Annotated in this window: 82 protein-coding genes, 1 tRNA gene, 1 other RNA gene and 1 riboswitch (1 of these 85 running past the window's edge); of the genes, 37 read left to right on the top strand and 47 right to left on the bottom strand. The window is 67.5% G+C overall.

Going from position 1 to position 115,343, the window contains the following annotated elements:
- The first annotated feature begins 1,629 nt into the window (after nucleotides 1-1,629).
- The gene (locus A3ES_RS46325; RefSeq protein ID WP_020385762.1) at nucleotides 1,630-2,253 is read left to right on the top strand and encodes a histone H1-like repetitive region-containing protein; all 624 of its coding nucleotides are present in this window, start codon (nucleotides 1,630-1,632) and stop codon (nucleotides 2,251-2,253) included.
- Between the two features lie 104 nt (nucleotides 2,254-2,357).
- Here the strand turns inward: A3ES_RS46325 and A3ES_RS0105410 are convergent, their stop codons facing one another.
- Entirely contained in the window at nucleotides 2,358-2,546 is a 189-nt protein-coding gene (locus tag A3ES_RS0105410) for a hypothetical protein (RefSeq protein ID WP_020385763.1), read from the bottom strand.
- A gap of 53 nt (nucleotides 2,547-2,599) precedes the next feature.
- On the opposite strand from A3ES_RS0105410, the gene map reads away from it, so the two are divergent.
- Nucleotides 2,600-3,448: a type I methionyl aminopeptidase gene (gene map / locus A3ES_RS0105415; protein ID WP_020385764.1), complete on the top strand. Its 849-nt coding sequence runs from the start codon at nucleotides 2,600-2,602 to the stop codon at nucleotides 3,446-3,448.
- Between the two features lie 17 nt (nucleotides 3,449-3,465).
- On the opposite strand, the gene A3ES_RS0105420 is transcribed toward map, so the two are convergent.
- Both A3ES_RS0105420 and A3ES_RS0105425 read right to left on the bottom strand, forming a co-directional pair.
- Nucleotides 3,466-4,401 (bottom strand): nucleotidyltransferase domain-containing protein, encoded by a 936-nt coding sequence (locus tag A3ES_RS0105420; protein ID WP_020385765.1) that lies wholly within the window; start codon nucleotides 4,399-4,401, stop codon nucleotides 3,466-3,468.
- Nucleotides 4,398-5,912, bottom strand: coding sequence for a S10 family peptidase (locus A3ES_RS0105425; RefSeq protein WP_020385766.1), 1,515 nt, complete (start codon nucleotides 5,910-5,912; stop codon nucleotides 4,398-4,400). The genes A3ES_RS0105420 and A3ES_RS0105425 overlap by 4 nt, the downstream gene beginning before the upstream one ends.
- A gap of 115 nt (nucleotides 5,913-6,027) precedes the next feature.
- Here A3ES_RS0105425 and A3ES_RS0105430 point away from each other — a divergent pair, with 115 nt between their 5' ends.
- Genes A3ES_RS0105430 through frdD form a run of 5 tightly spaced genes read left to right on the top strand, consistent with a single transcriptional unit; the run spans nucleotide 6,028 to nucleotide 9,503 of the window.
- Nucleotides 6,028-6,261: a hypothetical protein gene (locus A3ES_RS0105430; protein ID WP_026162574.1), complete on the top strand. Its 234-nt coding sequence runs from the start codon at nucleotides 6,028-6,030 to the stop codon at nucleotides 6,259-6,261.
- 10 nt (nucleotides 6,262-6,271) lie between these two features.
- Complete coding sequence (frdA, locus tag A3ES_RS0105435) at nucleotides 6,272-8,017, top strand: fumarate reductase (quinol) flavoprotein subunit (RefSeq protein ID WP_020385768.1); 1,746 nt, start codon at nucleotides 6,272-6,274, stop codon at nucleotides 8,015-8,017.
- 6 nt (nucleotides 8,018-8,023) lie between these two features.
- Nucleotides 8,024-8,767 (top strand): succinate dehydrogenase/fumarate reductase iron-sulfur subunit, encoded by a 744-nt coding sequence (locus tag A3ES_RS0105440; protein ID WP_020385769.1) that lies wholly within the window; start codon nucleotides 8,024-8,026, stop codon nucleotides 8,765-8,767.
- On the top strand, nucleotides 8,764-9,144 hold the full coding sequence (locus A3ES_RS0105445; protein WP_020385770.1) for a fumarate reductase subunit C: 381 nt from the start codon (nucleotides 8,764-8,766) through the stop codon (nucleotides 9,142-9,144). The genes A3ES_RS0105440 and A3ES_RS0105445 overlap by 4 nt, the downstream gene beginning before the upstream one ends.
- Nucleotides 9,141-9,503, top strand: coding sequence for a fumarate reductase subunit FrdD (gene frdD / locus A3ES_RS0105450; protein ID WP_020385771.1), 363 nt, complete (start codon nucleotides 9,141-9,143; stop codon nucleotides 9,501-9,503). Before A3ES_RS0105445 ends, frdD begins: the two co-directional genes overlap by 4 nt.
- Here the strand turns inward: frdD and A3ES_RS46330 are convergent.
- From A3ES_RS46330 to A3ES_RS0105470, 4 genes are all read right to left on the bottom strand, one after another.
- Nucleotides 9,500-13,378 (bottom strand): carbohydrate-binding protein, encoded by a 3,879-nt coding sequence (locus A3ES_RS46330; protein ID WP_020385772.1) that lies wholly within the window; start codon nucleotides 13,376-13,378, stop codon nucleotides 9,500-9,502. The two genes, frdD and A3ES_RS46330, sit on opposite strands and share 4 nt — an antisense overlap.
- A complete protein-coding gene (locus A3ES_RS46335) occupies nucleotides 13,375-16,200 on the bottom strand; it encodes a fascin domain-containing protein (protein WP_020385773.1) in 2,826 nt (941 codons plus the stop codon). Before A3ES_RS46335 ends, A3ES_RS46330 begins: the two co-directional genes overlap by 4 nt.
- 92 nt (nucleotides 16,201-16,292) lie before the next feature.
- Complete coding sequence (locus A3ES_RS0105465) at nucleotides 16,293-17,513, bottom strand: MFS transporter (protein WP_020385774.1); 1,221 nt, start codon at nucleotides 17,511-17,513, stop codon at nucleotides 16,293-16,295.
- On the bottom strand, nucleotides 17,510-18,067 hold the full coding sequence (locus tag A3ES_RS0105470; protein WP_040454118.1) for a helix-turn-helix domain-containing protein: 558 nt from the start codon (nucleotides 18,065-18,067) through the stop codon (nucleotides 17,510-17,512). Before A3ES_RS0105470 ends, A3ES_RS0105465 begins: the two co-directional genes overlap by 4 nt.
- A gap of 97 nt (nucleotides 18,068-18,164) precedes the next feature.
- On the opposite strand from A3ES_RS0105470, the gene A3ES_RS0105475 reads away from it, so the two are divergent.
- The 3 genes from A3ES_RS0105475 to A3ES_RS0105480 all read left to right on the top strand — a co-directional run bounded on the left by A3ES_RS0105475 (nucleotide 18,165) and on the right by A3ES_RS0105480 (nucleotide 20,395).
- A complete protein-coding gene (locus A3ES_RS0105475; RefSeq protein ID WP_020385776.1) occupies nucleotides 18,165-18,533 on the top strand; it encodes a DUF952 domain-containing protein in 369 nt (122 codons plus the stop codon).
- A 7-nt stretch (nucleotides 18,534-18,540) separates the two neighbouring features.
- Nucleotides 18,541-18,944, top strand: an RNA gene (gene rnpB / locus A3ES_RS51065) — RNase P RNA component class A.
- A gap of 56 nt (nucleotides 18,945-19,000) precedes the next feature.
- Complete coding sequence (locus A3ES_RS0105480; RefSeq protein WP_020385777.1) at nucleotides 19,001-20,395, top strand: D-arabinono-1,4-lactone oxidase; 1,395 nt, start codon at nucleotides 19,001-19,003, stop codon at nucleotides 20,393-20,395.
- On the opposite strand, the gene A3ES_RS0105485 is transcribed toward A3ES_RS0105480, so the two are convergent.
- On the bottom strand, nucleotides 20,384-21,544 hold the full coding sequence (locus A3ES_RS0105485; protein ID WP_237744862.1) for an MFS transporter: 1,161 nt from the start codon (nucleotides 21,542-21,544) through the stop codon (nucleotides 20,384-20,386). The genes A3ES_RS0105480 and A3ES_RS0105485 overlap by 12 nt on opposite strands.
- Nucleotides 21,545-21,596: 52 nt before the next feature.
- Here A3ES_RS0105485 and A3ES_RS0105490 point away from each other — a divergent pair, with 52 nt between their 5' ends.
- Entirely contained in the window at nucleotides 21,597-22,337 is a 741-nt protein-coding gene (locus A3ES_RS0105490) for an AraC family transcriptional regulator (RefSeq protein ID WP_020385779.1), read from the top strand.
- Here A3ES_RS0105490 and A3ES_RS0105495 read toward each other — a convergent pair.
- On the bottom strand, nucleotides 22,334-22,813 hold the full coding sequence (locus A3ES_RS0105495; RefSeq protein ID WP_020385780.1) for a GNAT family N-acetyltransferase: 480 nt from the start codon (nucleotides 22,811-22,813) through the stop codon (nucleotides 22,334-22,336). The two genes, A3ES_RS0105490 and A3ES_RS0105495, sit on opposite strands and share 4 nt — an antisense overlap.
- Before the next feature lie 52 nt (nucleotides 22,814-22,865).
- Between A3ES_RS0105495 and A3ES_RS0105500 the strand changes: the two genes are divergently transcribed.
- On the top strand, nucleotides 22,866-23,432 hold the full coding sequence (locus A3ES_RS0105500) for a TetR/AcrR family transcriptional regulator (protein WP_020385781.1): 567 nt from the start codon (nucleotides 22,866-22,868) through the stop codon (nucleotides 23,430-23,432).
- Here the strand turns inward: A3ES_RS0105500 and A3ES_RS0105505 are convergent.
- From A3ES_RS0105505 to A3ES_RS0105530, 6 genes are all read right to left on the bottom strand, one after another.
- A complete protein-coding gene (locus A3ES_RS0105505) occupies nucleotides 23,421-24,857 on the bottom strand; it encodes an RNB domain-containing ribonuclease (protein ID WP_020385782.1) in 1,437 nt (478 codons plus the stop codon). The genes A3ES_RS0105500 and A3ES_RS0105505 overlap by 12 nt on opposite strands.
- Before the next feature lie 50 nt (nucleotides 24,858-24,907).
- Nucleotides 24,908-26,038, bottom strand: coding sequence for a bifunctional RNase H/acid phosphatase (locus tag A3ES_RS0105510; RefSeq protein ID WP_020385783.1), 1,131 nt, complete (start codon nucleotides 26,036-26,038; stop codon nucleotides 24,908-24,910).
- A complete protein-coding gene (locus A3ES_RS55410; protein ID WP_020385784.1) occupies nucleotides 26,035-26,748 on the bottom strand; it encodes a zinc ribbon domain-containing protein in 714 nt (237 codons plus the stop codon). The genes A3ES_RS0105510 and A3ES_RS55410 overlap by 4 nt, the downstream gene beginning before the upstream one ends.
- Nucleotides 26,749-26,922: 174 nt before the next feature.
- A complete protein-coding gene (locus A3ES_RS0105520) occupies nucleotides 26,923-28,428 on the bottom strand; it encodes a DUF3558 family protein (protein WP_020385785.1) in 1,506 nt (501 codons plus the stop codon).
- 41 nt (nucleotides 28,429-28,469) lie between these two features.
- Complete coding sequence (locus A3ES_RS0105525) at nucleotides 28,470-29,603, bottom strand: Nif3-like dinuclear metal center hexameric protein (protein WP_020385786.1); 1,134 nt, start codon at nucleotides 29,601-29,603, stop codon at nucleotides 28,470-28,472.
- 134 nt (nucleotides 29,604-29,737) lie between these two features.
- Complete coding sequence (locus tag A3ES_RS0105530) at nucleotides 29,738-31,399, bottom strand: glycoside hydrolase family 13 protein (RefSeq protein WP_020385787.1); 1,662 nt, start codon at nucleotides 31,397-31,399, stop codon at nucleotides 29,738-29,740.
- A 160-nt stretch (nucleotides 31,400-31,559) separates the two neighbouring features.
- Between A3ES_RS0105530 and A3ES_RS0105535 the strand changes: the two genes are divergently transcribed.
- A complete protein-coding gene (locus tag A3ES_RS0105535) occupies nucleotides 31,560-32,765 on the top strand; it encodes an ROK family protein (protein WP_020385788.1) in 1,206 nt (401 codons plus the stop codon).
- Nucleotides 32,766-32,861: 96 nt separating this feature from the next.
- Here A3ES_RS0105535 and A3ES_RS0105540 read toward each other — a convergent pair whose 3' ends face one another.
- Together A3ES_RS0105540 and nagZ are read right to left on the bottom strand one after the other, a co-directional pair.
- Nucleotides 32,862-33,431, bottom strand: a complete 570-nt coding sequence (locus A3ES_RS0105540; protein WP_020385789.1) for a GNAT family N-acetyltransferase — start codon at nucleotides 33,429-33,431, stop codon at nucleotides 32,862-32,864.
- Between the two features lie 39 nt (nucleotides 33,432-33,470).
- Nucleotides 33,471-34,928 carry a beta-N-acetylhexosaminidase gene (gene nagZ, locus A3ES_RS0105545; protein ID WP_020385790.1) on the bottom strand — a complete coding sequence of 486 codons (1,458 nt, stop codon included), beginning with the start codon at nucleotides 34,926-34,928 and terminating at the stop codon, nucleotides 33,471-33,473.
- A 247-nt stretch (nucleotides 34,929-35,175) separates the two neighbouring features.
- On the opposite strand from nagZ, the gene A3ES_RS0105550 reads away from it, so the two are divergent.
- The 6 genes from A3ES_RS0105550 to mraY all read left to right on the top strand — a co-directional run bounded on the left by A3ES_RS0105550 (nucleotide 35,176) and on the right by mraY (nucleotide 45,361).
- Nucleotides 35,176-39,510 carry a glycoside hydrolase family 38 N-terminal domain-containing protein gene (locus tag A3ES_RS0105550; RefSeq protein WP_020385791.1) on the top strand — a complete coding sequence of 1,445 codons (4,335 nt, stop codon included), beginning with the start codon at nucleotides 35,176-35,178 and terminating at the stop codon, nucleotides 39,508-39,510.
- Complete coding sequence (locus A3ES_RS0105555; protein WP_020385792.1) at nucleotides 39,507-40,157, top strand: DUF7158 domain-containing protein; 651 nt, start codon at nucleotides 39,507-39,509, stop codon at nucleotides 40,155-40,157. The genes A3ES_RS0105550 and A3ES_RS0105555 overlap by 4 nt, the downstream gene beginning before the upstream one ends.
- A 10-nt stretch (nucleotides 40,158-40,167) precedes the next feature.
- The gene (locus tag A3ES_RS46340; protein ID WP_020385793.1) at nucleotides 40,168-41,142 is read left to right on the top strand and encodes an ROK family protein; all 975 of its coding nucleotides are present in this window, start codon (nucleotides 40,168-40,170) and stop codon (nucleotides 41,140-41,142) included.
- Between the two features lie 345 nt (nucleotides 41,143-41,487).
- Nucleotides 41,488-42,042: a hypothetical protein gene (locus A3ES_RS0105565; protein ID WP_020385794.1), complete on the top strand. Its 555-nt coding sequence runs from the start codon at nucleotides 41,488-41,490 to the stop codon at nucleotides 42,040-42,042.
- 1,326 nt (nucleotides 42,043-43,368) lie between these two features.
- The gene (locus A3ES_RS46345) at nucleotides 43,369-44,184 is read left to right on the top strand and encodes an LLM class flavin-dependent oxidoreductase (RefSeq protein WP_083933212.1); all 816 of its coding nucleotides are present in this window, start codon (nucleotides 43,369-43,371) and stop codon (nucleotides 44,182-44,184) included.
- A gap of 91 nt (nucleotides 44,185-44,275) precedes the next feature.
- Nucleotides 44,276-45,361 carry a phospho-N-acetylmuramoyl-pentapeptide-transferase gene (mraY, locus tag A3ES_RS0105575; RefSeq protein WP_020385796.1) on the top strand — a complete coding sequence of 362 codons (1,086 nt, stop codon included), beginning with the start codon at nucleotides 44,276-44,278 and terminating at the stop codon, nucleotides 45,359-45,361.
- A 423-nt stretch (nucleotides 45,362-45,784) separates the two neighbouring features.
- On the opposite strand, the gene A3ES_RS46350 is transcribed toward mraY, so the two are convergent.
- The 4 genes from A3ES_RS46350 to A3ES_RS0105600 form a co-directional block, all read right to left on the bottom strand.
- Nucleotides 45,785-56,995 (bottom strand): hybrid non-ribosomal peptide synthetase/type I polyketide synthase, encoded by an 11,211-nt coding sequence (locus tag A3ES_RS46350; RefSeq protein ID WP_020385797.1) that lies wholly within the window; start codon nucleotides 56,993-56,995, stop codon nucleotides 45,785-45,787.
- 1,160 nt (nucleotides 56,996-58,155) lie between these two features.
- A tRNA-Val gene (locus tag A3ES_RS0105590) sits at nucleotides 58,156-58,227 on the bottom strand.
- A gap of 31 nt (nucleotides 58,228-58,258) precedes the next feature.
- Nucleotides 58,259-58,735, bottom strand: coding sequence for a peroxiredoxin (locus A3ES_RS0105595; RefSeq protein ID WP_020385799.1), 477 nt, complete (start codon nucleotides 58,733-58,735; stop codon nucleotides 58,259-58,261).
- Between the two features lie 7 nt (nucleotides 58,736-58,742).
- Nucleotides 58,743-59,189 carry a DUF3052 domain-containing protein gene (locus tag A3ES_RS0105600; RefSeq protein ID WP_020385800.1) on the bottom strand — a complete coding sequence of 149 codons (447 nt, stop codon included), beginning with the start codon at nucleotides 59,187-59,189 and terminating at the stop codon, nucleotides 58,743-58,745.
- Between the two features lie 299 nt (nucleotides 59,190-59,488).
- Between A3ES_RS0105600 and aceE the strand changes: the two genes are divergently transcribed.
- The 5 genes from aceE (at nucleotide 59,489) to A3ES_RS0105625 (ending at nucleotide 66,176) form a co-directional block, all read left to right on the top strand.
- The gene (gene aceE, locus A3ES_RS0105605; RefSeq protein ID WP_237744868.1) at nucleotides 59,489-62,227 is read left to right on the top strand and encodes a pyruvate dehydrogenase (acetyl-transferring), homodimeric type; all 2,739 of its coding nucleotides are present in this window, start codon (nucleotides 59,489-59,491) and stop codon (nucleotides 62,225-62,227) included.
- Between the two features lie 137 nt (nucleotides 62,228-62,364).
- Nucleotides 62,365-62,676: a hypothetical protein gene (locus tag A3ES_RS0105610; RefSeq protein ID WP_020385802.1), complete on the top strand. Its 312-nt coding sequence runs from the start codon at nucleotides 62,365-62,367 to the stop codon at nucleotides 62,674-62,676.
- Nucleotides 62,673-63,776 carry a flavin-containing monooxygenase gene (locus A3ES_RS0105615; RefSeq protein ID WP_020385803.1) on the top strand — a complete coding sequence of 368 codons (1,104 nt, stop codon included), beginning with the start codon at nucleotides 62,673-62,675 and terminating at the stop codon, nucleotides 63,774-63,776. The genes A3ES_RS0105610 and A3ES_RS0105615 overlap by 4 nt, the downstream gene beginning before the upstream one ends.
- A 41-nt stretch (nucleotides 63,777-63,817) precedes the next feature.
- Nucleotides 63,818-65,437: a helix-turn-helix transcriptional regulator gene (locus tag A3ES_RS0105620; RefSeq protein ID WP_020385804.1), complete on the top strand. Its 1,620-nt coding sequence runs from the start codon at nucleotides 63,818-63,820 to the stop codon at nucleotides 65,435-65,437.
- 187 nt (nucleotides 65,438-65,624) lie between these two features.
- Entirely contained in the window at nucleotides 65,625-66,176 is a 552-nt protein-coding gene (locus A3ES_RS0105625) for a hypothetical protein (RefSeq protein ID WP_157630351.1), read from the top strand.
- Here A3ES_RS0105625 and A3ES_RS0105630 read toward each other — a convergent pair.
- From A3ES_RS0105630 to A3ES_RS0105640, 3 genes are all read right to left on the bottom strand, one after another.
- Nucleotides 66,104-67,117: a pirin family protein gene (locus A3ES_RS0105630; RefSeq protein WP_020385806.1), complete on the bottom strand. Its 1,014-nt coding sequence runs from the start codon at nucleotides 67,115-67,117 to the stop codon at nucleotides 66,104-66,106. The genes A3ES_RS0105625 and A3ES_RS0105630 overlap by 73 nt on opposite strands.
- Nucleotides 67,114-68,163 (bottom strand): PHP domain-containing protein, encoded by a 1,050-nt coding sequence (locus A3ES_RS0105635; RefSeq protein WP_020385807.1) that lies wholly within the window; start codon nucleotides 68,161-68,163, stop codon nucleotides 67,114-67,116. The genes A3ES_RS0105630 and A3ES_RS0105635 overlap by 4 nt, the downstream gene beginning before the upstream one ends.
- A gap of 147 nt (nucleotides 68,164-68,310) precedes the next feature.
- Nucleotides 68,311-68,889: a TetR/AcrR family transcriptional regulator gene (locus A3ES_RS0105640; RefSeq protein ID WP_026162578.1), complete on the bottom strand. Its 579-nt coding sequence runs from the start codon at nucleotides 68,887-68,889 to the stop codon at nucleotides 68,311-68,313.
- 113 nt (nucleotides 68,890-69,002) lie between these two features.
- Here A3ES_RS0105640 and A3ES_RS0105645 point away from each other — a divergent pair, with 113 nt between their 5' ends.
- The 6 genes from A3ES_RS0105645 to A3ES_RS0105670 all read left to right on the top strand — a co-directional run bounded on the left by A3ES_RS0105645 (nucleotide 69,003) and on the right by A3ES_RS0105670 (nucleotide 75,654).
- Complete coding sequence (locus A3ES_RS0105645) at nucleotides 69,003-70,202, top strand: PucR family transcriptional regulator (protein WP_020385809.1); 1,200 nt, start codon at nucleotides 69,003-69,005, stop codon at nucleotides 70,200-70,202.
- A gap of 78 nt (nucleotides 70,203-70,280) precedes the next feature.
- Entirely contained in the window at nucleotides 70,281-71,471 is a 1,191-nt protein-coding gene (locus A3ES_RS0105650) for an acyltransferase domain-containing protein (RefSeq protein ID WP_020385810.1), read from the top strand.
- Between the two features lies 1 nt (nucleotide 71,472).
- Nucleotides 71,473-72,462, top strand: coding sequence for a beta-ketoacyl-ACP synthase III (locus A3ES_RS0105655; protein WP_020385811.1), 990 nt, complete (start codon nucleotides 71,473-71,475; stop codon nucleotides 72,460-72,462).
- An 87-nt stretch (nucleotides 72,463-72,549) separates the two neighbouring features.
- Nucleotides 72,550-72,798, top strand: a complete 249-nt coding sequence (locus tag A3ES_RS0105660; protein ID WP_020385812.1) for an acyl carrier protein — start codon at nucleotides 72,550-72,552, stop codon at nucleotides 72,796-72,798.
- A gap of 145 nt (nucleotides 72,799-72,943) precedes the next feature.
- Nucleotides 72,944-74,179 carry a beta-ketoacyl-[acyl-carrier-protein] synthase family protein gene (locus A3ES_RS0105665; protein WP_020385813.1) on the top strand — a complete coding sequence of 412 codons (1,236 nt, stop codon included), beginning with the start codon at nucleotides 72,944-72,946 and terminating at the stop codon, nucleotides 74,177-74,179.
- 50 nt (nucleotides 74,180-74,229) lie between these two features.
- Nucleotides 74,230-75,654, top strand: coding sequence for an acyl-CoA carboxylase subunit beta (locus tag A3ES_RS0105670; RefSeq protein WP_020385814.1), 1,425 nt, complete (start codon nucleotides 74,230-74,232; stop codon nucleotides 75,652-75,654).
- A 307-nt stretch (nucleotides 75,655-75,961) separates the two neighbouring features.
- Here the strand turns inward: A3ES_RS0105670 and A3ES_RS0105680 are convergent, their stop codons facing one another.
- From A3ES_RS0105680 to A3ES_RS0105700, 5 genes are all read right to left on the bottom strand, one after another.
- The gene (locus tag A3ES_RS0105680) at nucleotides 75,962-76,459 is read right to left on the bottom strand and encodes a DUF3145 domain-containing protein (RefSeq protein WP_020385816.1); all 498 of its coding nucleotides are present in this window, start codon (nucleotides 76,457-76,459) and stop codon (nucleotides 75,962-75,964) included.
- Between the two features lie 194 nt (nucleotides 76,460-76,653).
- Nucleotides 76,654-77,667, bottom strand: a complete 1,014-nt coding sequence (locus tag A3ES_RS0105685; RefSeq protein ID WP_020385817.1) for a LacI family DNA-binding transcriptional regulator — start codon at nucleotides 77,665-77,667, stop codon at nucleotides 76,654-76,656.
- A gap of 44 nt (nucleotides 77,668-77,711) precedes the next feature.
- Nucleotides 77,712-78,542, bottom strand: a complete 831-nt coding sequence (locus A3ES_RS0105690; RefSeq protein ID WP_026162579.1) for a carbohydrate ABC transporter permease — start codon at nucleotides 78,540-78,542, stop codon at nucleotides 77,712-77,714.
- Complete coding sequence (locus A3ES_RS46355; protein ID WP_237744864.1) at nucleotides 78,539-79,630, bottom strand: carbohydrate ABC transporter permease; 1,092 nt, start codon at nucleotides 79,628-79,630, stop codon at nucleotides 78,539-78,541. Before A3ES_RS46355 ends, A3ES_RS0105690 begins: the two co-directional genes overlap by 4 nt.
- Complete coding sequence (locus A3ES_RS0105700) at nucleotides 79,627-80,916, bottom strand: ABC transporter substrate-binding protein (RefSeq protein WP_040454083.1); 1,290 nt, start codon at nucleotides 80,914-80,916, stop codon at nucleotides 79,627-79,629. Before A3ES_RS0105700 ends, A3ES_RS46355 begins: the two co-directional genes overlap by 4 nt.
- Nucleotides 80,917-81,233: 317 nt before the next feature.
- Here A3ES_RS0105700 and A3ES_RS46360 point away from each other — a divergent pair, with 317 nt between their 5' ends.
- Nucleotides 81,234-84,359, top strand: coding sequence for a glycoside hydrolase family 9 protein (locus tag A3ES_RS46360; protein WP_020385821.1), 3,126 nt, complete (start codon nucleotides 81,234-81,236; stop codon nucleotides 84,357-84,359).
- Between the two features lie 195 nt (nucleotides 84,360-84,554).
- Here A3ES_RS46360 and A3ES_RS0105710 read toward each other — a convergent pair whose 3' ends face one another.
- The 3 genes from A3ES_RS0105710 to A3ES_RS0105720 are packed head-to-tail and all read right to left on the bottom strand — an operon-like array spanning nucleotide 84,555 to nucleotide 87,545.
- Nucleotides 84,555-85,508, bottom strand: coding sequence for a VWA domain-containing protein (locus A3ES_RS0105710; protein WP_020385822.1), 954 nt, complete (start codon nucleotides 85,506-85,508; stop codon nucleotides 84,555-84,557).
- Entirely contained in the window at nucleotides 85,508-86,467 is a 960-nt protein-coding gene (locus tag A3ES_RS0105715) for a DUF58 domain-containing protein (protein WP_020385823.1), read from the bottom strand. Before A3ES_RS0105715 ends, A3ES_RS0105710 begins: the two co-directional genes overlap by 1 nt.
- 43 nt (nucleotides 86,468-86,510) lie before the next feature.
- On the bottom strand, nucleotides 86,511-87,545 hold the full coding sequence (locus A3ES_RS0105720; RefSeq protein WP_020385824.1) for an AAA family ATPase: 1,035 nt from the start codon (nucleotides 87,543-87,545) through the stop codon (nucleotides 86,511-86,513).
- A gap of 305 nt (nucleotides 87,546-87,850) precedes the next feature.
- On the opposite strand from A3ES_RS0105720, the gene A3ES_RS46365 reads away from it, so the two are divergent.
- Nucleotides 87,851-88,708, top strand: coding sequence for a hypothetical protein (locus tag A3ES_RS46365; RefSeq protein ID WP_157630353.1), 858 nt, complete (start codon nucleotides 87,851-87,853; stop codon nucleotides 88,706-88,708).
- A gap of 103 nt (nucleotides 88,709-88,811) precedes the next feature.
- On the opposite strand, the gene A3ES_RS0105730 is transcribed toward A3ES_RS46365, so the two are convergent.
- The 7 genes from A3ES_RS0105730 to A3ES_RS0105760 all read right to left on the bottom strand — a co-directional run bounded on the left by A3ES_RS0105730 (nucleotide 88,812) and on the right by A3ES_RS0105760 (nucleotide 96,437).
- Complete coding sequence (locus A3ES_RS0105730; RefSeq protein ID WP_020385826.1) at nucleotides 88,812-89,066, bottom strand: CBU_0592 family membrane protein; 255 nt, start codon at nucleotides 89,064-89,066, stop codon at nucleotides 88,812-88,814.
- A gap of 19 nt (nucleotides 89,067-89,085) precedes the next feature.
- Nucleotides 89,086-89,155: riboswitch (guanidine-III (ykkC-III) riboswitch) on the bottom strand.
- Nucleotides 89,156-89,178: 23 nt separating this feature from the next.
- On the bottom strand, nucleotides 89,179-91,458 hold the full coding sequence (locus A3ES_RS0105735; protein WP_020385827.1) for a right-handed parallel beta-helix repeat-containing protein: 2,280 nt from the start codon (nucleotides 91,456-91,458) through the stop codon (nucleotides 89,179-89,181).
- Nucleotides 91,459-91,526: 68 nt separating this feature from the next.
- Nucleotides 91,527-92,417 (bottom strand): aldo/keto reductase, encoded by an 891-nt coding sequence (locus A3ES_RS0105740; RefSeq protein ID WP_020385828.1) that lies wholly within the window; start codon nucleotides 92,415-92,417, stop codon nucleotides 91,527-91,529.
- A gap of 74 nt (nucleotides 92,418-92,491) precedes the next feature.
- On the bottom strand, nucleotides 92,492-92,644 hold the full coding sequence (locus A3ES_RS53820; protein WP_157630354.1) for a LamG domain-containing protein: 153 nt from the start codon (nucleotides 92,642-92,644) through the stop codon (nucleotides 92,492-92,494).
- 21 nt (nucleotides 92,645-92,665) lie between these two features.
- The gene (locus A3ES_RS0105750) at nucleotides 92,666-93,772 is read right to left on the bottom strand and encodes a lactonase family protein (protein WP_020385830.1); all 1,107 of its coding nucleotides are present in this window, start codon (nucleotides 93,770-93,772) and stop codon (nucleotides 92,666-92,668) included.
- A gap of 91 nt (nucleotides 93,773-93,863) precedes the next feature.
- The gene (locus A3ES_RS0105755) at nucleotides 93,864-95,447 is read right to left on the bottom strand and encodes an alpha/beta fold hydrolase (protein ID WP_020385831.1); all 1,584 of its coding nucleotides are present in this window, start codon (nucleotides 95,445-95,447) and stop codon (nucleotides 93,864-93,866) included.
- Between the two features lie 75 nt (nucleotides 95,448-95,522).
- A complete protein-coding gene (locus A3ES_RS0105760) occupies nucleotides 95,523-96,437 on the bottom strand; it encodes an oxidoreductase (RefSeq protein WP_020385832.1) in 915 nt (304 codons plus the stop codon).
- Nucleotides 96,438-96,533: 96 nt separating this feature from the next.
- On the opposite strand from A3ES_RS0105760, the gene A3ES_RS53825 reads away from it, so the two are divergent.
- A complete protein-coding gene (locus tag A3ES_RS53825) occupies nucleotides 96,534-98,240 on the top strand; it encodes an ATP-binding protein (protein WP_157630355.1) in 1,707 nt (568 codons plus the stop codon).
- A complete protein-coding gene (locus A3ES_RS53830) occupies nucleotides 98,233-99,192 on the top strand; it encodes a hypothetical protein (RefSeq protein ID WP_157630356.1) in 960 nt (319 codons plus the stop codon). Before A3ES_RS53825 ends, A3ES_RS53830 begins: the two co-directional genes overlap by 8 nt.
- On the opposite strand, the gene A3ES_RS0105780 is transcribed toward A3ES_RS53830, so the two are convergent.
- Both A3ES_RS0105780 and A3ES_RS0105785 read right to left on the bottom strand, forming a co-directional pair.
- Complete coding sequence (locus A3ES_RS0105780; protein ID WP_020385836.1) at nucleotides 99,189-100,682, bottom strand: M4 family metallopeptidase; 1,494 nt, start codon at nucleotides 100,680-100,682, stop codon at nucleotides 99,189-99,191. The genes A3ES_RS53830 and A3ES_RS0105780 overlap by 4 nt on opposite strands.
- A 124-nt stretch (nucleotides 100,683-100,806) precedes the next feature.
- Nucleotides 100,807-101,394 carry a TetR/AcrR family transcriptional regulator gene (locus A3ES_RS0105785; protein ID WP_026162583.1) on the bottom strand — a complete coding sequence of 196 codons (588 nt, stop codon included), beginning with the start codon at nucleotides 101,392-101,394 and terminating at the stop codon, nucleotides 100,807-100,809.
- 63 nt (nucleotides 101,395-101,457) lie between these two features.
- Here A3ES_RS0105785 and A3ES_RS0105790 point away from each other — a divergent pair, with 63 nt between their 5' ends.
- From A3ES_RS0105790 to A3ES_RS0105800, 3 genes are all read left to right on the top strand, one after another.
- Entirely contained in the window at nucleotides 101,458-102,918 is a 1,461-nt protein-coding gene (locus A3ES_RS0105790; RefSeq protein ID WP_020385838.1) for a flavin-containing monooxygenase, read from the top strand.
- A gap of 172 nt (nucleotides 102,919-103,090) precedes the next feature.
- Complete coding sequence (locus tag A3ES_RS46370) at nucleotides 103,091-103,705, top strand: SDR family NAD(P)-dependent oxidoreductase (RefSeq protein ID WP_020385839.1); 615 nt, start codon at nucleotides 103,091-103,093, stop codon at nucleotides 103,703-103,705.
- A gap of 61 nt (nucleotides 103,706-103,766) precedes the next feature.
- Entirely contained in the window at nucleotides 103,767-104,855 is a 1,089-nt protein-coding gene (locus A3ES_RS0105800; protein ID WP_020385840.1) for a winged helix DNA-binding domain-containing protein, read from the top strand.
- A gap of 532 nt (nucleotides 104,856-105,387) precedes the next feature.
- Here A3ES_RS0105800 and A3ES_RS0105805 read toward each other — a convergent pair.
- The 6 genes from A3ES_RS0105805 to A3ES_RS0105840 all read right to left on the bottom strand — a co-directional run.
- Complete coding sequence (locus tag A3ES_RS0105805) at nucleotides 105,388-106,881, bottom strand: type IV secretory system conjugative DNA transfer family protein (RefSeq protein ID WP_157630357.1); 1,494 nt, start codon at nucleotides 106,879-106,881, stop codon at nucleotides 105,388-105,390.
- A 158-nt stretch (nucleotides 106,882-107,039) separates the two neighbouring features.
- Nucleotides 107,040-108,086, bottom strand: coding sequence for a M48 family metalloprotease (locus tag A3ES_RS46375; RefSeq protein ID WP_083933218.1), 1,047 nt, complete (start codon nucleotides 108,084-108,086; stop codon nucleotides 107,040-107,042).
- A gap of 96 nt (nucleotides 108,087-108,182) precedes the next feature.
- A complete protein-coding gene (locus tag A3ES_RS51040; protein ID WP_020385843.1) occupies nucleotides 108,183-109,265 on the bottom strand; it encodes a VldE C-terminal domain-containing protein in 1,083 nt (360 codons plus the stop codon).
- A gap of 81 nt (nucleotides 109,266-109,346) precedes the next feature.
- Nucleotides 109,347-109,538 (bottom strand): hypothetical protein, encoded by a 192-nt coding sequence (locus tag A3ES_RS53835; protein WP_157630359.1) that lies wholly within the window; start codon nucleotides 109,536-109,538, stop codon nucleotides 109,347-109,349.
- Between the two features lie 627 nt (nucleotides 109,539-110,165).
- Nucleotides 110,166-114,995 carry an ATP-binding protein gene (locus A3ES_RS51045; RefSeq protein WP_020385846.1) on the bottom strand — a complete coding sequence of 1,610 codons (4,830 nt, stop codon included), beginning with the start codon at nucleotides 114,993-114,995 and terminating at the stop codon, nucleotides 110,166-110,168.
- A protein-coding gene (locus A3ES_RS0105840; RefSeq protein ID WP_020385847.1) for a hypothetical protein crosses the window boundary here: on the bottom strand, nucleotides 114,982-115,343 show its 3' portion. 211 nt of this gene lie beyond the right edge of the window; 362 of the gene's 573 nt are visible here — the last part of the coding sequence; the start codon falls outside the window, past its right edge — the gene reads right to left on this strand; it ends in the stop codon at nucleotides 114,982-114,984. Before A3ES_RS0105840 ends, A3ES_RS51045 begins: the two co-directional genes overlap by 14 nt.

The raw sequence follows: 115,343 nt of genomic DNA on the forward strand, positions 1-115,343 counted from the left end.
GTGTCGCGGGCGCCGAGTTCCTTGGCCAGGCCGCGGTGGTCGAGGTCCGCGGTGAGCTGGAGGCGGTAGGTGAGCAGGGTGGACAGGGCAGCGTCGACACCGTCGATGGTGGACAGCAGNNCGCTGTCACCGAGCATCGACGGTGAGAGTAGCTGCGAGGTCTCCATACCCAGAACTCTAGACGAGGCCACCGACAGTTTTCGTGGCTGGAAGGCCTTATCTGTAAGGGGATCAGCGAGTGGCCGAAAGTGGCCAGGTTGTACACAGGGAGGGCTGGGTTGTGGACATTGCAGTGATGTTGCTTGCAGCAACAGCTGGCGGATCTCGGTTGTCGGCTGCCGCGAACGACGGGCTGCAGGGGCGTGGAGTAGCTGGCTCGTCGTGTGGTTGAAAGTGCGAGCTGGCCGGGTTGCTCTGGCTCGGAGGGTGGGGGCTAGCTCGGAGGGTGGGTTAGCTCGGAGGGTCGGTCTGGCTCGGAGGGTCGGTCTGGCTCGGAGGGTCGGTCTGGCTTGCGGGGCGGTGCTGGTTAGCTGGGTGGATCTGTTCAGTCGGGTTGGACATGTGGGGTGGAGGTGCGTGGGCGACTGGTGGGTGGGCACCGTCGGTACGGGTGTCGGGGTGTGGCGTGGAGGGGCGGGCGTGGTGTTGATGTGGGTGCGCGACGGCTGCGAGCATCTCGTGACTGAGGTCGCGGTCTTTCCTGCGTAGGTCGGCGGGCTTCGGCGTTTGCGATGTGTTGGCGTGGCCGGCTTCGTTGACGAACGGCGTGATGCTCAGCACATGAAGGGCTCGCGATGCACTCATGAAGCACTCGCGATGTAGTCGTCAAGCACTGCGATGCGACCGCACTCGTCAGCGCTCGCGGCGCTACTCGCGATGCAGCCGGTGAGGCCGTCCTTGGGCTGTGCTGGACTGCAACCGAGGCGACCGCGTCGCTAGGCAACTGGCGAAGGACTCGTGGGGCGTCGCGGCGCAGTTTGTGGAGCACTCGTGCCGATGCACGAACCAGCGTGCGGAGTACTCGTGGAGGCGTTGCGAAGCAGCGTGCGGAGTACTCGTGGAGGCGTTGCGAAGCAGCGTGCGGAGTACTCGTGGAGGCGTTGCGAAGCAGCGTGCGGAGTACTCGTGGAGGCGTTGCGAAGCAGCGTGCGGAGTACTCGTGGAGGCGTTGCGAAGCAGCGTGCGGAGTACTNGTNGAGGNGTTGCGAAGCAGCATGCCGAGCACTCGTCGACGTGTGTTGCGAAGTAGCGTGCGGAGTGATCGCGGGGGTGTTGCGAAGCAGGTTGCGGGGTGGTCGTTGTGGGGGCTTGGGGGGTGTTTGGGGTGTGCTTCCGTGGGGGGTTCGGTAGAGGTTGCCGAGGACAACACTTCGCGGAACCGTGCCGAATCGGCCGAAGGACGGCCAGTTTGTGCGCGTGTCGTCAACAAATCTTCGGCGGGGTCGGGCAAGCTTTTGGCGCGGCGAAAACCCTTGTGCACAAGGATTTTCGCTCTATTCGTCTGGATTGCGGTTCGGGACGCCTTAACGTGCTGACGTTTCAGGTGCTTTACGTAGGCACCAAGTGTTGTCATCATCATGACGACGAGGAATCCACCGTGGTTTTCCTCAGCCGCACCAAGGAGGCGAAGTGCCAGCCAAGAAGGCAGCCGCAGGGAAGGCGACAGCCAAAAAGGCTTCTCCCGCCAGGAAGACTGTCGCCAAGAAGGCCAGCGCAGCGAAGACGACCACCGCGCGCAAGGTCACAGCGAAGAAGACGACAACGGCGAAGAAGGTGAGTGCGGCGAAGAAGGCACCAGCCAAGAAGGTCGCCGCGAAGAAGGCGCCGGCGAAGAAGACCGTCGCCAAGAAGACCGTGGCCAAGAAGACGGTCGCTAAGAAGGCGCCGGCCAAGAAGGTGACCGCGAAGAAGACGGTCGCCAAGAAGGCCCCGGCGAAGAAGGTCGCCGCCAAGAAGGTGACCGCGAAGAAGGCAACGGCCAAGAAGACCGTGGCCAAGAAGGCGCCGGCGAAGAAGACCGTCGCGAAGAAGGCTCCCGCGAAGAAGGTCGCCGCCAAGAAGGCTCCGGCCAAGAGGGTCGCCGCGAAGAAGGCACCGGCGCGCAAGACCGCTGCCAAGAAGGCTCCGGCCAGGAAGGTCGCGGCGAAGAAGGCCCCGGCCCGCAAGGTCGCCGCCAAGAAGGCACCGGCGCGCAAGACCGTCGCCAAGCGCGCGACGACGGCCCGGAAGGCCCCGGCGCGCAAGAAGGCGTGACCGGATAGCAGCAAAGCCGAAGGGCACCACCAATGCGGTGGTGCCCTTCGGTCATGCCGGCCGGCGGACCGTTGTCACCGGAAGCCGGTTGATGATGACGTGGATCAGTCGTCGTTCCACTTCGGGTCGTTGTCCCAGGCCTCGTTGCGTTCCTGGACTTTCTCCAACGCCCGGGCCGCTTCTTCCGGGGAACTGTAGGGTCCGAGCCGCTCGGCCGCTTTGTCGCCCTGATAGGGCTCGACCTCGCCGGTTTTCACGTTGTAGTACCACTCGTTGCTGTGATCGTCGCTCATTCGGCTGACCACCTCCATGGAGTCTTGTCGCAGCTCTCTAGAATGATCTCACCATGTCGCTTCTCACTCCTGGCATCATCTCGCCTCGCCGTCCGGTACCCGCGTCCATTCCCCGTCCCGAGTACGTCGACAAGCCCGCGCCGACGCCGTACGACGGGTCTTATGTGACGTCACCCGAGCTGATCGAGAAGATGCGGGTGGCCGGCAAGCTCGCGGCCCAGGCGCTGGAAGCGGTTGGCGCTGCCGCGAAACCCGGCGTCACCACCGACGAACTGGATGCGGTCGGCCACGAGTATCTGGTCGAGCGCGATGCCTACCCGTCGACGCTTGGCTACCGCGGGTACCCGAAGTCCTTGTGCACCTCGGTCAACGAGGTGATCTGCCACGGCATCCCCGACGACCGCCCGCTCGAGGACGGCGACATCGTCAACGTGGACATCACCGCGTTCCTCGACGGCGTGCACGGCGACACCAACGCGACCTTCCTGGTCGGGGACGTCGACGAGGAGAACCGGCTGCTCGTCGAGCGCACTCGCGAGGCGTTGAACCGTGGCATCAAGGCGGTCAGGCCGGGGCGCCAGGTCAGCATCATCGGCCGGGTGATCGAGTCGTACGCGAAGCGCTTCGGCTACGGCGTGGTCCGCGACTTCACCGGGCACGGCATCGCGACGTCGTTCCACTCCGGGCTGATCATTCCGCACTACGACGACGAACGCTTCGACGACGTGATCGAGCCTGGGATGACGTTCACGATCGAGCCGATGCTCACCCTCGGCAGCTACGACTACGACCTGTGGGACGACGGCTGGACCGCCGCCACCAAGGACAGGTCCCGCACCGCCCAGTTCGAGCACACCCTCCTCGTCACCAGCACCGGCGCCGAGGTCCTCACCCTCCCGTGAGCAGTACGCCGCTCCGCTTACCGGGGCCCAACGCGTAGACCTGGTGACTGACGCCGCCGAAGACTTCTACGCGTCTTTCGAGCACCGTTCGTTGTCGGGCTTCCGCATCTATCCCGGTTGAAAGCCCAGTACTCCGGAGAGCTGCGGTGTTGTTGGGGAGGACGTTGAGGGCGAGGCGTTTCGGGGGTCAGCGCCATGCAGGTGGTTAGCAGCGCGCTGGCGGGATCGTGTCGGTGGGGGACGGCTCGCGGAGTACTACGCCTGGCGGTGGTGGGGTGACCGTTACCGGTGCGGGCTCTCGGGTGTAGAGCATCTAGAGAGCCAGGGCGCTCGCCGGCGGCCGTCTTCGAGATGATGTTGCCGGTGGCAAGAAGCGCGTGCAGGCGCGGTACGCCGAGCATCACCCAGGGCAGCACCCAGTCGGGCACCGCCTCGTCGTCCGGCTTCCCGTCCGCGGCGGACTCCAACTGGTCGAACTGCGAGACCCAGTACGACGTGAGGTTGTCGCGAGTGAACGCCTCCAGCGCCTCCTGGTCGTCATGCACGACCAGGCCGGGCGCAGTACGGACGGCGATGGACTGCCGCGCCGGCTCGGACCACAGCACCGGCGATACCGGGCCGCCGGCCCGTACCTCCTTGAAAACACCGTCCTGCGTGAACACGACCGGCTTGCCGCGATCCGGCGCCACCGCAAGATCAGCCGAAGTCAGATAGGTGACATCGAAAGCAGGGGCCGACGGCAACTGCTCGTGCACCTCGCGCACGACCGAGACGTCGACCACCGGCTCGGAGACGACGACCACCCCATCGATGTCACTGCGTCCCGGCCGGAAGTCACCGAGCGGCACCGATCCGGTCAGGTAGAACCCCGTCACCCGCCCGGGAAGCGCCTTGTCGATCAGCTCGAGGTACCGCGTCGTGGTACCGGCGACTTCCGGCGGGAGATCGGTCATCGGTTGGAGGCTCCCTTGATGAAGGCGGCCAGGTCCTTGGACTGCTGCTGCCGCGTCGGTTCGTGCACGTACATCATGTGACCCGCCGGGTAGTAGCGAAGTTCGATGTTGTCGCGGAGTTCTGCCGGAATCTGCAACCGCGCGATCGAGGACTCCGTGGCGAAGTACGGCGTCGCGCAGTCGTAGTACCCGGAGGCGACGTGCACCTTGAGGTGCGGGTTGGCGCGCATCGCCTCGGCGAGCTTGTCCGCGACGGTGACGTGGCTGTTCTCGAACTCCTTGTACGACCAGTCCTTGGCCGCCGTGCTGCTGAGGAACTCGTACGGCAGATCGTTGTGGTACCCGAGCTCCGCGTGCAGGTAGTGGTTCAGCGCCGCCGTGTAGGGCCCGATGATCGCGCGGAACGACGGATCGTCGAGCGAGCTCTCGCCGCCGGAGTCCGCGTCCCAGCCGGTGAACCGGGTGTCCAGCCGGCCGACCACCTGGCGCCGCGACCGCAGCAGCTCGGCGAAGAACCGCATGTGCTCGACCCGCAGGTTCACCCGGTCGAGATAGTCCTCCGACAACCCGGTCAGCGCCGCCAGCCGGCCGATCACCTCGGTCCGGTAGTCATCCGGCACCCGGTTGCCCTGGGCAAGCGCGTTGGGATAACGCCCGGCGGCGAACCGCTCCGCGTCGGCGAGCACCTCGGCCAGCTCCCGGTCCGGGACCAGCCCGTGGTAGTGCGCGGTCGCGGCATAGGTGGGCAGGAACATCGTGAACGGAAGATCGTTCCCCGGGCTGAACTCACCGGTGGCGAACTCCAGCACCGCGGAGATCAGGATGATCCCGTTCAGGTACATCCCGTACCGGTCCTGCAGATGCGCGGCCAGCCCGGCGGCGCGCGTCGTACCGTAGGACTCGCCGGCCAGGAACTTCGGCGACATCCAGCGCCCGTTGCGCGACGTCCACAGCCGGATCACCTCACCGACGGACTCCAGGTCGGCAGTGAACCCGTGGTACTCCCCCGGCTTCTCGCCTTCGGCCGCGCGCGAGAAGCCGGTCGACACGGGGTCGATGAACACCAGGTCGGTGTCCCGCAGCAACGTCTCCGCGTTGTCCACCAGCCCGTACGGCGGCGGCGCTAGCTCGCCGACGTCGCCCGACACCACCCGGCGCGGACCGAGCAGCCCGAGATGCAGCCAGATGCTCGACGATCCCGGCCCGCCGTTGAACGCGAACGTCACCGGCCGGGTGCCCGGATCGGCGTCGTCCAGCGTGTACGCCGTCAGGAACACCTCGGCCTTGGGCAGGTGCCCGTCGAACTTGCCGTCGGTCACCACCTCCTGCCGCAGCACGATCCGGCCGGTCGTCGCCGTGTACTTCAGCTTCCGCCGCCCGGCCGTCACCGTGTGCTGAGTGGTCGTCAGATCGTCAGCCGGAGCCGGCTTCGCCGCGTCAGCCGCCGTCGTGCCGGCGGAGTCCTGCTCCTTGACCGCGGTCTTCTTCTTGGGTTCCTCAGCCGTCGCCATGCGAAGACCCTATCCGCGCTCGCCAACAGCGCAGGCATTGCCGCAGGCAAGCACAAGGAGCACTATCGAGACGTGATGCGAGTCACAAATGCGCTACCGGACGAGGAGGTTGACGATGACGGGCACCATCACTCACTTCACCGGGGAGCGAGCCCCGTGCGGGCGGCTCGTGGACGGTGACCGCAGCCGGGATGACGATCTTGAGGGCCTTCGCTTCGACGACGTGACGTACGCGTGCGGCTGCCGCCGGGTCAAGCACGAGTTCCACGACGGCAGCATGCGGATCAGGACCATCCGCCACGACGGCAAGGTCCTGATGGACGAGCACAGCGGCGACCACGAAGCATGACCGGCCGCCCATGACCGCGTCTCATGATGTTCTGGTGATCGGGGGCGGCGGTGCCGGCCTGCGAGCGGCGATCGCGGTGGCCGAAACCAACCCGCGGCTGAGAGTGGCGATCGTCTCGAAGGTCTATCCGATGCGCAGCCACACGGTGTCCGCCGAGGGCGGAGCCGCCGGCGTCGCCGCCGACGACGACAGTCTCGACGAGCACGCCTACGACACCGTGTCCGGCAGCGACTGGCTGTGCGATCAGGACGCGGTCGAGGCGTTCGTCCACGAGGCTCCACGAGAGCTGCTCCGGCTCGAGCACTGGGGCTGTCCCTGGAGCCGCCAGCCGGACGGGCACATCGCAGTACGGGCCTTCGGCGGCATGAAGAAGAAGCGCACCTGGTTCGCCGCGGACCGGACCGGCTTTCACATGCTGCACACGCTGTTCCAGACCGTCCTCTCGTTTCCGGAGATCGTCCGGTACGACGAGTGGTACGTGACGAAGCTGCTGGTCGACGACGGGAGAACGTACGGCGTCGTCGCCATCGACCTGGCCACCGGGCGGACCGAGACCATCACCGCCAGCGCCGTGATCGTGTGTACCGGAGGGTGTGGCCGCGTCTACCCGTTCACCACGAACGCCAACATCAAGACCGGTGACGGGATGGCGCTGGCCTACCGGGCCGGCGCTCCGCTGAAGGACATGGAGTTCGTCCAGTACCACCCCACCGGCCTGCCCTTCACCGGCATCCTGATCACCGAGGCGGCCCGGGCCGAGGGCGGCTGGCTGCTCAACAAGGACGGCTACCGCTACCTGCAGGACTACGACCTCGGCAAACCCGAACCCACGCCGGTGATGCGCAGCATGGAGCTGGGACCACGCGACCGGTTGTCGCAGGCCTTCGTGCACGAGCAGGCCAAGGGCAGGACCATCGACACGCCGTACGGGCCGATCGTGCATCTGGACCTGCGCCATCTGGGTGCCGAGCTCATCGACGCCAAGCTCCCATTCGTCCGGGAGCTCTGCTCGAAGTACCAGAACATCGACCCGGTGACCGAACTGGTCCCAGTGCGCCCCGTGGTGCACTACATGATGGGCGGCATCCACACCGACATCCATGGCGCGACCCCGATCCAAGGCCTGTTCGCCGCCGGGGAGGTCGCCTGCGTCAGCATCAACGGCGCCAACCGGCTGGGGTCGAACTCCTTGCCGGAGTGCCTGGTGTTCGGCGCCCGCGCCGGACGAGCCGCCGCACTGTTCGCCGGCCTGTACGGCGGCCGCATCCCGCCGGCGGTGATGGCGCAGGGCCGCGACGAGGAGGACCGGCTGGAGCGGGAGCTGACGCGGCACCTGGACGGACGCGAGCGCATCGCGGACATCCGCACGGAGATGCAGATCACGATGGAGAACGGCTCCGGGATCTACCGGGACCGCGATTCGATGGTCAAGGCCTTCGACGAACTGCAGGAACTGCAGGCGCGATTCGCCGACGCGGCGATCGACGACCACAGCCGGACGTTCAACACCGAACTGGTGGCCCTGCTCGAGCTGTCGTTCATGCTGGACGTTGCCGAGAGCATCATCACCTGCGCGCTGCATCGGGAGGAGTCGCGCGGGGCGCACCAGCGCACCGACTTCCCGGCCCGCGACGACGAGCGCTTCCTCGCGCACTCGCTGGTCCAGCGCGAACCCGATCGGGCCGGCCGCCGGGTCCGCTACCTGCCGGTGACGATCACCCGCTGGCCGCCGGGCGAACGCGTGTACGGGAGGTAGGGAGAGATGGCAGACGAGATCACCCTCGAGGTCGTACGCTACCGGCCGGAGCTGAGAATCGAGCCGGTCGTGCAGTCCTACCAGGTACCACTCCGCGAGCACTGGGCCATCCTCGACGGCCTCACCTACATCAAGGATCACCTGGACGGCACGCTCTCCTTCCGGTGGTCTTGCCGGATGGGGATCTGCGGTAGCTGTGGCATGACCGTCAACGGCGACCCGCAGCTGACCTGTGCCACCTTCCTCACCGACTACGCGCCCGGTCCGGTGCGGGTCGAGCCGCTGCGCAACTTCCCAGTGATCCGCGACCTCGTCGTCGACATCGGTGACTTCATGGACAAGCTGCCGACCGTCAAGCCCTGGGTGATCCGCGACGTGGACAGTCCGGTCGAGGAAGGCGAGTACCTGCAGACGCCCGAGGAACTGGACGAGTACAAGCAGTTCAGCATGTGCATCAACTGCATGCTCTGCTACTCGGCCTGCCCGGTCTATGCCCTCGAGCCGCACTTCCTGGGTCCGGCGGCCATCGCGCTGGCCCAGCGGTACAACCTCGACTCACGAGACGAGGGAGCCTCCGAGCGCGAGGACATCTTGTCGTCGCCGGAAGGGATCTGGGCCTGCACGTTCGTCGGCGAGTGCAGCGCCGCCTGCCCCAAGGACGTCGACCCGGCCGCCGCGATCCAGCGCTACAAGCTCACCGCGGCCACCCAGGCGATCAAGAACTTCCTCCTGCCCCGGGGCGCGAGATGAGCCTTTATCACCGGCCGATCCCCCTCTTCTGGTGGCTCGAGCGTCGCTCGTACCTCGTCTTCGTACTCCGTGAGCTCAGCAGCGTGTTCGTTGCCTGGTTCGTCGTGTACCTGCTGCTGCTGATCAACGCGGTCAGCGGGGGCAGCGCGGAGTACGAGCGGTTCCTCGACCGAAGCGGGCAGTGGTGGCTGGTGACCATCAACGTGATCGCCTTGGTCTTCGTGCTGCTGCACGCGGTGACCTGGTTCGGTCTGGCGCCGAAAGCCATCGTGGTACGCCTGCGTGGTCGCCGCGTCCCACCTCCTCTGATCGCAGCAGCGCACTACGCGGCCTGGCTGGTGCTGTCCGCTGTGATCGCTTGGGTGATTCTGCGATGACGACCCGCCGCCGGCCTGCGGCCGAGCCGTTGCTCTGGCTGCTGTTCAGCGCCGGCGGCATGATCGCCGCCCTGCTGGTCCCCATCCTCCTGTTCCTGTTCGGCGTCGCGTTCCCGTTGGACTTGCTGACTCCGCCCGACCACGCCCACCTGCTGGCGGTACTGCGGAACCCCATCACCAGGCTGGTCCTGTTCGGACTGTGCGCCCTAGCGTTGTTCCACTGGGCGCACAGGTTCCGCTACACGCTTTACGATGGCCTGCAACTCAAGAGGTTCAGCGTCGTGATCATCCTGTTCTGCTACGGCGGCGCCGTCGTCGGATCGATCATTTCCGCCTACCTCCTGCTGACTGTCGGCTAACTCAGCGAGAAGGTGTCGACGTCGAACAACGAGCCCGACCCACCGCTGAAGGTCAGGAACAGCGGGCCGCTGCCCGACGCGGTGAGCGTGGTCGAGACGGTCTGGAAGTTGTCCCAGCCACCAGTCACCGGTACTGCGACCGTCCCGAGCACCGCCCCGGTCGCCGAGCCCGAGCGGATCCGGATCGTGCCACCCGCACCACCCGAGGAGATCCGCGCGCTGAAGCTGGTGGCGCCGGCCGTGTTCACCTGCGAGTACCCGGCCCAGTCGCCGTTGTCGATGTAGCCGAGCGTGCGACCACCACTGGCTCCGCTGTGCCCGGCAACCTGGGTGCCGAACTGCGACGAGAACGCCTCCCCCTCGATCGGGATGACCGGCGGCGTCGACCCGGCACCGGCCGCGTACTGGATGCCGCCCAGCAGGTGCTGGCGGAACGGCTGATCGGAGTACGACGCGATGGTGTGCCCGAATCCCGTGTAGAAGGAGCGGCCGGAGCCCTGCGAGTGGTACCAGGCGATCGGGTGATCGCCCATGTTCCCGCCGCTGTAGGTGGATTCGTCGAGGTTGATCAGCACGCGCACATTCGGCCTGGGGTTGGCGGTGTAGTTGTACAGCTCGTCCGTGCGTACCCAGGTCGCACCAAGGTGCGCGGTTGACGGATGCGTACGGTCCTCGACCCTGGCGGTCACCTGCTGGATCGCCGGGTGACTGTGGAACCAGGCGCCGACCAACTGCCCGTAGTACGGCCAGCCGTACTCCGTGTCGGCGGCGGCGTGCACCCCGACGTACCCGCCACCGCCGTTGATGTACGTCTCGAACGCCGTCTGCTGGGAGGCATTCAGTACGTCGCCTGTCGTGCTGAGGAACACCACGGCCTTGTACGCGGCGAGCTGCGCCGTTGTGAAGACCGAGCTGTCCTCGGTGGCGGTGACTGTGAATCCATTGGCCGTCCCCAGGTCGCGGATCGCCTGGATGCCCGCCGGGATCGAGTCATGGCGGAAGCCGGCGGTCTTGCTGAACACCAGCACCTGGTACGGCGCCGCCAGCTTGGCCACGGAGCCTGATGAAAGGGTGAAGGTGTCGACATCGAACAAGGACCCGGCAGCACCAGTGAAGCTCAGGAAGAGTGGACCCGTGGCAGTGCCGGTCAGAGCGGTGGAGACCGTCTGGAAGTTCTCCCAGCCACCGGTGACCGGCACAGCGACGGAGCCGAGCAGTGTCCCCGTGGCCGAGCCCGACCGCACCTGAATCGTGCCGCCCGCACCGCCCGAGGAGACTTTGGCGCTGAACGACCTGGCGCCAGCAGTGCTCACCTGCGAGTAGCCCGCCCAGTCACCGTTGTCGATGTAGCCGAGCGTCTGCCCGCCACTGGCCCCGGCATGCGCAGCCACCTGTACTCCGTACTGCGAGCTGAAGGCCTCCCCTTCGGCGGTAGTGCCCGTCGAAGGGGAGGTGACGAACGTGAACGCGTCGAGGTCGAACAGGTTGCCCTGCCCCGTTGCGCCCTTGAACACCAGGAACAGCGTTGTCGTACCAGCCGGCTTGTTGCTGAGGTTGGCCGACACCGTGACGAAGGTGTCCCAGCCACCCGTCGGCGCCACCGGCATCGACGCCATCGATGTTCCAGTCGCCGATCCGGCCCGGACCTCGATCGTTCCGCCGATGCCACCCGACGACACGCGCGCGCTGATCGACGTCGCGTTGCTGACCGCATAGGGCTGGAACGAGACCCAGTCGTTGTTGTCGACGAACCCGACGGTCTTGCCGCCCTCAGCATTACCGTGGTCGGCCAATTGAATGCCCGACTGGGCGCTGAAGTGTTCGCCCTGCCGGTGTCGCGGCTGGAGCTTGCGCTTGCTGTGGGTGGTGAGCCCACCGTTGTCCGTGTACTCCGCGTCGAAGACGCCGTAGACGTTCGCCGCCGGATCATGCTCACCATCAACCGGTACTGCGATCGATCCGCTGCAACCGTTCTTGGAAGTGATCTGGTGTTCGTGAACGTCATGCCCGAGCAGATAGGTGACCTTCACCCGGCTGCAGTCGATCGTGCCGTCCTCCGGATCCGACACGTTCACCTGGAACGGCACGGTGTCGCCGAAGGAGAACAGCTGACCGTCCAACGGCGTTTGCAGCGTCACCGATGGAGCGGTGTTGCCCACACTGATCTGCACGTTCGCCGAACCGGTCAGCCCGGTCGGGTCGGTCACGGTCAGCGTCGCCGTGAAGTTGCCCGCTGTGTTGTAGGTGTACGACGGGTTGGCCTGCGTCGACGTACCGCCGTCGCCGAAGGTCCAGCGGTAGGTCAGTGCGCCGCCCTCGGGATCTGAGCTCCCCGCAGAGGAGAACGCCACTGTGAGCGGACGGCCGCCGGAGGTCGGCGTACCGCCCGCCTTGGCGATCGGGTTGCCGTTCGCGGTGCCCTTGTGCTCGATCCGCCAGAGCGTCTGGTTGTTCGAGCCGGTGCCGTAGTCGAGCACGTAGAGGGCACCGTCCGGACCGAAGGCCATGTCCATCACCTGGGTGCCGGTCCACGCCGGGAAGGCGCCGATGTCGCCGACGCCTCCGCTCGAGGTCACCTCGACGGCCTTGATCCATTGACGGCCTAGCTCGCCGGCGAAGTACCGGCCGTCGAGCGAGGCGGGGAACTTCACAGCAGAGTTGAGGTTCGGGTCGAACCGGTAGACCGGGCCGCCCATCGGCGACTCCGAGCCGCCGCCGAACTCGGGCGGGGTGCCCGCGTCACCGCCGTACCGGATCCACGACGGTTTGGCCGCGGGCAGCGTGGACAGACCGGTGTTGCGGAAGGAGTTGTTCGTCGGACCGCCGGCGCAGTTGTACTTGGCGCCGGAGGGGCCGCTCGGGAACTGGAACTCGTTGTAGGTCTCAGAGGTCGTGTTGGTGCCGGTGCAGTACGGCCAGCCGTAGTTGCCGGGGGCAGTGATCCGGTCGAACTCGACCTGGCCGTTCGGGCCGCGGTTGGGGTTGGTGACGCCGGCGTCGGGGCCGTAGTCGCCGAGGTAGACGATGCCGGTCGGCTTGTCCACGCTCATCCGGAACGGGTTCCGGAAGCCCATCGCGTAGATCTCGGGCTTGGTCTGCGCGGTGCCCGGGGCGAACATGTTCCCGCTCGGGATCGTGTAGGTGCCGTCCGGTTGCGGCTTGATCCGGAGCAGCTTGCCGCGCAGGTCGTTGGTGTTGGCCGAGGTGCGCTGCGCGTCGAACTGCGGGTTGCGGCTGGTCCGCTCGTCGATCGGCGTGTAGCTGTCGGACTGGAACGGGTTGCTGTCGTCGCCGGTGGTCAGATAAAGGTTGCCAGTGGCATCGAAGTCGATATCGCCGCCGACGTGACAGCACTGGCCGCGATCGTTCGGAACCCGCAGGACGATCTTCTCGCTGGTCAGGTCGAGGGTGTTGTTCGTGTTCAGCACGAACCTGGACAGGTAGAGCTCGCCTTTCCAGCGGTCCCAGTCGGCCTGGGTGCCGTCGGCCGGCGCGTCACCGTCGGGGGTGGAGAGCCTGGGTGAGTAGTAGAGGTAGATGTACCGGTTGGTGGCGAAGTTGGGATCGGCCGCGATGCCCTGCAGGCCTTCCTCGTCGTGGGTATACACGTTGAGCTTGCCGGCCTGCGTCGTCGTGCCGGCCGCGTCGGTGACCCGGACTGTTCCGTCCCGGGCCGTGTGGACGACGGATCGGTTCGGCAGGATCGTCAGCGACATCGGTTCGCCGAGCTCACCGGAACCGGTTGCCAGCGTCACCGACTGGTAGCCGGCGGCCGGGATGGTGGACCCCGCCTCGGCCGTCGCCGCGCTCAGCCCGAGCGCGGCGGTCAGAACTGTTGTGATCAGCAAGGAGATCCGCCGAACACCTTTCTTCATGATGGGGTTTCTCCTTCAATCAGGTCGAATTGTTCCCACGGGCCGATCGCGTCTCTGTTGGCGATCAGTGGGGCTGCTCCGGCGTTCTCGGCGCAGACGAGCTTGTTGTTGACCTGGGCCCGGAAGCTGACCGTGCCGTCACCGTTGCGGATCAGCTGGAAGGTCTCCCACGAGCCCACCGCCTGGTTCTTGGCCAGCAGCGGTCCGGCACCTGCGTCGTCGGCCGCGACAAGCAGGTTGTTGGCCTTGGCTCTGAGCGACACGTTGCCGCCGCCGAGGTCGGTCAGCTCGTACTGCTGAGCCGTGCCGATCGTGGTGCTGTTCGCGATCAGCGGCGTACCGGTGCCCGCGGTGACGTACTTGCCGTTGGCCTTGGCTCGAAGGCTGATGGTGCCCGTGCCCGGGGTTTGCTTGGGCAAGCCGATGGTGGCCTTGTCATAGCGGCGGGCGACGGCGGCCGGCGTACCGGTCAGGGCTTGGAAGGGTTGGGCGGCGGCACCGGTCTTCTCGATCAGGTAGGACCGGCCGGACTGGGCCGGAATGGTGAAGGTGGCGTTGGATTGTGGCGCGACCACGGTTGCGCGGGTTTGGCCGTCCACCACAGTGACGCTTTGACCCGGCCACGGGCTGCGTACGACGAGTTGCTGGTTCGCGCCGGAGGAGATCGCGACCGTGGAGGGAGCTCCACCGGCGATCTGGACGTGCACCTTCGACTTGTGGCCGATGGCAACTGTTCCTTCGCCGGTCCAGTCGGAGGGCCAGGACGGTGCGATTCGCAGTACGCCGTCGTAGTCCTGAGCGAGCGCTTCGGGGATGGTTGCCGCGAGCACCCCCAAATGCTCGATGTAGGGCTCGAACGCCTGCTGGGCGGTGAAGCTCGCCATCCCGGACGGGTAGACCTGGTACGACCTGATCGCGGCCAGCAGGGCGGTCTTCATCTCGCTCGCCATCCCGAGCCGGGCGGCATGCAGGGCGTCATAGCTCCAGGTGTGGCTGTTGACGTAGCTGCGTGACGTGTAGGTACGCCGCCCTAACGCCGTCAGCGGTCCACTGTCGCCGACCAGATTGAACGGCCAAACTGCTTCCAGGCCGATGTTCTCGAAGTTGCGCCGCTGCGCCGCCGGTTGGGTGGATGGGCCGATCATGGTGGTGCCATTGGCATCCGACGCCGGGGTGAGCAACTGGGTCTGCGTTGCCGTGTCGGTCCGCGGCAATGTCTGAATCTTCGGGATCGCCGCGGCGAGCTGGCTGACCAGCGCTGCGTCGACGTTGAGGAGCTGCGCAGCCTTCACCGCGACCGGGAAGAAGGCCTGCATCGCCGCGACATCGGTGGCCGGGTTGGTGACGTCCCACTGGGTCTCGTGGGCGTTCGACCTGGTGTGCAACTTGCCGTCCGAGCCGGTCGTCGCATGCGAAAGCAGGAACTGCGCCGCTCCCTTGATCAACGGGTAGTGCGCCTGCAGGAAGGCCTGGTCGTCGGTCATCCGGTAGTGCTCCCAGACCCACAGCCCGATCTCCGCCCCGGTGGTGACGTTGAGCGAGTTCCACATCGGCGGGATGGTCGAGTCACAGGACGCGTTGTCGTTGCCGCCGTTGTAGGTGCCATTGCCGTTGAAGCGCATCGTCTCCGGTACGCAAAGCCCTTGTTTGCCGGGCATGTGCGCGCTGGTCCAGGACGCGATCGCGTCGAGGTTGTCCTTGTACAGACGGAACATCGGGTCGTTCAGCCCCGGCAGGCCGGCCGAGAGGTTCGCCGCGACTTGCATGCGGAGATTCCAGAACCAGTAGCCGGACGGGTACCAGTCACGCTTGTCCTGCGAGAACGTGAACAGGTCCGCGACCCCGGCCTGCGATCCCGGCAACACGCCACGACTCTGGGCCGCGCTCGCGTACAGGAAGATCGTCCGCAGGTTCTCGACATAGTCGCCGGTGCCGTCGGCCGAGGTGATCTTGATGAGGCCGGCCTGAGCCCAGTAGTTGTGCCACCACTGCAGATGCGCATCCCGTACTTCGTTCGCCGGGCGGGTCGCCGCGCCGTTGAGTACTGCGTTGGTGGTCGCGATCGCGTCGCCGCCGGTCCAAGTTGGGGCTGCGACGACAACCCGGAACGAGCCGTCCGTGTTGGGCTGGAAGGCGACTTGGGCGGTCAGCGAACTCGGGGTGGATCCGACGACGTTGCGGCCGCCGGCTGTCACGCCCGCGAGCGATCCGAAGGTCCGGCCGGAGGCTCCGGCTCCGTTGTTGTCGACCCACGTCTCGGCTAGCGCAGCGACTACGCCGGAGGCGCGTGCGGTCGGCGTACGGCCGCTCCAGAGTTTGACCTGTGCGGTTTGGGTCGCGTTGGGGTCAGCGCCGGTGACGTCGACGACCAACTGCTGGGTGTCTGCACGGATGAAGGCGGTCATGGTCATGCCACCGCCGGATTGGCGCAGCATTCCGTCGTACAGGTCGAGGCGGCCGCTGAAATCGGCGGCACTGGTCATCCGGGACAGACCGGGGATGACTACCTGGCCGAGCGACTTGCGGTCGGGGAAGGTGTCGGTGCGGTTGAGTTGGGCGGTGAAGCCGTCGGCGGACCAGACGGCCGCGCCGAGGGCGCCATTGCCCAGTGGGAGCGATTCGGCGGGTGCCGGGTTAGGACGGCCGAGCACTAGGTCGGAGCGGCGGACGAGGTTCGGTCTGTCGACGACGAAGGAGCCGTTCTGCCAGGCGGTAGTTCCCGGTGCGGCGGCCGCGGGAGGTCCGCCGGTCGCGATGAGTCCGATGGGGAGGGCCAGGACGAGCAAGATTTTGGGCAGGCGGGATCGCAGGAGGGTGTTCATCGGATCTCTCCTGGAGATGGAGCGGACCTGCGACCTGGGGGCGGAGAGGATCACAGGTAGACATTGGATGTTTCTGTGCTCACCCTCCGCTGTCAAGACCTCACTGGTTCCGGAACTACCAGGCGTGCCGCGGGGAGAGCCAGCAGGACGGCCGCGATCAGGAATGCGGGTGCCGGTCCGGTCGCGGCCGCGAGGTACCCGAGCGCGACGGCGCCCACCGCACCCGCGAGTTGCAACAAGAGCGACTGGACGGACACCACGGTTGCTCGCTCGGCCGCCGTGAGCTGACTGTGCAGCAACTGGGCCAGCGGGCCGGCGGCGATCCCGAAGCCGACGAACATCAGCAGGTAGGCGATCGCGGCGGCGAGGATGCCCACGAATCCACTCATCGCGCTCGCCACCGCCATCCCGCCCAGCGCGAGCACGCTGATGCAGTACCCGGTGCAGCTGACCGCGCGGACCGAACCGAGGCGACGCAACAGCGGCATGCTCACCGCACTCCCGAGGGCGTCAGCAGCGAAACCCACCGCGGCAACCAGGCCGTACGCGAGCACTCCCCGATCAGCAGAACCAGCCAACTCTGCCATCCAGGCAGGTGTCAGCAGTTCGATGACCGCCAGCGTGACGCCCATCCCGGCACTGACCATGAGGATGCGGGTGAGCGCAAGGTTCCGTCCTGCGAGCCGGACGCCACCCGCGATCACCGAAGGCACACCGCGAAGGATGCTCCGCACCGTCGACGCCTCGTACTTCGGTTCGGGCATCGCCACCAGCGTCACGACCAGGCGCACCGCGTCGGCTGCCGCGGCGATCAGCACCGGCACGGCAAGCCTCACGCCGAGTCCGTACGGAATCAGCGCACCGGCGACGGTCCCGACGGCTAGCGCGACTGACGCGGCCATCACTCCCAAGGACAAGCCGCGAGTCAACTCCGCCGCATCCTCGGACGCCTGATCGACGTACCAGGCCTCGACCGGGCCACTGCCGAGTGCGCGAGCCACGCCACGTAGTACGCCGGAGAGGGCCAGCAGCCAGAGCGATTCGGCCAGGCCTAGCAACAGCAGGCCGGCCAGGCTGGCGGCGGCCGAGGCGATCATCACCGGTCGGCGCCCAACGACATCGGCGAGACCGCCGGTCGGCAACTCGAGCAGCATCACGGTGGCGGAGTACGCCACCCCGAGGGCGGCGACCGTGGCCAGCCCGATCCCCCGATCCAGCAGCAGGACGACCATGACCGGGATGTAGAGGCCGGTCGGCAGCCAGGTGAGGAAGCTGATCAGCGCATACCGCCGGCGGGCCGCCTGAGGCGTCATGAGGGCCGCGGGAATCCGCCGACGACGATGGAGACCCGGCGCGCTGCTTCGTCGCGGGCGTCCTTGGCTTTCAGCTCGTCGAGGTGGGAGTAGAAGCGATCCCAGAGTTCGCCGAGGGACTCCGGGGTGAGCTTGACCAGCAGGTCGCCGATGCCGGCAGCGTCGATCCACTCCGGCGGCAGGGAGTTCTGGAGCTGCTCGAACGACTCGACATCCGACTGGAGGATGCCAGCCTGCTGCCGACGCATCCAGTCGGCCGCAGTACGGCCTTCGCCGGTCGCGCCGACCTCCGTGTTCTTCCACGTGGTGGTCGTATGCACGGCCTGCCAGTGCCTGGCCCGCGGATGCCCGTCGACGGCGACCTCCTCGACGAACCCGTACTGCGCCAGCTTGCGCAGGTGGTAGCTCGTCGCTCCTGTGTCGGTGGCGAACCGCCGGGCCAGCTCGGTCGCGGTCGCCGGACCGTCCTCCCGCAGTACGGCGAGCATCCGCACGCGGAGCGGATGGGTCAGCGCCTTCAGTTCCTCGCCGCTGTGGACCTCGCGCTCGCTCATGCCGGCCACTGTAGGGTATGCAGAATAGTTTGTGCAAAGAATATTCTGCATAGCCTGGTTCCCCGGGTTTCCGCCGCCCGGGCACTAGGTTTGGGACATGGCTTTGATCCTGCATTTGGCCTTCGTCGACCAGTGGGAAGCGGCGCGGCGGGCCGGCAGCTATCGGTGGTCCACCCGCGGGAAGTCACTGGACGACGGCGCGACGTTCATCCACTGCTCGCGACCCGAGCAGGTCGCCCTGGTCGCGAACTCCTTCTACACCGACGTGACCGAGCCGCTCTGCCTGCTCGTGATCGACACCGGCTGTCTGGTGTCGGCGTTGTGCGACGAGGATCTGGACGCGGTAGGCATCACGTTCCCGCACATCTACGGGCCGCTCAACCTGGACGCCGTGGTCGACGTACGGCCGTACGAGCGGGCCGCCGACGGCCGATGGCCGGAAGTGAGCGCCCAGGCCCTATCCTGAGGGTGAACGGGCCGGTCGGGCGATCGCGTCGTTCACCGGCAACGGTGAGCGCCGAGGAAAGTCCGGACTCCACAGGGCAACGTGGTGGGTAACGCCCACCCGGGGCAACCCGCGGGACAGTGCCACAGAGAACAGACCGCCAACGGCTTGGGTGAACCCCGTGGTTCATCCAGGTGCGGGTGAGGGTGAAACGGTGGTGTAAGAGACCACCAGCTCCGCAGGTGACTGCGGAGGCTAGGTAAACCCCACGTGGAGCAAGGCCAAGAAGGGCGACGGGCGACCGCCGTCCGCGTGAGCGTCCGAGGGCTGCCCGCCCGAGCTCGCGGGTAGGCCGCTAGAGGTGCCCGGCAACGGTCACCGTAGATAGATGATCGCCGACCACAGGATCCGGCTTACAGACCGGCCCGTTCACCTACAGTGGCCCGATGTTCGTGCCAGTATCTGGTGTGGACCAGAAACCAGGAGAAATGAAGCGCCGGGGTTACCTCGCGGTTGGGTTTCTGACGACCTGGAACGTGGTTCTTTATGCGGTCACCGGCGGGCGGTACATCTGGCTCGAAGGCCGGGTCACCAACGGAGTCTTCCGGAACTGGTTGCGCCGGTTCCGCTATCGGCCGCAACGGGTCGCGCGGCCGGAGACCGAGCAGGAGCTCGTCGAGCTCGTCAGGTCCGCTGGTGAGATCCGGGTCTTCGGGGCCGGGCACTCCTTCAACACTGGCATCGCGACAAGTGGCATGCTGATCTCGCTGGACCGGTACTGCGGTGTGGTCGCCAAGGATCCGGCGAAGAAGCAGGTCACCTTCAAGGGCGGCACGCGGGTGCGGGAGATCGCGAAGACGCTGCTCGCGGACGGGCTCGCCTTTGCCGCACTGCCGTCCCATGACGCGCAGAGCATCGCGGGCATCCTGTCGACCGACGTGCACGGCACCGGGCGCGACTGGGGTTTCGTCAGCGAACTGGTGGTCAGCCTCAAGCTCCTCGACGGCAATGGTGTAGTCCACGAGTGCTTCCCGGGCGACGAGTTGTTCTCCGCAGCCATCGGCGGAATCGGGGCCGTCGGCATCATCATCGAAGTGACCGTCCAGGCGGTCGACCGGTTCAACGTCGAGCAGAAGGTCGAGCTCGCGGAACTGCCTGCGGTGGAGGCGAATCTCGGGGCGCTGCTGCAACAGCACACGCATCTGAGCCTGTATCTCTTTCCCTTCACGGATCGCTGCCAGATCAACACCTGGGAACCGACCGGGAAGAAGCAGTCGTTCCTCGGCAACCTTCGTGAGTTCGTCAGCATCTCGCTCGACGCGCTGCTGGCCGCGTGGATGGCCGGCTTGATGGCGCGCTCGGGGCTGATGCCGAAGCTGTCCCGTTCCGCGCATCGGCTCAAGCGCGGCAGCAACCTCGTACTGGAGAGCAACAAGGCTTTCAACCGGTCGATCTACCACTTGCACCAGGAGCTGGAGTTCGCGATCCCGTACGAGGACGCGATGCCGGTGGCGCGGCGGTTCCTCGAGCTGTACGAGTCGATGTACTCGCGCGACCTGCCCTACACCTTCCTGGAGGTGCGGTTCACTCCGGCCGGGCACGAGCGCACATTGATCGGCGGCGGGCGGGGTCGTCGTTCCGTCTGGCTCGATCTGCTCTCCAACGACTCCCATGCCTTCGAGGCGTACTACGCCGAAGTCGAGAAGCTGATGCGTGAGGTCGATGCCCGTCCACACCTTGGCAAGTACGGCCGGAGCATCACGAGTGCGGACCTCGCAAGGACCCACGGCGCCAGCTACAACCGCTTCCTGGACCTGATGGCCGAGCACGACCCCGCCGGCAAGTTCTCGAACGAGTTCACCAAGCGACTCCTACAGCCGTAGAGGTTCGGCAAGTCGGCGGGTCAGGAGACAACCGATAGCGGGGAGCAGAGCCAAGCACGCGAGTACGAGTTGGAGCGAGCTCGCCTTGGCCGCTGCGGCCAGGGCGGGTGCGACCACACCTCCCGCACTCACCGCCAGGCCGAGGGTTACGCCGCTAGCCGTGCCGACTCGAGTCGGCAGATAGTCCTGGCCGAGTGTGATGTGCAGCGAGAACGGCACGTACAATGCGATAGCGCTCAACGCGACGAAGACGAACAATGCCGCCGTGGGGACGAGAGCGACGCCGGCCAAGGCGACCGCGGCTACGGCGTACGACCAGCGCATGGTTGTGATCCGCCCGAAGCGCGTCGCGAGCCGGCCTCCGAGCAGCGTGCCGATCACTCCCCCGCCGAACAGCACGAAGAGAGTCGTCGCGCTCGCGCCGGCGCTGAGGTGCAGCCGCTGGCCGACGTACAGGCCGAGGAAGGTGCTCAGGCCGACATAGCTGATCGAGCGGAGGACGATGATCGCCGTCAGCGTACGGAAGGCCGGCCAGTCGTCGGCCCCGACCAGATCTCTCGTCCGGAGCCGTGCCGCGCCACCGGAACGCAGCAACGGCACGGTGATCGCCGCGCCGAGCACCGCGGGGACGATCAGGAGTGGGCTCGCCGTCAGGCCGGAGTACGAGAGAAGCGGTCCGGCGGCGGGTGCGACCGCGAAGCCGAGGTTGCCACCGAGGGAGAACCAGCTCATGCCGACATGGCTGCCGCCTGTCACCGAACGCGCGGTGCGGGCCGCCTGCGGATGGTAGGCGGCAACCCCGATGCCGGTCAGGCCGATCGCCGCGAGCGCGAACGGGTACGACGAACTGACGCCGATCAACGCGACCCCAAGACCGGAAACGATCATGCTCACCGGGATCAGCCACGGCATCGACCACCGATCAGTCAGCAGCCCGAAGAGCGGCTGGACGACTGACGACAGCAACGTCGCCGCCAGCACGAACCCGGAGACGGCCAGGTAGCCGTAGCCACGCTCGGCGACCAGGAACGGTACGAGCACGGGCACGATCCCCTGGTACAGGTCCACGCTGCCGTGGCCAACGCAGAGCAACACCAGACCGGGGCGGTGGGGTGGGGTCTGTAGAGGCACAGCTTGGAATCGCTTCACAATCTCCAGCCTCGGCCACCGTCACGTTGACCGGCTTCCGATAATCTGACAGATGATGTCGATTCCCCGCCACGCCCCGATCGCGCCGACCGCGCTGCGCCGACTCGCGCCCGGCGCGGGCATCGACGCGCACCGCCACGACGACCACCAGATCGCGTACGCCGCCAGCGGGGTGCTCGCCGTGACGACGGATCGCGGCCACTGGATCGCGCCCGCGACGAGGGCGATCTGGGTGCCGGCCGGGACCGTGCACGAGCACCGCGCCTACGGTCCGACCGACCTGCACCTGGTCGGCCTGCCCGCAAGCGATAACCCTGTCGCCCTGGACCGACCCGCAGTACTCGCCGTCGGACCGCTGCTCCGCGAGCTGATCATCGCCTACACCGCGGACCCCGACGACAACAGCGCCGCCCGCCGCCGGATCCGCGGTGTTCTGCTCGACCAGCTGAAACAGTCGCCCCAGCAACCAATTCGATTGCCTACAGCAACTGACGACCGGCTCGCGGCGGTCTGCGAGATCCTGTACGCCGATCCCGCCGACGGGCGCGGGCTGTCCCAGCTGGGCACGCAGGTGGGAGCAGCCGAGCGCACGCTGTCCCGCCTGTTCCGGCAGGAGTTCGCGATGACGTTCCCGCAGTGGCGCACGCAACTCCGCCTCCATCACGCCCTGATCCTGCTGGCCGACGGCGAGCCGGTCACCACCGTCGCCTACCGCTGCGGCTGGTCCAGCCCGAGCGCCTTCATCGACGTCTTCCGCCGAACCTTCGGCCAGACGCCCGGACGGCAGTTCTAGAGTTCGACTTCGTACGTCTGGCTCAGCAGCCCTGAGCCAAAGAGATCATGCGGCTCTTCACTGGTCAGCTTGAAACCGCGCGCCAGGTAAATGTGGCGTGCGGCAACCAACGGGTCGTTCGTCCACAGCACCATCCGCTTGTAGCCGGCCTCCCGCGCGAACGCCATGCAGGTATCCACCAACCGCCCACCGAGGCCCTGCCCGCGGCTGGACGGATGCAGCAGAAGCAGCCGGAGCTTGGCCGTCCCCTCGTCCGGACCACGCACGCAGAAGATGCTCCCCATCCGCTCACCGTCCTGCTCCGCGATCCAGGCCGCCTCGCGCGCCGGATCGTGGTTCTGGCCGAAGTCCGCGACGATCTGCGCCACGAGTCCCTCGTAGTTCATCCCCCATCCGTACTCCGCGGCGTACAGCTCGCCGTGTTGCTGGACCACCCAGCCGAGGTCTCCCGGCCGATCAAGTCGCCTGATCTCCATCTACACCACCCGATCTACTGACACATTCGTTTCAGTAAGCGATACTAGCCTGGTGTCCACGACGAAACCAGCCCCCTCCGCGCGGGAGACTGAACTCCTGGAACTCGCCTACGCGTACTCGCTGAGCCATGGGCTGGCCGATCTGTCGCTCCGCCCGCTCGCGGCGGCGATCGGTTCGAGCCCGCGCGTGCTGCTGTTCCTGTTCGGCAGCAAGGACGGCCTGATCCGCGCCCTGCTCGCCCGCGCCCGCAGCGACGAACTCGATCTGCTGGCGAAGATCTCCAGCGAGTACGACGAACCGCCGGGGCTAGAGGTGGTCGCGAAGGAGCTCTGGACCTGGCTGGCCTCCGAGGAGCACCGGCCGCTGATGAACCTCTGGGTCGAGGCGTACGGGCGGTCGCTGGTCGCGCCCGACGGGCCGTGGGCCGGCTTCGCCCGCGAGACCGTCGACGACTGGCTGAAGCTGCTGAAGGCCGTGCAGCCCGGCAAGGACAGCAAGGCCGCGCAGGCGCGACGTACCGGAGTACTGGCGATCCTGCGCGGCGGGTTGCTCGACCTGGCGGCGACCGGCGATGCAGATCGCACGACGGCCGCCGTCCTCGCCTATCTAAAGGATTAGCTCGAAAGCGACCGTGCGCTTGGCGATGGAGGCCTCGGTGAGCTTGACCCGGACCGGCTGGCCCAGCGGCAGCGTCGCAGTACCGGTGACGCGGCCCTCGATCGCGAGGGTGGAAAGTGCGACGATCCCGCGGGTCGGCTCGCGGTCGTCGACATCGGTGATCACGCCGTCGTACGACGAACCGACGTGCTCGGCGACCAGCCCGGCCTCGACCATGCTCACGATCGAGCGTTCGTAGGCGTGTGCCTTGCGGGCGCACTCCTCCATGATCTTCGGGACCTCGTCCATCGACTCGTGAACCCAGGCCGGCACCTCGGCGTCCGCGCACAACGCGAGGCAGATCTCGCTGGTCCAGCGGTCGACGAGCCGGCGCAGCGGCGCGGTGCAGTGCGCGTACTCCGACTTCATCGCGGCGTGCTCCGGCTGGGCCGGCACTCCACCCGAGAAAGCCGTGTAGCCGGCGCCGCGGAAGAGCACCGTGCAGGCGGCGAGCATCGCGGCGTGGGCCGGCACCTTCGGGTCGAGCCCGTGGATGAACTCGGCGTACGACGTGCCGACGGGCCAGCCGATGCCGAGAGCCTTCGCCGTGTTCTCCAGCTTGCGGCGCAGGTCGTCGTGCGACTCGGGAAGCGTGCGGAGGATGCCGATCTCGCCGTACATCATCAGGTGCGCGGCGGCCATCCCGGTCAGCAGCGAGATCTGCGCGTTCCAGCCCTCGACGGGCAGGGGTGCGCGGAACTCGAGCGTCCACTCGCCGTTGGAGGCGATGACCTCCTGATCCGGGATGGGCAGGTTGACGCCGCCGCGCTCCAGCTCGCGCTGCTCGCGCAGCTTGCCGACCTCCCGGAGCAACTGCAGCGACTCCGAGGCGGTACCGGCGTCGAGATCCTTCTGGACGCCGGCGTAGCTGAGCTTGGCGCGCGACTTCACCAGCGCGCGCTCACACCTCACGTCCGTGCCCTCGCCCGAGGCGTCGACCGTGATCGTCCACAGCACCGCGGGACGGACCTCACCGGCCAGCAGCGACGCCGCGCCCTCGGACAGCTCCGGCGGGTGCAACGGCGTGCGCTTGTCCGGCGCGTAGAGCGTCTCGCCTCGCTTGCGAGCCTCGAGGTCGATCGGATCACCCGGCTGGACGAACGCGGCGACGTCCGCGATCGCGTAGTGCACGGTGTAGCCGTCGCCGGCGCGCTCGATCTGCACGGCCTGGTCGAGGTCCATCGAGTCCGGCGGATCGATCGTGACGAACTCGAGGTCGGTCCGGTCCAGCTCAGGCAGCCGCGGATTGGCCGCCGCGGTCAGGGCCGCCTTGACCACCTCGGCCGGGAACTCGGCCGGCACCTCGAGCTCTTGTCTGATCGCCTGCAGCGAGGCATGGAAAACCTCGGGAACCGCTTCGGCGAAATGCACCCTCTGCAACGGCACGCGACCACTCCGTCCATCCGGCGACGCACCCCGTTGTGCGCGGCTTAGGGTCAGACTAGTGCCGGTTGCACGTTGAAGGACTTCAGGGAGGCCAGGCCGTCGGCGTACCAGTGGATCTCGGTGAGGGTGGCGGGGGCCAGTTCCATCCGGAAGAGGGAGTTCATCGGGGCCTGGAGCACCGACCTGACCATCAGCTTGATCGGGGTCACGTGGGTGACCACGAGCACGGTCTTGCCCGGGTACGCCGCGAGCAGGCCGTCCCGCGCGGACCGGGCCCGCCGGGCGCAGGCGTCGAAGGACTCGCCACCGGGCGGCGCGACCGTGGTCGACTCCATCCAGGCGTTGAGCGCGTCCGGCCACTTCTGCTGCACCTCGGCGAAGGTGTGGCCGTCCCAGTCACCGAACGAGCACTCCACCCAGCCCTTCTCGACCTTCACGTCGAGCCCGAGCACCTCCGCCACGGTCGCCGCCGTCTGCCGCGTCCGCAGCATCGGCGAGGACACCACCGCGTCGACTCCACCGCGCTTTGCGAGGTACTGCGCCGCGGCCCGCGCCTGCGCCTCGCCGAGCTCGCTGAGCCGGGGGTCGTCCCCGCCCGAGCCGGAGAACCGCTTCTCGACGGTGTGAGCCGTCTGGCCGTGCCGCAGGAAGATCAACTGGGTCGGCGGCTCAGCCTGCGCACCCCACCCCTGCATGGCCTTCTGCTGGTCCGAAGGCTCAGCCGGTACTACGGCCGCCGGCCCGGCCTCAGTAGGGTGCAGCGGCACCGGCTTCCCGTCGAGCGCCATGTTGGCCAGCGCGTCGGCGGCGGCGTTCTGGGCGCGTGGTACCCAGGTCCACTCCGTCCCGAACGGCGCGAGCGACTGCGCCTTGATCGCCAGCGGCTTCATGTCCGGGTGTTTGATCTTCCAGCGCCCGGCCATCTGCTCGATCACCAGCTTGGAGTCCATCCGGACCTCGATCGAGGCGTCCGGCGTGTACTCCGCCGCCAGCTCCAGCCCGGCGATCAGCCCGCTGTACTCCGCCACGTTGTTGGTCGCGATGCCGATGGTCACCCCCTTCTGGGCGATCACCGCACCGGTCTCCGGGTCACGCACCAGCGCGCCGTACGAGGCGGGGCCCGGGTTGCCCCGGGAACCGCCGTCGGCCTCGACGATGACGTGCGAGGGACCGCTGCTCACAGGGCGCTCTCCGGCGTACGCACCAGGATCCGGCTGCACTCCTCGCAGCGCAGTACGACATCGGCGGCCGCTGCCTTGAACTTGCTCAGGTCGGACGGCGCGAGCTCCATCCGGCAGCCCATGCAACGCTTGCCGACCAGCGGCGCGGCGCCGATGCCGCCGTTGCGCTCACGCAGCTTGAGGTACATCGTGATGAGGTCGTCCGGCAGTTCGGCCGCCACCGTGGCGCGCTTGTCGCCGAGCGTGGCGCGCTGCTCGTCGAGCTCCTTCAGCGCGGCGTCACGGGTCGCCTCCAGCTCGGCCTGCCGGCCGGCGAACGCGTCGGCGCGGGTCTGCAGGTCGGCCTGGACCCCTTCGGCGACCTCCAGCCGCTCCATCACCTCGAGCTCGGCGTCCTCCAGATCGGAGATCCGCCGGTCGAGCGAACCGATCTCGTGCTGCAGGTTCTCCAGGTCGCGCGGCGAGGTGACCTGGCCGGAGTCCATCCGCTGCTGGTTGCGCGCCTTGCGCTGGCGGACCTGGTCGACGTCGCTGTCAGCCTTCTTCTGCTCCCGCCGCAGGTCGCTGACCTCGGTGTCGGCGGTGACGAGTTCGCGGTCGACGACCGACTTCTCTTTCCCCAGCTCGGCCAGGGCCGCGTGCTCGGGCAGCGACTTGCGCTTGTGCGCGACCTGATCCAGCTGCAGGTCGAGATCCTGCAGGTCCAGCAACCGGCGTTGGACGGCGGGCTCGGCGTTCAGGGTCGGCTCCTTAGATCGCGTTCAGTTGTCAGCCGTGCACCGGTGAGAGCCGCCCACTGAAGTGCTGGGTCTTGCGCCGGAACAGAGCGTCGAGATGTGAGTGTCCACGGTACTGCCCCGCTCTGCAAGACAGCAGACCGAGGCTCAGAAGTACGTGTTGGCGATGGCTGTGGCGATCGGTACCAGCTCCTTCTCGCGCGCCGAGTCGAGGAATCCGGTTCCACGTCGCGGCTTGAACTCGAAGGAGATGCGCAGTGAGACCCCGACGGCCGCGTTCACGTTCAGGTCGATGATGCTGCGGTTTCTGAGGTGCGTCGCCAGGATCCAGCCCTCATGCTTGCCGAGTTTGACGAACTTCGCCTGGCCGGCGCGGGCGAGCTCGCGATCGCTGACGGCCACGGCGATCTCCAGCTCGTGGGAGGGTTCGACGTACCTGCAGCCGCGGCCGCCGATCGTCACCGGGCGCAACTCGGCGCCGAGGCGCTGGCGGATCGCTTCCACGCTGATGGCGCAGGCGACGTTCCCGTCGGCCTGTACTGCGCGCAGTACCGCGGCCGGGCCTTTGGGTGCGGCGACTGGCTTGTACGGGCGGCAGCGCTGCTCGAGGTTCGACTGGACGACGAAGCTGTTCACGTCGGCGCAGGCACCGGGCTGGTCCGAATCCTGTTCGTCCGGGCGCAGATAGATCGGGAACAGCGGTACCGCGCCCTTCGGGACCGAGCCGGCTAGCACGGTCTTCATCTTGGCCGCGAGTTGCTCGGCCAGGGCGCAGGTCTTCTCGACTGCGACCAGCCGGACGAACTTGTCGGCCGGATCGCTCTGGCCGGACGGTCCGGCGATCCAGGTCAGGCGGCATTTGTCGCCCGGGCTGTCCACGCCGGTCGGGCTGCCACCGATCGGGGTGATCCGCTCGAAGAGCGCCGGGTTCAGCTCACCGCCGTACGACAGGCTGACCGAGGAGACCAGCTCGCCCCGGTCCAGCTCGGTGCAGCCGTCGACATCGTTCGTCGGGTAGGCGCCGATCTTGAAGGTACTGATCGGCCGACCGCGGATCGCGCTCAGCAGCCCGCATCCGGACCAGCCGGCCAACGGCGTCGTGGCCGGAACCGACGCCTTGGCCAGCAGCGGCATGGCGAACTTCGCGAAGGCGTCGGCGGGCTGGCAGAGCGTCGCCGTGGGCGTCGCGACCCGTTGCGAGAAGATGCGGATCGAGTAGTCGAAGGCGACCGGCACCTCAACCTCGCAAGTGTCGTCGCTCGCCCGCTCGCGATAGATCTTTGCGCCGCCGATCGTGCCGAGTTCCTTGTCGAAGCGAGTCACCCGGCTGCCGCCGGCGGCCAGCTCGATCCGGACCCACTCCCCACGGGCGTTGACGATCCGGCAGCTGTGCGCCGACGTACGACGGAGTTTGTCCGCCGCCGTGAAGCCGGATGCCTGCGCCTTCGCCGCGTCGAGCAAAGCGCAGGAGTCGACCTGCGTCAGCGCGGCGACCAGCCGCGCAAGGTCGCGATCCGCAGGCGCCGACACAGGTGGCTGGCTGACCGTCGGCGTCGGAGTTGGAGCCGCCTTGGGGACATCCAGCGCATTACATGCCGTCAGCAACAAGCTGGCGCTCAGCACCAGGCCGCACAGCGCCCACCGCAGTTTCATCGCGCCAGACTAAAGCCATCGGGGGCTAGACCGGCTGGATCTCAGAGGCGGAGCGTCCAGGCGTCGGTGCAGATGGTGGAGACCTGGGTGTCGACAGCAAAGCCGCGAGCTGCCAAGCCGTCCGTCACCAAGCGCTCGGCGTCCTTCAGCCACGGCCATTCGCTGGCCCAGTGGGCGACGTCGACCAGCGCGGGACCCTCGTCGTAGGCGCGGGCCTCGGTCGCGGGGTGGTGGCGGAGATCGGCGGTCACGTAGGCGTCGACGCCAGCCGCGCGGACCCGCTCGAACTCAGAATCGCCCGCCCCGCCAACCACCGCGACCGATTCGATCAGCCGCTCAGGATCACCCGACACCCGTACCCCGTGCTCCGTCCGCGGCAACCGCTCAGCCACCAACTCGGCAAACTCCTTGAGGGGCAAGGCTTCCTCCAGTACGCCGATGCGCCCGCCGCCCCGGTTGCTGGGCAAAGCCGCCAGCTCGAAGATGTCGAAGGCAGGTTCCTCGCACGAGTGAGCCGCCTTGAGCGCCTCGATGACAGCCCGACGGCGGCGTCTCGGGAGCACCATCTCGACCCGATCCTCAACCACGCGCTCAACCGTGCCGACCTCACCGACAGTCGGGTTGGCCCTCTCCAGCGGCCGGAAAGTCCCTTCGCCGGTGAAGGTCCACGCAGCGCGGTCGTAGTCGCCGAACTGTCCAGCACCGGCCGCAGCCAGCGCGTCGATCATCTCTTGCGTCTCGTTCACCGGCACATAGACGACAACCTTGTCCATCGGCTCGCTCGGCATCGCCTTCAGCGGCCGGGTGTCCTTCAACTCCAGCGCGGCAGCAAGCGCGTCACTCACCCCAGGATTCGCGTTGTCCGCGTTCGTGTGACACACCTGCAACGCGACCCCGCCGCGAATCAGGTCGTGAATCGCCCGTCCCTTGGGCGTCGTCGTCGCGACACTGTTCACGCCTCTCAGCAACAACGGATGATGCGTGACGAGCAGATCGAACCCACCGTCGATGGCCTCGTCCACCACCACCCGCATCGGGTCCACCGCGAACAAGACCTTGCGCACCGGCTGCCCCGGATCGCCCGTCACCAGCCCGACCGCATCCCAACTCTCCGCCCAGGCCGGGTCGTACAGCCGGTCCAGCACCCCAAGCACCTCACCAAGCGTCGCGTCCACCCCCACATCCTGCCGCACCCGACGCCGGGGCTCGCGTTGCGCGGACCGCTGCCACTACCGAACCCAGCACTCCTGCCCCGACGCGCCGCGGGGAAGCGCTTGCTAGCCAGGTTCGGTAGTGGTGGCGGTCCGGGTCAGATGAGCCAGGCGGTGGTGTCCGTGGGGAGCTTGTCGCCTTCGAGGGGGCTGCTGGAGAGGACGACTGCGCCCTCGGGGAGTTCGATCGGGGCGGCACCGAAGTTGGTGACCGACTGCCAGCCGCCGGGGCGGCTGAAGTGGAGGCCCCATTCGACGCCGTCGATCCATTCCAGGCCGGCGCCCGTTTGCAGGCCTCGGCGTACGGCGAGGGCCTTGCGGTAGAGGCTGAGGGTCGACGACGGGTCACCCTCCTGCGCCTCCACGGAGTACGAGCCGAACCAGGTCGGCTGCAGCAGGTGTGAGCCGCCCGATCCGAAGCCGAACGACAGCCCGCCGACCGTCCAGGGCAGCGGTACGCGGCAGCCGTCGCGGCCCTTCTCGGCGCCCTTCGAGCGGAAGTACGCCGGGTCCTGCAGGATCGCCGCCGGCAGCTCGCCGACCTCCTGCAACCCCAGCTCCTCACCTTGGTACAGGTACGCCGAACCAGGCAGCGCCAGCATCAGCAAGACCGCGGCCCGGGCCCGTCGCAGCCCCTGCTCGACATCGACGGTCGGCTCGGTCCCGTTGCTCAGCAGCCAGGCCTTGCCGTCCTGCCACGCGCCCTCCGGATCCTTCGGCAGCCCGTACCGGGTCGCATGCCGGACGACGTCGTGGTTCGAGAACACCCAGGTCGACGAGGAGCCGTTCTCGTCGGCGAGCGCGAGGTTCTCCTCGATCACCACCCGGAACTTGTCGAAGTCCCAGTCGGCCTGCAGCAGATCGAAGTTGAACGCCTGCCCCAGCCCGTCGGCACTCGCGTACCGCGCCCGGCGCGCGGCCGGGACGAACGCCTCCGCGACCGCCGACCGAGGCGGGTCGTACTCGTTCAGCACCTTGCGCCACTCGGTGTAGATGTCGTGCACGCCCTCGCGATCCCACAGCGGGTGCGCGCCGTTGGACTCCGACTGCCGAGGCAGCGTTGTCTTGGACGGCAGCGGCTCGGTCAGGTCCTTGACCAGCGCGTGCGCCACGTCGACCCGGAACCCGTCGACACCACGGTCCGACCAGAACCGCAGCGTGGTGAGGAAGTCGTCGCGGACCTCGGGGTTGTCCCAGTTGAGGTCGGGCTGCTCGGCCGCGAACAGGTGCAGGTACCACTGCCCGTCCGGGGTCTGCGCCCAGGCGGACCCACCGAAGACCGAGTCCCAGTCCGAGGGCGGCTCGTTCCCGTCCGGGCCGGTGCCGTCGCGGAAGATGTACCGGTCGCGCGCGGCCGAGCCCTTGGGCGCCGCGAGCGCTTCCTGGAACCACTCGTGCAGGTTCGAGGTGTGGTTGGGCACGATGTCGACGATCAGCTTGATGCCCGACCCGCGCAGCGCGGCGACCAGTTCGTCGAAGTCGGTCAGCGTGCCGAGGCGCGGGTCGACGTTGCGGTAGTCGTCAACGTCGTACCCGCCGTCGGCCAGCGCCGACGGGTAGAAGGGGCTCAGCCAGACCGCATCGATGCCGAGCGAGGTCAGGTACGGGACGCGGCTGATGATGCCCTGCAGGTCACCGATGCCGTCGCCGTTGGAGTCGGCGAAGCTGCGGGGGTAGATCTGGTAGACGACGGCCTGCCGCCACCAGTCAGGGTCGCTAGGGTCGTCTGCACGGGTCACCAGGGTCGCGGTGCTGGTCAAAAGAGCCTCACTCGGTTCGGAGGGTGGTCCGGGGGTACTACGGAGGGACGGCGGATGTTTCGTGCTGGTTCCGGCGAGATGACCGCCGGATTTATATAGACTCTAAATTTAGATTCTGCAGTATTGTGCGCGGGGACTTGCGAGGAGGTCAAGAGGGAATATGGCGACAACCCCGGCGGCCACGCCGCCGATGCTGCGCAGAGTCAACGCGGGCAAGCTGCTCAGCGTGCTGTCCACGGCCGGTGTGATGACCGGAACAGGCCTGATCGAGGCCACCGGCCTCACCCGCGCGACGGTGCATGCCGTCTGCAACGACCTGATCGCGATGGGCTGGGTGGTCGAGCTCGACCCGGGCCACGACGCCCCCGGTACGCCGGTAGGCCGGCCGTCACGCCGGTTCGAGTTCAACAGCCAGGCGGGGTACGTGCTCGGCATCGACGTCGGCGCGGCCAAGACCACAGTGCTGCTGTCGGACCTGCGCGGCGAGACCGTCGCCAAGACCGGTCGCTCCTTCCAGTCGGTGAAGACGCCGGCCGAGCAGACCCAGGTGGTGAACGAGGCCGTCCTGGAGGTGCTCGCCGCGGCGGACGTGACTGATTCCGAGGTGCTCGCGGCCGGCGTCGGAGTGGCCGCGCCGGTCGATCGCGAGGGCAACATCCTGGTCGACGACGAGTTCTGGCGGCGGTTCGATGCCGGCCTGACGACCAGGCTCACCGAGTTGCACGGCTGGCCCGTGCTGCTGGAGAACGACGCGAATCTCGCCACCCTGGGCGAGCACTGGCGAGGTGAGGCCCGTGACGTCGATGATCTGGTCGTGCTCCTCGCGGGCGAGCGGTTCGGTTCCGGCCTGATGGACTCCGGCCGGTTGCTGCACGGCAGTCGCGGCGGCGCCGGTGAGATGGTCTACCTCAAGCTGGTCGAGGGCGTCGGCGACACCGCCGGTATCGCCCGGACAGCCCGCGAGCAAGGCGCGAAGGCGGTGGCTGACCCCACGGTGAAGACCAGCCTGCGCGAGCTCGCCGGCAGCGATCCCGTCACCGCGGAGCTGGTGTTCGCCGCCGCGGACGCCGGCGACAAGGTTGCCCTAGGCATCCTTCAGTACGTCGCCTGCCGTACCGCCAGAGTCCTTGCCACGCTGGGAATTCTCTTCAATCCAGAGCTGATAGTGATCGGCGGTGCCGTCGCGGCCGCGGCCGAATCCCTGCTCCCCTCGATCAGGCAACAGCTCGCCACCTACACCGCCACCCCGCCCCGCATCGCCGTCTCCTCCCTCGGCGACACGATCGTCTCGGTCGGAGCCGTCCGCCGCGCCCTCAACTACGTCGAGCAACACGCCCTGGACCTCCAACTGAGCAGCGCACGGTAGCCCTCACCTTCCTGATCATTCGCCCCGTTTTCACCCTCCTCTGACAGCAACGGTCCCCGACGCGCCGCCCTAGGAGGGTGAAAACGGGGCGAATGATCAGGTGGGTCGGGTCCAGCGGGGTGGGCCGCCGACGGGGGTCCATTCGGGGCGGGTCAGGCTGTGGATCTTGGAGTCTCGCCAGCCGCTGCGGATCAGGACTGTGCGGCGGAGGGTTCCTTCGTAGGTCATGCCGATGCGTTTCAGGACTGCGCCCGAGGCCGAGTTGCGGGGATCGCAGGTGGCCTCGACGCGTTCCAGATCCAGCTCCTCGAAGCCGAACTGGCAAAGCAGCCACGCGATCTCGCTGGCGACGCCTTGCCCCCAGTAGTCCGGGTGGACGGAGTAGCTGATCTCGCCGCGCTTCCAGAGCACCTGGCGGATGTTCAGTTCACCGATACCGAGCACGCCGGTGACCGGCTGGACGGCGACCCAGGCGAATCGCAGCTGCGGGTCCGCGGTCCAGGACTCGACCGCCGCGGCCACGAAGGCCTCGGTCTCCGGCGCGGTGTTGGGGCCCCACGGCTGGTACCGGCAGGATATTTCCAGCGAGGCCCACTCGTGGATGCGTGGCCAATCGCCCTGCTGAAACGGCCGCAGTGTGATCTTCGACAGGTCGAGAGCGTTCACCGAGCCAGGCTAGACCTGAGATCGATGCCCTTGGCGGACTTAGGGGACGCGGGTCAGGAGCTGGGCCGCCGCCTCCAGGACGAGGAGGTTGCGTCCGTACGTGACAGCCGTCGGGACGGCGGCCGGCACCAGTGCCCGGTCCTCTGGGATCCCCGTGCACAGCACGAAGACCTCACCCTCGTGACTCTGCAGCAACTCCTGCAGGGCCGCCCGCATCCACGGAGTACGGACCGCGTCCTGTACTGCGACCACCAGCGGCCGGCCGATCGCGGCGCCTTGGGCTTCTGACAGGGCGGCCGGGTCGTCGCCACGCAGTACCACGCCTGCCGAGCCCGGCGCGACCTTGGCGAAAACCTCCGGGAGGCCGCTGAAGTAGGGGTTCCAGGCTGGGTGCAGGCCCTGCGTCAGATCCACCACGTACGGCGAACCGCCGAGGCCGGGGAAGTCTTGCCGGGTCACCGTGCGGGCCGCGACCTCACGGGTCGGCGCGCCACTCAAGCCGGGCTGGCGAGTGCGCGAGGCGAGCGTCGCGGCAAGCGCGCGGACTCGCCCGGCCGCGTCCGCGAGGCGAGCGGCATCGAGCGTCCCATCCCCCACCGCGTGGACCAGGCGAGCGGTCAGCGCACGAGGATCCGCTTCGCCGATCGCGATCATCGCCAGGTCGGCACCGGCCCGGATCGAGGCGACGGCGGCGTCCTCGATCGACTGGGTCGCGGTAATCGCCTGCATCTCGAGCGCGTCGGTGGTGATCACGCCGGTGAAGCCGAGCTCCTCGCGCAGCAGCCCCTGCAGGATCCGCCGCGACAGCGTGGCCGGCTGGTCGTCGTAGGCCGAGAAGATGATGTGCGCGCTCATGATGACGTCGGCGCCGGCCTCGATCGTCGCTTTGAACGGCGCGAGCTCGACCGCGGTCACCTGCTCGATCGAGCGGTCGACCCTGGGCAGCGCGAGGTGCGAGTCGACGGTGACATCACCGTGGCCGGGGAAATGCTTCGGGCAGGCAGCGATACCGGCCTCGTGGACGCCCTCGATGAAGGCGACGCCGTGCCGGGAGACGACGTCGGCCGTCGTCCCGAACGAGCGCGTCGAGATGATCGGGTTGGCCGGATTGCTGTTCACGTCGACCGAGGGCGCGAGCATCAGGTCGATGCCGAGCTGGGCGAGGGTGGCCGCGGCGTCCCGGGCCGAGGCGCGGGTCAGATCGACGTCGTCGAGCTCACCGAGCGAGCGGGGTGACGAGAGCGGCCAGGGGTTGGCCGGCGCGAGGTGGCTGAACTCGCCGCCCTCGTGATCGATCGCGATCACCAGGTCGGGCCGTTCGGCGCGCAGCGCGGCGGTCAGTGCCGCGACCTGCTCCGCGCTCTCGACGTTGCGGGTGAACAGGATGACGGCACCAAGACCGGCGGCGACGGCGCGGCGTAGCTCTTCGGGGGCGGTGGTTCCGTTGAAGCCGACGATCAGGGCGCCGGCTGCGTCACGATCCAGTTGGTCACTCATGGGCCCCACCCTCTCGTGCCCGTCTCCAGGCCGCCACCCGACGCCGTCACCGACAGCGAAGGATTGTCCTCGTTCTGGCCAGTTCGAGCGCTTCTGAGGCCATCGTTGTCAGCCTATGTCAGGTCATGATTCAAGCGCTCACCTGCGTGTTCATGGACGATTAGCACCGGCAACCCCTCGCCGGATCGGCCGGTTACGGATAACGTTGTCTCCCGACCTGACCGCCGCTTCGACGGAGTTCCCCCACGTGACTGTGCAGATCACCCGCGTCTCCTCCCCGGAGCTGTTCCTCGGCCACGACGACGACCCGCGCCAGCTGGTGCGGGTCGAACTCGATCGCTCGGCCGCCGACGGCGCGCTGTCGGTTCACGTCGCCGGGGACGGCATGACCGGTACTGCGGAGCTGCCCGCCGGCGACGGCTCGGCCCTCGTGGAGGTGCCGCTGGAGGTGTCAGCCGCTCTGCGAGCGCAGTACGGGGTGGCGGTGGATGCGACGGTCCAGGTGCTCGCTGGGGACCAGCAGGTCGTCGCCAGCGACAGTGGGACGGTAGTGATCGCCGAACCGGGCTGGACGATGGTCATGGTGTCCCACTTCCACTACGACCCGGTCTGGTGGAACACGCAGGCGGCGTACACGACCAGCTGGGACCTGCAGGGACCGGACGGCACTACTCGGCCGGTCTACACGCACAACGCCTTCAGCCTGGTCGACGCGCACCTGAAGCTCGCGCTGCGCGATCCGGCGTACTGCTTCGTGCTGGCCGAGCTGGACTACCTGAAGCCGTACTTCGACACCTTTCCCGAGAACAGGGCCGTACTGCGCCGCCTGATCGCGGAGGGGCGCGTGGAGATCATCGGCGGCACCTACAACGAGCCCAACACCAACCTGACCGGTGCTGAGACGACCATCCGCAACATCGTGTACGGCGTTGGCTACCAGCGGGACATCCTCGGTGGTAATCCGCAGAACGCGTGGCAGCTGGACGTGTTCGGGCACGACCCGCAGTTCCCGGGGTACCTGGCCAAGGCCGGTCTGACGGGGTCGGCGTGGGCGCGGGGGCCGTTCCACCAGTGGGGGCCGCTGCGGCAGGCGTGGGGTGATCCCAAGTCGGGCACTGCCGCGGTGATGCAGTTCCACAGCGAGTTCGAGTGGATCAGCCCGAGTGGGGACGGCGTACTGACCCACTACATGCCTGACCACTACGGGCCGGGTTGGGAGCTGCAGAACGCGCCTAGCGTCGAGGCGGCGGGCGAAACGGCGTACCAGCTGTTTGCGACGCTGAAGACGGTGGCCGCGACCAAGAACACGCTGCTGCCGGTGGGTGGCGACTACACGCCGCCGAACAACTGGATCACCGCTGTGCATCACGACTGGGCTGAGCGCTACGCGTGGCCGAAGTTCGTGTGCGGGACGACGAAGCACTTCATGGATCGGGTGCGCGCTGAGCTGGCCGCTGAGGGCCGCAAGCCGTCGCCGCAGTCGCGGGACATGAACCCGATCTACACCGGCAAGGACGTCTCCTACATCGACACCAAGCAAGCGCAGCGCGCTGCGGAAGTCGCCGCGGTCGATGCGGAGAAGCTGGGCACGTATGCCGAGTTGCTGGGGCTTGGGCGGTTTGCTGAGGCTTCGCTGGACAAGGCGTGGCGGCAGCTCGCGTACGGGGCGCACCACGATGCGATTACGGGGTCGGAGTCGGATCAGGTTTACATCGATCTAGTCACCGGGTGGCGAGAGGCGCACGATCTGTCGGATGCTGCTCGGACGGCTTCGCTGGAGGCGTTTGCGGCGCGGATCGACACCAGCGCCTTCGGTTCTTCCGCGGTCGTCGTCACCAACACGTTGTCCTTCACCCGGACCGATCTGGTGACAGTGGAGCTGCCTGATGCTGGCTTGGTGGTCGTCGACTCAGCGGGCTCCCTGGTGCCCTCTGTTGTCGAGGGCAACAAATTGACGTTCCTCGCGGTGGAGGTGCCGTCGCTCGGGTGGCGGTCTTTTGGCCTGGTTCCCGGTACGTCGGTCGCGTGGGGGCCGGCTTCAGCTTCAGCGGAGTCGGTGGAGAACGAGTTCTTCCACGTCACGGTCGATCCGACCCGCGGTGGGGCTGTCAGCTCGATCGTGGACAAGCGGACCGGGCGACAGGTACTGAAGGGACTCGGCAACGAACTGCGGGTGTACGAGGAGTACCCGGATCACCCGCGCTTCGGCGAGGGACCGTGGCATCTGACGCCTTCCGGGCCGGTGGTCGGGTCGTCGGAGGCGCCGGCGAAGGTCTTCACCCAGACCGGCCCGCTCGGCAGCCGGGTGGTGAGTCGCGGCGAGGTCGACGGGATCGCGTACGAGTCGGTGATCACGGTGTACCACGGGCTGGATCGGATCGAGTTCGCGACGCGGATCCTTGATCACTCGCAGTCGGACCGGCTGGTTCGGGTCAAGTTCCCTGCGGATGTTCCTGGTGCACTGCCCTTGAGTGAGGTTGCCGGTGCTGTGGTGGGCCGCGGTTTCGGCCTGATCGATGTTGACAGCGAGCAGGCGCCTTGGACGCTCGACAACCCGGCCAACACCTGGTTCGGCGTCGGCACCACGACCCGCATCTCGCTTCTCGATGCCTCCGGCGACCCGGCCGGCACCCGCCCCGTCGCGGTCGCCGAAATCGTAGTACCAGACGACACCGAGCCCGCCTCGGTCCGAGACCTCGTCGTGGCCCTGGCCCGAGTAGGCGTAACAGCCACCACGTCACAAACCAGCGGCACCCGCTACGGCTGGCTAAAGGTCGACTCCAACCTCCCCGACCTAAGAATCCTCATCGGCTCAGCTGCTTCGCTGCTGGAATCGGCCGAAAGCACCACGCCGGACGCCGAAGGCGGCTCGGCTTCGGGGGCGGCTGGCTCCACTCCCCCTCTCCCCAGCGCCGCCGAAGGCGGCGCGTACTTCGTGCCTGCGCGGACCTCGTTGGCTGAGGTTTGGCAGCCCAATGCTGATGTGCGGGAGGTGCGGGCGATCTCCGCACTTGTTCTTCCTACCCCTGACGCTGTGACGGCGGCCGTCGACGAGCTCGGGAGCGCGCGAATCACGGCGACCGTGCACGGGGACGGGGTGATCGAGGAGTTCCGGGATGCAACGGTTGCGTTGCTGACTTATGGGCTGCCTGGGTTCGCGGTGGATGCGACGGGCGCCCTGCACGCCTCCTTGCTGCGGTCCTGCAGCGGCTGGCCGTCGGGGATCTGGATCGACCCACCACGGCGCGCCACCCCGGACGGCTCGTCGTTCCAGCTTCAGCACTGGACGCATGAGTTCCGCTACGCCTTGACCGCCGGCGACGGCGACTGGCGCGCATTGCAACTGCCCTCGCGCGGACAGGAGTTCTCCTCACCGTTGCTCGCGGCAACCACTACGGCCCACGACGGCACCCTCCCCAGCACCCACTCCCTGCTCCAGGTCTCCCCCGAGCGCGACGTCCTCGTCTCCACCCTGAAGCCCGCCGGCAACCCGATCGCACACGGCTCCGGCACCGCCTCCGATTCCCGCGAAGGCGTTACCCTGCGGTTGATCGAGGCAACAGGTCTCGGCGCGACGGCCACGATCACCTCAGCCGTCCCGATCACCGCCGCCTGCCACGCCGACCTGCTCGAGTCCCGCGGCGCCCCTATCGAAGTTGCCGACGGCAAGCTGACCCTCGACCTCGCCGGCTCCGCAGTCGACACCTTCGTGCTCGACCTTGAACCCACCGCCCCCGCCTCCCACCAGATCCTCGGCCAACCAGGCGAGATCGCCCAACCGTCGTACTCGCGCTACTGGCTGCACAACCGTGGACCCGCGCAGATGGGCTTCCTCCCGATCAGCCTGTCCGCCTCCCCCACCATCGCCCGCACGGCCGGCAAGCCCTTCGAGCTCTCGACGGTGATCGCCAGCCAGTACTGCGATGTGGTGGCTGAAGGAGTCCTCACCATCGACCTCCCCGACGGCTGGACGGCCGACCAGCCCGACTTCCGGCTGACCCTCGAGCCGGGCGGCTACGTGCGCCACCTGATCAACGTGACCCCGGCCGAGAACTGCGAACCCGGCCAGTACTTCGTCGCCGCCCGTGTACTCACCAGCACCGACGAACTCGCCGGCGGATCCGGCGTACAGGCTGTCGAGGACGTCGTCACGGTCTTCGTCGGCGAAAGCCCCGAGCTCACCGCTGCCCTCGGTTTCGGCTTCGCCCCCACCGAGCCGCCGGATCACGGCTCAGGCGCCGTCGACGGCGAGCCAGGCCGAGCCACCGGCCTGACCATCACCCCGTCGACCCAGGACCTGCGGCTGACGCCCGGCTCGCAGGAGACGCTGGATCTGACCTTCACCAACAACACCTCTTCCGAGATCCGCGCCGAGCTGCAGCTCGCTTCGCCGTACGGGACCTGGTCCTGGCTGCCTGAGCCCGTGCGAGCGGTCGTCGTACCGGCCAAGTCCTCCGTGGTCGTGCCGGTTCCAGTGCACGCACCCGCCGACGCGACTCCGGCCCACGCCTGGGTACTGCCGAAGGTGATGTGGTTCGGCCGTGCGCAGTACGCGCCGACTGTCCGCCTGGAGATCCAGTGACGGCGGCGACGATCACCCACGGACATGGGCACGGGCATGGTGCCCCGCATGCGCCGCCAGGCGTACTGGCCTACCTCAACGGGCGGCCCATCCCCCGGGCGCTGCTGGACGACCGCCTGGCAGCCCTCCGCGCCGGCGACGCCGCCTGCGTACTCCCGAAGCCGGACACCCGAGAAGCACGCCAGCTCGCCCGCTGGGTCGCCCAGGTGATCATCACCGAGCAACTCTGCCTGGACGAGCTCCAGCGGCACGGCCAGCCAGCAACAGCCACACAGCTGCCAGACGTCTCCGCAGCGCCAGCAACAGTCGTGCGGCCGCTAGACGTCTCCGCGGCGATCGCAGTCGGCTCCATCACCGCCGCGGCCCTCGCAGGCTCGAAGCCCGTACGCCGGGTCGCCGAGCTGGTCAGCCGTGAGGTACGGATCTCCTCCGAGCAGCTGGCCTACGCGGCCGACGTACTCGGCAAGGAGGCGCCGCGCGATCCCGGCGTGCCGGTGGAGCGGTGGCATGCGGAACTCCTGGACAGCGCGCGGCTTGAGGCGTTCGCGCGCTGGCTGAATGCCGCCCAGCATGAGCGGGTCCATCTGGTCCACGGGCTCGAGCATCCGGGCGACAGTAACCAACCTGACAATCTGCACCGGCACTGACGGGGGGACCATGAGCGACGAGGCAGCGACAGTACTCGGGATCGACATCGGCGGCACGAAGATGGCCGCCGCGATCGTGTCCGCCGACGGCGAGATCGTCACCAAGGACCGGATCGCGACGCCGCCCGGTGACGCGGATGAGGTGTTCGCCGCGCTTGGCGAGCTGATCGGCCAGGTGCTGGGCGACACCGAGCCGGCGGCCGTCGGGATCGGATCGGCCGGCCCGCTGGACCAGCAGCACGGCCTGGTCTCGCCGGTGAACATCACCGGCTGGCGGAACTTCCCGCTGGTCGACCGGGTCCGCGCGCTCGTCGGCGACGTACCGGTCACGCTGGGTGTCGATGGGCACTGTTTCGCGCTCGGGGAGTTCTGGACCGGCGCCGGGCGCGAAGTGGGCAGTCTGCTCGGCATCGTCGTCTCCACCGGGGTCGGCGCCGGCATCGTGGTCGACGGGAAGCTGCTGCTCGGCCAGTCCGGCAACGCCGCGCACCTCGGGCACGTGGTCGTCGACCTCGACGGCGAGGCGTGCGCGTGCGGGTCGTATGGTTGCGTCGAGACCTACGCCAGCGGCCCACGGATGGTTGCCCGGGCCAAGCGTCGGGGCTGGCGCAGTACCGAGGACGTCGACGCGGCGGTACTGTCCGCGGACGCCGCCGCCGGGGACGAGATCGCCCTCGCGATGTTCGACGACGGGGCCCAGGCGCTCGCGGCGGGCATCGTTGCCACCGCTGTCACCGTTGACCTTACGACCGTCGTGATCGGCGGCGGGGTGGCCAAGGCCGGACCGGTGTTGTTCGACCCGGTGCAGCGCTGGGTGAAGCGGCTGGCGCAGCTCCCGTTCGTCGACGAGCTGAGCGTCGAACCGGCCCAGCTCGACAACGCCGGCCTGATCGGCGCCGCCCGGCTCGGCTGGGATCTGTTGCCCGCCGCAAGCGCCAAGGTACTGCGGCCTTCCGCTGACCGGTCTGGGAGCGCCCTGAGGTAGCTCGACCGGCAGTTGGCGCCACCGTTACCGTCTCGCGACGGTCTGCGACCCCTTCACACACATTCCGGTCGTCCGGAAAGGGGTCTCCCGAGCAATTTTGCGCAATTTTTACGCGATTGCCAAAAACCTTGTAACGGCGACCCCTGCTCACGCGATGCAACGGATGGATGGGGTGGGGGCACGTCGTCCAAGGGCAATCAGGGGGGCCTGCATGCCAGGGATTGACCGCTTGCGTGTGCGGCGAGGAGGAGACTCCTCGCCGCTCGCGCGGGCAACCGCAGTACAGGTGTTCGCACGTCCACCAGCGTTGTCCGGGGCAACGCTCGACCGTAGGGACAGGTCCTGATGGACGTAGTTGTTCTAGTCGTCTTCGCACTCTTCTTCACCGCACTAGCAGTCGCCACGACGACCAGCCACGGCATGCTGCGTGCTTCGGTACGCCGCCCGCGGCTGTTCCAGTCCGCCGTCGTCCTCGCCGCCGCCGCCACCGTCCCAGTCGACCTGTACGCCGTCGTGTACGGCACAGTCGGCCCCGGCGGCACCGCCATCAGCGAAGTCGCCGGCCGGCTGCTACTCCTGAACGTCGCCGCCGCGTGCGGCGTCGCGGCCCTGCACGAGTCCCTCCGGGGACGCGCCATCTCCGCCGACTCGGCCCTGGACGAACCGTCCGGACCCGAGCAGCCGGTGCGGATGGGCGTGCTGGGCTGGACCGGCCCACTGATCGCGCTAGTCGCGGTCACCGCCGTCGTCGCGCTCGGCTCCCGGGGGAACGGGCCCGAGCTCGGCAACGTCGGACCCGTCTGGGCCGTCTATTCCCTGCTCATCTGCGTGATCAGCGCCTACGCGCTGCTCCGCAGGCGGGCAGTTGAGGTAGGGGCGGTCGATCCTCAGGAGGGATGAGGATCGAGCGCGGGTTCTGCACCGCGGACGGTGAGCCGGAGGTTGCGGGAGGGCAACCACCGGGCACACAAACCCCGTCCACGGTGCAGAACCAACTTGCTGGTTATTTCCCACGCGGGCTCCTGCGTCGCCTGCTCCCGCCCGCCCGGGGCGCCGCTCCTGCGTCGCGGCTTGGTGACGGCCTTGGTGGCTCCGCAGATGTCGGACTAGATGGTTGGGTTGGTTGTTCCCTACGCCGGCTCCTTCGTCGTCTGCTCCGCCCACTCTCGTGCGTCACTCCTGCGTCGCGGCTAGGTGAAGGCGCTGGTGGCTCGGGAGATGGCGCGCTAGGTGATTGGGGTTGTAGTCCCGCACGCGGCTCCTGCCCAACGGACCCGATTCGCTCAGCCTGGCAGCGACGGACCTGGGAGGACCTTGCCGCCTGATCCGGCGGTCAAAGTCCAGCGGGGTGGTGTAGGAGGTGGCCGACCCTGATCTTCACCTGCCTGCGATTCCGCGCCATCCTCTTGTGATCATTCGCCCCCTTCACCCGCTCAGAGCCATGGTGAATCGGATCGGCTGCCTGGGAGGTAAGGGCTTCCTGTGATCCGTCCGTGGTTGTGGCGCGGTTGGAGTTGGGGAGGATTCTGGCCGGACCTGCTGCTTCCACCGACGCAGGAACGGTCCAGGATCGCTGGCCCACTGGCCGGTTATGTGACCGCTAGCGCCCTACAGAGCCTGTTGAGAATTGGCTCGGCAGCGGCCGATTGTGTACCGACCGACAGGAAGTAGTCGACCGTTCGGCCGCGCGCCACGCTCACGCAGGCCGCGGCCGGCCGCAGAACCGGCACTACTTCCTGTCGGTCGGGACACAACGCGAACCCCAGACCCATTTCCTAACAGGCTCTACAACCGGCTAGCCGACCCCGGCACCAGCGCGAACAACCACGGATCAGTCAGGAGAGCCACATTTCCTCCCCGCCCGACGAGGGTGATCTTTGGGCACAGGCTGGGCGTCGTTCGGTGGATTGGGTGCCTGGCCGGTGCCCAAGGTGGCTGGAGTGCTCAGCTGATCCGCTCGCCGTGGCGGGTTGGAGCCGGCTGCGCAGATTGTCCACGATCGACTCGCGGAGGCTGGCGGCCTTTTCTCGCATGTAGCTAACTATTGATTTATCTGAACCCGTGAGTACCACGCCTCCCGCGTTGAGGTGATCCCGGCGCAGCTGAGCCTGGCTGGGCGCGATCTCCGCTGATCTGCAGCCCTTGGAGAGTGATGGCGGTCCGCTCACCCGGTCAGCGCGGGTGGTTGGCGCTTCGGCACTTAGCAAGATCCGCTAGCGAGCCATAATGACATCGGCACCGGGCCGGATCGCCTGCGGTATCGGCACGGGGAACAGCGCCCGGCGCGCTCTGGGTATGCCGCCGACCACGACGGCCGAACTGGAGACGTTCACCGCCGCGCTGCAGGACCTGTGCGCCGGACGGTCCGGCGAGTACCGCGAGGGCGACCGGGTCCGCGACGTCCAGTTCCTGCATGCCGGGCAGCAGGTGAACACGACCGAACCGATCGAGTTCCTCGTGGCCGCGCTCGGGCCGAAGGCCGCTGCCGTCGCCGGGCGCCGCGCCGCCGGTCTGGTCTCCTTCGGCTTGCTGGATCCCGCGGCCTGGCGTGCGTTGTACGCGGTTCGCCGGCAGGCCGCGGACACGCCATGTGAGGTCAGCTCCTACCTGATGACCGCGCTGCACGTCCTCGACGACGGCGAGGACCCGTACGGCGACGCGGCCCGGGACGCGGTGGGCCAAATCGCCCTGGCGCTACTGACCTTCGCCGCCGACACCCCCTCGTCCGCCGAGGGGCTCGGCGCCGAGGCACGCGACGCCGTACGGCGCCTGCTCGATCAGCGTGGCACCACGGCCACCTCACCAGACCGGTACGCCCGGCTCTGCGCCAAATACCTGGGACGTATCGCGCCGGCCGAACGCGACCTGATCCTGCCGTCGCTGATGGACCAGCTGACCCTGGTCGGGACCCGGGACGACCTCCTTGCCCGCGTCGCCACCCTGGAGGACGCCGGAGTCGACGAGATCGTCATCCAGCCGGTGGTCGACCCGCCGGCGGAGATGGCCGAGTTCGCCAAGCTCGCCGTCGCTGCCGGGTCGTAGGCCTGGTTCGAGCGACGTCGCGGCCTGCTGGGACCTGCAGCTTCGCTATGTTTGACCGACTTGCCGATTCTCGTACCGGGAGCTGAACCTCATGCGGGCAATACTCCTGAGCGGTGCGCTGGCGACTGTCTGCTCGCTGCTGGGGACCCGGATCGCCATCGGATGGTTCTCCCGTCACGGCTTCGGCCAGCCGATCAGGCACGACGGACCGACCACACATCACGTCAAACGGGGTACGCCGACCATGGGCGGTCTCGTGATCCTGCTGAGCGCCACTGCGGCATATTTGACGGCAACGATCTTGACCGGCGGGCGGCCGAGTGCCAGCGCCTGGCTCCTGATGTTGCTGTTCTTCGGCTGCGGGGTCGTGGGGTTCCTCGACGACTTCATCAAGGTCTATACCCAGAACAACCAGGGTCTGAGCAGCCGGGCCAAGATGGCGGGCCAGACGCTGGTCGCGCTCGCCTTCGGGGTCCTGTCCACGCAGTTCTTCGCCGACGAGCACGGTGTCAGGCCGGCGTCGCAGTACATCTCCACCACTCATGACTGGGGAATCAAGCTGCCCCTGATCGTGGTCCTGCTGGTGATCTGGTTCATCGTCACCGCGACCTCCAACGGCGCCAACCTCACCGATGGCGCCGACGGACTGCTCGCCGGCGCCTCGGCGTTGATCTTCGGCGCGTACACCATCGTGAACATCTGGCAGAACAACCAACGGTGCGACTCCTCGCGGCCAACTGTGGTGGAGTCACAGTGCTACCAGGTGCGCGACCCTCTCGACCTCGCGATCTTCGCGACCGCCATCGCTGCAGCATGTATCGGTTTCCTCTGGTGGAACGCCAAGCCCGCACGGATCATCATGGGCGACGTCGGCTCCCTCGCCATCGGCGGCGCCTTGGCCGGTCTGGCAATCATGTCCCGAACCGAGCTCCTGATGACGGTCGTCGCCGGCCTGTTCGTACTCGAGACCATGTCCGTACTTCTGCAGATGATCTGCTTCAAAGTGACCAAGCGACTCACGGGCACGGGCCGTCGCATCTTCCGGATCGCTCCCATTCACCATCACTTCGAACACGCGGGATGGGACGAGGTCACCGTAGTGATCCGCTTCTGGATCGTCGCCGGACTCTTCGTCGCAACCGGCCTCGGGATCTTCTACGCCTCTTGGCTGACCTGAGCCCAAGCGCGCCGAGCTGTGGAGCTAGGGCGTGCCGCTTGAGCAGATTCAGGACATCCTCGGGCACGCTGACCCCCTACCACGAAGGTCACCTCTGTCGACGTAGCAGAGGACCTACAGCGGGAAGCCGTGGACAAGCTCGACTTCCTGTTCGAGGAACCGCAGGAATGACGTTGGGGTCAAATCAACCACCTGATTGACATGGGCATGTCCTGCCGCGCTCAGAAAAATTTGAGCCCCCGGCCGTCTGATCCGTAGGCAGCTGCGCACATCTCCAGGCCGCGACGCAGGAGCCGAAGGGGCAGCACCCCAACCACCTCACCAGGCATCTCCCGAGTTCCCAACGCGCCCACCAAGCAGCGACGTAGGAGCGGCGCCGCAGGGCGGGCGGGAGCGGCGACGTAGGAGCCGCGTGGGGAATTGCTATCCGAGCCACTCGGGGGCGGGCAGGCGGGAGCGGTCCAGTTTGCCGCTGGCGTCCAACGGAAGATCCTCGACCGGAATCAGATCCGCCGGCACCAGATAGATCGGGAGCTCCTTCGTGAGCTCCAGCAACAGATTCGCCAGCACCACGGGATCGCTGTCCTCCAGCACGACGTACCCGATCAAGCACGTATCACCAGCCGGATCCGCGCACGCAACCACCACAGCGTCGATCACGCCGGGCAGGTCAGCAAGTACGTGCTCAGTCTCCCCCGGCTCAACCCGATGCCCGCGGATCTTCACCTGGTCGTCGGCCCGACCCAAGTAGTCCAGCGACCCATCAGCACGCCACCGGCCAAGATCGCGACTGCGGTAAAGCCGCCCACCAGGATGCGCCGGATCACTCACGAACGCCGTCTCGGTCTCATCCGGCCGCCCAAGGTACCCCTGCGCAACCGCCACGCCACCAAGATGGATCTCGCCGATCGCGCCCACCGGCACCGGTCGCAACGCCTCGTCCAGCAAGCGCACCACGACACCATCGATCGGCCGCCCGATCGACGGACGGTCCTCGTCCGGGTCGACCTGGTGGATCGTGGTCACCACCGACGCCTCGGTCGGGCCGTACTCGTTGTAGAGCGTGCACTCCGGATGCGCCTCGAGGAAGTCGCGGATCTTGTGCGTCAGCACCATCGCCTCACCCCCGGCGACGATCTCGCGCAGCGCCGGCAGCTCGGGCAGCTTGCGCATCGTCGCCAGCAGCGCGGTCAGCGGGGTGAACGCCATGAACAGCCGCTCGACCCCGTGATCCTTCAGCGCCGCGACGACGGCGTCCGGGTCGTACCGGTCGTCCTCGCCGATCAGCACCAGCGCCGATCCCGAGGCCAGCGCGGTGAACATCTCCTGCACGTGTACGTCGAAGCCGAACGACGTCCACTGCAGCGTGCGCAGCGATCGCCTCGTCCGCAGGTAGTGCCGGATCAGGTTGACCGGCCCGCGATGCGGTACGGCGACGCCCTTCGGATTCCCGGTCGATCCCGACGTGTAGATGCAGTAGGCGATGTCATCAGCCGCAGCCCGCACCGGCGGAGCCTGCTTCGCGCGCGGGTCACCATCGACAGCCGCAACCGGTACGAGCCGCAGGCCCAGCCGGTCAGCCAGTGCCGCGTCATCGCCGACCAGCGCGACCGCTCCGGCATCCGCTGTCATGAACGCCCACCGCGACTCCGGTACGCCGGGGTCCAGCGGCAGGTAGGCAGCACCCGACTTCAGCACAGCCAGTACTGCGACCACGAGCTCCGCACCCCGAGCAACCCGTACTGCGACCAACTGGCCCGGCTTCACGCCAAGGTCCACGAGTTGCCAGGCGACTGCGTTCGAGCGGCGATCGAGTTCGCCGTACGACAGCTCGCGGTCGCCGTGGATCAGTGCGATCGCGTCGGGCGTCCTGGCGACCTGCTGCTCGAACAGGGTGTGCAGGCCGCTGAGTTCGCCCGCTACGACGGCGTTGCGGCGGACCCGGCCGACCGGTCCGGTCTGGGTCGCCTCGCCCTCGAACTCGCCGAGGATGGCTTCGTCGGCCTCGATCGGCAGCATGAGTTCGGGGAGCGGGAGTCTCGGCTCGTCGATGGCGCGGCGCAGTACGGCCTCGAGGTAGGCGAGCAGCCGCTTGACGGTCAGCTCGTCGAACAGGCCTGCGCGATAGTCCGCAGTACAGGTGATGCCGCCGCCGTGGTACAGCAGCCGGAACCGGAGGTCGAGCCCGGAAGCAAGGTCGTCGTCGCCGGCTTCGAACTCGACGAGCACCTGGAAGACCGGGTCCTGCTCGAGCGTCGCGAGATCAGCGGTCGAGTGGTCGACGGCGACCGTGGTGGTCTCGCGGACACGCTGGGCGAGATCGCCGAGGTCCGGTTCGCCGGAGAGGTCGAGGCGGAGCGGGAGCGCGGGCTGCGGAGCGGTGTCGCCGGGGCGGCTCAAGGCAGCGGTACCGATCGTGATGTCGTCCTGCGCGGCGAAGCGGCCGAGCACGGTCCCGACGCCGGCCAGCATCGTCATCAGCGGGCTGACGCGGCGATCGCGGCTGAAGGCGAACACGGCGTCGCCGAGCTCTGCATCGAGTTCGTGCACGACGGACGTGATCACGTCGTCGCCTGCCGGCCGCGGGCGGTCCGTGGGCAGGACGAGTGGCTGCGCGCCGTCGAGGGCGGTCTGCCAGTAGTCCAGATCCCTTGCCCGCTTGGCTTTTGCGGTCCCCTCTTTGACTGACGCAGCTTTCTTGACCGGTACTGCGGGCTCTGGCGCCTTCTCGAACGCCTGAGCTGTCTCGTTGAGGAGCGCGAGCTGCTCGTGCATCAGCTTGGTGACGCCGTCGACCAACTGGCCGGCGACGCGTAGCTGCTGCGACATCAACGCGGCCATCCCCGAACCAGGCAGCTCCGCCTCGCTCGTCGCAGCGGCTGCGGCATCCACCTTCGCCGCCAGCTCAGCCAGCCCGGACCCCAGTACCTCCAGCACGGCACGCGGGTCGGCCTGCGCGCTCTCCGCCTCACCGATCTGCGTTGCCTGAGCGGTCTTCGCAGGCTCGGCCGAACGGAGCAGGTCGAGCGGATCGACCTGGTCGCCGTCGGGTTGGTTGCGCGAGGCAACCGCCGAGGCGAGCTTGTGCGGCGTATTCAACTCGTCGAACAACTCACTGACCGCGATCTCGACCTCGAACCGCTGCCCGACCTCCTCGACCACCCGCAACATCGAGAGCGAATCCGCCCCCAACTCAGCAAACGTGTGATCCACCGTCAAGTCATACGGATCCAGCCCGAGCTGCTCGCCAGTCAGGTCAAGCACAACCTCCAACGACTCCCGATACAGATCGGCAGCCACCAGCCCAATCGCAGCAGACGCAGCGGGTACGGGTGCAGACGCAGCGGCCGCCAGTGCAGGCGCGTCGGGCGTGGGCTCCCCGCTCTCACCACCGGCTTCGGTCGCCCCCCGCTCGGTTGCCGCAGGCACCTTCCTCGCCGCCCGCCCGACCTCCGCAAGACCCTCCTCAGGCGCCGCCCCGCCGCGGGTTGTTGCCTTGGGCACCGCTCCGTCAACCTTCGCAGTAACGGCGCCGGGCAGCATCTGCATGTAGGCAGACGTCAGCAGCTCGGCAGGCGAAGTACTGGTTGCTGCGGGCAACATTTGCACATAGGCAGAGGTGATCAGCTCGGCGCCATCTACTTCAGCGACCGGCTCCGGCTCGACGAGCTCGACAACGGGCGCAGTACGGCGGTCGTCGTCGGCCGGGATCGCGAACGGCGACAGGTCGTGCGTTTCGATCTCGTCGACCGACGGCACGACGACACCGTTCGACGCCGGCGGGTCGAGCGGGATGCGCTTCAGCGCCGCGCCGCTCCGCTCGATCGAACGCTCCTCCACCACCGGCGGCTGGGCGAGCGCCGCCGGCCGGGCCGAGGCGTCGACGGGGTGGTGCACCCGACGGAACGGGTACGTCGGCAGCGGCACTCGTCCGCTCTCCGAATAGACCTTCGCCCAGGCGATCTCGGTGCCCTGCTCGTACAGCTCGGCCAGTCCGTTCATCGTCGCCAGCACCGGATCCTGGCCGAGCCGCTGGGTCGGGATCCACGTGCTGTTCGGCGCGATCCGGCGCCCGGCCGGGCTCAGTACGGCGTCCGGCCCGAGCTCCAGGAACCGCCTGCACCCGGCGGCCGTTAGCGCCTCGACAGCATCACCGAACAACACCGGATGGCGGAGCTGCCCGACCAGGTAGTCACCAGCGAGCGCAGTACCGCTCTCCAGCAACTCCCCCGACCAGCTCGACACCATCGGCATCCGCAACGGCTTCAGCTTGATCTCGGCAACGATCTTGGCGAAGTCGTCCAGGATCGGATCGACCAGCGAGCTGTGGAACGCCCGGTCGACATCAAGCCGCTGCCACTTGAGTTCCAGCCGGTCGAGCTGCTCGGCCAGCTGCCCGACGATCACCTCGGTCCCGGTCAGTACGAACGACTGCGGACCGTTGCCTGCGGCAATCTCCACACCCGGCGTCTGCGCCAGCTCACGAACCCGATCAGCATCCGCCCGTACTGCGACCATCGCACCCGGAACGGTCCCGCGCTGCATCAGTACTCCGCGTTGCGCGGTCAGCTTGACGCCGTCCGCGAGCGACAACGCACCAGCCACGCACAACGCGGCGTACTCGCCAACGCTGTGCCCGACGACCAATGCCGGCTGTACGCCGAACGACTGCCACAACCGAGCCAGCGCCAGCTCAAACGCGAAGAGAGCCGGTTGCGCGGTCTCCGTCGGCCAAACACCATCGGAACCGGCCGGCGTGAGCAGCAACTCGAGCAGGCTGCCGCCGAACTCTTCCTCGTAGACCTTGTCGCACTCATCGAGCACAGCCCGGAAGACCGGGAACCGGGCCGCCAGACCAGCAGCCATCCCGCGCCTGGCCGCGCCCTGACCAGTGAACGCGAACCCGAGCGGCCCAGGTCCACCACGCGGTACTTCGGCAGCGATCGCGACCCCGAGTGCCTCGACCAGCTCGGTTTCGGATGAGCCCGCAACCGCGATGCGATGGCGATGCGCCGGGCGGCCGATCGCCGCAGTACCGGCGAGGTCGATCAGCCGCTGCCCGGTGCCTTCCTCGAGGTCGGCGCGGAAGAGCTCGGCCAGGTCGGCGAGCGCCCCCGGGTCCGGCGCCGAGATCGGCAGCACGACCGGGCCGTCCTCGCCACGACGGATCTGGCGCGGCGCCTCTTCGAGGATCACGTGCGCACTGGTGCCCTTGGCATCGAGTGCGCTGACGCCGGCGCGCAACGGCGTACCGGCTTCCCAGTCGCGAACATCGGTACCGACCACAAAGGGGCTTCCGGCAACGGCTAGGTCTGGGTTTGGCGTGGTGTAGTTGATGGTTGGGACGAGCGTGCGATGCCGCAGCATGAGGATGGTCTTGATCAGACCGGCCATGCCCGCCGCGCTGTCGAGGTGCCCGATATTGGGCTTCACCGAACCGATCGTGCAGAAGCCGACCTGGTCCGTGTGCTTGCGCAACGCGGTGGTGAGAGCGCGGAACTCGACGGTGTCGTCGGCCGCAGTACCGGTCGCATTGGCCTCGACGTAGCTGAGCGAGGCGGCCGGCACGCCCGACTTCTCCAGTGCGCGCTCGACCAGCTCGACCTGCCCGGTCGCGCCGCCGTCGTTGGTGACTGCGGAACCCTTGATCACGGCGTACACGGTGTCGCCGTCGGCGATCGCCTGGTCGAGGCGCTTCAGCAACACGGCGGCGACGCCGTTGCCTCCGACAGTGCCGTCAGCGTCAGCGTCGAACGCGCGGACATGTCCACTCGGCGACAAGATCGACCGGGCACTGGCGTGATAACCCGTTGCCTGCGGCACGTGTACTGCGGCCGCGCCGGCCAGCGCGAGATCCGCATCGCCACTGCGCAACGCCTGGCAGGCAAGGTGAACCGCCACCAGCGACGAAGACCAAGCAGCCTGTACGCCGATCGCCGGGCCGGTCAGGCCGAGCCGATACGCGACGCGGGTCGCCAGGTAGTCGGGCGGCTGGTTCTGCTGGGTGTAGAGGTTCATGCCGGAGCCGGCGAAGATGCCGATCCGGCCGGACGTACCGGCGTACCCGCCGTGCTCCAAGGCCTGCTGGCAAACCTCGAGGAACAACCGCTGAGCGGGATCGGTCAGCTCGGCTTCACGATCGCTGAGCCCGAAGAACGCGGCATCGAACAGCTCCACGTCATCCAGCGCTCCACTGACCGCGACCAGCTTCTCGTCCCCGAAAGCCTCACCACCACCGGCCTCCCGCAGTTCCTCTTCGGAGAACCGCCGGACACTCTCCACCCCACCAACAAGGTTCTCCCAGAACTGCTCCACCGACCCAGCCCCAGGGAACCGCCCAGCCAGCCCAACCACAGCCACCGGCTCCACTACTTCAGCCTTGGCCGCAACCTTGCCCTTCTTCCGCGCCCGCCCTTCAACAGGCTCCCGCTCGTGCCCACCAGCGGCCTGTCCTGCGGCGCCACCGACCGGTGCATCCGCAGCAGGCTCGACCGCTCGTACTGCGCCATCCGCCGGCGCGTCCGCAACAGACTCGATCGCTCCTGCAGCGCCATCCGCCGGCACATCCGCAACAGACTCGATCGCTCGTACAGCGCCATCCGCCAGCGCGTCCGCAGCAGGCTCGCTCGCTGGTACTGCGCTGCCCTCGACCGGCGCGTCCATGGCGGCCGCCAACTCCGCGGCCTCCCCCGGAGTCTCGCCAACGAGCTCTACCGCCTCCGCGACACCGCTCTCGGCCGGCTCACCCTCACCAAGCTCTGCAGCATTCCCAGCCAACTGCCCGTCGTCCTCTGCCGACATCTCCACGGTGGCATCAGTCGGCTGCTCTACGGCCGACTGCTCGGACCCAGCACCAACAGCCGTCTGCTCCGCGACGGCAGCCTCTTCCGGACCTTCGGCAACTGCCCCCGGCTCCACCACGGCGGCAGCAGACTGCTCGCCATCATCCGCAGCAACCGCCGCTACAGAAGCCGACTCCCCCACCTCGGAAGCCACTGCAGCCGGCGCCTCAGCACCCTGCCCCTCAGCCTGTACGCCGGCACCAGCCGCGCCCTCGCCCCGCACCAACTCAGCGGCAACCTGCTCGCCCCGACCAACGACCTGCGCAGCCTCAGCACCAGACTCCGCAGCCTGACCTGAAGACTCCTCGCCCTCACCAGCCCGCGCGACCTCCGCAGCAACCTGCTCAGACCCCGCACCCAACTGCCCGGCCTCATCGACGCTCTGCCCGGACCCACCGACGCTCTGCCCGGCCTCTGCACTCGACTGCTCGGACTCGCCGCTGCCCTGCTCGGACTCGCCGTTGCCCTGCTCGGACTCGCCGTTGCCCTGCTCGGACTCGCCGTTGCCCTGCTCGGACTCGCCAGTGCTCCGCTCAGACTCGCCTGCGGTCTGCTCAAGCTCGCCGGCGCCCTGCTCGGACTCGCCGCCGCTCTGCTCGAGCTCCGCGGCGCCCTGCTCAAGCTCGCCAGTGCCCTGCTCGGATTCGGGGGTGCTCTGCTCAAGCTCGCCAGTGCCCTGCTCGGACTCGGCGGTGCTCTGCTCAAGCTCCGCGGTGCCCTGCTCGGACCCGCCGGTGCTCTGCTCAAGCTCCGCGGTGCCCTGCTCGGACTCGCCAGTGCCCTGCTCAGACTCGTCTGTGGTCTGCTCGAGCTCCGCGGTGGCCTGCTCGGGCTTGCCAGTTGTCTGCGCGTCGTCGGCGGACGACTGCGTCCCCTTGGAAGCCGACTCGGCGACGACGGCACCGGCCTGCGGCGCGTCAACACCCGCTACCTCGTCGTCCTGCGCCTCAGCAGCCCGTACGTCGGCTGCCAGCAAGTCGGCACCAACCGCGTCATCGCCAGATGCGGCAAGCGACTCAACGGCGCGCTGTTCGGTGTCAGCAGCAGCCTGCTCGGCCCCGCCGGATGCGGAAGCTCGCTCGGCGGCGCCCTGCTCGGCGTCAGTGGCCGATTGCTCGGCATCGCCGTGTGCAGGGTCGCCTGGTACAGCGCCTGCCTCTGCAGTGAGTTGCTTGCCGACGGTCGCAGGCTGCTCGGCATCGCCTGGTGCAGCGATTGGCTCTGCGGTGAGTTGCTTGCCGTCGGTCGCAGGCTGCCCGGCTCCGTCGGAGGTATGGCCTGACTCGGAAGTCAGCCGCTCGGCGGCACCGGACGCGGGCGCTTCGCCGGATGCGAGTACGTCGCTGGAGACTGGATCCGCCTCGGAGGCACGCTGGTCGGCATCGGCAGCAGGCCGCTCGACTCCGCCGGACATTGATGCTTCGCCGGACGCCGCGACCGACCCGGCAGTCAGCTGGTCGGCAGCAGCCGACTCCTCGGTGTCGCCGAGGGCGGAGACCGACTCGGCGGTGAGTTGCTTGGCGTCGGTGGCCAGCTGCTCGCCTTCTCCGGAGGCATCGCCTGGCTCAACAGTCGATTGCTCGGGGGCGGTTGCTGGCTCGGCTTCGCCGGACGCGCGTGCTTCGCTGGACGAGGGAGACGCCTCGGCAGCGCGCAGCTCAGCGGCAGCAGACTCCTCGCCTTCGCCGGACGCGAGTACTTCGCCGGATGCGAGTACTTCGCCGGACGCCGCGACCGACCCGGTCGCCGGCTGGTCGGCGGCAGCAGATTCCTCGGCTTCGCCGGACGCGAGCACTTCGCCAGACGCGGGAGCCGCCTCCGCGGCACGCTGGTCGGCGTCGGCAGCAGACTGCTCGCCCCCGCCGGGTGTGGAGACGGGCTCGGCGGTAAGTTGCTTGGCGTCGGTTGCCGGCAGCTCGGCTTCGCCGGAAGCATGCCCTGGCTCAGTAGTCAGCTGCTCCGGACCGGATGCTGGCTCGGCCCCGCGGTGCGCGGGTGCCTCGCTGGACGCGGGAGCCGCCTCGCCGGACGCCGCGACCGGCCCGTCGGTCGGCTGGTCGGCAGCAGCAGACTCCTCGCCTTCGCCGGACGCTGGAGCCGCGTCGGAGGCACGCGCGCCGGCGCTGGCAGCAGACTTCTCGGCTTCGCCGGATGCGAGTACTTCGCCGGACGCTGGAGCCGCGTCGGAGGCGCGCTCGTCGGCGCTGGCAGCAGACTGCTCAGCCTCGCCGGTGGCAGCAGCTGGCTGCTCGGCTTCGCCGGATGCGCGTACTACGCCTGACGCGGGAGCCGTTTCGGAGGCACGCTGGTCGGCGCTGGCAGCAAGCTGCTCGTCACCGCCCGGTGTGGGGGCCGGCTCGGTGGTGAGTTGCTTGGCGTCGGTGGCCGGCTGCTCTGGGTTGTTGGCCGGCGGCGAGCCTTCGGCGGGCGTCGGCGGTAGCTCGGTGGCTGGCTGCTGGGGCTCAGCGGGTGGGGCGGCTGAGCGGCGGGCGGAGAAGGCGGTGCTGTTGAAGAAAGCATCTGGGTCGTCGTCGCTCGCGTCGGAGGCGAGGGTGGCGTCGCTCGCATCGGAGGCATGGGTGGCGTCCGCGGCGTGGGCGGCGGCCTCGTTGGCGGCGGGAGTGGCGGCCTCGGAGGCGGCACCGTTGTCGACGGGAGCTGCTGCGCCGGTAGCGGCCCCGTTGACGGGCGGGGCGGTGTCGGTGGGGGCGACAGTGCCGGCCTCGATGACAGCAGGCTCGGCGGCGGCTTCGGCGGCAGCGTCGGGCTGGTCGGCGTCGGTGTGGAGCGCGTCTGCGTCCGCGGCGGCGACTAGGAGCGAGTCAACCGCCTCGGCTGGGGAGCGGTTGGCGCCTAGGGTGGGGCGTTCGGGCGGGTGCGGGATGGAGTCTTGGAGGTTTCGGCGCCAGGCCAGGCGGACTACTGGCAGCTCTGTGGTCTGCTCGCTTGCGTCTTCGTCGAAGTCTGGGCGGGAGACTACCGAGCCGGCGCGCACCGGGTCGCCGTACGGGGAGACGGTGGGCGGCGTCGCGTAGGGGCCGGGAGCCGTTTCCAGCGTGTTGTCTAGCCAGCGCTGCTTGAGCAGCGGGCGGAGGATCTTGCCGCCGGGAGTCGTCGGGAAATGCCGGCGCGGTACGCCGATCACCCGTGCATCGAGCCCGAGGCGCCCGCGGACCATCGACCGGATCGCCTCGTCGACGCCCTCGGCCGACTCCGACGCGAGGGCGTAGAAGATCACCAGGCGCTCGGTACCAAGCGCAGGGTCAGCCACCCCGCACGCCGCGACCAAACCGGCCTCGGCACCCGGAGCGGTCGCAGCGACGACCTCGAGCTCGTGGGCGTAGTACGTCTGCCCGTTCAGGATGATCCGCTCGCTGTCGCGCCCGGTGATCACCACCTGCCCGCCGGAGATGAACCCCAGGTCGCCCGTCGCCAGCCACTTCCGCGCCGGCCAGTTGCCGGCCGGGAACGCGGCCCGATCCGCGTCCGGATTCCCCAGGTACCCCGGAGTCACCCGCGCGGACGCGATCTGCAGCTGCCCGATCCGCCCTTCCGGCAGTACGGCGCCGTAAGGCCCCACGATCCGCACAGTCGCCCCAGGAGCGGGCGCACCCACCGACACCAGGCTCAGTACGCCGGGAGCATCCGTGCGGCCCTTACCCGGCCGGGCGACGGCCACCTTGCCGGTCGACGTCCGCTGGTCGACCCACTCGACGACGCCGGCCTGCGAGATCCGTACGCGATGCACGTTGGGCGTGAGCCCGGGGCGCCCGAAGGTGATCCCGGTGACCGTCTCGGTCATCCCCCAGGCCGCGACGAAGGTCTCCGGTACGACGCCGAAGCGGTTCGTCAGCCGCAGGAACTCGCTCACCACAGGCACGGTGATCTGCTCGCCGCCGCTGACCAGGCTGCGCAGCGCCGACAGGTCCCAGTGCCGGTCGGGCTCTTCCGCGATCGCCGCGGCGGCCAGGCGGTAGCCGAAGTTCGGCGACCACGAGTGGTTCACCCTGTGCTGGTCCATCAGGTCCAGCCAGCGCAGCGGGTCGGCGAGCACCCAGTCGGTGGCGACGTGGACGTTGGTGCAGCCCGTGAACACCGGCAGCAGGTGGTAGAGCAGGAACGCGCCGCTGTGATCCAGCGGCAACCAGTTGAGCGTCGTCTGCCCGGGTCGCACCGGCAGCATCGCCGGCGTACCGGCCGCGAACTCGACCAGGCCGCGATGGGTCAGCTGGATGATCTTCGGCGTACCGGTGCTGCTGCCCGACGTCATCATCAGTACTGCGACGTCGTCCGCGGCGGGCCGGTGGAACTCCGTCGTCGGCTCGTGCCCGGCCAGCGCGTCGGGGTCGAGCACTGGCAGGCCGAGATCGTTCGGCAGGTCCGACGGGCGCCCGATCAGTACGGTCCAGCCGAGCAGGTCGGTGATCTTGCGGAGCCGCTCGCGGCCCTCCTCGGTGGTGTCACCCTCCGGCGACGGCGACATCAGCAGCGGGCGGATGCCGCCCAGCGTGCACGCCCAGAACGCCGCGAAGAACCCGACCGGCTCGGTGCAGTGGACGACCGCGGGATCACCAGCCCGTACGCCGTTCGCGCGCAGGCCGGCCAGGATGCGGGCGGCGAGCTCGAGCAGCGTCGGGAAGTCGAGGCGGGTCTCACGCCCGTCGGGGCCGATCTCGACGACGCCCGCCGTACCGAAGTCGCGGGCGGCGCGCAACAGAGCGCTGGGCAGGTCACGCGGGTATCCCGCGGGGATCATCAGCGCCGGCCCGGTACTGATAGCCGGCCTGTCCACACCATTCCTCATCGAACCGCCCCCGCGAAGGGCGCAGAGGCGTCAGCCAGTCGGCGACCCACGGACACGCGCCTCCCCAACTGGACGGAGCCGGGCTCAGGGCATACCCGTCTCGCTAAACGACAGAACAGCCCCGTTGCCGACCGCGGACGAGGGTGACCGGATGATCCCGGTGCGTCATCGCGTGAGCCGACGAACGGGAACCTTACCAGCCGAAATGTGACCTGGCCGAAGCAGATCCGGCAGCTGACTGTTAAGAAATTCCGGCTGTCACTCAGCGTGTCGCGGCCCGGTGGCGAACTGGTCGCCGGAGCCTGCGTGTCAGGGTGAGTTGAGACCAGCGGCTCACAGCAAGTCCGCTCCCGAAGGGCTGCGATCCAGTACGCACGCCAGCCGGCAAGTGGGTCCCTGTCTGAGCCCTCAGGGGATCATCCCCTGTGCCTCCATCACGGGAAGTGCGGGAAGCTGCGCGGTCCGCACGATGTGCACGTCCAGTACGACGCCGGCGCTTCGATCCTCAGCACCTGGTCGGATGACCCGATCGAGGGGCCGACGCGATTGCGGGAGAACGTCCAAGTGCAGACGGTTGCGCTGGTCCTCTGAATGCCGGCTCTCCGACCTGCCGGATTGGGGATACGGGCGAGGTGTGAGCCCCGGGGCGCCTTGGGGCAGGTAGGTCGGGTCCCGGGGGGATGTTGGTCGGGAGCGGGTAGATCAGGGACGAGTTGCGCTCGACCCAGGGTGATTGCTGGGGGCAACGAAGCTCCATGCACACCCAGCTCGGCAGGTAAGCGATTACCTCGGCGTGTCGGCGCAGTCGGGACGGGTGGTGCGTGCATGGCGGTCCGGGCACCCCTTCCCCGTCTTGGCGCGACAGGTGCATGCGGCAGCGACGGTGGTGTCTCGGCGATGCGAACCGGACCGATCGGGGACGACTAGCGCCTAATGGGGCCACTAGCGCGCTATAGCAGGCCAGTGGCCCCATAAGGCGCTAGCGACGCGATAAGGCGCTAGTGGAGCGGCTGGTTGGGCGCCGATTGGCAGGGATGGAGGCCGGTCGGCTGGAAGGTGGGCAGCGGGAAGAGGATGTCTCGCCGCTCCGACTCTGCATGGTCTTCCGGGATACGCCTGGAGAGGTCACGCTGAGCGCGAAGGAAAGGTGGGCGCTGAGGGGATCGAACCCCCGACATCTTCCTTGTAAGGGAAGCGCTCTACCGCTGAGCTAAGCGCCCTGGTCCGCCGGGATTTGGCGGAGCGCAGAGTCTATCCGAGACCGGGGTGAAGTCTTGCCAGGGCCTCCGCGTACTCGTCCGGATCGCGCGCCTCGGGGATCGCGTTGACCACCGACCAGCGCACGATCCCGGCCTGGTCGATCACGAAGGTCCCGCGCAGCGCACACCCACGCTCCGCGTCGAACACCCCGTACGCCGACGCGATCGCGCCGTGCGGCCAGAAGTCGCTGAGCAGCCCGAACTCCAGCCGCTCCGCCTCGGCGTACGCGCGCAGGGTGAACATCGGGTCGCACGAGATCGCCACGAACTCCGCGCCGGCGAGTAGCTCAGGCCGGTCGCGGAGCGCGCCGAGTTCGCTCGTACAGACCCGGCTGAAGGCATAAGGGTAGAACACCAGGACCACGTCGCGCCGGCCCCGGTACTCCGATAGCCGGAACGGCTCGCCGTGCTGGTTCCGTGCGGTGAAATCCGGTGCCTGGCTGCCGACCCTGGGGACGACAGCAGTCACCGGCACCTCACTTCTTGACCCGGGGTGACTTCGGCAGCACCAACTTGGTCGCCGACCAGTCGTCGGTGACGCTCAGGCTGCTGGTGGTCGCCATCCCGGCCGTCGGCGCCGCCTCGGCGATCTCGGCCGCGTCGACATAGCCCTCCCGGCCCACCTTGGGAGTCATCAGCCAGACGGCTCCGCCGGCCTTCAGGTCGGTCAGCGTCTCGAACAGGGCGTCAACCAGGTCCCCGTCGTCCTCACGGAACCAGAGCAGGACGACATCGACCGCGTCGTCCGGTTCCTCCCCGGTGAATTCCTCGCCGGTCAGTTCCACGATGGCGTCGCGGAAGGCGTCGTCACAGTCGTCGTCGTAGCCGAGCTCCAGCACGACCGTGCCGCTCTCGAAGCCGAGCCGGCCAGCCATGTTCGGCTCGCCGCTCTTGCCGTCCGCGTGGTCCGCGGTCGCGCTCACGTGTCCTCCTCCGTCGTCCCCGGTAGCCGGGGGTAGGCGTCAGTAGCAGTAGTCCATCGTGGCCTACCGCGTCGCGCAAGTATGCACGAGGGTTCCGTGGCGTGTCCGGTATCCGCCTGCCGGACACGGTGCGTGTCCGGTGGGAACCCACCCAATCAGGCGAGATCGGGCGTGGTTGTGGATGCGAAGTAGAACGCATTCCGGTCAGGTGACAGGATTGCGAGGAGTTGGACCGACTAAGAGAACGGCAGGACACCGTGGCTTCCGGACACGAACCACCAGCCATCATCACCGAGGGGATGCCCACCCAGCTCCCCGACATCGACCCCGACGAGACTCGGGAATGGGTCGAGTCGCTCGACGCCGTGCTGGACGAACGCGGCAAGGCGCGGGCGCGCTACCTGATGCTCAAGTTGATCGAGCGGGCCCGGGAGCGACAGGTGGGGGTGCCCGCGCTGCGGAGCACGGACTACATCAACTCGATCCCGCCCGAGCGGGAGCCGTGGTTCCCCGGCGACGAGCACATCGAGCGGCGGATCCGGGCCTTCATCCGGTGGAACGCCGCGGTGATGGTGAGCAAGGCCAACCGCAAGGGCCTGGAGGTCGGCGGCCACATCGCCACCTACCAGTCGGCGGCCAGCCTTTACGAGGTCGGCTTCAACCACTTCTTCCGCGGCAAGGACGCGCCGGGCGGTGGCGACCAGGTCTTCATCCAGGGCCACGCCTCCCCCGGCGTGTACGCCCGCGCCTTCCTCGAGGGCCGGCTGAGCACCGACCAGCTGGACGGGTTCCGCCAGGAGGTCTCCCGCGGCCCGCACCAGGGCCTGTCGTCGTACCCGCACCCGCGGCTGATGCCGGACTTCTGGGAGTACCCGACGGTCTCGATGGGTCTGGCGGCGCTGGACTCCATCTACCAGGCGCGCTTCAACCGGTACCTGCACAACCGCGGCATCAAGGACACCAGCGACCAGCACGTCTGGACGTTCCTGGGTGACGGCGAGATGGGCGAGCCGGAGTCGCTCGGCGCGATCGGCCTGGCCGCCCGCGAGGAGCTCGACAACCTGACCTTCGTGGTCAACTGCAACCTGCAGCAGCTGGACGGCCCGGTCCGCGGCAACGGCAAGGTGATCCAGGAGCTCGAGGCGTACTTCCGCGGCGCCGGCTGGAACGTCATCAAGGTGGTCTGGGGCCGCGAGTGGGACTCGCTGCTGGCCCAGGACCACGACGGCGCGCTGGTGAACAAGATGAACACCACCCCGGACGGCCAGTTCCAGACCTACGCCGTCGAGTCCGGCGAATACATCCGGAACAACTTCTTCGGGGGTGACCAGCGCCTGCAGGCGATGGTCCGCAACCTGTCCGACGAGGACCTGCGCAAGCTGCCCCGCGGTGGTCACGACTACCGCAAGGTCTACGCGGCCTTCAAGAGCGCCAAGGAGCATGTCGGGCAGCCGACCGTCATCCTGGCCCAGACGGTCAAGGGCTGGACGATCGATGCGCTGGAGGGCCGCAACGCGACCCACCAGATGAAGAAGCTCACCTCCGACGATCTGAAGACCTTCCGCGACCGGCTCTACCTGCCGATCGAGGACAAGGACCTCGAGGACGCCTACAACCCGCCGTACTTCCACCCCGGCAAGGACTCGCCGGAGTACCAGTACATGATGGAGCGGCGTTCGCAGCTCGGCGGTTTCCTGCCCGAGCGCCGGGTCCGGCCGAAGACGCTGAAGCTGCCTGGTGACGACGTCTACAAGCCGCTCAGCAAGGGCAACGAGAAGACGCCGGTGGCGACCACGATGGCGCTGGTCCGGCTGTTCCGCGACCTGATGAAGGACCCGGAGATCGGGCACCGGATCGTGCCGATCGCCCCCGACGAGTACCGCACGTTCGGGATGGACTCGATGTTCCCGACGGCGAAGATCTACTCGCCGCACGGTCAGCAGTACGAGGCGGTCGACCGCAACCTTCTCCTTGCCTACAAGGAGTCCGACAAGGGTCAACTGCTGCACGAAGGCATCAGCGAGGCCGGTGCGATGGGCTCGATGATCGCCGCCGGTACGGCGTACGCGACGCACGGCGAGCCGATGATCCCGTTCTACATCTTCTACTCGATGTTCGGGTTCCAGCGCACCGGCGATCAGCTCTGGGCGCTCGGCGACCAGCTCGGCCGCGGCTTCCTGATCGGCGCCACCGCGGGCCGTACGACGCTGACGGGTGAGGGACTGCAGCACGCGGACGGACACTCGCCGCTGCTGGCGTCGTCGAACCCGGCGGCCGTGCACTACGACCCGGCCTTCGCCTACGAGGTCGCGCACATCGTCAAGGACGGCCTGCGCCGGATGTACGGCTACAAACCAGAGGAACAAGCCGTTCAGTATCCATATGGGGAGGACGTCTTCTACTACCTCACCGTCTACAACGAGCCGGTCGCGCAGCCGGCCGAGCCGGAGAACCTCGACATCGCGGCGCTGCTCAAGGGCATGTACCGCTTCAACGAGTACGAGACGGCCAAGGGCGACGATGTACCGCGGGTCCAGCTGCTCGGCTCCGGTGTCGCGCTGCCGTGGATCCGCAAGGCCCAGCAGATCCTCGCCGAGGACTACTCGGTCGCCGCCGACATCTGGTCGGTGACGAGCTGGAACGAGCTGCGCCGCGACGCGATCGCCGCGGAGGAGCACAACCTGCTGCACCCGGACGAGGACGAGCGTGTCCCGTTCATCACCGAGCAGCTGAAGGACACGAAGGGCCCGGTCGTCGCGGTCAGCGACTTCATGCGCGCGGTCCAGGACCAGATCTCCCGCTGGGTGCCGAACGACTACACGTCGCTGGGCACCGACGGCTGGGGCCTGGCCGACACCCGCGCCGCCGCCCGCCGCCACTTCCACGTCGACGCCGAGTCCATCGTCGTCGCTACCCTGGAGATCTTGGCCAAGCGCGGCGACGTCAAGCGTGAGGTCGCCACCGAGGCTGCCCGCAAATACCGCATCGAGGACCCGACCGCGGTAGCCGGAGTCAAGCAAGAGGGCGCCGGCGCCTGACGAAACACCGTCTGAGGGCCGTCCACCGATCTGGTGGGCGGCCCTTCGTCGTACGAGAAATGACGTAGTACCGGGCACCCGCAGTTGGGTATTGCGTCCGACGCGGGCGGTGGCCGTCCGCTCCTACCGTCAGTGACATGACTGGCGCAGGCATTGCTCTTCTCGCGGGGACGGTTTCGACCCTCCTGTTCGCGTCGAGCACGCTGCCGATGGTGCTGAAGGCGCTCCGGACCAAGGATCTCGCGTCGTACAGCCTCGCGAATCTCGTCCTCGCCAACGTCGGCAACGCCGTCCATTGCATCTACGTGGTGCACCTGCCAGTAGGGCCGATCTGGGCCCTGCACGGCTTTTACGTCGTGTCGACCGGGCTGATGCTGCTGTGGTGCTTGCGCTACCGGCCTGCCCGCCGATCGCACGGCGCGCTGCGAAACGAGCGGAGCCTCGCATGATCACCGAAAGTATCGAGACCGTCATCATCGGTGCCGGGCAAGCCGGCCTGGCCACTGGCTACCACCTGCGGAAGCGGGGCCGGCAGTTCGTCATCCTGGACGGCAACGCCCGCGTGGGTGACAACTGGCGCGCACAGTGGGACACGCTGCGCCTCTACACGCCGGCCAAGTACGACGGGCTGCCAGGCCTGCCGTTCCCGGCCGACAAGTGGTCGTACCCGACCAAGGACCAGGTCGCCGACTACCTGGAGTCGTACGCCGACCGCTTCGACCTGCCGGTGCGGAACCTGACCAGGGTCGAGAAGCTCGAACCGCTGGGCGACGGCCGGTACGCCGTGACCACCGGCGAGCATCGGATCCTGGCCGACAACGTGGTGGTTGCCACCGGCACCTTCGGGCGTACGCCGTACCTGCCCGACTTCGCCGTGGACCTCGACCCGTCGATCCGGCAACTTCATTCCAGCGAGTACCGCCGGCCCGATCAGCTCAAGGACGGCCCGGTACTGGTGGTCGGCGGCTCGCACTCGGGCACCGACATCGCCTACGAACTCGCTCCTCTGCACCCGACCGTGCTCTGCGGCCGCGATCCGGGCCAGATCCCCGTCCGGCTGGAGAAGAAGGGCGCCCGGGTCTTCTTCCCGGTCTTCCTCTTCCTCGGCAAGCACCTGATCACCCGGCGGACGCCGATCGGACGCAAGGAACTGCACGAGGTCCGGGCCCACGGTGGGCCGATGCTCCGGGTCAAGCGCGAGGACCTGGTCGAGCGGGGCGTGGAGCGAGTCCACAACCGGGTCACCGGCGTCCAGGACGGACGGCCCGTACTCGACGACGGCCGGGTGATGGACGTGTCGAACGTTGTCTGGTGCACCGGATTCCGTCAGGTGTTCGACTGGATCAAGCTGCCAGTGATCGGCGAAGACGGCTGGCCCGAGGAGATGCGCGGTGTCGCCGACGGTGCGCCCGGCCTGTTCTTCTGCGGCCTGTGCTTCCAGTTCGCCTTCGCCTCGATGGTGCTGCCAGGCGTCGGCCGCGACGCGGAATACGTTGCCAAGCGCATCGTCGCCCGCTCCGGGGCCGCTCGAGTTGTCACGGCCGCCTGAGGGGCCCACGCGCGTATCCTCGCCTCAAGGGGGGATACGCGATGGGCATAGTCGACGACCTCGAGCAGGCACGGCAGGCCTTCGAACGGCGTGACTGGGCAGCCGTCTACGACCGGCTGTCGCTGGTCCCCGACCTCGGCACGGACGATCTGCTGAAGCTCGCCACCGCCGCGTTCCTGGCCGGCGATGACAACGCGTGCATCAGGGCGCTGCAGCGCGGCTATCAGGCCGAGGTCAAGGGTGGACACACCCTGCGTGCCGTCCGCTTCGCCTTCTGGCTCGGTCTGGTCCTCAGCACCCGCGGCGAGGCGGCGGTCGCCGCCGGCTGGGTCGGCCGGGCCCAGCGGCTGCTGGCGGACGAGCCGGCGGACGTGGTCGAACGGGGCTTCCTCCTGATTCACGACTTCTTCCGGCACCTCGACCAGCAGGACTTCCCGGCAGCGCTGCGAGTCAGCGCCGAGATGGCCGACCTCGGCCGCCGGTTCGGCGAACCCGATCTGGTGGGTCAGGGCCTGGTCTGCCAGGGCCGGCTGCTGATGTACTCCGGCCAGGTCCCGGAGGGCCTCGCGCTCCTGGACGAGGCAATGGTCGGAGTCGCGGCCGGCGAACTGTCGCCGATCTTCGCGGGCAACGTCTACTGCGCGATGATCGAAGCCTGCCAGGAAGTGGCTGACTTCGCCCGAGCCTCCGCGTGGACGAGCGCGCTGACCCGCTGGTGCGACACGCAGCCCGACCTGGTGCCGTTCACCGGCCAGTGCGCGGTGCACCGCGGCCAGATCCTGCGGCTACGCGGAGCGTTCAGTGAAGCGCTGGAGGAGTTCGAACTCGCCCGCCAGCGGTACGCCGCATCAGGCTCGCAGGGCGCGGCCGGGCTCGCGCTGAGCGAGTGCGGGGACGTCCAGCGGATCCGCGGCAACTTCACCCTGGCCGAGTCCTACTACGAGCAGGCCTCAGGTTTCGGCCACGAACCCCAACCTGGTCTCGCCCTGTTGTGGCTCGCCCGCGGCCGCGGGCCGGCAGCACTAGCCGCCATCCGGCGATTGCTCGCCGAAACGGGCGACCCCGTGCACCGGTCCCGGCTGCTGCCTGCGGCGGTCGAGATCCTCGTCGCCAGCGACTGCGGTGACGAGGCCGCAGAGGTGGCCGGCGAGCTGACGAAGATCGCGGACGCCTTCGGCTGTACCGGCTTGCGCGCGATGGCGGCGTACTGCGCCGGGCTGGTCGCCCTGGCGGCTGACGACCTGGACCGCGCCCTGCCCGCAGCCAGGCACGCCGCGCAACTCTGGACCGGCTTGCAGGCGCCGTACGAGGTCGCCCGTGCTCGAGTCCTGGTCGGGCGGGCCTTCCGGGGTCTTGGCGACCAAGACTCGGCGACTGCTGAGCTGACCGCCGCGCTCCAGTCGTTCACCGAGCTCGGCGTCATCACCTGCCGCGAGGAGGTCGCGAAACTCCTGCAGCGCAGCACGCCGGGCGGCCTGACCCAGCGCGAGCTCGAGGTACTGCGTCTGGTTGCTGCTGGCAACAGCAATGCGGAGATCGCGCGGCAGCTCGTGCTCAGCGACAAGACGGTGGCCCGGCACCTGTCCAACATCTTCACCAAACTCGACGTACCGTCCCGCACGGCAGCCGTAGCCTCCGCCCGCGACCACGACCTGCTTTAGTCAGTCCAGCCGGAGCCGGGCAGTCTGGGCGTGGCCTGGCCATCGTCACGATCGCCTTCGCGGCGGTGCTCTACTTCCTCGCTCCCTGGATCCGCCGCCACGCCGCCTGACCACCCCTCTGGGGAGGGAGCACGATCCCTTCGCCGGGTGAGGACGCGGTACGCCGTACGCCGGGATGCTCGGTGGCATGACAGAGCATCCGGTACCGCGCTGGGCTTATCGCCTGGCCCATGTCATTCCGTTCCTGACCCTGCCGTCGGGGTTGTGGCGACTCGGGCTGGTCGCGGGGTCCTCGATGGGGATGCTCGACGAAACCGGCCGGCCGCTGCACCTGCAGAATGCGGGAGAGGCCGCCTACATCGTCTTCGTGAGCCTGTTCGCCGAGGCCGTCGCATTGACCGCTTTCGGGCTGGTCAAGCCGTGGGGTGAGGTGGCGCCACGGTGGATCCCGTTCATCGGCGGGCGCCGCGTCGCGCCGTACGCCGCGATCATCCCCGCGACGCTCGGTGCGCTCGGCCTGATCGCGATCTGGACCTACGGCTTCCGGGATGTCTTCACTGGCGACTTCTTGCCGTTCTCGAGTGATGCCGCCGCGGTGTTGATGATCAGTTGCTACGCACCGCTGCAGCTCTGGGGTCCGGCCCTCCTCGTCCTCACCTGGGCCTACTACCGCCGCCGGGCACGCGGCTTCAACCGAGTGCCGGGGAGAGCAGGCGCCGGCAGCGCGTCGCCGTCATAACCGGGGACCAACGGAAAGCGGTCGTTGCCGTGGGCGTCGATCGAGGCCATCCACTCGTCGCGCGCGGCAACGATCTCCTCGTGGGTGCGGCCGATGAAGTTCCACCACATGACGAGCTGCTCTTCGAAGGGTTCCCCACCCAGCAAGAGGAATCGGGCCGGTTCGTCGCCTTGGGCAATCAGTTCGATCTCGTTGCGCCCGGCACCGAGATAGGCCATCTCACCGAAACCTGGGGTCAGCTCACCGATCCCGAGCGAGCCGCCGACCACCAGTACGGCGTACTCGAAGGCTTGGGCGAGCGGCAAGCTGACGGTCCGTCCGGGGTCGATCTGCACGTCGGCGCCAACGAGGGGCGTGTACGCCGGTGCGGGCGACGTGACACCGGCGACCGTGCCGATCATGACCGTGCCCCGGGCACCGTCGAGCTCCAGCGCCGGCAGGTCGGCGTACGCGTTGAAGTGCGGCGTCACCGTCGTCCGCTGCGAATCGGGCAGCGCCACCCACAACTGAGCACCATGCAACGTGGGTGGACCGTCCGGCAGCGACACCTCGGAATGCGCGATGCCGTTGCCGGCGGTCATGATGTTCAGCTCACCGGGCCGCACCATCGCGTGCGACCCGACGCTGTCGCGGTGCTCGATCTCGCCCTCGAACAACCAGCTCACCGTCTGCAAACCGGTGTGCGGATGCGGCGGCACGAGCATGCCGCGCTCCCCCGGTACGTCGTACGAGTCGACCCGGCCGGTCAGATCGTCGGGCCCGTAATGATCGACGAAGCACCAGGCACCGACCATCCGGCGATCCTTGTTCGGCAACAACCGCCGCACCTTGGTCGTCCGCCCAAGCACAACAGACCGAGCCTCCAGCAACTCCAGCACCGGACCGTCGGCGCCTTCCCCACCACAGGTGCCTTCGGCCGGATCGTCTTCCAGATTGCTCATGAGGCGATCCACTCGCGGAGGGTGTCGGCGTCCCAGGTGTTGATCACTCGGTCGGCGGGGACCTCGCACTCCTCGGCTCGTTCGCAGCCGAAGAGTTGCCAGTCGAGTTGGCCGGGGGCGTGGGCGTCCGTGTCGATCGAGAAGTGGCAACCCGTCTCCACCGCCAGGGAGAGCAGCCTGCGGGGTGGGTCGAGGCGTTCGGGGCGGGAGTTGACCTCCACCGCGGTACCGAACTGCTTGCACGCCTCGAAGACCACCTCGGCGTCGAACTGCGACTCCGGCCGGGTACCGCGGCCGCCGGTGATCAGGCGTCCGGTGCAATGGCCCAGTACGTCGACGTGCGGGTTGGCGATCGCGCGCACCATCCGCTCAGTCATCGCCTCCGCGTCCATCCGCAGCTTGGAGTGCACACTCGCCACCACGACATCGAGCCGGGCCAGGATCTCGCTGTCGCAGTCGAGCGAGCCGTCGTCGAGGATGTCGACCTCGATCCCGTTCAGGATCGTGAATCCGTCGAGCTCGTCCCCGAGCTTCTTGTTGAGCTCGGCAACGACCTCCAACTGCTGCAGCCGGCGCTCGCGAGACAGCCCGTTGGCGACGGTCAGCCGAGGCGAGTGATCGGTGAGCGCGATGTACTGATGCCCGAGCGCGGCCGCTGTACGAGCCATCTCCTCGATCGGACTGCCGCCGTCCGACCAGTCCGAGTGCAGATGCAGGTCGGCCTTCAGCTCAGCCCGAAGCGCAGTACCAGCCCCAGCCGCGGTCAACTCCCCCGCCGCCTGCTCCAGCTTCACCAGGTACGACGGCGTCGCGCCATCCATCGCCTCGATGATCACGGCCTCCGTCTTCGGCCCGATCCCCGCCAGTTCGGTCAACGTCCCGGCCCGCCGCCGAGCCCGCACTTCGGCCGCCGGCAACCCCTCGATCGTGTCCGCCGCCCGCCGATACGCCTTGACCCGATGCGTCGGCTGCCGATCCCGCTCAAGGAAGTACCCGATCTTCCTCAAAGCCTCCACCGCAGCCACAACACCCGCCCGATCACTCATCTCCCCATCATGCCGCCTCCCAGGGACAAGCCAGCGGATCGAACCGGACCGCCACCACTCACAAACCTGCCGAGCCGGCCCCAACGCACGCCCGCGCCCGCCTGGCCGGAGCCAGCCGGCTGAGGTTTGTGAGTGGTGGCGGTCCGGCTAGTCCTCCGGCCAGTTGGCGAGGAGGGCGTGGAGGGCGTGGAGGGCGGTGAGGGTGGTGGTCCAGGAGGCGTCGGTGGGGCGGGGAGTGTGGCGGAAGGAGCCAGTCAGTTCCAGGGTGATGAAGCCGTGGAGGGTGGCGCCCAAGAGTCGGATGGCGTCAATTCGGGCGTCGTCGGTGAGGTCGTAGGCGTGCAGGATCGCCCGGGTCAGGTCCGCGTGTCGATGGGCGGCGAGAGCGGCTGGGCTGTCCGCGTCCAGGTCTTGTTGCATGGCGGCGTACCGGCCGGGGTGCCGTCTCGCATAGTCGCGATACGAGTTGGCGAACGCCACCAGCGCGTCCTTGCCCGCGCGGCCGGCCATCGCGGCGGCGACCTGGTCAGCGAGCTCGGTCAGGGCCAGCCCGGCGACTCTGACCCGGAGGTCGTGGGCATTCTTGACATGGGAGTACAGACTCGCGTCCTTCACCCCGAAAAGACGCGCGAGCGCCGACACCGTCACCTTGTCGAAGCCGATCGCGTCAGCCAGCTCGGCCGCCGCCAGCGTCAAGCGCTCGGCCGTCATTCCCACTCGGGGCATCAAAACTCCACCCCGACAACGCCACCCACCAAAGGATGGCCGAGCGCTTCACCGAACTCGCCCTCGGCCCGGACGGTCCGTTCAAGGCGTGACGACCTCTGTATGGTCGGGACGTGGTGAGCAAGCGAGCGGTCAAGGCGCACGAGGCGCGGGCGGAGCGGTTGCAGAACGCGACCGGCGCCCTCGCGACGGCCGCGATCGCCGCGATGGACGAGAAGCTGCCCTGGTTCGGGAAGCTGTCCGCGCAGGACCGGTCCTGGATCGGGCTGGTCGCGCAGTCCGGCATCACCGCCTTCGTCGACTGGTTCCGTGACCCCGAGGCGCACTCGTCGATGCCGACCCGGATGTTCGGATCGGCGCCGCGCGAGTTCACCCGGGTGATCTCGCTGCACCAGACCGTCGACCTGGTCCGCACCACGATCGAGATGATCGAGAACACGATCGGCGAACTGCTCCCACCGGACGACGTACCGGTCGTGCGGGAGTCGATGCAGCGGTACGCCCGCGAGGTCGCGTTCGCCGCCGCGACCGTCTACGCGCAGGCCGCCGAGATGCGCGGCGCCTGGGACGCCCGGCTCGAAGCACTCGTGGTCGACTCGGTGATCCGTGGCGAAGCGGACGAGTCGGTCAGATCGCGCGCCTCCGCCCTCGGCTGGACCGGCACCAGTACTACGGAAGTCGCCGTGGTGGTCGGGCGAGCGCTGGAGACCGAGTCGGGCAGCGCGAACGTGGCGGACGCAGTACGGCATGCGGCGCGGGACGCGGGTGCCGACGCTCTTTGCGCGATGCAGGGCGACCGGCTGGTGGTGGTACTCGGTGGTACGAGTAAACCTGTCGAGATCGTACAAAAGCTGATCGGCTGGTTCGGGCCGGGTCCGATCGTCGTCGGGCCGGTCGTGAAAGACCTGATGTCAGCGGTCACGAGCGCCCGGGCCGCCGTCGCCGGACTCCGCGCGGCACCGGCCTGGCCGGCTGCCCCGAGGCCGGTCCACGCCGACGAGTTGCTCCCCGAGAGGTCACTGTCCGGAGACGGTCATGCGCGCAGGCAACTCGCCACCGACGTCTACGGCCCGCTCACGATGGGCGATGGGGTGCTGCTCGACACCGTTACGGCGTACCTGGACTCGGGTGGTTCGATCGAGGCGACGGCCCGGGCGATGTTCATCCATGCGAATACCGTCCGGTACAGGTTGAAGCGTGTGGGCGATCTCACGGGCTACTCGCCGTCGAATCCGCGAGACGCTTTCACGTTACGTGTCGCACTGACCCTCGGGCGCCTGCTCAAGCCGGAGCCGGGTTCGTACGTTTTGTAGGATTCCTCCAAAGACGGGCTGGTAGAATTCGTGCTGCTTTGTGCTCCACGAAGCGCCCGGCTCAGGGAGAGTTGTCACGTGCTCGTCATCGTCGCGCCCGGACAGGGCGCCCAGACCCCAGGATTCCTCGAGCCGTGGCTTGAGGATCCAGTTTTCGAGAACCGGCTGCACTGGCTGTCCGCCGTCGCCGGTCTCGACCTCGCCCACTACGGCACGAAGGCCGACGCCGAGACGATCCGCGACACCGCGATCGCCCAGCCGCTGCTGGTCGCCGCCAGCATGCTGTCCGCGCTGGCGTTGTTCCCGCACCCCGGCGACGCGTTCGAGAAGATCGGCGCCCTGGCCGGCCACAGCGTGGGTGAGCTCGCGGCCGCCGTGGGTGCCGGCGTGATCACCGGTGAGCAGGCGATGGTGCTTGTCCGTGAGCGTGGCAAGGCGATGGCCGCGGCGTCCGCGCTGACCCCGACCTCGATGACCGCGGTGCTCGGGGGAGACCGCGACGAGATCCTGGCCAAGCTGGAGCAGTACGGGCTGACCGCCGCCAACGACAACGGGCCCGGCCAGATCGTCGCCGCCGGGACCGTCGAGGAGCTGGCCGGGCTGCAGGCCGACCCGCCGGCCAAGACGCGGCTCATCCCGCTGTCGGTCGCGGGCGCCTTCCACACCAGGCACATGGAGCCCGCCGTCCAGACGCTGGCCGGTTACGCGCGCTCGATCACCACGCACGACCCGCGCACCAGGCTGATCTCGAACCGCGACGGCCAGATCGTGCACGACGGCCGCGACGTACTGCGCCGGCTGGTCCAGCAGGTCAACGCGCCGGTCCGCTGGGACCTGTGCATGCAGACGATGGCCGACCTGCAGGTCACCGGCATCCTCGAGATGACCCCGGCCGGCACGCTGACCGGGATCGCCCGGCGCGCGCTCAAGGGTGTCGAGACGTTCGCGCTGAAGGCGCCCGACCAGCTCGACGACGCCCGGGCCTTCGTGGACAAGCACGGCAGCCCGTCGGAGATCAACGCGTCGCCGACCTGGCGGCTGCTGGTCGCCCCGATGAAGGGCACCTTCACCCGCACGGAGCAGGTCAGCCGCGAGCCGGGTGACACCGTCGAGGCCGGCGAGGTGGTCGCGATCGTGAAGAGCCTGCGGGACGAGGTCGAGGTCCGCGCGCCGCACGGCGGCAGCGTGGTCGAGTGGCTAGTGGAAGAGGGCGACCCCGTCGCCCCAGGACAGCCCCTGGTCCGGCTGCACCCGAGCGGAGTGAACTGACATGATCACGACTTCTACCGGCGCTGAGCACAGCGCAGTACTGGGCCTCGGTTCGTACCGCCCCCGGCGCATCGTCCCCAACTCCGAGATCCTCGAGCACATCGACTCCAGTGACGAGTGGATCCAGACCCGGTCCGGCATCAAGGAGCGCCGCTGGGCCTCCGAGGACGAGACCGTGCTGATGATGTCGACGAACGCCGCCAAGGAGGCGCTCGCCGACTCCGGCATCGACCCGGCCCAGATCGGCTGTGTCGTCGTCGCGACCGTCACGCACCTCTACCAGACGCCCGCGATCGCGACCCAGATCGCCGTCGCGGTCGGCGCACCGACGGCCGCTGCCTTCGACATCTCGGCCGCCTGCGCCGGGTTCTGCTACGGGATCGCGCTGGCAGGAGACCTGGTCCGCGGCGGCAGCGCGAAGTACGTGCTGGTGATCGGGGTCGAGCGGCTGAGCGACATCACCGACCGGACCGACCGCGGTACGGCGTTCATCTTCGCCGATGGCGCGGGCGCGGCCGTGGTCGGTCCTTCCGACGAGCAGGGCATCGGCCCGGTCGTGTGGGGTTCCGACGGCACCCAGCACCTGGTGATCAGCCAGAAAGAGTCCTGGCAGGAGGCGCAAGCCAACTCCCAGTGGCCGCACCTCACGATGGACGGCAACCCGGTGTTCCGCTGGGCGTCGTTCGAGATGGCCAAGACCGCGCAGCAGGCGCTGGACGTGGCCGGGGTGAAGGTCGAGGACCTCGACCTGTTCATCCCGCACCAGGCGAACATGCGGATCACCGACGCGATGCGCCGCACGCTGAAGCTGCCCGAGCATGTCTTGGTGGCGCGCGACATCGAGCGGCAGGGCAACACGTCCGCCGCGTCCATCCCGCTCGCGATCGCCACCATGCGCGAGAACGGCGAGGCGAAAAGCGGGGACCTCGCCCTGATCATCGGCTTCGGCGCGGGCCTGACCTTCGCCGCCCAGGTGATCCGGCTCCCCTAGCCCACAGATGTCCGGGACGGCTCAAGTGGCCGGCCCGGCAAGCACCACAAACACAGCATCCACAGTATTCGAAGGGTAAACACACAGATGGCCAGCACTGAAGAGATCCGCTCCGACCTCGCCGAGATCGTCAACGAGATCGCCGGCATCCCGGTCGAGGACGTCCAGCTGGACAAGTCCTTCACCGACGACCTCGACGTCGACTCGCTTTCCATGGTCGAGGTCGTGGTGGCCGCCGAGGAGAAGTTCACCGTCAAGATCCCCGACGACGAGGTCAAGAACCTGAAGACCGTCGGTGACGCCGTCGCGTTCATCGAGCGCGCCCAGAACGGCTGATCCAGCCCGTCTGATCGTGCTGGACCGCTGTGGGAGCTCACCGGGTCAACGGGTCCGGTGAGCCACCGCTCCAGCAGCCGCCGGTACGCCGTACCGGCCTCCCCTGGCTCAACCACTCGCTGACACGCCGAAGGATGAGGTAACCATGTCGAAGACCCGAGTCGTCATCACCGGGCTCGGAGCGACGACCCCGATCGGGGGCGACGTCGCCAGCACCTGGGAGGCGCTGCTGGCCGGCAAGTCCGGCGCGAAGCTGCTCACCGCCGACTGGGTCGAGGAGCTGCCGGTCAAGATCGCCGCTCCCGCCGCTGTCGAACCCACCGAGGTCATCGAGCGGGTCAAGGCCCGCCGGCTGGACCGCAACGCCCAGTTCGCCCTGGTGGCGGCGCGGGAGGCCTGGGCCGACTCCGGCCTGGCCGACGTCGAGCTGGACAAGACCCGCCTCGGAGTGGCCATCGCCACCGGGATCGGCGGCCTGCTCACCACGCTGAACAACTACGACCTGCTGCAGAAGGGCCCGCGCCGGGTCTCGCCGCTGGCGATCCCGATGCTGATGCCGAACTCGGCCGCTGCCAACGTCGGCCTCGAGCTGGGTGCCCTGGCCGGTGTCCAGACCCCCGTCTCCGCCTGCGCGTCGAGCAACGAGGCCATCTCGCTGGCCGCCGACCAGATCCGGCTCGGCCGCGCCGACATCGTCGTCGCCGGTGGCGCCGAAGGCTCGATCGCCGGGCTGCCGCTGGCCGCGTTCGGCCAGATGATGGCGCTGAGCAAGCGCAACGACGACCCCGAGCGCGCGTCCCGTCCGTGGGACGTCGACCGCGACGGCTTCCTGCTCGGTGAAGGCGCCGGTGTGCTGGTGCTGGAGACCTACGAGCACGCGGTCGCCCGCGGCGCCAAGATCTACGCCGAGTTCGCCGGCGCCGGCATCACCGCCGACGGCCACGACATCGTGCAGCCGGACCCGACCGGTTCGGGGGCCGAGCGCGCGATGCTGCAGGCGCTGCGTGAAGGTGACCTGGCCACCGGCGACATCGTGCACATCAACGCGCACGCCACCTCCACGCCCGTCGGTGACGTCGCCGAGGCGATCGCGATCCGCAAGGCGCTCGGCAAGGCGGCCGACCAGGCCGTGGCGACCGCCCCGAAGTCGATGATCGGTCACCTGCTCGGCGCGGCCGGAGCGGTCGAGTCGATCGCCACCGTGCTCGCCCTGCACCACCGGGTGGTTCCGCCGACCATCAACCTGGACAAGGTCGACGACGGTGTCGATCTCGACATCGCGACCGAGCAGCGCAAGCTCGCCGACGGGGACATCGCGGCACTGAACAACTCCTTCGGCTTCGGCGGACACAACGTCGCCTTGGCCTTCAAATCAATCTGATGCTGTAAGTCAATCTGATGCTGTAAGTCAGTCTGACGCTAGGAGCGCCGATGACCACCGCCCCCGTGAAGCCGGCCAAGCTGCCGCGCGAAACCGATCCCCGCAACCCGGTGGCCCGGCTCACCCAGCTGCTCGACCCGGGCTCCCTGGACCTGATCACGCCCGACAACCTGTCCGGCATGCTCGCGGCCCGGGGCACGATCGCGGGGGCGAAGGTGGTCGCGTTCTGCTCCGACGCCACCGTGATGGGCGGCGCGATGGGCGACGAGGGCTGCGAAGTCGTCGTCCGGGCCTACGAGGTGGCTCGCGAGGAGGAGCTGCCGATCATCGGTCTGTGGCACTCCGGTGGCGCCCGGCTGGCCGAGGGCGTGCTCAGCCTGCACGCGGTCGGCAAGATCTTCTACGCGATGACACAGGCCTCAGGCAAGATCCCGCAGATCTCGGTCGTGCTCGGACCGGCCGCGGGCGGAGCGGCGTACGGGCCGGCGTTGACCGACATCGTCATCCTCGGTCCGGAGGGGCGGATCTTCGTCACGGGCCCGGACGTCGTCCGCTCGGTCACCGGCGAGGACGTCGACATGCTGCGGCTCGGCGGTCCTGAGCCGCACGGCCGGCGTTCCGGCGTCGTCCACATCACCACCGACTCCGAGGCGGCCGCGATCGACAAGGCCCGCCAGCTCGCGGACCTGCTCGCGAACTCCGGTGAGGTCTCCGGCGACGTCTCCGACACCGACCTGTCGGGGTTGCTGCCGGAGTCGGCCAAGCGGGCGTACGACGTTCACCCGCTGGTCGGCGGGGTGCTCGACGAGGACTCCGGCGTCGAGCTGCATCAGCGGTGGGCACCGAACATCGTCACCACTCTCGGCCGGCTCGGTGGCCGGACCGTCGGGGTGATCGCGAACAACCCGCTGCGGCTGGGCGGCTGCCTGGACGCGTTGTCGGCGGAGAAGGCGGCTCGCTTCGTGCGGATGTGCGACGCGTTCGGCGTACCGATGGTGGTGCTGGTCGACGTACCGGGGTATCTGCCGGGTGTCGGTCAGGAGTGGGACGGCGTCGTACGGCGTGGCGCGAAGCTGCTGCATGCGTTCGCGGAGTCCGTCGTACCGCGGGTGACGCTGGTGACCCGGAAGACCTACGGTGGCGCCTACATCGCGATGAACGCGCGCTCGCTCGGCGCGACCCGGGTGTTCGCCTGGCCGCGGGCCGAGGTGGCCGTGATGGGTGCCGTCGCCGCGATCCGCGTGCTGCACCGCCGTCGGCTCGCCGAGGTGGAGCCCGAACTGCGGCCGCGGGTCGAGGCCGAGCTCGCCGCCGAACACGAGAAGATCGCCGGCGGGATCGAACGCGCCCGCCAGATCGGTGTCGTCGACGAGATCGTCGAACCCGCCAAGACCCGCTCAGCCCTCGCGGCAGCGATCGCCGCCGCCGAATCCACCGGCCGCGTCCGCGGCCGCCACGGCAACATCCCGCTGTAGTCACCCACCTGATCATTCGCCCCCTTTTCACCCTCCTTGCAGGCCGTCCGATGCTGCGGGCAGGGCGGAGAGGATGAAAGGGGGCGAATGATCAGATGGGTGTCAAAGGAAAGGGCGCGGACCGTGAGGTCCGCGCCCTTTCACGTGGTGCGGCCGCTGTTTGCGACAACCGGGGGTGTCCCGACACCCGGTGGCCCAGCGGCCACGGCCCCTCCCACCCTGGTGGAATGTCTGACTCACAGCATTGTCGAAAAGTTCGAGGAAGTCTTCTACTTCTTGGCTTTCTTCTGAAGTTCTCAGGTTGTCTTCAGACGACCTGATGCAGCCAGCGCACGGGGGCGCCATCGCCTGCGTAGCGGAAGGGTTCGAGCTCGTCGTCCCAGGGACGGCCGAGCAAACGCTCGACCTCCTCGGTCAGATCGGCCTCGCCGCTGGCGGCCTTCAGCATCGCTGCCTTCAGCCGTTCCTCGGGCACCATGATGTCGCCATGTACGCCGGTGGTCGCGTGGAAGACGCCGAGTGCGGGAGTGAAGGAGTAGCGCTCGCCTTCGACCCCGTTACTCGGTTCTTCGGTGACCTCGAAGCGCAGTTTCTGCCAACCGCGCAGAGCGGATGCCAGCTTCGCCGCCGTGCCGGCCTCAGCCTGCCACGACAGCTCCGCCCGATACGTTCCCTGCGCCGCGGGCTGCGGCGTCCAGTCGAGTTTCACGGGCACACCTAGGATGCCGCCCGCTGCCCACTCGACATGAGGGCACAACGCTGACGGCACCGTGTGGACGTAGAGAACGCCACGAGTCGTCGCCACCGGGACCTCCTGTGCTCGAGGGGCGCCTTCCCCAGCGTTCTCGAGCAACCACCGTCGATCCCGGACGGCGAGGTCCATACTGCACCACGGACACCTCAGACACCAGCAACCTCGCCGTGTCAACGACATCACTATCGTGTCGCGGTTCTGTAGTTCCTCTTCTTCCCCACCCCACCGCCCCGGTCAGGTTGCCTTCAAACCGACGAACGGACCACCAATCGGGTGGGCAGGATCAGCGGGCTGGGCTGCTCGCCGGCCATCAGGGCGAGCAGCATCCGGGCCATTTCGCGGCCGAGGGCATGGATCGGCTGATTGATCGTCGTCAGCGGTGGTGCTGTGTGGCGGGCGCTGGAGATGTCGTTGAAGCCCACGACGGCGACGTCAGCCGGTACCGACCGGCCGCCCTGGGCCAGCACGCGGAGGGCGCCGATGGCCATCTGGTCGGAGGCGATGAACACCGCGTCGAGGTCGGGAGCCCGGGACAGCAGGCGCGACATCGCCTGGCTACCGCCCTCCTCGCTGAAGTCGCCGTTTTCCACCAGGCTGTTGTCGAGACCGGCCACGGCCAGCGCATCCTGGAAACCCTTCAGCCTGGCCGTTCCGGCGCCCTCGTCCAAGCGTCCGGTGATCGTCGCGATCTTGCGGCGGCCGGCCTCGACTAGGTGCTCGGTCGCGAGTCGCGCTCCCCCGCGGTTGTCCGCGTCAACGTAGTACCGGGGCTCGAAGTTCAGCGGGCGGCCACCGAAGACGACCGGTACCGAGGCGTTGTCGGCGAGAGTGGCGAGCGGATCGTCGCCGTGCAAGGACATCAGCATCACGCCATCGGCCTGCCTGGTCCGCAGCAGTTGCTCCAGGCGCGCCTGGCCGCGCGACGAGGTGGCCAGCGACAACATCAGCTCCAGCTCGGTCTCCTCCAGCACGGAGTTGATGCCGATCACCACCTCGGCGAAGAACGGGTCCGCGAACATCGCGGGGTCGTCGCCGGAGATGGCCAGCACGACCGCGCCGACCTGCTGGGTGGCCAGCGCGCGAGCCGTTGCGTTGGGCACGTAACCGAGGTCGTCGACGGCACGGCGTACCGCCTCGCGCTTGGCGCGGCTCACGTGTGGCGCGTTGTTGATCACGCGGGAGGCCGCGGATCGCGACACCCCGGCACGCTCGGCGACCTCGTCGAGGGTCGGTTGCCGCCTGGGCGTCTCGGTCGCCACTTGATCCTTCTCCTTCGCCTTGCCTGGTCGAGACTGTATCCCGGTCATGCGCGGACAGCCCCGTCCATGATGCCGCCGATGATCTGACGGCCGAACAGGATGAACACGAGCAACAACGGCACCGTCGCGATCAGCGTGCCGGAGAACATCAACGTGTAGTCGGTGTAGTACTGCGTCGCCAGCTGGCTGAGCGAGAACTGCACGGTCGGGTTGTCCGCCTCCAGGATCGCGAGCGGCCAGAGGAATTCGTTCCAGGTGCTCATGAAAGTGAACAACCCCAGTACTGCGGCGCCCGGGCGCAACGCCGGTGCGACCACCCGGACGAACAACCCGAACGTGCTGCACCCGTCCAGCCGCGCCGCCTCGATCAGCTCATCCGGGACTGCGCGTTCGGCGTACTGGCGCATCAGGAAGACGCCGAAGGCGGAGACCAGGAACGGGACGATCACCGCTTGCAACTGGTTCTGCCAACCGAGCTTCACCATCACCATGTACAGCGGGACGATGCCCATCTGGACCGGCACCATCATTGTGGCGAGTACAGCGAGCAGGAGCGCGTTGCGGCCGCGGAACCGCAGCTTGGCGAAGGCGAAGCCGGCCAGCGAGGAGAAGAAGACCACCGACACGGTGACGGCCACTGAGGCGAGCATCGAGTTGACCATGCCGCGCGCGAAGTGTGCCTCCGGCGCCGCGAAGAGGCGGCTCACGTTCTCGCCGAGGTTGCCGCCAGGGACGAGTGGTGGTGGTATCTGGCCGACGACGTCGTTGGAGCGGGTGGCGACGACGAAGAGCCAGTAGAGCGGGAAGACCGACAACACCAAGCTGACCAGCAAGGTGAGATAGACAAGGCTGTTACCCCTCGTGCGCCGTCTCATTGGGTACCGCCCTTCCAGCGTCGGGCGATCAGTGCGTTCGCGACGCCGACCACGACGGTGAGCAGGAAGATCGCCCAGGCGATCGCCGATCCGTAGCCGTAGTCGAAGTTCTGGAAGCTCTGCTCGAACATGTACATCGCGATCGTCTGGAACTGCCGCAGGCTGCCGCCCGAGACGTCGCCCTGGCCGAACAGCAACGGCTCGGTGAACAGCTGCATGCCGCCGATCGCCGACATCACCACGGTGAAGATCAGCGCCGGCCGGATCAGCGGCACGGTGATCGAGCGGAACTGCCGGATCGCCCCCGCGCCGTCGATCTGGGCCGCCTCGTACAGGTCCCGCGGGATCGCCTGGATCGCGGCCAGATAGATCAGCGCGTTGTACCCCGTCCAGCGCCAGTTGACCATGCTCGCGACCGCGATCCAGGACGAGGTCTTGCTGGCCTGCCAGTCGATCGGGCCGATACCGGCCAGCCCGATCGCCCCGTTGACCAGCCCGGTGTCGCGGCCGTAGAGCTGTCCGAAGACGATCGCCACCGCCGCCACCGAGGTGACGATCGGTGCCAGCACCCCGAGCCGGAACATCATCAGCGCGCGGATCGGACGGTTGAGCAGGCCGGCGATGACCAGCGCGAAACACAGCTGCGGCACGGTCGACAACACGAACAGCCCGAGCGTGTTCACCATCGCGTTCCAGAAGTCCGGATCGCCGGCCAGCCGCGAGTAGTTCCGCAACCCGACGAACCCCGCATCCCCCGTCAGATCCCAGGCCCGCAACGAAACCCAGGCCGTATAGATCAGCGGAAAGAGCCCGAACAGCGCGAACAGCACGAAGAAAGGCGTGATGAAGAAGTACGGCGATCCGTTGAGGTCGAGGCGATTCCGCCAAGCCGCCGCGGTCGGCGTCCGCCAAGGCTGCCGACGCGCAGCCCGCTCCCGCTGCGCCGAAGGCCCACCCGGCGACGCTCCACTCCCCCGCCCCGCATCCTCGCGTCCGCCGCCTCCCGCCCTACCTCCGCCTCCACCCGCCGCCTTGGCGGCGGGTGGAGGCGGGCTTTCGCCTGGCGACCGGCTCACTGTCTTGCTCACTTGTCGACTGCGCGCTTTGCGTCGTTCATCGCCTTGGTCCAGGCCTGGTCCGGCTGGAGTTTGCCTTGCTCTACAGCCGTCAGGGCGTCGCCGATGCCGTCGCCGACGACCTGGTTGTCGGGACCGAGGTAGACGGGCTTCAGGGTTTTGGCGGACTGACCGAAGATCTTGCCGACCGGCGCGTTGTTGAAGTAGGTGTCCACCGCACCCGACACCGCTGGGTCATCGATCGCCTTCGGTGCCGACGGGAAGTTGTTCTTGGCCTTGAAAGCCCCGATCTGGCCGGCCGGGCTGGTCAGGAACTTGGCCAGCTCAGCAGCCTCCTTCGGATGCTTGCTCTGCGCCGGTACGGCGAGGAACGAGCCGCCCCGCACCGCTCCTTCACCCGGCACCCGGGCGACGTCCCACTTGCCCGCGTTCTCCGGGCCGGCCTGGTCCTTGATGATGCCGAGCATCCACGCCGGGCACGGGATGGTCGCGAAAGTGCCCTTCTTGAAGCCGGCGTTCCACGCCGGACTCCACATCTGCAGCTTGCCGGACAACCCGGCACCGATCATCGCGACTGACTGGTCCCAGGCCGCCCGGACACCGGGATTGCTGTCGGCAATCAGCTTGTTCGAGCGGTCGAAGTAGGTCTGGTCGCCCTGCTGCATCAGGATGTTCTGGTAGACACCTCCGGCCGTGTCGAAGAAGCTCGCATCGGTGCCTGCCGCAACAAACTTCTTGCCAGTGGCAAGGTATCCGTCCCAGGTCGGCCAGAGAGCGCCCACCTTGGCGCGGTCGGTCGGCAGCCCCGCCTTGGCGAACAGGTCGGTCCGGTAACACATGCCTTGGGCACCGATATCGGTGCCGAGGCCAACGAGTTTCTTGCCGTCCGGCGTCAGCGCCTGTTGCCACTTCCAGTCCAGGAAGTTGCCCTTCAGCTCACCGGCGCCCTGGTCGAGCAGGTTGACGAACTGGTCGGGCTTGCCCATCAGCTTGATCAGGATGCCCTCTTCCAGCGCGACCACATCCCCCGCGCCGCTGCCGGCGGTCAGCCACTGCTGCAGCTTGGGCGTGTAGTCGGCCAGCTTGGCGATGTTCTCCTGCTTGACCTGGATGCCCGGGTGCGACGACTCGTAGGTCTTGATCAGGTCCTCGTAGCCGAACTGCCCGAAGGTCTTGATCGTCAGCGTGACCTTGCCGTCCGCTGCCTCCTCACCGTCGCCGCCCCCGCAGCCGGCCGCCAGCAACGCCACGCCCACGACAGTGGCGATCGTTGCGGTAAACGCTTTCCCAATTCGCATGATGAAAACCTTCCGTTCCGGCCAGGCAAATTTTTGGAAGCGCTCCCAGTACTGCGGACGCCGAGGCCACGGTGACGCCGCTGAGTCAGCGCCGGCTAGAACCCGTTACTGCTGAGGGGCGGGTACTCGGGTTCCAAACTGGGAGCGCTTCCGGTCGACCATAGGACACTGCGGACGCGTTGTGAAGAGCCAGATTCGCGCTCATTTCGGTCTTGACAGGCTCTCGGCCCGTCGGCACCATGCACAGGGACGCCGCTGACTTCGTTGGCCGAAAGTGAAAGCGCTCCCAGCGCATTTCCCGTCCGGAGGCAGCTCCTATGTCCAGATTCCGAAGGCGTCTGGCGATCACCCTGATCGCCTTCCCCCTGATCCCCGCGACCGGCGCCGTTTCAGCGGCGGCGGCCGACGGCCCGCAGTACGAGCGAGTGCTGAACGGGTCCTTCGACAGCGGTAGCAAGAGTCCCTGGTGGAGCAGCGGCAACACGGCCTCGGCTGTCACCGATGGGCGGCTGTGCGCACAGATCCCCGGCGGCACGGTGAACGTGTGGGACTCGATGATCGGCCAGGACGACGTGCCGGTGGAGAGCGGTCAGCCCTACACGCTGCGGTTCGACGCCTCGGCGAGCCGGGCGGCCGGATTCCGGGCAGTCGTGCAGACCGCGTCCACGCCACGCGCCACTGTGCTCAACAAGGGAGTCGAGGTCACCACGACTCCGCAGACCTTCGAGTTCACCGCCACCTCGCCGACCACCGCGGAACACACCCAGATCACCTTCCAGGCCGGCGGTGGCACGGAGCCGTACACGCTGTGCCTGGACAACATCTCGTTGGTCGGCGGTGTCGTGCCACCTGGTGGGGTACGGGACTTCGGTTCGCCGGTGCGGGTGAACCAGGTCGGCTATCTGCAGACCGGGCCGAAGCGGGCGACCTACGTCACCGACGAGACGACACCACAGGCATGGCGACTACTCGACTCCACGGACGGCGTTGTTGCCCAAGGCAAGACCAAGCCGTTCGGCGCCGACGCGATGTCTGGTACCAACGTCCAGCTGATCGACTTCGCGCAGTACCGGGGCACGGGTGAGGGCTATCGACTCGCAGTCGGTGAGCAGCTCAGTGAACCCTTTGCCATCAGCAACGCCATCTATCAGTCATTGCGCCAGGACGCGCTCGCGTACTTCTACGACAACCGCAGCGGTGTCCCGATCGAGGCCCAGTATGTCGGCGCAGAGCGAGCCCGGGCGGCTGGACATGTGGGCATCGCGCCGAACAAGGGCGACACGTCTGTCCCCTGTTTCCCAGGCACGTGCACGTACAGCCTCGACGTACGGGGTGGCTGGTACGACGCCGGCGACCACGGCAAGTACGTCGTCAACGGGGCGTTGGCCGCGTGGCAGTTGCTCGACCTGTACGAGCGGTCCGGCGGCGACCAAACGTTGCGGATTCCTGAAGCGGGCAACAAGATCCCCGACGTCCTGGACGAGGCGAAGTGGGAGCTCGACTTCCTGCTCCGGATGCAAGCGCCCTCGGGGATGGTGCATCACAAGATCCACGACGCGAAGTGGACGGGGCTGCCACTCAAACCCGCCGCCGACCCGCAGCCGAGGTACCTCTATCCCCCATCGACCGCAGCCACCCTCAACGTCGCAGCGGTCGGCGCTCGGTGCGCTCGGGTCTACGCGCGCTGGGACAAGGCGTTGGCCACTCGTTGCCTCACAGCGGCGTCCACCGCCTGGGAGGCGGCGCTGCAGAATCCGGCGATCTACGCGCCTGATGGCGGCGAAGGCGGTGGAGCCTATGACGACATCAAGACGACCGATGAGTTCTCCTGGGCGGCTGCTGAGCTCTTCGCGACCACTGGCAAGCACAGCTACAAGAAGGCCATCACTACCCAGTTGACGGCGGCTGAGGGCTTCTCCTGGCGGGACACAGGCGGCCTGGCCGACCTCGCTCTCGCCCGGGTGCCGCGGCGGTTGTCGCTGCTCGAGCAGTGGAAGCTGACGCAGCGGATCAGCAAAGTCGCCGACCAGTACGTCGCCGATCTCCGATCGCAGGGCTACGCCACTCCTTATCTGCCGGCAGACGGCAAGTACGTCTGGGGTTCGAACAGTGCCGTCGCCAACAACTCGATGATCATGGCAATGGCCTACGACCTGACCCACCACGGCAAGTACCGCGACGCGGCACTGGAAGCGCTCGACTACCTGCTCGGCCGGAACGCGATGAATCAGTCCTACGTGACGGGTTATGGCGAGCGGGACAGCCACAAGCAGCACCACCGCTTCTGGGCAAAGGCCTTGGATCCCGCCCTGCCGTCACCCGCTCCCGGTTCGCTGGCCGGTGGCCCCAACTCCGGGCTTCAGGATCCGGTTGCCCAGCGCAACCTCCAGGGCTGCGCGCCGGCCACCTGTTACGTCGACAACATCGGTTCCTACTCGACCAACGAGGTCGCGGTGAACTGGAACTCCGCCCTCGCCTGGATCACCGCCTTCGCCGACACCGCGAGCCGACCATCATGGCCGCACGCCGCAGCGGCCGGCCAAGCCTCGCCCGCGAAGGTTCTGGCCAGTCCCGTCGACCTGACCAGCGGTTTCTACGTCAACCCGAATTCCACCCCCAAGGCCTGGGTGGACAGCCACGGCAGCGACTCCCGGGCGGCAACCATCAACACCAACATCGCAACCAAGCCGACGGCGAAGTGGTTCGGCAATCCCCCAGCCGGTACGACGATCGGCGCGATGGTCGGCGCCTTCGTCGGAGCCGCCGACAGCGCGGACAAGCTGCCGATCCTGGTCGCGTACAACCTGCCCGGCCGGGATGCGTGCGGCGGTCATTCGGGTGGCGGCGCGGGGTCGCCGGCGGCGTACCGGAGCTGGATCGCGGCGTTCGCGGACTCGATCGGCACCCGGCCGGCCGTCGTGGTGATCGAGCCGGACGCGCTGGGTGATTTCGAGTGCATGACGTCGGCGCAGATTGCCGAGCGCAACGGAATGCTTGCCTTCGCCACCCAACAGTTCAAGGATCGGGCGCCGAACACCTGGGCCTATCTCGACGCGGGCAACGCGGGCTGGGTGCCGGCGGCAACGATGGCGCAACGGCTGCAGGGCGCGGGCATCGCCGACGCACACGGCTTCGCGGTGAACGTGTCGAACTACTACACGACCAGCGCCTCAGTCACCTACGCCAACAACGTACGCAGCGGCCTCGGCACGGCCAAGCCGTTCGTGATCGACACCAGCCGCAACGGCAACGGCTCGAACGGCCAATGGTGCAACCCGGCCGGCCGCAAACTCGGCAGCACTGCCCAGCTGGGCGGCGGCGCCGAGATGCTGCTCTGGATCAAGGTCCCCGGCAACTCCGACGGCCCCTGCGGCATAGCCCCATCCACTCCGGCAGGCCAGTTCAACCCCGACCTCGCAGTACGCCTGATCAACGGCACGTAGGCCGGCGTACTCCGCCCCTCTTCGCGGGGTTCGCCCCTCTTCGCGGGGTTCGCCCCTCTTCGCGGGGTTCGCCCCTCTTCGCGGGGTTCGCCCCTCTTCGCGGGGTTCGCCCCTCTTCGCGGGGTTCGCTCCTGCTTGCGGGGTTCGCCTGTTGGCAGACCAGGGGGCGAACCCCGCAAGGAGGGGTGGAGCCGCTTACGGGAAGCGGGAGGCGAGGGCTATGCAGGCGCCGGAGGCGGCGAGGGTGAGGAGCATCGCGATGCCGGCGAAGCGGGAGGTGACTTCCTTGTCGACCTTGTCGTAGCCGACCGAGGAGCCGATGTCCTTGTAGACGTCCTCCAGCTCGCCCGCGGACTCGGCTGTGTAGGCCTCTCCCCCGGTGATCTCGGCGACGCTGCGCAGCTCGGCGCGGTCCGGGGGAACGCGCTGGCGGATGCCGTCCATCTCGATGAAGCCCGAGTCGGTGCCGAAGGTGATCGTGTAGACGGGCGTGTTCTTCGCCTTCGCCGCCTGCGCGCCTTCTTGCGCCGTCCGGCCGACGGTGCGCTTGCCGTCCGACAGCAGCACGATGCGTGCCGGGGCCGGGTCGTTCGGGTGATCTGGGTCCGGCGGGACCTGGGTGAGCGCCTGCAGCGACGTGAAGATGCCCTCGCCGGTCGCGGTGGACTCGGCCAGTTCCAGTCCGTCGATCGACCGCTGCACGGTGGCCCGGTCGGTGGTCGGCGGCACGATGATGGACGCCGTACCGGCGAAGTTCACCAGCGCCACGTTGAACTTCGACGGCAGCTGGTTGACGAAGTTCTTCGCCGACTTCTTCGCCGCCTCCAGCCGGTTCGGGTCGACGTCGGTGGCCATCATCGACAGCGACACGTCGATCGCGACGACGATGGTGGCCCGCTCACGCGGCACCTTCACCTCGTCCTTGGGCTGCGCGAACGCGATGATGCACGACGTCGCGGCGAACAACGCGAGTACGACGGCCAAGTGCCGGCGCCATTGCGGCCGGCGCGGCGCGACCCGGTCGAGCAGCGCGATGTTGGTGAAGCGCAGCGCGTACTGCGCCCGCCGGTGCTGCAGGAAGATGTAGCCGGCCACGACGACCGGGATGATCAGCAGGAACCACAGTCTGGCCGGAGACAGGAACTCCATCAGCGAGCCACTCCCTTCGGCGGTTGGTGCAGGCGAGGCGCCATTCGCCGGTAGGCGAGGACGAACCGCACGGTGTCGGCGACCCAGTCGCGGTCGGTCCGCAGGACCAGATGTCCGGCTCCTACCCTACGCAGGGCGGTCCTGGTCCGTTCCCGCTGCGCCAGCGCGGCCGCGGCGTACTCCTCGCGCACCCGGCGCTTGCGGGTGTCGATCTCGCGAATCGCGCCGGTCTCCGGGTCGCCGATCAGGACGACGCCGATGTTCGGCAGTTCCAGCTCGCGCGGGTCGACGATCTCGACCGCGAGCACCTGGTGCTGAGCGGTCAGCTTGCGCATCGCGCGCTCCCAGGACGGCTCCATCCGGCTGTCGGTCTCGCCGTCCTCGGGGGTGAGGAAGTCCGACACGATGACCCGCAGGCCGCGTTTGCGCTGCGTCCGCGCCATCGAGTCCAGCGCGCCGGCCAGGTCGCTGCGCGCCTGGTGCTCACCGTGGTCGGTCTCCGCGAGCAGCGCCCGCAGCAGACCGTAAAGCGCCAGCCGCCCGGACCGGGCCGGCCAGCGGCGCAGCGTCGAGTCGCGCAGCATCAGTCCGCCGAAGCGGTCCCCGAGCCGGTGGGTCAGGAATCCGACGGTCGCGACCGCCGCGACGGCCAGCTCGCGCTTCTCCAACTGGGAGGTACCGAAGTCCATCGAGGCGGACAGGTCGACCATCGCCCACGTCTCCAGCTCCCGGTCGGCGATCAGGTCGCGGACGTGCGGGACCGTAGTACGGGCGGTGACGGCCCAGTCCATCCGGCGGACGTCGTCGCCGACCTGGTACTCGCGGGCCTCGGCCAGCTCGGTGCCCGGGCCGGGCAGCAGGCCGAGGTGCTCACCGTGCAGCATGCCCTCCAACCGGCGGACGACCGTCAGCTCCAGTCGGCGCAGGGCACGCTCAGGAGCGAGCTGCGAGATCGTCATCGCAACCCGTGGATCTGGTCGGTAGGGCATTCGCCAGCGCCGCCTAGACGAATTCCGGACGGCCGGAGCCGTCGGTGCCGTCACGCCAGACCGGCTGCGGCGGCGGGACGGTGGCCAGGATCCGCTCGACCACGGCGCGCGGGTCGATATTGTCCGCGACCGCGTCGAAGGTCAGCCCCATCCGGTGCCCCATCACGTCGAGGGCGACCGTCTGGACATCACTGGGCAGCAGGTAGTCGCGGCCGTGGATCAGCGCCAGCGCGCGGCCGGCCGCGACCAGGCCGAGGGTCGCGCGCGGGCTGACGCCGAGCTCGATGATCGGCTCCAGGTCGGGCAGGTGGAAGTCGGACGGGGTCCGGGTCGCCATCACCAGGCGGACCGCGTACTCCGCGACGAGGTTGTGCACGAAGACCTGTTCGGCCGAGCGCTGCAGCTCCATGATCGTCTCGGGCTTCAGCACCTGGCGCGGCTGCGGCGGGTCGACGCTCATCCGGCGGAGGATCTCGAACTCCTCGTGCCCGCGCGGATGCGGCACGTCGATCTTGACCAGGAACCGGTCCCGCTGCGCCTCGGGCAGCGGGTAGACGCCCTCGGACTCGATCGGGTTCTGGGTCGCGATCACGATGAACGGCTTGGGCATCGGGAAGGTCTGGCCGCCGATCGACACCTGCCGCTCGGCCATCAGCTCCAGCATCGCCGACTGCACCTTGGCCGGGGCCCGGTTCACCTCGTCGGCCAGTACGAAGTTCACGAAGGTCGGGCCGAGCTCGATGTCGAACGCCTCGCGGGTCTGCCGGTAGATCCGGGTGCCGACGATGTCGGACGGGACCAGGTCAGGGGTGAACTGGATCCGGGCGAACGAACCACCGACCACCGAGGCGAAGGTCCGGACGGCCAGCGTCTTGGCGACACCGGGCACGCCCTCGAGCAGGCAGTGACCCTTGGCGAGCAGCGACACCATCAGCATCTCGACCATGTGTTCCTGGCCGACGATCACCCGTTTGACCTCGGTGATCGCCTCACTGACCAAGTGGGACTGCTGGGCCACTGACCCTGCCGGCACAGTGGTTTCGGTCATGCCTGTCCTTCCGGGGTCCATCAGGACCTTTGTCTGCGCTCGGGAACTGCCGCCATTCCATCAGATAGCCGGGGCCGGGCACGAGCGCGCCCCGCCCGGCTCCCCTCCTATCCTCCCCACACCCCCAAATCCGAACACTCCCGTACGGCGTACCGGCGGGCGCCGGCGAGTGGACGGGAGGGCGCGGCGTACGGCGTACCGGGGAGTCGGGAGGGCCCGGCGTACGGCGTACCGAGGGCGCAGGCGGCGGCGTACCGGCGGGCGCGGGCGACACTGCTACCAGGGATGTGGTGGGATTGGTGCTGATGACCGCGACCGACTCCCAGACCGACACCGCGGCGCCGGCGGAGCCCGAGGCTCCTGCCGAGGCGCCCGGCCGCGTGCTGCCGGACGTCTTGCCGCTGCTGCCGGAGGACCCGCCCCGAGTGGGCGACTTCTGGCTCCGAGCGCGGCTGGGAGCGAACGCGGCGGGCTATCTGTACACAGCCAGTGACGAGACCGGCCGCGACGCCGTCGTCGCGATGATGACCGAAGGCTCGTCCGACGACGCGGCGGCACGCGACCGATTCGTCACCGCGGTCGACGAACTGCCGCCCGACGTCGTGCTCGCCCACAACGACGCGGACGACGACGATCTGGCCCTCTGGGTCGCGCTCGGCCCCATCCGCCCGGACGACGGCTCGAGCGCCGCCGCCGACGAGCAGCTGATCGCCGAGCGGCGCGGCGAGGACGTGCTGTCGGCGGTCCTGATGGACCGGATCCCGCCGATGGGCCGGGTCCGCGGCCCGGACTTCCGGCACTACTGGGAGAACCGCCGCCGCCCGGGCCTGTTCCGGATCTGGCCGCTGCCGTGGCCGTCCGCGCTGCGCCCCGCCTCCTGGCTGGCCTTGTCGCTGTCGTTGCTGACGATGGCGATCATCATGGTGCTGGCGATCCTGATCGCCTGGCTGCTGTTCCGGAACTCCCCCGAGGTGGAGCCGGATCCGGTGATCCCGAGCCCGAGCAACACGGTCACGATCACCGTCACGCCGACCACACCACCGCCCGGCACCGGATCGACCGGGCCCGGTTCGCCGTCCGTATCGCCGACCACCACGGTCCCCCGGCCAGGATCACCGGGCACAGGGTCGCCAGGCCCAGTGGAGCCCAGCGACCGCTTCTGACCCTGACTCACCTGATCATTCGCCCCCTTTTCACCCTCGCCATCGATCCGACCGCGCCGGACTGCAGGCGAAGAGGGTGAAAAGGGGGCGAATGATCAGGTTGTCAGCCGGCCGCGCCGGCCTTGGTGCGGAACAAGCTGAGCAGCCCGATCAGGCTGACGATCGCCCAGCTGCCTTCCAGCAGCAGGAAGCCCCAGGAGCTTTCAACAGCCGCGATCACGGCGAGGACGCTCGAACCAAGCAGGTTCAGCAGCTGGTAGGACAGCGTCTTTTGTTCGAGCCGGCCCGCCTGCGCGGCCGCGAAGGCCACCAGCACGGTCAGGGCTCCTACGATCTCCACCACATCGACGACATGCATGCGCTCGGCCCTCCAGGGGCCGGCGTCGTCTTGTCGTCCACCGGGTACGGCGCCATCTCGTCCGGAGGCCCGCCGATTCGGCGGACCTCCGTCCAGGATATCAACGCCTTGGCTACAAAGAGTTCCTGATCGCGGTGGCCTTCGTCACCAACTGGGTGGCCGCCGCCGCCGGGATCTTCTTCCCAGACTGAGACTTCACCTCGAGGATGAACCCGTTCAGGAAGGCCTTCGCGGCCGGCTTGTGGTTCGCCTTGATCGCGGCCCGCGCCAGTTCCAGCTTGAGCACCAGCAGCGTCTCGAGCGGCTTGTACAGGTGCAGCGCCTTGACCTCGGCGATCAGAGCCTTCAGCGCAAGGTCCGGGCTCGGCGGCACGACCGTCTCGACGAACTCGACCGATCCCGCGTCACAGTTCGCACCGAGCGGCCGGGCCTGCAACCGCTGGTCGTCCTCGATCGTGCAGTTCACCACCGGAACGCGGCCACCGAGCGGACTGGTTGCCCCGGGCAACCGCCCGGCCGGGTAGCCGTTGGTGAGCGGACCCAGTTGCGGGTCCGCGGCGGTCACCAGGTCGGAGGCGATCGTGCCGCAGGTGGCATCCCGCAGTACGGAGAAGCCGCCGGAGCTTCCGTTGAAGGCGCCGCCGACGCCGGCGCACGAAGTACCGGTGATCGGCAGGACCAACGCGCTCCGGCTGATCGCGACGGATGCGGTCGGTACGGCGGCGATGTGCGCGCCGGTGGTCGCCGTGTCGTCGGCCATCGTCACGTGGTTGAGGTTGACGCTGGTCGCCGTGGTGAAGTTGAGCCCGCCACCGACCGTCGCCGTGTTGCCGTTGACGGTGCTGTTCAGCAGGGTGGCCGTGATCGCCGAGATCCGCGCGCCACCGCCGGTCCCAGCCGCCGGTACGACGGAGTTGTCGTTGATCGTCGCCTTGTCGAACTTGACCACCTCGGCCGACAGGTCGAGCCCCGCACCGTTGGCGGCGTGGTTGTCGTAGTACTTCCCGCCGTCGAAGGTGGTCTGGAACGCGGAGCCGACCTTCACGCCACCACCGTTGCCGGTCGCGGTGTTGCCCGAGATGATCGGCTGGAAACCGTTGACCGAGCCGACGCTCAAGGCAAAGACGCCGCCACCGTCGGTACCGGCCGTGTTGTTCTGGATCTCGTCCGAGTCCAGCGACATCGCCGAGGACGGGCCGGGCGTGAGGAAGGCCAGACCGCCACCGCGCAGGGTGGCCGTGTTGCCGATCAGGCTGCCCTTGTAGCTGCTGTAGTTGCCGACTCCGATCGAGACGCCACCGCCATCGCCGGCCGAGATGTTGTTGTCGATCGGCGTCCGGTCGATGTACGTCGTGGCGGTGTTGCCGCCGTCCTCGACCAGCACCGGCGTGACGGACAGACCGCCGCCGGAGGCGTTGCTCTTGTTGCCGCTGATCCCGGACAGCACGATGCTGATCGACGAGGCCGGCGTCCCGTTGCGCTCCGACATCGAGAAGGAGATGCCGCCGAGCGCATCGACCGCGGTGAGCCCGTTGCCGGAGACGCCGCTGGAGTACATGGTCAGCCCACCACAGTTGCCGCAGCGGATGCCGACCCGGCCGTTGTTCTGGATCTGGGTGAAGTTGATCGACATCTTGTTGGCCGGGAAGCCCTGACCGGTGTTGCTGATGCCTGCGCGGGTGTTGTTCGAGATGGTCGAGTTGTCGATCTGCAGCGGGTAGCCGTCGACCAGCGAGAGGCCCGAGCCGGTGTTGTCCGAGATCGTCGTACCGTCCAGCTTCGCCGAGCAGTTGTCACAGCTGACGATGCTGCCGGTGTTGTGGTGCAGATTGCTGCCGTTCAAGGTCAGCCGGTACGGCGTGATGCCGTGGTCCCAGCTGGACCAGACGACCGAGCCGCCCGGTGACAGCACGTTGCGGATCTCGACGTTTGCCAGCAGCAACTCGCTGTCCGAGCGGACCGCGGCACCCTCCAGCGCGGTCGCCGCGGCGTTCGGGCCGCCGTCGATGATCAGGTCCTGGAGCTCGAGCCGGCCGGCATGGTCGGTGCTGTCGATGATGGCTGTCGCGTCGCAGCTCTGGTCGATCGTCGAACCGTTGCCCTGGACAACCAGTTCGTGGCCCTCGGCATGGGTGAGCGGCCCGGTGCAGTTGGTCAGCTGGTAGGTCTGCGCGGCGCCGAGCGCGATGACGTCGTCGACGCCGTTCGAGCCGGCGGTCGCGAACGCCTCCCGCAGCGAGGTCTGCCCATCACCCCCGTCGACCGTGTCGGCCGTCGTGGTGACGGTAATGGTGGCGGCCGAAGCGGCTGGCGCGACAACCGCGACCAGGCCGGAGCCGAGCAGCCCGGCCAGCGCGGCGGCGCGCAGGCAGGACCCAGTGATTCTGGACATTTGACATCCCCCCACAGGAATCGAAGGCAACAGAATCGCCCAGCCCTGTGGTGGCTGACAAGAGGTGGCTAAGCCAGAAGTCTCAGGAGTTCTTCATCACGCCACAGGTCGGCGGGAACCGATTGCCGGACCAACGCCGCGTCGGCCCGGATCTCGGCCTGGCTGGCGGCGCCGATCAGCACCGAGCTGACCGCGGAATGCCTGCCAGGGAAGGCCAATGCGGCCTGCGGCAGCGACACGCCGTACCGCTCGCAGACGGCCGAGATGCGGCGCGCCAGGATGACGCCAGGGTCAGTCGCTTGTTTGGATCGATCGATCTGCAGCACCTGCCTGCTCAGTACTCCGGACGCGATCGCCAGGACGCCTTTCGCCTGGCAGCGATCCAGGAGCGGTGTCGCCGAGCGGTCGAGCAGCGAGTACTGCCCGGCCAGCAGGACCGCGTCGAGCTCGGTGTCGCGGACGAACCGATCGAGCAGTTGCCAGTCATCCGCGGCCACCCCGATTCCGGCGATCGACCGCTCCGCGCGCAGCTCGTGGAGGACCGGATACGCCTCCGCGATCGCCTGCTGCCAGTGCTCCCCCGGGTCGTGCAGGAAGACCAGGTCGACGTCCAGGCCGAGCCTGTCACGGCTTTCGGCGAGCGAGCTGCGAATGCCGTCGGCGGAGAAGTCCGCAGTACCGTCGACTGTCCGGCCGACCTTGGTGGAGAGCAGGTAGTCCCCACGTGGCCGACGGCCGAGCGCAGTACCGAAGCGCTCTTCGGAGCGTCCGCGGCCGTAGCGCGGAGCGGTGTCGAAGTACCGGATCCCGGCCTGGTACGCCGCGTCGATGGTGGCCGTCGCGGCCGCGTCCCCGTCCGGGCTCGGTAGGTCGCCGATCGGCGATCCGCCGAGCCCGAACCGGGGCAGCCGGAACTTGGTCGCGGTCAACGGGCTGAGAACGTGGCTGGGAGCGGGCATGTTCTTGTCCTCCCTAGTGCGGCACCACTACCAGCATCCGTGTTTTGCGACCACATCGCACCTCGAAACTTCGGTCAGCGTCCCGAGGCGTACAGGGTGCGCACCTCCTCCGCGCCGAGGCTCCGGTCGAAGAAGTGGACCTGGTCGACGGTTCCGTCCAGGTAGTCGACCGAGTTGCCGCCGAACTTGGCTCGGCCGATCACGGCGTTCCCGGTCGAGGATGGCAAGAGTTCAGCCAAAACCAAACATCAGCCCGGGAGTACGCAGACCGGGATCGGCGCGGAGAACGAGGTCTTGGGCGTCAGCCCGCCGGTCCGGGCGTCGACCTGGAAGGTAGCGATGTTGTTCGACTTCTGGTTGGAAACGAACATCAGTTGCCCGGTCGGATCCAGCGTCACATGGCGTGGCCAGTCGCCGCCGCAGGACGGCGTACCGATCCGGCGCAGGTATGCTCCCCCGGGCTCGACGGCGAAGACGGCGACGCTGTTGTGGCCGCGATTGGTCAGGTAGACGAACCGTCCGTCCGGCGACACGATCACCTCGCCGGGGTAGTTCGCCGGCGAGCCGGCCGGGATCGTGGACTGCGCCGCGCCAGGAGTGATCTTGCCGGTCGATCCGTCGTACCGGCAGACGGTGATCGTGCTGTCCAGTTCGCCGGCGACGTAGGCGTAGCGGCCGTTCGGGTGGAAGGCGAGGTGGCGTGGTCCGGCGCCGGCCTTCACCTTCGCCTGGCTTCGCAACGTGAGCTTGCCGTTGGCAATCGTGTAGGTGTAGATCGAGTCGGTGCCCAGGTCGACGGCCAGGACGTAGTTGCCGGTCGGATCCTGCAGCACCTGATGGGCATGGGGTGCCGCGCCTGCGTGCTTGACCAGATCGGTTTGTTGCCCAAGGCTCCCGTCGGCCCGGACCGGATGGACGGCGAGGTCGCCGGAGCTGTAGTTGGCGCTCACGAGGTATTTGCCGTTGGCAACCAGATCCAGATGACAGGGCGCGGATCCACCGTTGGGCTGACGATTGAGTACCCGCAGCTTGCCGGGTGAGTCCACGGCGATCGCGGTGACGCCGCCCGGCGCCTGCTCGTTGACGGCGTACAGGCTGCGGCCCGAACGGGACAGGATCAGGAAGGACGGGTTCTGTACGCCGGCCAGCACGCCGGTCGAGGTGAGCTGGCCGGACGCCACGTCGTACGACGCCAGCCCGATGCCGGTGCCCCCACCTGGCGAGGCCGTGTAGGTGCCGAGATACAGCGTCGAACTGGCTCGGCATTTGGCCGAGGCTGGCGTGGCCATCCCGACTGCTGCGCTGCCGACGGCAGCGGCGGTGAGTCCGAGGAAACGGCGGCGGCTCGTACCCATGACACATCCTCCGAGCTTTTAGGTGATCGTCCGACCACATAGGGTGGCCTAGCTCGGAGGATGTGGCAAGGGGTACAACCTGAGTTGCAGGTTACGCAACAGGGATGCTGAGCCATGAGGGGTCGGTGGCGGGGGAACTGAAGCTCACGGTGCTGCCGAGCTTGCTGCGGCCGAGGTAGCGCGGATCGACGGTGTCGACGACCAGGACCAGATGATGCCCGGCGGGCACCTCCCAACTCGTCGACTCCAGCCGGAAGTCGAGCGTCTTGGGCTGCCCAACTGTTGCCCCGCGCAACGTATAGGGCTTGTGCGAGACGAGTGATCCGACGCCCAGCGCGTCAACGTCGTACAGGTAGGCGAAGAGCGAGGTGTCGCGCGCGCTGGGCGTGACGGTCACGTGCAAACGCGGAGTTCCGTTGATCACCGTCCTGGAGCTGTACGCCGGTCCGGACCACACGCCCGCGAAGGTGCGATCGACGAACGGTATGGCGACGCCGACCGGGATCGACAGCAGCCCTTGCAGAGCGCCGGAAACGAGCACCACACCGCTATCCGCGACCGTGGGGACGCCTGCGCCGATGCCGTTGGACCAGCCGGTGGATGCATTGGCCTGCAAGGCGCCAGTGCGCGACAAGCCGGCCGGCTTGGTCAGGTACGACGTCTTGGGCGAGCCGACGGCGGCCCAGTCGGAGTAGCCGCGCCAGACATTGCGCTGCGACTTCAACTGGACGGGCGACTCTTGGTCGGCGCCGTTGTCCGCGCCGGTGAGGAAGTGCTTCAGCCAGGGCGCGAGCTCGTCCCAGATCTCGTTGGGCAGGCCGATAGCACCGGTCACCTCGGGGGTGGAGTGGTCGCCATGCGCGAGGTGCAACCGCTTCGGCCCGGTCAGCCGGGTGAAGAAGTCCGTGTACTGCGTGGGCGGGAAGATCGAGTCCTCGAAGGCGTTGGCGAGGAAGACGGCCGGGCGGTTCGCGTCGATCCGGTCGACCACGGTCGCCGCCGAGCGCACCGGCGCGAGCGCCTTCGCATCGGCCACCGCGCCATCGAAGTCGCCGCTGATGAACTTGGTCTGCAAGGTCTGCATCTCCGGCCCGGGCCGGCCGGTGAGGTTGCCAAGGGCAAGCAGTGCGGCGACCGCCTGCAGGTTGACCGTCTCGTTGGGGTCCAGCGAGGCGATCAGGTCGGCCCAACCGCTGAGCGCACCGACCGCCTTGATCCGTGGGTCCTGCGCACTGGCCAGCAGCGAGATGCCGGCGCCGTACGAGATGCCGACCGAAGCGACCCGACTGGTGTCGGCCGGCGTGTGCTCGGCGGCCCAGTCGATCACTTCGGTGACATCGGCAACGGTCGGCGGACCCGCGATGTCGATGCCGCCGGCGGAGTCCCAGAACCCGCGGCTGGAGTACGAGATGACCTGGAACCCGGCCTTGGCGAGCTTGCTGCCCTGGCCGACGTATTCGAGATTCGGCACACCCCAGCTGGACGGCATCACCACGAGCGGGAACGGACCGGCACCTTGCCCGGTCGGGGTGAGCACGACGGCACCGATCTCGGTACCACCCGCGCCGGGGATGCGCTGGTACGCCGTACTGAAGCCGGGCGCGGCCTGCGCCGGGGCGGGGGCGAGACCGACGCTCGCGATCAGGACGGCAAGGGCGACCACGAGTCTGCGCATCGGTTGACCTCCGGGGCGGGGGTTACTGGTCAGTTTTACCGAAGGGTAACCACGGAGCCCTGGTGTGTCACTAGCTCAGAACGCGTCGATTCCCGTGGCCTCCACGGACCACGCCCACAGCCGCTGGGCCAGCTCGGGGTCCCGGGCTGCTTTGGTCGGGTGGACCAGCTTCGGCTTGCCGCGGTACTCGAAGAACGACGGGCCGTAGTACGAGCCGGGTCGCACGCCGGGCATCGTCGCGGCGTACAGGCTGGGCCAGGCGCCCGCCGCGGCGGACTGGGCGACGAGCTTGGTGCCGAAGCCCATGATGCGGGCCTCCAGGTTGGCGCCGCCCAGTTGCGGACCTGACGTCTGCAGGTGAGTTCGCGCGTAGCCGGGATGGGCGCCGAGACTGAGGAGCGGCGTGCCGGCTGCTCGCGCGCGGCGGTCGAGCTCGGACATGAACAGCAGGTTGGCCAGCTTGGACTTCCCGTAGGCGTCCCATTTCGCGTAACCGTTCTCGGCCCGGAGGTCGCTCTGCCTGATGGTGCTGACGGTCTTGTGCATGAACGAGCTGACCGTCACGACCCGGGGGCTCTCGGCCTTGAGCAGCAACGGCAGCAAGCGGGCGGTTATGGCAAAGTGGCCGAGATGGTTGGTGCCGACCTGCAACTCGAACCCGTCGGCGGTCTGCCGGTACGGCGTCGCCATCACGCCGGCGTTGTTCACGAGGAGGTCCAGGCGATCGTGCTTGAACTGCTCAGCAGCGGTCTTCACGCTGGTCAGGTCGGCGAGGTCGAGCTCGAGGATCTCGGGCTCCGCCCGACCGGAGGCGGCGGCGAGTCTGGCGGCCGCCTGCAGGGACTTCTCCGGGTTGCGCGCCGCGATGATCACCTCGGCGCCGTGCTTGAGGAGTTCGAGAGCGGTCTCGTAGCCGAGTCCACTGGTCGCGCCGGTGACGAGGGCGCGCCGTCCGGTCAGGTCTGGGATGTCCGCAGTGCTCCAGCTCATGCGCCCACAGTAGTGGTGGGCGCATGAGCCGGTGCACTCCCAGCTATTGAGCTTTATCTGTAGTGTCTCCGGCAGAACTACCACGGAGGGTAATCTATGCCGAGCGTCACGCCAGGTTCGTCGGACTCAAGCGACACGCAGGGCGAGGTCAATGGCGCCATCTTCGAGGAGCGTGCCGAGAATCTGTCGCTCGATCAGTTTTCAGCCTGGACCGAGGTGAGCCCATTCGAACGAACCGTCTTAAGACAACTGATGGCCCAAGGCCCACGTCTGCTCAGCGGGCCTCGCGGGTGCGGAAAGACAACTTTGCTCAGGCTCGCTGATCGTCGGATTAATTCGACGACACCAGACATCGCCGTCTATGTTAACTATGGGAAGTATCTATTCCTTGAACCAGCATACAAACAGCGCGCTGACGCAGACGGCTTCTTCCAGGACTGGCTGGTCGCTCGGATAATAGTTGCAATTAGCGATCACGTTCCAAACAATCAGAAGCTCAAGGCGATGGCGAAGGAATGCCAGAATTTCGTTGATGCCGCCGAAAGCGACCCCTCCACCGATCGACTACAACTTCCCGGCCCCGCGCAACTCTCGCGAATGCTGGAGATGTGGGCATCCGAAGCCGGCCATCGTCGCGTCATTCTCCTCCTCGACGATGCGGCGCACGCATTTGTTCCAGACCAGCAGCGGGTATTCTTTGAATTTCTTCGCAGTATCCGCAACCCTAACGTCACTTACAAAGCTGCGATCTACCCTGGCGTCACAGAATTCAGCCCCAACTTTCATGTTGGACATGACGCAAAGATCATTCACGCTTGGATTCCAGTTGACGGCGAACAGTATCTGCGCTTCATGCGCAGCCTATTTACGAGAAGATTTCCAGACTCCATGCAAAAGGGAATCCCAGGCGATGTTGTAGATCTTTTCGCCGGAGCTGCGTTCGGCGTACCTAGAACCTTCCTGGCGATGCTCGAAGAGTACTTGAACAATCTGCCGACCAATTCGGGGCGAATTGCAAGGCAAGCAAACACGATCATTGGTGAACAAGCTCAGCAGTTGCGCAAGCTGTACATGACGCTCGCCGACAAACTTCCGAGCTACAGCATGTACGTCGAGACCGGGCTGACCGTCGAGCAACGTATAGTTTCAGAACTCAGGGACCTCAACTCGACCCGCTTCGATAAACAGGAAACAGCAAGTCAAGCGCTCGACGTTGCCATCCGCCAGCCAATCGATCAGAGGTTGCTAACTATTCTGAGTCTGCTGGAGTATGCAGGCATCGTCCGGCAAACTAACGAGAGCGTAAGCCTTGGCAGCGGAGGAACCTTTACGAAGTTCTCCTTGCATGGGGCCGTGCTCATGGAAGGCAATGCGTTGCGGTTCGGAAAAAATCCGACCTTGGCGCAGCGCGCGGGATCACTTATTCGGTTCACTCGAGTTGGAACCTACAAGCGTGTACTAAGTGAGACACTCCTAAATAAGTCTGAAGCCAAAGAATGCCGACTCATGGTTGGGTCTTGTCAGAATTGCGGATCCCCTCGCCTGATTCAAGAAGCTCGCTTTTGTCATGTCTGCGGCTCGGAACTTCTTGACGAAAGCCGGTTCGCTGCGCTACTGCGCACTCCAGTCGACCAGTTGCCGCTTACTCCTCGCAAGATTGAGTCGCTCAAGAACCAAAGGCTCTTGCGTGTGGAAGACATACTTCGCGATCGGGGGCAGCAGGAACTTCGGAAGGCTGAACGCGTGGGCCAAGTGTGGGCACGGCGTATTTACTCGGTTGCGGAGGAGTTCGTAAGTGTCTAGGCACACGGAGATCGACAAGGTTGTCTTGAATGCTCCTGCGCGATTCTCTGCCATCGACTGGTCGAATTTCATTGAGCGGTCACAGATCGGAGATGACCACAATCCAATCGATGAGTTCTATTCGACCCATCAGGGACTGACGGCCCTAGGCGGCCTGGTGGGCCAAGGGACCATCAGACAAGAACTCGAAGAACTCTTGGCTGGCCAGATGGTCTTGGGCTATGTCAGCGCAACAGAACTGTTCCTGCGAAGATTATTAGCGCAAAGCGTTCGCCTATGTCCTAATCTTCGCAAACGCAACAGTAGCGTGCAGATACCCTTTGGTGCTTTAGATTTCTACGAAGCTAAGAACATTGAGCACGCCCTGACCGAACGCGTGACGTTTAGCGAGCCTGGAAAAGTGGCGAACGTACTGCGAGAGCGATTCGGCATATCGATAAAGCCGAACTCTTCACTGAATGAGGCCATTGCGGAGTTCGAAGGTCTCTGCCAACTGCGGCACGCTCTCGTTCATTCTCGAGGTGTAGTTAATTCGACGAATGCCGAGCAGTTCGAACTACCAGCCGGAAAAGGTCACTGCATGGTGACCCTGGAGCATTCGGAGGTTGCTGCTGCAGGAGCAGTCTGTATGAACCTGGTTCGAGAAATTAACACAGAGGTAGGCCGGACCATTTTATGGGACTGGCTTACTTCCGGAGTACTACGCGGAACGAAACGAGCCGACTCGACCAAGCTTGGCCGGCTGTTGACTTTGTTTGCCTCAAAAGTAGACCCGAGCCAAGGTCGAGCGACGGCGTCAACTGTCGATCAACTGATGGATACCGCCCGCGTCGTGGCGGACGCGGTAACCAACAGCCGCCTGGCAGTCAAGTCTGTCGCCAAGCCGCCGGATCTGTCGGTGCCACGAAACTCGGGGAAGTTGGTGGCACCGACGGATCAGTTGGGCACTTAGAGGATCTTGCGTGCCTTGAAGGCGGTGGTGACCTTGTCCGCGGCCGCCTTGCCATAGAGCAGGCGAGCCGACTGGACGGTGACCCGCGCGGCGTCGGCGAACGAGGTGTCCGGCGCGTAGAAGAACGTGCCCTGCAGGATCACCTTGTTGGCCTTGTTCCGGCCGAGCGCCTGGTGGATGTCCCACAGCGCGTTCGACCAGATCTCACCATCGGCGTGCACCTGACCCACCATGTCGTCGGTGGTCTTGCCGGTGTCGGTCCGCCGCAGGCAGTGCTTCGGGCCGGAGGTGTACGACACCGCGTCCCAGTCCATCACGCACGGCAGGTCGTAGTTCTTGCTGACCGGGACGGACATCGTGACGGCCCAGTAGTCGCCGAAGCCCTCACCCATCGCGCCGGCCTCGGCCGATTCGCCGTACCCGGGGACGATGTCGTCCTGGATCGCGTGACCGTACTCGTGCCAGATCACCTCGGCGTCCTCGGCGTCGTCGACGCCACCCTCGCCCATCGTGATCATGTCGATCGACGGGTCGTAGAACGAGTTGTCACCGTCGAAGGTGTTGATCGAGAAGTCCTGCGACTCGTTGTTCACCTCGGTGAAGCCGAGCGAGTGGATGTACTCCTGGGTCTGGTTGACCTGGTAGTACGCCATCACCTGCTCGAACTTGTCGTTCGCGCGCTGGAAGACGAAGTTGTTGTTCTTGTTGTAGGCGACGCCGCCCTTGGCTTCCTTGATGTTGACGTACGGGCCGACCAGGTTGCCCGAGCCGTCCAGGTTGCGGAGGATCACGTTCTTCTGCGCCAGGAACAGGTCGTTCTGGTTCTTGTCGTCGTTGTCGACCAGGTCCTCGTTCTTCAGCGTCACGACCGGGTTCGGATCGAACACCGAGCCTCTGCCGTCGGCGTGGTCGCTGATCACCTCGGACTTGACCACCTTGCCGTCCTTGGCATCGACCAGCGAGCGGATGACGCCCTCGGTCGAGCGCGAGGTGACGTTCCAGACCAGGCGCGCGTCCGGTCCGCCGACGACGGCGAGCTGGGCCGTTCCCTGGGTCGCGGCCGGGGTCGGAACGACTCCCTTCCCGCCGGTACTACGGCTCCGCGCGGCCCGGGCCGTGGCCGCGGTGTTGGCCGACTTCGTGGCAGTTGCCGACGGCACCTTCGCGCTCACGTCGAGGCTCGCCGGTACGGCGTCGCGCCCGTCGGAGACCTGGACGATCTTGCCCGACTTGTCGACGTGCTGCGCGTAGTACCCGTTGATCACCGGCAGGCCCTTGAAGGTCTGCTGGTACCAGTGGTGCTTGCCGAGCAGTGAAGTCTTGGTCTTGATCAGCTTCAGGTTGCCCGGTACCGCGCTGCTCGCCGCGGCGGCCGAACTGCCCGCCGGCGCTGCCCCCGCTGCGCTGGTGAACGACATCCCGACTGCCAGCATCGCCCCGGTGGCGGTGATGGCCGCGATCGCCTTCCGGCGACGCACGTGTTTCGTCATACTCATTCCCTCCCAGGGTGGACGACCGTGGTGGTACGACTACGATCCGTCGCGACCCTAGTTCGCCGGACACCACCGTGGGAAGCAAAACTTTGCGTGATCACGGGTGGGCAAGGGAAAACATCTAGCCCCCTGCGAGGAGCCTGATCACGCCAGGGAGAACGGCGACGCCGACGTCGGGATCGATCGCGCGCTGTACTCCGAGACCGACGCCGAGGCTGAGCAGCGCCGTCGCGCAGTCTTCCGCGGGCATCGGGAGCACGATGCCGAACTCCTCCGCGTGCTCGGTGAGCAACAAGGTGATGGCTGCCCGGATCTGAGCATTGCGAAGAGCAAGCTCCCGGCGTACGGCGTCGTCCTGCCGGGCGCGGGTCGCGAACTCCACCTCGAAGACCGTCCAGGCCTGGTCGCCGATGGTCTCCTCGGCCCAGCGCTGGAACGCGGAGAGCATGTCCTCGAGCGTCGCCGCGCCCTCCAGCGCGGTTGCCATCTTGTGCGCCTGGCCGGCCCGGATCGCGTCGACGACGGCGAGGCAGAGCTCATCCTTGTTCCGGAAGTTCGAGTAGACCGCGCCCTTGGAGAAGCCGGCCTCATCCGCGACCTTCTCCAGGCTCGTCGCCGCGTAACCGTCCTGGAGGAAGAGCTCGGTAGCGGTCGCGACGAGCGTCTCGCGGGTCCGCGCCTGGCTCTCCACCCGCGTCATTCTCGGCATGGCCCCGACTCTAGTGGGTTGCTTGGGGTTCCCATGGTATTCAGATACCGCTAGTCTCCGAAGATGGCTGACCACGAGGTACTGATCGTTGGAGCGGGCGCTTCCGGCATCGGCGCGGCGATCCGGCTGCTGCAGGTGGGGATCACGTCCTTCGCCGTCCTGGAGAAGGCGGAGTCGCTGGGTGGGACCTGGCGCGACAACACCTATCCGGGGTGTGCGTGCGATGTGCCGTCGGCGTTGTACTCGTATTCCTTTGCGCCGAATCCGTCGTGGACTCGCGCCTTCGCGGGGCAAGCGGAGATCCGCGGGTATCTGGAGTCGACGGCAGCGCAGTACGGGGTGCTCTCGCACACGCGGTTCGGGGTGGAGATGCTGCGGGCTTCGTGGTCGGACGAGGCGCAGCATTGGGTCGTCTCGACGTCTGCTGGTGAGCTCACGGCTCGGGTACTGATCACTGGGACCGGGCCCTGGCATGAGCCTTTGATGCCTTCGGTGCCGATGTCGTTTGACGGGCCCCTGTTTCACTCGTCGCGGTGGGATCACTCGGTCGATCTGCGCGGGAAGCGGGTCGCGGTGATCGGCACGGGCGCGTCGGCGGTGCAGTTCGTGCCGGCGATCCAGCCGCTGGTGTCTTCGCTGCATCTGTTTCAGCGGACGGCGCAGTGGGTGTTACCGAAGCCCGACCACTACGTGCCGCCTCTTGAGCGCTGGTTGATGCGGCGGGTTCCGGCGGCTCAGCGCGCTTTGCGAGCCGCCGAATACTTCGGAATGGAGGCGCTCGGGGTTGGCTTCAGGAAGCCGGCCGTGATGCGTCAGCTCCAGCGGGTGGGCGCTTGGCATCTGCGGCGGTCGGTGCGGGATCCGTTGCTGCGTGCTGCCTTGACGCCTTCGTACACCCTTGGGTGCAAGCGGATTCTGATGTCCAACGACTACTACCCGGCGGTTGCTGCCAGCAACGTCACGGTTCACTCTGGTGTTGCCTCGGTCAACGAGTCTTCTGTGGTCGGCACCGACGGATCGGTTGCCGCCGTCGATGTCGTTGTCCTGGGCACCGGGTTCAAGATCCTCTCGTTGCCGTTGGCAAGCAGAGTGTTCGACGCCGCCGGCCGAAGCCTGCAGGACCATTGGCAGGGCAGCCCGACTGCCTATCTCGGCACCACCGTGGCCGGCTTCCCGAATGCGTTCAACCTGCTCGGGCCGAGTCTCGGTACCGGGCACACGTCGGCCTTCATGATCCTGGAGGCGCAACTCGATCACACGATCGCCGCCATCTCAGGCCTGCTCCGGCACGGCTGGTCGAGCCTTGACTTGCGGCCCGCAGTACAGGAGTCGTTCAATGCGGAGGTGCAGGACGCCTTGCAGACAACGGTTTACGAGACCGGTGGGTGTGCGAGCTACTACCACGACACCAATGGGCGAAACAGCTTCAACTGGCCGTGGTCGACTCGGCGGCTCCGGGCCCGGGTCGGAAGGTTCTCTCCCGGCGACTACGCGATTCATTCAGGTGTGGAGGTTGTGCGATGAGGCTAGCTCTGTCCCGTTCGGTCGTGGTGGTCACGGGTGGCGCGCGTGGAATCGGGGCGGCCACGGCTTCGGCGTTCTCGGCTCTTGGTGCTTCCGTTTATGTCGGCGATCTGGATGGCCCGCGGGTTCTCGATGTCACCTCGCGTACGTCGTACTCGGTCTTTGTGGATCCGTGCTCAGCGAGACGGGGCGGATCGACGTACTGGTGAACAACGCCGGCGTGATGCCGCTCGGTCCGTTCCTCGACGAGCCCGACGAGATCAGCCGGGCGACGCTCGACGTCAACGTGTGGGGGCTGATCCACGGGATGCGGCTGGTCGTGCCCGGAATGGTTGCCCAGGGCCACGGTCATGTGGTGAACGTGGCGTCGATGGCTGGCAAGATCCCGTTTCCGGGGATGGCGGTTGACAACGCCTCGAAGTACGCGGCGGTGGGGTTGTCGGCCGCAGTACGGCGGGAACTGCATGAGACCGGGGTGAGTGTCAGTGCGGTGTTGCCGAGCGCAGTACGGACGTCGCTGTCATCCGGCGTACGGCTGGGTGGGATTTTGCCGACAGTGGATCCGGAGGATGTCGCTGCGGCAGTGGTCCGGACTTGCCACACGCGCCGGGCAGAGACGCCGGTGCCCGGCTTCCTGGCCGGATGGGGTCTGCTCGACGGACTCGTACCCGAGCCGTTGATGGCGTTCGCGCGGCGGGTGCTCGGCGACGACCGCGGGCTGACGGCGGACGCGGCCGCGCGGGCGGCGTACTCGGCTCGCCTCGAGGCCTTCACCCGCCGGGAGTAGCGGACTGAACCTGGCCTCTTCCTCTCCTAGCGTTGGCCTCGGACCCAAGAGAGGATCAGCCATGACGAAGTTGAGTCTGCGTGCCCTGAACCGTGCCACCCTCGAACGCCAGTGGCTGCTCGAACGCCGCTCCGTCACCGCCCTCGAAGCGATCGAACACCTGGTCGGCATGCAGGCCCAGATCCCCCTCGCCCCGTACGTCGGCCTGTGGACCCGGCTGCTCGACTTCGACCCGCTGGAACTGGCCGGCCTGCTGGAGAACCGCGAAGCCGTCCGCGGTTCGCTGATGCGGGCCACGATCCACCTGATGTCGAGCCGCGACTTCCTGGCGATCCGCGGCTTGATCCAGCCCCGCCTCGAACGCGAGGTCTACTCCAACACGACGTACGGCCGCAAACGCCTCGAAGGCGTCGCCATGCCCGCCGTACTCCGCGCCGGCATCGACCGCATGACCACCGCACCGGCCACCGCCGTGGAACTCCGCGAGCACCTCTCAGCACTCTGGCCCGGCCACGACGCCCCCTCCCTGGCCCACGCCGTCCGCTGCCTGCTCCCCACCATCCAGATCCCACCCCGCGGCGTCTGGGGCAAAGGCGGCAACCCCACCATGACCACAGCCGACCTCTGGCTCGACTCCCCCATCACTCCCGAGCCCGACGTAGACCAGCTAGTCCTCCGCTACCTGGCCGCCTACGGCCCCGCCTCAGTAGCCGACGCCCAATCCTGGTCCGGCCTAACCCACCTCTCCGAAGTCTTCGACCGCCTAGACCTCCGCACCTACACCACCCCCACCTCCCCCCGCCCCCTCTACGACCTCCCCACCATCACCCTCCCCCCGGAAGACACCTCAGCCCCCACCCGCTTCCTCCCCGAATACGACAACCTCCTCCTCTCCCACGCAGACCGAACCCGCTTCTACCCCGCCTCCACCCCTCCAGACGCCCTAAGCCGAGGCGCAATACTCCACAACGGCCACGTAACCGCCCTCTGGAAACTCCTCCAGCAAGGCAAGAAGACCGCAACCATCGAAATCGAACCCATCACGAAGACCTCAGCCGCGACCCGCAAGAGCCTTGAGACCGAAGCTCACAACCTGCTTGCCTTCACCGCACCATCAGCCAGCACAACCGAGGTCCGCTTCCTCCCCTGAACGCACGAACAGCTCGACCCCTGAGGGTCGAGCTGAACGCGGCTAGCGCTTACGAACGTCGAATCTGCAACAGCAGAGCCGACACCGCAGCCACAAGCGGCAAAAGCCCCGGAGAGAACACCGCTACGGCAGCAACTACGATGAGAACAACCTGAACAGTCTGCCGAAGCAAACCAACAAGGCTCGTAATCAACGAGGTCAGTGCAACCAAGTTGGCATTCCAACGCTCAACTCTCTTGACGAAAGTAGTGCGCGTACGGCGGGTGTTAGCAGTAACCATAGGATCCGACTCCTGAGGACAGGTGAAAGATCGCCAAACAGTTGCGCTAACAACCACAAGGCGAATCGATCACAAAGTGAACGAAGGCACCGAGTGGTACTTCTGTCTGTGGCTAGAGGCTAGCAAGCAGTGCCTAGCCGTGACCAGGCCAGTGTCGGGTAAGGTAGTCGTGTCGGCGGAGGTGCGCTAACACCGTTGAGGCTGATGAGACCGCGGCGCATTTTGGATCCGACTCCGTGCGCCGCGGTCTGCTTATGCCCGGAGGTTGACGAGAACCGGGCCGACCCGCGCTCCGTTGGATCGCGCCAGCGAAATCAGGACATGGCCGGTCGGCACGCCCGTGATGATGTCGGACACGGTCCACCGAGCTCGCTCCACCCGGCGGACGCTATAGCCAGTTGTCTCGCTATGGCTACGCCCGTCCGGCCTCCCGTACTGGTTGTACTGCGTTCCCGACTGCGCACTGCGACTTATCGTCGTCTCGTTGATGTACTGGTCGCCGAACCACTTCGAGAAGATATCTGCGTCCAGCGGGTCGATGCCGCCGAACACCGCTTTGCACCCGGTCGAACCGAAGATCGTCGCCCGAACCTCGATCGGGAAGTCCGACATCGTCTGCGATAGGAGGACCAATCCGGCATTGTTCGATCTCAGCTTCTGAACGCCCCGAGCTACGTAGTCGTCGACGAATCGTCCGGCCTCGTCGATCACGAGAGACTTGAAGATGGAGCGATCGGTCTCCGCCGACGAGGTGATCTGGACGAACTGCGACACTACGAGGCGCGCGAGAATCCGCGAGGCGTCCGGGTACTCCGCCTCGGGCAGTGCGACTCGAACCCGCACCGGCCTGTTGAGGTCACGCATCTGAAAAGTCGGACCTTGGTGATCGAACAGTCGGCGCAGCGCTGGCCGGTCGAGTAGGGCGAACCGCTCTACAAGACTTGCCGCAGGATCGGCGGTACGAAGCGACTGACTCTTCCGGGTGTCGAGGAGCGCTTTCATGTCCTTCGACCCAGGCCCTTTGAGACGCTCCTTCACTCGGTCTATCGAAGACTGCTCCGCCCGCAGGAGACCGAGGAGTTCAGGGACCGTCGGCCAGCGCTCGTACGCTGCTTCGAAGGGCGCCAAGCAGGCGTAAAGGGCATTCTTCGAGGCATCGATGAAGTAGGCCTTGTCGTCGCTCACCTGCGGCGGCAGAAGAGCTGAAGCCAAGCGGTCTGCCGCAACATCTGCCGTTCGGGAACCACCGAAGAGGCTGAAACCGCAGCTTGGGCTCAACGGGTCGATGGTGACGTCGAACCAGCCGTCGTAGGCGAAGTCCATCGCCTTTGGGTCGACCACGACCATGCTGGCCTTGCCGGTCAAAGCCGCCAACGACAGGTGCTCGACAATGGGAGTCGCCAATCCGCGAGTCTTGCCCGATCCGGGGGGACCGATCACGAGGAGCGAGGTCCTCAGTACATCCAGGTCGATCCCGAAGTCACCAGTGATCTCGAAGTCACCTCGATGATCTGGCACGACCTCACCCAGCCGTACCTGGCCAGCCAGCAGGTTGTGCCGTGCGAAACGCTGACCTGGCAGGTTTCGCTGTTGTGAGGGATGTACCAAGGCAGCGCTACGGTCACGCTCGATCGTCTGCGCGAGACGCTCAAGTTCCGCAGGCTCTGCCGCGCGGCCCCGAATCGCGTTGGTCAAGCGTGCACGGTCGACATCGTTGAAATCAGCGCTGGCTGCGAGTTCGTCCAACTGCTCCGCGAGGCGCGGGTGCGCACCTCGGATCGACTCCCAGGGCGGGACAGCAAGGCCGACCGGTGGGAGCGTTGGTATACCGGCAGGGCCAGAGACCGAATCAGCAATGGCCGCCAGTTTCTTCCTCAGGGCCTCGAACTGTTCACGGCGTTTGGTCATGATCCACTGTTCCGCAGATAGCGTTCGAGCGCGGTGATGCGGTCTGCGAGCGACGGATGACTCGAGTAGACGGCGCCTCTCCAGCCGGCCGCACGTCTGGCGACATCTTCCCCTTGCGCCTGAAGGTCATAGAGGAAGGCGACGGTGTCCCTGGCGTAGCCGAGATCCGCTGCCACCTGGTCTGCCATCAACTCGCTCCTCCTGTTGAACCACGCGAGTGGGATCGGCACAAGTAGCGGCATCAGCGTATAGAAGGCCCAGCCCCAGCCACGGTTGAAGATCAGCGAGGTCAGGGCCAATCCGGCGGCAGAGCACAACAAGAACCCACCGAATAGACAGCCGACGACCGGCCCCATCCGGAAGATGGCGGCTGCCAGACCGGCCAATGATCGGCCCGGTAACGAGTACCAGAAGGCAACCAGCGCAGCCCACGGGTGCCCGCCCTGATGATGCCCGAGTTCGTGAGCAAGGACGGCCTGGAGTTGACGCGGAGGCAAGGAGTTGAGCGCCCAACGAGTCACCGCGACCGACTTCCCGGCCATCGCGAACCCGTTGATGTCGTCCGACTCCTCGATCCAGAGCTTGTAATAGTCCGGATCGACGTGAACCTGGGAGCACACGGCACGCCAGGCGACATTCAATTTCTGCTGCTCGAGCATGGTCGGTTGGCGAAGGCGAAAGAAGTACTTGGCAAGGTAGTACTCCGTACGCGGCCACAAGATCAACAGACCCGACAGTATCCAGAGCACCACCGGGACGACTGCAGCGAAGCCGTCGAAGAACATCACCGACAACGAAGAGACAATCCCGAGGCTCCAGATCACCCAGGGAACCCCCAGCAGCAACTGGGCTGCCGACGGAACGGATATCCGCGGCCTCTGTGGAGTAATGGGAGTCGACGAGACAGGATCATCGAAGGAGAACGACCCAGGAGCAGAGTCCGGCGCATCCGGGGCACCGCCTTGGGTCGGCTTGATTGGGGGCTGCCAGTCGTCAGGCGAGAACCGTCCCGGCTTGTCGTCGTTGCCGTTAGAGCCGGTCATGGGATGCCCTCAATCCACAGGACGGCTGCACAGTAGAAGATCCCTTCGCTGAGTACATTGCCAGGTTTCATCGTCATTCCAGCGACTTGCCGATCGTCAGTACATCGACACGTGCACATGGTCATAGTGACCACCAGTCGCATCCGTCGGATTGTAGACGCCACCACCGTTGTACGGCCGCCACTGACCAGTTCTAGCGCTCCAGATCTTCCCGTACCAGATCACGTAGCGGACGCCCGTCGTCGCCGCCGTCTGCAAGGTCCAGTTCGCGATTTGGTCACCTCTGGCCTTGACCGGCGCCGATCTCCGCCCGTCGCCACCGACCATGAGGTCGCAGGCCTTGCCCTTCGGATGGTCACTGGTGGGATTCCAGAGATGTGCGTCCCAGCAGGACATGCTTGGATTCTGCAAGGCTGCCTTGGCCTTGGCCACCCAGGCCGCAGTCCGAGGTGTCACCAATCCGCCCGTGCCTGTCGGATCCGTAATGGACTGCTCCTCGGGCGGCCAGACTCCGCCGATCTGTCGACCGCCCACCAGGCCACCGCCACATTGCGCCGCGCCATCGTCCCCCGAAGGCGCCGCCCCGGGCTGAACTGGCACCGCGCCCTTCCTCCCCGCGTAGGGATTGCCTGCCCTGTTCAGGTCGATACCGGCCTGCTCCGCGATGTCGCGAGCCGTGTCCTCATGACGTGCATAGGCATCCGGAAATGCCGACACCTGAACTGCCTGCGCAGCGACGGTGTAGGGCATCGACTCCCAACCATTGATGTCCACCAGACCGGGCGGACTCGGTGGCAAGTCTCCACCAAAGAAGGCCTGCGCAGAATAGACGGGATCCATGATGTCTTCCACGGTCCCCCAGTCGGCCCCCGGCCGCTGCTGAAAGAGACCGACCGAGTCGCGGTCACCATAGGTGAGATTCTGCAACTGCGACTCTTGCAGGGCTGTCATCAGGGCGACCAGAGTTGCCTGCCCCGGGAGCCCACGGGAAATAGCTACGCCGTCGATGATCTTCGCGTACGCGATCTGCGTGATGCGCAACTGCCCGTTTGGCACCGGATCACGGGCTCCGCCGACGACGCCTGGTGGACAGGCCGCGTTGACCTGATCGCCCCTCGCTCCGAACGGCGCAAGCATCATTACAACCGTCACCAGCAACAGGCCTCCGGCCGCCGCCACTTTTGTCACGACTCCCTTGGCCGCGCCGAGACCCGCTGCGCCGGCCAGATCCCTGGTGCTATACACGGTCGCTCCGGGGCCTCATGGTCCAGTGCCACCGTTCACCGCGCTGACCAGCCAGCGGTCACCTTCGGGGATGACAGTGAGAAGCAGTGGGATCTCGAACCGCGAGGCGCTCTTACCGGTGGTCGCAACCGTGACCGTCACTAGCCTGGTGATGCGAGTCGGCGTGTCCACCGGTGCCGTATCCGGGCGCGGGTCGGCAACTGTCACCGACACCACCTTCGATGTCCCAGCGGAGGTTCTGAGCGCGTCATACGTGGCATCGCCCGCGCTGGAGAAACTCGACGCCAGTTCGGAGGTTGTGAACTCAGCCGCACGTCCCACAAGTTGCTCGTAGGTCTCACTGGTTGGCGTGCGTGTGTAGAACAGGTTGGCCCAGTTCCTTGCGGTTCCATCCGCTGACGCGGTCTGCGCTGCCCCTGGTCGCTCCGTCTGGATCGGCGGCGTGGTCAAGGACTGAGTCGCCCCCGGCGTCTCGCCGGGCTGTGGACCATTGGACGCCTGTGGCGCTTCCGTTCCTTGACCTCGAGGAGTCAGCACACCTACTGGTCCTTGGTCCTCCGAGCCACGGTTCAACAGGCGAGGCATGCCGCCACCGATCCCAAGCACCAGGGCGGCCAGCAGGACGATGACGACGATGACCCCAATTGGACTCGCCGGTTCGCTCGTGCGCCGATCCCGCAGCGTCGCGCGTTGCCGAGCAAGATCGTCACGCCGGCGTGCTCGCCGTGAGCGATGCTCATCCTCGTCTGGAGCACTTCCGGTGGCCCAAAGACCGTCCCCAGTCTGGTCCCCGCGATTCGCCTCCCTACGCCCTGGTCGTGAACCCACGCGGGATCACCGTCCGCCCGCGGAGCGATGGCTGGTCGGCCCACTACTCCGAGCAGCTGAGTACTCCCTGTACCGTCGCTGAGAGGCTGTGACCTTACGAATCTCCCTCGTCGCCTTCGGCGGACCCTCTCGGAGGCTCGCCGACTGGACGAGGCTCCTGGGCTCGTACCGTCCCTGACGCAACTGCGCCGCGGTCACCGAGGCTTTCGCGTGCCGACCCGAACTACGTTCGGTCGAGTTCTTCTTAGAGCCGACGGTCGGCTTGGCGACCTCGATGGTGCCGCCTTGATAGATGTCTCTCGACACTCGCTTTGTCGACGGCTTGTTGCCACCCAGCGCGGGGATCCCGCCGGGGCGGCTAGTCGCATCCCGCCGATCGCCGGGCTTCTTGGCGCCGGATCCTCCGACGCCAGGTCTCGATGGGTCACCGGGCCTGCCGACGATGCGTTCGGGAGATGTGTCGGCCTGTCCCTCCGACTGTTGCCCTCGGCCCGACCCGGGAGCGGGCATCTTTCGATAGACCCTGCTGGTGTCTGTGCGGCCGTCCGACTCCTGCCCTCCGCCGCGTTGAGTCGTCGGCCGGCCCCTCTCGCCTTCTGCAGTGGCAGGCGATGATCCGCGACTCCGGATGGCCGTTATCACCCGGCGGACCGCCTGCACCGCCCCACGCCGGGCGAAGGATCCCATCATCATGCTGCCTACGCCCGGCCGCATCATCGTCGTCATCGATTCGAGCAACCTACGCAGCCGGAACGCTGCGATCAGAACCACGAGTGCGAGCCCAGTGACAGGCAGCCAGCCAAGGCTCTGACTCAGCCCGAAGACCGCTGTGAGCAACGACAGGGCAACGCCGAAAACGAGCATGGCAGCCACTGATTGCAGAACCAAGCCGAGTAACGCTTCGAGCCAGTTCATACCCCACTGGCGAGATCTACCGGGAATGATGAACAGGCACGCGAAGACGACCCCGACGACCAGCATTACCAAGCAACCGACGAACGCCATCAACGCCGTCGCGGCAAGTCCGATGTTGAGGAACGCAAACAAGGTCGCGGCAACAGCAGCTATCAGCAGTACACCGATCCGGCCGAATGGATTCTCACCCTTCGCCCATTTGACCGTCGGGGTATCGCCGCCACCCTCGGCCTTGGCGACGTTGTTCTTGATGTAGTCCATGCGCTGGCTCTTATCGATGCCGACATCGAGCATGCCCTTGCCGTAGCGTGCGCAGGCCTCCATCGAGCCAAACTCCGCGATGCACCATGGCGTCACGGCAAAGCCACGCCAGGCAGCGTCCCCCGACTTCCTCAGCATCGTGTCCCGCGGCGTGCCCGGGAACGCTGGCTCTGGTGTCTCAAAGGGCGTTTTCATCGTCCCACCGACTACCTGCCCAGACGCTCCCATGACAGTTTGAGCGCCCACCTGGCGCGCACCGTCGACGCCTTTGAGCCAGGTCGCCGGACCGAGCGCCAGGCTGACCGCCAGCAGTCCCGCTGCGAAAACCCAGACGAGTTGACCGAGAGCCGTACCACTCGTCCTGCGCTGCACGTAGGCCGCGATCGCACCCAATGCGAGCGCCGAGGGCAGCAGCCAACCGGTGAGTTGGGTGCTGACATCGCCTATGGCGTGTGATGTCGCGTCCATCAAGGCCCGGATGTCCGTGAACGAGAACAACCACCAGCCGATCGCAATCGCCGCACGAGTTGCGGCGACGATGTAGAGCATCAGCAGCTCGGCGAAGGAGTTGAACACCGGCCGGAACGGATCGCTGAAGCTGCCCTCGTACTCGAGGCTGTAGGCCATCGGGTTGTACTGCTCGAACAAGGTGCGAGTGTCGCCATGGGTCAGGTCCGGCACCGGCAGGAGGTCGCCGAATCCAGTCGGCGTGGTCTGCTGCTGAGGATCGGCCGCCAGCGCGAACTGGGCGGTGATGATCAAGGAGAGCGACAGGACGGTCAGCGCCGTTCTGATCCGGAGCGACCACTTCATGCGACATGCTCCTTTTTGCCTGAGCCGTTTTGTTGGGGTTGGTCGCTGGGCGACGTTGAGGGCTCGGCGGGGTACATGGCTTCGTTGTAGGCGGCTTCGTCGGCTTCTTGGTCGTAGACCTCGTTGGGGCCGATGGGGGCTTCGTAGCGGGGTGGGTGGTGGCGGTCTTGGCCGTTGGGGGTGGCGGGTGAGGTGTTCGACTAGGGGGACTGAGGGGAGCGGGGCGTCCTGGACGGGGTCCTGGGTGTGGGCTTCGGCCTGGGTGTGGGCTTCGGCTTGGGCTAGGGCGGCGGCGGCTGGTTGTAGGGCGTCGGCGCGGTCTTCGTCGTCTTCGGCGAAGGGGTCCGGGTCCTCGTAGGGCGGGAGGATCGGTTGGGTTGGTTCCAGGTCGTGTTCGGACTCTGGGGTGGTGCGGAGTAGTTCGGCTACTCGTTGGCTTGGGATGTCGATCTGGACCGTGGCTACCTCGTCCCAGCGGTCGCGCATGATGCAGTGGCCGTGGCGGATGCTCTTGCCGTTGGCGGCGGTGTTGATACCGCGGACGAGGGTTTGGTACGGCGCTGTCTGGGGGCGGCCCAGGAGTTCGAGCAGGGAGTCGACCTGTTCGCGGGAGCGGAGGCTGAACGCGAAGAGGGTGGTGATCTGCTCCACCAGACCCGGGAGCTTCAGGATCGAAGCAGGGTCTTGGGTGTCCAGGACCAGGGAGGCGCCGAGGGCACGGCCGACCCGGGCGATGTAGTCGAGGAACGAGGCGCCGTCCGGCGTCTTGGTGAGCAGGTGGACCTCGGGCACGATGACGACCTTGGAGCGGCCGCGGAACTCGCGCCGGCCGGTGGTACGGACCATCCAGGCGAGGCAGCCGCGGAGGCAGGCCATGCCGACGCGTTCGATCGGAGACCACGATTCCGGCGCGGACTCCGGTGACGGCAGCGTCAGGCCGGGCATCTGGACGACCCACAGTCCGGGGTTGGTCGTCAGCGACGACAGACCCGACGGTGGACCGGCCACGACCGAACCAAGACCCGTCTCGACCAGGTCGCGCAAAGCGAACCCGACTGTCCGGGTCGTCTCGGACTCAGCCGCGCAAAGCCGCTGGATGACTCCCCATGACGACGGATCGGGCGACTGGATCTCAGCACGGGTCGCCGCCATCACAGGAGCTTCCGCAGCACCCCGCAGATGCGGCGGGAGCAGCAACATCAGCTGCGAAGGCGCCTGCAGCAACGCGTCATCCACAGGCAACACGCGCAGCAGGTCGGCAGCACCCGAGAACTGTGCCGTGATCTCGATGACAGCAGTCGGTACGCCGTACTCCGCGGCTACCGCCGATACGCCGGCCGCGTCACCCTTGAGATCGAGCAGCGGGACCCAAGCGCCGGCGAAGGCGGAGTCGAGGCCACCCAGCATGGCGGCGGTCGTCTTGCCTCGACCCGATCGGCCGAGGAACAACGTCGTCGTCGCGTCACCCAAGGCGGATCCGGCAGCGGCGTCGAAGCGCACCAGTCCTGGTGTCGAGCCGGTCAGATACCCGATGGAAGGACCGGTCGCGTCACCGATCGACGCGCCGCCCCAGAACCACGATCCGAAGAACGCGGTCGACTCCCGCACGTGCCCGAGGTCGGGCACCCGGAGCTGGTCGCCTGGCAGCGATTCCAGCCAGAGGTCCCGCTGCTCGTCAGCGCCCGCCGCCACGGTGATGCCGCGGTCGGCGTAGTGCGCGATGACGGCGTCGACGTACGCCTCCAGGTCTTCGCGGGTGTCCGCGCTGACCAGCAGGCGTGGGTGGTCCTCGACCAGGGTGAGGCCGCTGCGGTTGATGTCCCGCTTGACCTCGCGCATGATCCGCTCGGTCTCGACGATCTCGTCGGCGGTCTCCTCGGCGGTGCCCTTGGCAGCGGAGCGGCGTTGTTCCTTGGCGCTCTTGCGGGTCTCGTCGACGAGGTGACGCGCGGTCTTCTTGGTCAGTACGCGGAATCGGACCGAGGCCTCGACGGTGACGTCGATCTCGTCGCCGTCGTCGTCGATCGCCTTGATCTCGGACAGCGTCCGCAGCCACTCCCCCGCGCCCGGGGTCTCGAGCTCTTCGGGGAAGTCCGTCATCGCCAGCACGGTCGTGTACGCCGCGATCTGGCCGCGGGTGTCGTAAATGCGCAGGTGGTCGGTGTACGGAACGACTCGACCGGCCGTGAGGCGGGCCAGCGAGGCGCCGGTGATCAGGCCGCGGCGGGGAGCCGCGACGGCGCCGCGGTGCATCTCACGGCTGACCAGCCAGGAGATCACCTCGGCGGGAGCGGTGTGCGCCCGCCAGACGGTCGAGCCGAGCTGGCGGGCGAGCTTGCGGACGCGTTCGTCCAGGTGCGCGAGCTCGCGGGCGCTGACCCGCCACGACGTCGTACCGAGGGCGTCGCTGATCGAGCCGCGGACCTGCGCCGTCGCCCGGGGGTCCCGGTCGCTGAGGTGGACGCCGAGTGCGACGTAGCGCTCCGGCATCCGCATCTCGTCGATCCGGTCCGCGCGGGTCTGCGCCCAGCCCTCGTGGTCGCCGAGCCGGTAGTGGCCCGTCACGCTGTCGATGTAGTCCTGGCCGGTCGAGCGGCCCCAGACCACCTTCAGGTGGCTGAGCCGGTCGCCGAGGATGGTGGCGGCCGCGCTGACGGCCGCGTCGAGCGCGGCGTCCTGCTCGGCCTCGGTGGCCAGGTCGGTGTTCGCCACCGAGATCAGGAACCACGCCTCGGCGCTGCGTTCGGTCACCAGCAGACCGTCGGCGATGGCGACCAGACGAGGCGGCGGCAGGCCGCGTTCGCGGCCGACACCGACCAGGTTCAGGAGCTTGTCAGCGATCTTCATCAGTGCCTCTTCCCGACGACGTCCTGCGACTGACCCTTTGCACGTGGTCCGCCCCCAGCAGGCGGGCCCGTTGGTTCACGGTGATGTCCGCGCCGGCGCGGACCTGCGGGTCAAGCTCCACCACGTCCTCGCGTTCCCATTCCGGGGTCACCCTGGCCTTCGCCAGGTTGGCCACCTTCTGGGTTGCGACGCGCTCACGCCATGGCAGGTACTCCGTCTTGTCGGCGGCCCGGGCGCCAAGTCCGATGATCGGGCGATGGGCGCGCAACGCATAGCGGACGGCGAGCGCCCACTCGGTCACGCGGCGGCGGCGTTCATGGTGCTTGCCTGCCCGCCAGCCGAACGCGG

The sequence above is a fragment of the Kribbella catacumbae DSM 19601 genome (genome assembly GCF_000372465.1).
GTDB lineage: Bacteria > Actinomycetota > Actinomycetes > Propionibacteriales > Kribbellaceae > Kribbella > Kribbella catacumbae.

What these genes read in the sequence shown, in the direction of transcription:
- A3ES_RS0105635 (WP_020385807.1), bottom strand. Translation starts at nt 68,163, where the DNA reads ATGAGTGATCGGGCGGGTGTTGTGGCTGCGGTGGAGGCTTTGAGGAAG.
- A3ES_RS46375 (WP_083933218.1), bottom strand. Translation starts at nt 108,086, where the DNA reads ATGACCGGCTCTAACGGCAACGACGACAAGCCGGGACGGTTCTCGCCT.
- A3ES_RS53825 (WP_157630355.1), top strand. Translation starts at nt 96,534, where the DNA reads ATGCCGAGCGTCACGCCAGGTTCGTCGGACTCAAGCGACACGCAGGGC.
- A3ES_RS0105425 (WP_020385766.1), bottom strand. Translation starts at nt 5,912, where the DNA reads ATGGCGACGGCTGAGGAACCCAAGAAGAAGACCGCGGTCAAGGAGCAG.
- A3ES_RS46335 (WP_020385773.1), bottom strand. Translation starts at nt 16,200, where the DNA reads ATGAACACCCTCCTGCGATCCCGCCTGCCCAAAATCTTGCTCGTCCTG.
- A3ES_RS46365 (WP_157630353.1), top strand. Translation starts at nt 87,851, where the DNA reads ATGACCGCGACCGACTCCCAGACCGACACCGCGGCGCCGGCGGAGCCC.
- frdA (WP_020385768.1), top strand. Translation starts at nt 6,272, where the DNA reads ATGACCGCGTCTCATGATGTTCTGGTGATCGGGGGCGGCGGTGCCGGC.
- A3ES_RS0105790 (WP_020385838.1), top strand. Translation starts at nt 101,458, where the DNA reads ATGGCTGACCACGAGGTACTGATCGTTGGAGCGGGCGCTTCCGGCATC.
- A3ES_RS46345 (WP_083933212.1), top strand. Translation starts at nt 43,369, where the DNA reads ATGACATCGGCACCGGGCCGGATCGCCTGCGGTATCGGCACGGGGAAC.
- A3ES_RS0105655 (WP_020385811.1), top strand. Translation starts at nt 71,473, where the DNA reads ATGATCACGACTTCTACCGGCGCTGAGCACAGCGCAGTACTGGGCCTC.
- A3ES_RS0105740 (WP_020385828.1), bottom strand. Translation starts at nt 92,417, where the DNA reads ATGCCCGCTCCCAGCCACGTTCTCAGCCCGTTGACCGCGACCAAGTTC.
- A3ES_RS0105465 (WP_020385774.1), bottom strand. Translation starts at nt 17,513, where the DNA reads ATGACGCCTCAGGCGGCCCGCCGGCGGTATGCGCTGATCAGCTTCCTC.
- A3ES_RS0105565 (WP_020385794.1), top strand. Translation starts at nt 41,488, where the DNA reads ATGGACGTAGTTGTTCTAGTCGTCTTCGCACTCTTCTTCACCGCACTA.
- A3ES_RS0105755 (WP_020385831.1), bottom strand. Translation starts at nt 95,447, where the DNA reads ATGCGCAGACTCGTGGTCGCCCTTGCCGTCCTGATCGCGAGCGTCGGT.
- A3ES_RS0105800 (WP_020385840.1), top strand. Translation starts at nt 103,767, where the DNA reads ATGACGAAGTTGAGTCTGCGTGCCCTGAACCGTGCCACCCTCGAACGC.
- A3ES_RS0105710 (WP_020385822.1), bottom strand. Translation starts at nt 85,508, where the DNA reads ATGGAGTTCCTGTCTCCGGCCAGACTGTGGTTCCTGCTGATCATCCCG.
- A3ES_RS0105475 (WP_020385776.1), top strand. Translation starts at nt 18,165, where the DNA reads ATGGCTTTGATCCTGCATTTGGCCTTCGTCGACCAGTGGGAAGCGGCG.
- A3ES_RS0105445 (WP_020385770.1), top strand. Translation starts at nt 8,764, where the DNA reads ATGAGCCTTTATCACCGGCCGATCCCCCTCTTCTGGTGGCTCGAGCGT.
- A3ES_RS0105780 (WP_020385836.1), bottom strand. Translation starts at nt 100,682, where the DNA reads ATGACGAAACACGTGCGTCGCCGGAAGGCGATCGCGGCCATCACCGCC.
- A3ES_RS0105715 (WP_020385823.1), bottom strand. Translation starts at nt 86,467, where the DNA reads ATGACGATCTCGCAGCTCGCTCCTGAGCGTGCCCTGCGCCGACTGGAG.
- A3ES_RS51045 (WP_020385846.1), bottom strand. Translation starts at nt 114,995, where the DNA reads ATGAAGATCGCTGACAAGCTCCTGAACCTGGTCGGTGTCGGCCGCGAA.
- A3ES_RS0105760 (WP_020385832.1), bottom strand. Translation starts at nt 96,437, where the DNA reads ATGAGCTGGAGCACTGCGGACATCCCAGACCTGACCGGACGGCGCGCC.
- aceE (WP_237744868.1), top strand. Translation starts at nt 59,489, where the DNA reads ATGCCCACCCAGCTCCCCGACATCGACCCCGACGAGACTCGGGAATGG.
- A3ES_RS0105480 (WP_020385777.1), top strand. Translation starts at nt 19,001, where the DNA reads ATGAAGCGCCGGGGTTACCTCGCGGTTGGGTTTCTGACGACCTGGAAC.
- A3ES_RS0105730 (WP_020385826.1), bottom strand. Translation starts at nt 89,066, where the DNA reads ATGCATGTCGTCGATGTGGTGGAGATCGTAGGAGCCCTGACCGTGCTG.
- A3ES_RS0105440 (WP_020385769.1), top strand. Translation starts at nt 8,024, where the DNA reads ATGGCAGACGAGATCACCCTCGAGGTCGTACGCTACCGGCCGGAGCTG.
- A3ES_RS0105640 (WP_026162578.1), bottom strand. Translation starts at nt 68,889, where the DNA reads ATGCCCCGAGTGGGAATGACGGCCGAGCGCTTGACGCTGGCGGCGGCC.
- frdD (WP_020385771.1), top strand. Translation starts at nt 9,141, where the DNA reads ATGACGACCCGCCGCCGGCCTGCGGCCGAGCCGTTGCTCTGGCTGCTG.
- A3ES_RS0105420 (WP_020385765.1), bottom strand. Translation starts at nt 4,401, where the DNA reads ATGACCGATCTCCCGCCGGAAGTCGCCGGTACCACGACGCGGTACCTC.
- A3ES_RS0105615 (WP_020385803.1), top strand. Translation starts at nt 62,673, where the DNA reads ATGATCACCGAAAGTATCGAGACCGTCATCATCGGTGCCGGGCAAGCC.
- mraY (WP_020385796.1), top strand. Translation starts at nt 44,276, where the DNA reads ATGCGGGCAATACTCCTGAGCGGTGCGCTGGCGACTGTCTGCTCGCTG.
- nagZ (WP_020385790.1), bottom strand. Translation starts at nt 34,928, where the DNA reads ATGAGTGACCAACTGGATCGTGACGCAGCCGGCGCCCTGATCGTCGGC.
- A3ES_RS0105410 (WP_020385763.1), bottom strand. Translation starts at nt 2,546, where the DNA reads ATGAGCGACGATCACAGCAACGAGTGGTACTACAACGTGAAAACCGGC.
- A3ES_RS0105625 (WP_157630351.1), top strand. Translation starts at nt 65,625, where the DNA reads ATGACAGAGCATCCGGTACCGCGCTGGGCTTATCGCCTGGCCCATGTC.
- A3ES_RS0105620 (WP_020385804.1), top strand. Translation starts at nt 63,818, where the DNA reads ATGGGCATAGTCGACGACCTCGAGCAGGCACGGCAGGCCTTCGAACGG.
- A3ES_RS0105670 (WP_020385814.1), top strand. Translation starts at nt 74,230, where the DNA reads ATGACCACCGCCCCCGTGAAGCCGGCCAAGCTGCCGCGCGAAACCGAT.
- A3ES_RS46330 (WP_020385772.1), bottom strand. Translation starts at nt 13,378, where the DNA reads ATGAAGAAAGGTGTTCGGCGGATCTCCTTGCTGATCACAACAGTTCTG.
- map (WP_020385764.1), top strand. Translation starts at nt 2,600, where the DNA reads ATGTCGCTTCTCACTCCTGGCATCATCTCGCCTCGCCGTCCGGTACCC.
- A3ES_RS46340 (WP_020385793.1), top strand. Translation starts at nt 40,168, where the DNA reads ATGAGCGACGAGGCAGCGACAGTACTCGGGATCGACATCGGCGGCACG.
- A3ES_RS0105610 (WP_020385802.1), top strand. Translation starts at nt 62,365, where the DNA reads ATGACTGGCGCAGGCATTGCTCTTCTCGCGGGGACGGTTTCGACCCTC.
- A3ES_RS0105700 (WP_040454083.1), bottom strand. Translation starts at nt 80,916, where the DNA reads ATGCGAATTGGGAAAGCGTTTACCGCAACGATCGCCACTGTCGTGGGC.
- A3ES_RS0105660 (WP_020385812.1), top strand. Translation starts at nt 72,550, where the DNA reads ATGGCCAGCACTGAAGAGATCCGCTCCGACCTCGCCGAGATCGTCAAC.
- A3ES_RS0105630 (WP_020385806.1), bottom strand. Translation starts at nt 67,117, where the DNA reads ATGAGCAATCTGGAAGACGATCCGGCCGAAGGCACCTGTGGTGGGGAA.
- A3ES_RS0105785 (WP_026162583.1), bottom strand. Translation starts at nt 101,394, where the DNA reads ATGCCGAGAATGACGCGGGTGGAGAGCCAGGCGCGGACCCGCGAGACG.
- A3ES_RS46360 (WP_020385821.1), top strand. Translation starts at nt 81,234, where the DNA reads ATGTCCAGATTCCGAAGGCGTCTGGCGATCACCCTGATCGCCTTCCCC.
- A3ES_RS0105735 (WP_020385827.1), bottom strand. Translation starts at nt 91,458, where the DNA reads ATGTCCAGAATCACTGGGTCCTGCCTGCGCGCCGCCGCGCTGGCCGGG.
- A3ES_RS0105535 (WP_020385788.1), top strand. Translation starts at nt 31,560, where the DNA reads ATGGCGACAACCCCGGCGGCCACGCCGCCGATGCTGCGCAGAGTCAAC.
- A3ES_RS0105690 (WP_026162579.1), bottom strand. Translation starts at nt 78,542, where the DNA reads ATGAGACGGCGCACGAGGGGTAACAGCCTTGTCTATCTCACCTTGCTG.
- A3ES_RS0105665 (WP_020385813.1), top strand. Translation starts at nt 72,944, where the DNA reads ATGTCGAAGACCCGAGTCGTCATCACCGGGCTCGGAGCGACGACCCCG.
- A3ES_RS0105490 (WP_020385779.1), top strand. Translation starts at nt 21,597, where the DNA reads ATGATGTCGATTCCCCGCCACGCCCCGATCGCGCCGACCGCGCTGCGC.
- A3ES_RS0105520 (WP_020385785.1), bottom strand. Translation starts at nt 28,428, where the DNA reads ATGAAACTGCGGTGGGCGCTGTGCGGCCTGGTGCTGAGCGCCAGCTTG.
- A3ES_RS0105495 (WP_020385780.1), bottom strand. Translation starts at nt 22,813, where the DNA reads ATGGAGATCAGGCGACTTGATCGGCCGGGAGACCTCGGCTGGGTGGTC.
- A3ES_RS0105470 (WP_040454118.1), bottom strand. Translation starts at nt 18,067, where the DNA reads ATGAGCGAGCGCGAGGTCCACAGCGGCGAGGAACTGAAGGCGCTGACC.
- A3ES_RS0105720 (WP_020385824.1), bottom strand. Translation starts at nt 87,545, where the DNA reads ATGACCGAAACCACTGTGCCGGCAGGGTCAGTGGCCCAGCAGTCCCAC.
- A3ES_RS0105430 (WP_026162574.1), top strand. Translation starts at nt 6,028, where the DNA reads ATGACGGGCACCATCACTCACTTCACCGGGGAGCGAGCCCCGTGCGGG.
- A3ES_RS0105750 (WP_020385830.1), bottom strand. Translation starts at nt 93,772, where the DNA reads ATGGGTACGAGCCGCCGCCGTTTCCTCGGACTCACCGCCGCTGCCGTC.